Raw genomic sequence first — 115,343 nt, 5'->3', positions numbered from 1 at the left:
AACAAAAATACATAAAATATTTATTATCTCAAATTGAGATAATGTATTTTATCAATAATTTTGTGAGTGATGGTGATGAGTTATAAGTTATAAGTTAAGAGTTAAAAGTTGATGGCTGGGTTATAAATTACCATCTATCAATCATCAATTATCATTTATCACCACAAACTCATAATTCATAATTCATAACTCTTAACTTATAACTCATCACCATCACTCTAAACCTACCATCCTTTCACCGCGCCGCCTTTAAAAACGTCTTCCGCTTTTTTCAGCACTTCATCAGATTGATAAGCTTTCAGGAAGTTTTTTACTTTTTCATTATTTTTGTTGTCTTCTCTGGAAACGACTACATTGACGTACGGAGAATCTTTGTCTTCTTTGAAAATTCCAGATTGAGCAGCATCCAATCCGGCCTGGGCAGCAAAATTATTGTTGATAATCGCAATGACTACTTCTTTGTCGTCCAATACTCTGGGTAATTGGGGGGCTTCGATTTCCAGGATTTTCAGTTGTTTCGGGTTTTCGGAAATATCCGTGACTTTGGGTAATAAGCCAACTCCTTCTTTTAGTTTTAATAATCCGTTTTTCTGTAAAAGAAGCAATGAACGGCCACCATTGGTAGGATCGTTAGGAATAACAACTGTACTGCCGTTTTGAAGCTGGCTGATATTTTTTATTTTTTTGGAATAGGCTACAATCGGATATACAAAAGTATTTCCCACCACTGCAAGTTTGTAACCTCTTTGTTTGGATTGCTCAGTCAGATACGGAACATGCTGAAATGCATTGGCATCTATATCACCGTTGTTTAAAGCTTCATTGGGAATAACATAGTCGTTAAACGAAACAAGCTCTACATCCAGATTATATTTTTCTTTTGCTACTTTTTTGGCTGTTTCAGCAATTTCCTGTTCAGGTCCTGAGGTGATCCCGACTTTAATGAAATTGGGATTGTCTTTTTTAGTTGAATTACATGCATTGAATATTAACAGACCTGCTGCCAATAATCCAAGAATTTTAATTTTCTTCATTTATAATTAATTTTTTAATACTATTTATTAGAGTTTTGTTAATCGCAAAGACGCAAAAAGATGATTATTCAAAGAGTTTTTAAGGCGCAGAGATTTTAAATAAACTTTGTGTCTTTTCGATCAACTGATTTTATCTGTGATCAAATCTTTTTGCCAACCGGTCTCCGGAAAACTGGATCATAAAAACCAAAGCTACCAATAGAGCCAGAACCGTATTCATGATCACCACATCATAGCCGATATAGCCGTACTGATATCCGATCTGTCCCAATCCGCCGGCACCCACAGCACCACCCATCGCAGAATATCCTACCAAAGTAATCAGGGTAATCGTTGCATTATTGATCAGGGAAGGCAATGCTTCCGGGAGCAGAACTTTTTTGATAATCTGGAACGGACTTGCTCCCAGAGCTCTTGCAGTTTCAATCAGACCGTGCGGAACTTCAAGAAGGCTGTTCTCAACCAGTCTTGCAATAAATGGCGCTGCTCCGATACTCAAAGGAACCAATGCTGCATTGACTCCGATTGAAGTTCCTACCAATGATCTTGTAAAGGGAATCATCCAGACAATCAGGATAATAAAAGGTATTGACCGGAAAATATTGACCAGAACCGATAAAATTTTGTTGTAGAGAACATTTTCCATAAGCTGGCCTTTTTTGGTCAGGAATAATAAAATCCCTACCGGAAGTCCTAATACAAAACCGAAGAACCCTGAAATAAATGTCATAAAAACCGTCTCCCAGATGCCTTTTGACAAAAGCGAAATTACCGTATCACTAAGCATATCCTTTTACTGTATTTTGAACTTTGTTCTGGTTGAAATAGTAGATCGCCTTTTGATTTTCTTCATCTTCACCCTGCAGCTGTAGCAGAAGCTTTCCGAAATTGGAATTTCCGAGGTATTCTACATCCGCTTTCAGAAGTTTGTAAGGAATTTTATAATCGTCGTAGATCTTTGACAGCAATTTTTCGACAGTTACATTTTCGTTCAGCTCTATTTCAACAAGAGGAAATAATCCGTCTTGTGGCTCTTTTTGTAGTTTTTTATTTAGTTCTTGTGGTATAGTCATAACACCTGAATTTAAAAATTGTTTAATGATGGGGTTTTCTTTATCAGAAATGATCTCACTTAAAGTTCCTTTGGCTATTAATTTTCCTTTATCAATGACGGCGACGTGGTTACAGACAGCTTTGATGACTTCCATTTCGTGGGTAATCAGCAGAACGGTAATTCCCAAACGCTGATTGATGTCTCTTAACAGCTGTAAAATGGATTGCGTTGTCGCCGGATCCAGAGCGCTCGTTGCCTCGTCACAAAGCAGGAGGTAAGGATCGTTTGCCAATGCCCTTGCAATGGCTACTCTTTGTTTTTGTCCGCCTGAGAGGCTTTTAGGATAATCGTTGGCTTTGTCTTCCAGTCCTACGATTTTTAAAAGTTCGCTGACCTTTTTCCGGATTTCGGATTTATTGGTAGAGTCCAGTTCCAGAGGTAACGCTACATTTTCAAAAACAGTCCTTGAAGAGAGAAGATTAAAATGCTGGAAAATCATTCCTATTTTTTTACGCTCTTTTGCAAGTTGTCTGGAATTTAGTTTTGTAAAATCTTTACCATTGATTATGATCTGTCCGTGGTCAGGTTTTTCCAGAAGATTTACCGTACGGATCAGGGTGCTTTTTCCGGCACCTGAGAAACCGATAATCCCGACGATATCACCCTGCTCAACATTCAGGCTTACATTATCCAAAGCTTTAAAGCTCTGTTTTTTCTGGTGAAATGTTTTTGAAATGTTTTTTATTTCTATCATTTTTAATGTTGTTCTTGTTCAATAAAAAAAGACCTTACACCGTGGCAAAGTCTTTCATATATGTCATAATAAAAGTAAGTTTAACCACAGTAACATTGAGACACAGGCATCCAGCAATACATCATCATATTGATGGTCTGTTTTTTTACGTTTTTATTTTTAAACTCTACTTTCATTTCTTTTTTAATACGGTGCAAATATAGGACATATATTTTTATTAGTCCATTTGTTTTATAGACTTTTATGTGAAGTAATTTTAATATTGAATTTAATGTATTGATTTTTAGAGTTTTGTAATTTGACGAAGTCTTGGTGAAATGATAAAACTCATGAAGGTTTTAAGGACCTTTGTTTTTTAGGCTCAAATCATTGAGAATATCACTCTTAATAACATAATGAAATGGAGTATAATTTTAACCATTAAGATTTTTAAGGAATTAAGCTCAGCTAAGAGATTCGTTCTAATTAGATGTCAAATAATGTTAGGCACATCAGCACTTAATATTCTTAAAAGATTAATTAAACTCTTAATGGTTATAAAACTTTTCTTTCAGAACTAAATTCAATTTAAAAAATAACACGTCAAGTTCTGACGTTTTCCTGCAATAGATTTGCTTTAGAATTAAATCACGGATGAAAAAATTATATAAATCCACGAAACAATTTCATTTTCAGGAGATGTGAATAATATTTTGGATTATTCTAAAATGTAGAATATAATACGTCAAGTTTTGTCGTTAACTGTAAATATTTTTGCTTTAGAATTCAATCAGAATGTATAATATTCCGGAATACACTAAATTTAATACATAAAATTAACACCAATACCAAACACAAAAATTATTAATCATGGATAAACCAAGTGAAAGCAGAATTAAAAAACTGCATCCGCTCGTAAGAGATGAGGTTGCATTAATTATTGAAGAATGCGACCGTTCTCTTACCGGGCGGGCCAAGGTAAGGATTACCCAGGGATTGAGAACCTTTAAGGAACAAGATGAACTTTACGCTCAGGGCAGGACAAAACCCGGGAAAAAAGTCACCAATGCGAAGGCCGGACAGAGTATTCACAATTACGGATTAGCGGTAGATATCTGCCTTATTATCGACGGAAGAACAGTGAGTTGGGACACTGCAAAAGACTGGGATAATGATGGGGTAGCCGACTGGTACGAATGCGTGAAAATATTTGCAAAACATGGCTGGGAATGGGGTGGAAACTGGAAAACCTTTAAAGATCTCCCGCATTTTGAACGAAGGTACATCTGGAAAGGTGACCGTAAGATCAATGCAACCTGGAGGAACTTACAAAATTTACCGAAAGACAAGAACGGATATGTAGTTTTCACGAAATAGCCACGCTATAATTCATTGTTGAAAACAACCCATGCAATTGATGAAAATTGATTGTACAGGAGAGGTTTTGTCTTTACCGAAACTTAAACCGCTCCGGGAATTTCCGGTTACTTTCTTTTTTTTATTAACACCAAAACAAAACAAAATGCCACAAAACACGACTTCGGGGTCACTTCCTACAACCCCCGACGGCAATGGGCTTAATGTAAAACCGGATCTTATGCCGGAATCTTTCTTCTTTCTGGAGAAAGGGAAAAGCTTTACACAAAGCTCATCAGACAAGTTTGGAATTACAGGTCCCAGTGGAAATACTGTTTTCCGGACCACGTCCAAAATAAACGGTTATAACGGAAAAGTATTTACCCTATGTCAGGGACAGATTTTATTACAGCCTTACGGAACAGATGCCAGTAAAATCAATGTCATTCTGAAACCTTTTAACCAACCGATTAAAGGACTTGCCATTAAATATATCATTTACAGAGGAATGAACAGTGCTGATTTCTTTGATACCACCGGTACGATCAAGGGGATCGGAACAACCGGATTTGTAGATGTGATCAGGAAAGAATTTAAAAGTCTCTATGATATGTTAGGGATTGCAGAACCTACCTTTACGGCGCAATATCTTGGATATCCGGCTGTCGGTTCCACTGAAAATCCTGATGAAGTTCTTATTGATGATTATTTCTTTAAAATTTCTCAGGCGGTCAATAATAACGGAACGGTTACAGAGCCCGCAAATAAAGCCTATGAACTGCCCATGATTCCGAGAGGAACCCATCTTGGTACGATTAACGGACAATTAGGGATTGATATTGTATTGAATGAAGGGGATTACACGATTGAAAACGATCCCAATCCATTCAAACTGAATTTAACCTATGCGCGTAAAACAGACCATATCCTGGATCCGGCTGCCGGAACTACGGCTTTTAAAAGTAAATTGATCAGGGAATCCGCAACTCAGTTTCTCGATATTGCGGCTTTCTACGGATTGCATACACAGGGTAAGGGAAAGATATACATTAAAGATCAGCCTACAGCGCAGACCAATGATGATATTTATAACCTGATCGCAAACTTTGCAACCGCCAAAACCACTTATCTGTATATCCAGAGCAGCAGACAGAGGTCTTATAACTTTTATGGGAACTACAATTTAAGTGCTACCAATACCAACAACATGAAGATCGGAACAATGGTGAATGATCTTTCTGAACAGAAATTTGATGATGGCTGGCCTTTAAAAGAGTTTACTGAACGACCTTCATTAGTGATTCAGCTGACGACCGATAACAATGATGCTGCAGCTTTATATGTAAAGCAGGGCGTTCTGAGTTCGACCACACCCAACGAAGATTATTTCATCAGAGGCGGGAATTTATTGCAGGAAGCCGGCGATAACATCAATACCGACTTCACAAAACCCATCTCTTTTGATCTGAAAAAGACGAGCTCCAATTTTACGATTGGGTCTTTTGTGCAGTTGATTTATGAGGGGAAGGCTGTTCGTGTATCAGCAGTAGGTAATACTTCAGAAATATTCTATATGAAAGATATTGATGATGTTTTTGGACTAATCAATGCTAATCCACATATACAGCCTAAAAATACGAATGAACTTCGATATATAATTGACCAAAATTTATTGTTGATTGATTTCGAAAATAAACAAGGAGGAAAAGATATTGCTACCACAACCACAAAAAGAGTTGAAGATATAGTGATGAAAAATGATTCACAAAGTTTAAAAAGAATTACTTATGAAACTTTGTTAAATAATATACGTCAAAATATTGGTAGCTTTTTTGAAAGTAGAACTGCTTACAGAGATAACAGTAATAATGGGACAATTATTTATAGTGATAAAATGAATAATTTTTATCGTCCAGAAAGTCCTTATTTTTTTCAGACTGAAATATATACTGATTCTGAGGGGAATACTATAACAGGCTTATCTCTACATCTAACGGACGGTACATTACCTAGTAAAAAACTTTTAGGCATTACAGATGATGAGAATAATATCTTCATTACTCTTATTGGTAATGAGATTAATAACGCAAAATTTTATTTTAGAAATGAGTTAGAAGATGAAAGCGAAAATTATACTTCTTCTAATGGGGTACAATACAAGAAATATTATTTATCAATAATAGGAGAAAATCAAATGGGAGATCTTGTTGTTACAACTCCTGTTGACAAAATATATGTTACAACAACAGATAATATGGTTTTTGCGTCGGAAGAATACTCAAAATGGATGCCTTTAGTTATATCAGATATTGATAATAACATTTATGAAAAAATTAAATCGTAGAAATGGAGTCAGCAGTATTAACAATTAAAAATGGAATTCCTGTAAGATTAAAAGGAGTTTCTCCACAGATTAATGGAGCGAATTATGAAATTGTACCCACTTCCTATAATATAAAAGGTGAGTTACTTACATTTGATTATAAAGGTGTAGGATATGTATATGTGGGTGAGATTGACTATTATGAAAGTGACCGGAAACATAAAAATTTCAAAAAAGGCTATTGTAAGTATTTAGCATATGTAAATTATAAGAAATTTGAAAATCAGATAGAAAATTTGCTGAAATTAGAAAACTGGTTTGAAGACTTTGAATTTGCAAAGCAAGGCGATCTGTTTAAGATAGATAAAGTGGAGTTTAATGGGAATCTAAGTAATGGGTATAAAAAGTATTATATATATTCAAAATATGAATTTAAAATAAATAATTTAGATTTTGATTTTTCTAAAAGTAATGAATATCCAGTTGAAAATCTTGATTTAAGTAGCCCTAATTATAGCAAGAAAATTAGACTTGATCGTGATACAGAATTTAATTATTCCAATATAGGAGAGGGACTTTTTTTTACTAAAAACTTTAAAAATAAGATCGATTCAATTAAGATATCTCCATTGTCTAAGGAGGTATTATATGAAGGAATAATCAAAATATGTTTTAGGATTGATAAAATATATCGTGAAGTACTAGATATTTTATCAATAGAAAAATTAACTGATATACAGAATCTTATAAATAATATCCCACCAGGAGTAGATGCACATAACTATATAGACAATGTTGCATCTCCTATCACAACATCATATTTCACAAAAACAGATAAAATTATAGCTCATCTATTGTTGGATTGGGGTTATAAAGATTTAATAAATACAAAAGAATTAGCTTTAGATGTAAGCGAAGATCAGTTTTACAATGGGCTCTATAAGCCTTTTAATAACTATTATAATGCTCTTGTAAATCTTCATTATAATATTTCATACAAAAACGAAAATCAATTTTTTGATTCTCCTTCAACATTACCAAGTACATGGGATATTGGTGTTTTATCGGAACAAGATAATAAAAGATTTCAATATTTAAGTCTTGTTTTGCCGTCAAGTGCCATATCACTGTTAAGTGCTTCTGAAAGAATCAAACTTATTGAAACTTATGCTAATCAAGCTGATCTTTCAACTGAAGCACAGGTTAATATTTTAAAAATTATGCATTCCTTTTATCTTTTCCCGGAAGATGGGGAAGCTTTTCTTGAATTTCTTTTAAAAACAAGAGATGGGGTTCATACTTATTTTGAAAAATTATTTAGGCTTTTTGATGATGCTACGATACAACAAATTTCTCCCGTCGTCGGTTTTTTTGCTAACGAAAAGACCCACAAAAGAAACTTTATTTATGGTCTATATGAAATATGGAAAAAAAGTAAATATGATTTTAGATTTATACCCTCTGGTGTAACCCCAACACCTGATGGTACTAATCCCAACGCATACTTTCAAACCCCACAAGGAGAAAAATACTACATATCAGATGGTGATGATAAATACTATGTGACCTTGGAATTCTCATATGAAACATCCAGTAATACTAGTTTTAAAATTAATACTGATACTAAATATACCATTAATAAAGACTTAAATAAAGAAAAAATAACTATAACACGAGTTATAACTCATAATAGGAGTAGTAAGGAATTTATATTTTTAGATCCAAATGCTGCAGTGAAAGTGGAAAAAAAAGATATGGATTTTCATCTTTATCAACCAGTTAATATGATAGGTTTAAAAGAGTTTGATGATCTCAAAGAATATCTCCCACAAGATCCAATTTTACCAGCTTTTGTATATTATTATTGTGAAGAATATGATAGAATAAAAGATATCAATGCAGCATGGTCTTTAGGAATAGATATATCGACAGAGATTTTAATCTTCTTTGCAACAGGTGGAATAGGGCTTATAAAGGATCTGAAATATTTAAAATATGTTACTAAAATTGGTAAAGCTCTCCGTGCAACATCAGCTACTCAAGATGTTGTATTGACTTTAAGAGGAGCAGAAGCCGGATTTGAAGTATTTTCAGTTACTGTAGCAATGTGCTATAGCGCTGCAGATTATATTGCTAATACTACTGATAGCGAAACAGCAAAAAAAGTAGCTCGCTTGTTTTTTTGGTTAACCATGTTAGGAGCCGGTGCTACTATCTATGCAAGAAGAAAAGCAACTATTGCTGCGAGAGAACTCGTTTCTGATCCACCAGTATTCAATGCTTTATCCGATGAAATTAAGAAGGTAGCAAATCATCTTGTTGGAGCAGAGGACATGGCAATAGTTACTTATAAGGCCAAACTTCAAAATGAATATCCTTATTTTTATAATTACTATATTCAATTACCAAATATTGGTGGTGTAGATTATCAAAAAATCTTTCAGGCAGAATTTGCAAATCTTAAACCTGATCAATTTATTAAGCTAAATAGTTCAACAATTAATACTGTAGCTAATTGGCGAAATATGTATAATAAATCTATCATTGATAGAAAAATGGTTGAAGTTATAGCAAACCAAGGTAAGGTAGATGATATTGTCAAGTTTTATGTAGAACCTATTTTGAGAAGTGAATTAGAGCCGTTGAATTACGAGTTAAGATGGAGGTTTTTGGATAATTTTGGTAACGTTAATGATAATGTCTTCTTAGAGCTAAAACAAAAACCACTGGGAATACATCTTTTGTTAGATACCAAAACATTATCCAAAAGCTCAATTGATATGTATGATGCTGATGATGTTTTAGATATTCTTGAAACGAGATTACCTAATGAATCACATTTGGGATGCTTATTACAAAAAAATAGACTGAGTTGGGCTAAGACCATTCAAAATTATCCTACTAATATTGATGTACAGTTTATACAAAAAAATAAGCTTAAAGAAATGATTAATAATTTCTCAACTTTTTTTGATAATGCTAACCCTATTTATTATTCAGATTTCAAACAAAGAAATCGTCTTTTTGTGAAAATTGATTGTTATCAAAATTCTACTCCTGTTGGCCCTTCTATAGCAGAAAATTATTTATCCGGAGATCCTATGGGGATTGAGAATATTTTTACTAATGTTGCAAATCTAAGAAATAGATTTGTAGAACCAAGTAATTATGAAAAATATAAGGCTTTTGCTAAGAACGCTTTTGATAATGAGGGTAGATTGAGATATAATGATACAGAAGTTAAATTTTTATATAATTTTTTTGAAGAACATTTTCATAAAGGTAATAAATTCGTAATTGAAATGGAATCTATATTATATACTTGTAAAAACTGTCAAAAATATTTACAGGCAGCTCAAAATTATGCAAAATCTCAAGGAAAAATAATTGAATTTAAATTTATAACACATCCTAAAGCGATTACATTAAAGGATGCTGGTGAACTGATAAAACAATAAAAATGGAAATACAATTTTTAAAACATTTACAAAATAATCCTGCGGCATATCCTAATGATCCTGAATATGAAGGAAGGATAAAACCAATCTCTCTTACAGAAATTCAACAGCTTGAAGTAAAATATAACAATGGAAATGCTTTTCCAAAAGTTTTAAAAGAGCTTTTGTTTCTTGCAGGAAAAAATTGTTATGTTCTTGATTACAATATTTTTGAAACTCAAGAAGAACTTCAAGATGCTGCCAGAGCTTGGTTGCAGATGTATAATAGAGTTATTAATAGAAAATTTTTTGTTGTTGATGCATATAATGCTGGTGATCAATTTCTATTTATATATCTTGATGAAGGAGATGATCCAATTATTCGACAAGCGTATTTGCCTTTAAGGAATGATACTCAGTTTGTTACTACTTTATTGGGACGAACTCTTTCTCAATATATAAAAGATCAGATAGATGTTATGAAGCAAGGGTATAATCCTTTCTAATTAAGAAAAATAGCTTAACAAAATTTTCCTATAAAATAGACATCGGTAACCCCAAATTACCCGAGGGTATACCCTCATGCTTTTACAGAAATAATATTCTGACATTCTGAGGTTTTTTACAACCAAAATGATTCTAGAGAAAATGTAATACTGTGGCCGGTTAAAGCACCCAACTGCTTTGACCAGGAGCTTTGTGCTCAAAACTCCGGCCACCCAAACACAAAATATTTTTTATGCCAAATCAAACACCAGTAACACACAGGTATTACCCTAGGTTATCCTCTGTGATTACAGAAGACGATATCCCGGATATTCTGGGATTCATAAAACAGGGGGTCACCCACCTCCTCGATAAAATCTATTATAAAGATTTACAGTACAGTAAAGGGCCGAAAGGAGATTCGGCATTTTACAGCTTATCCATTGTATCCAAAAGAATCGATATTGAAATTCCGGGAACGGGTATTTCTTTGGTTCTGAATCCGGATATTGAAGATAACGATTCCAAGATCTCCGCATTTCCCATCACCATTGAGTACCAATGGAAGATCCTCGCATATCTGCGTTACTTTAGCATGGGAAATTTTTCCTTTCAGCCGCAGGAGATTTTTGAAGTGGCTCTCAGGGTTCTCAATATTACGGAAGAACAGGCGATTGCGCATTTTGTCAACACGTTTGTTGAGGCTGACCAGGACACTACACCACTTAAGCAGTTTGTAGATTTTCTGAATACAAAAGAAAACTTAGGACTGATGATTCCTACTGAAGCAACAACCGTTACAGATGTTGTTAAAGACATTTTTGGAAAAGCAGGTGGGAGATATGCTTCATTAGTAGCTTTCAGTGCCTATTTATTAACCGATGATCTTCAGGAAACAGGAGCGAGGGTAAAAATGTTCTTCAGAGCTTTGATGCCACAGGATATTGATGAATTCATCAAAGAAGTCATTGTTCCTAAATTCAAGGCAACGCTGATGTTGTCTGCAGCCATCGAGTTTCCCAGAAGTATTTTAACGCCGGTTTACCCATTAAGTCATCCTACAACTCCTTTAGATCCCATTCCGGCAGACGGAAATGGAGATCCAAAAGTGGTATTAAGCTTTGCGGAAGCATTATTTTATGCAGATACCGAAAGAGGGTTCGGATATAATATGGATCTGGTACTTAATACCAATTATCCTGCTCAGATCGGGAATACAGGTTTTGTGATCGATATTCACAACCTTAAAATCGACCTTAGCAAAAAAGAAAATATCGCAGAAGCCGATGCCGATGGAAGACCCAAAGAATTTATGGGGGTTTACATGGAGTATACCGAGATTTTCCTTCCTAAAAAATGGTTTAAGAAAACAGATAACCAGACGATTGGTATTTCAGCCAACCATTTACTGATCGGAACCGGAGGACTTTCAGGAAATATTGCGATCAGGGCAACTTATGCTACCCAGAAAGTAGGTACCCAAACCAATGTGGTAAGCTATTTTGAAGAATACTTTGACCTTGATTATTCTGACCTGAAAGTAAAATCGATGTCGAATACCAATCCGGTAGCGATTGCCAGTCATGATGCATTGCTGACTTATATGAATGCACTGCCTTCTCCTTCTCAATTGAAATTTGTTTATCCGATGGGATTGACAACCAGTGCGGGAGATTACAGACGATTTGAAATCGAAGCAGAATACTATCAGTTTATCAGCAGCCTGTCTTTGCAGGGAGCAGGTAATACTTTATGGTTTGACCTGGGGAAAGATCCGGAAAAATCATGGCAGTTAGGATTCAGCCATTTTGATATTGACTTCCATCAGGGACAGGTGGTTCATTCCTCATTACGTGCCGGTTTGAAAATTAAGAAGTTCAAAGGATATAACGGTGGAGACTTAACGATCGATGTGATCGGGGAATGGGAAAGTAAAGAAAACTTTAAGCTTTCAGCAGCTTTCTTGCCATTTGGTTTACCGATGAATCTTTTTGATATTTTGACGTTCTATCTTCAGAATATTGAGATCGGTAAAAAAGATGATAACTTCTATATCGAAGCCGATACCAAAATTACTTTCCCGACGGGTTCTTTCGGTGAAAAGCTGTTAGGAAAAGAAGGAATTGATCTTCCGGCAATCCGTTATTATGCCAACGGTAAATTTGAATTGGGCGGAGGAAATTCCATTATCCCGATCAATCTTAACCTGAACATCGGTCCGGTAACCATGGCGGTATCAGCCATTCACATGGGAACGATCCAGAGAGTGTTTAAAGGAACGATGCGTAGTTACAACTACATCGGTTTTGACGGGGGGATCAACGTAAACCCTCTTGGCCTTGATGTAAGAGGAAACGGAGTGAAATACTATTATACCAATGATAATGAAAAACATGGCGGATTAGGAGATCATTATTTCCATATCTCAACACTGGAAGTGGACCTGGTGATTCCGGGATCGGCCAGTGCAGCCGCTGCTGTGGCTATTATTAAAGGTTCATTAACGATTCCTGAGCCGGGAGTTTCTACGGAATACAGAGGGAAAGTTGCCCTTCAGTTACCGAAAATGAGTATCTACGGTTCTGCCGAAATGGCTTTTGATCCTAAATATCCGGGATTCTTTATCGATGCCAATGTAGAATTCCCGTTTGTGATTCCGCTCGGCTCATTCGGTATCTTCGGGTTCAGAGGATTGCTAGGTTATCGCTACATCGCTCATAAGAGTGCGCTCGGAATGTCTGAAAATGACAGCTGGTACGACTATTATATGCATCCGGAAAGAGGGATTCATATGGATAAGTTTATCGGTCCGCAGCAAACTAAAAAATACAGTTTCCCATTCTCAATCGGAGCTGGAGCTTCCCTTGCAACATTAGACGGCCGCCTGGCTTCTCTTCGTGCGATGGTATTACTGTCGGTACCGAGTATGTTTGCGATTGATGCAGGTTTAACAATCATTAGTGAGCGACTCGGATTAGCAGAAGACGATCCGCGGGTACCGCCATTCTATGCATTTGTGATTGTAGGGGACAATTCTCTGGAGATCGGGGCAGGAGGTAACTTCCAGCTCAACAAAAACAACGGTTCATTCATTGATATTAAAGCCGAAGTTCAGATGGGGTTCTTCTTCAAGAACCAGAAACCTTGGTATGTCAATTTCGGAACCAGAGACAAACCGATTACAGCTGCATTATTTAAAGACTCAGTCAATATCAAGGCACAGGCTTACCTGATGATCGCTGCCAAAGGTATAGAAGCCGGAGCCCGGGTAGATTTCAACCTGAATTTAATCATTCTGAAAGTCTGGGCCGCTATTGAGGTCGGAACCAAAATCAGTTTTGAACGGCCGCAGGTAGGAGGTTATATTTATGTAGAAGGTGGTGCGGAGCTCAACCTGTTTATCGTAAAAGTTTCCTTATTCATCTCGATTTATTTCAGGGTGGAATTGGTAAAACCGTTCCTGATCCTGGCTGAATTTAAACTTGAATTGAAAGTCAGACTCTTTATCGTTAAAATTACCCTTAAAGTTCATTTGACGATCAAATGGGAAAAAGAAAAAGAAACGGATACCACTCCGATTGCGCCGATTACCTATGAATCTGATCCGCCTACGATAGATTATCCGAAGGAAGCCAGACTTGACAATGCAGTAAAAGGAGTTAACATGTTGACGAATGAGGAATTTATTTTAAAACCTTTACTGGTCAACGTGGTGCCTGTTCCTGCGGCGGTGGTTGCCAATGCAGAAGTTCCGTTAATTCCATTAGATACATATGTAGATATTAAAATCGAAAAAGGCCTGATTCCAACCGCTGCGGCAGATCAGAAAATTGGTGGCCATACCACCGGAGCAAGCGGTTACAACGATATGATCCCACCGGAAAAAACACAGCCGGGAGGACACGTGATTCGTCAGGTGAAGCATCAGTATTCTATTGAAGATATTAAAATCAATATTGAAAACAACGGACAATGGCAGGAGTATAATCCTTACAGAGCGGTTCTTACGGAAGCTGAAGCAAATCAGATCCCTAATCTTAACAGCTTTAAAATAGGATACTGGCAGAAAACCAATGAAAAGTATGATACCATCAGGATTTTATCATCCAACCCGTTCTCATTCCTTGACGGCGGACAACCGGGATGGTTTATTCCTGAGCAATATGGTATTACCGCTTCTTCATTATTCTGTACACAGCATACAGATGTGTGGCATGAATCCAACGTACTGGACAAGACTGTAGGAACGGTTTATTACCAGCCGACCATGTATGCCAATGAATATATTAACGGGGCTTATTACAACTTATTGGGAGCTACGACAAACAATGATTATATGATGGTTTCGAATGCATCAAACCCGCATGGATTCCCTAAATCATTGAAGCTTACCAATGGAAATACAATGGTGATCACACTTCCTGAGCCGTCTGCGAAAGTGAATCTTACGCTTTCAACAATGGCAAGTGATGTGACGATCAGGTTCTATAAAGATGTTTTCTCGAATGCGATTTATCAGAATTATGAACTGATCACTGAGATGACGAAAACAAAAGCTGAGCTGGATGCCATCGTAGAATATAATTCGGAAAATTATTCAGATAAGTATGTAAGCAAGATAGAAATTATCCCGCATCATGCGAATCAGGCAGACATTGATGCTATTAATGCACAAATCGATCAGATCTGGGCAAATGCAACGGCCAATGCGACAGGTGCTGTAACTTCAATTGTATTGTCTCCTTCAGAACAGAATTTACATGACGAATTGGTTGCCCAGCTTAATTTCCTTAAAGATGCAGGCTGTACCTCTTCCCAGTGCAATGAGCTTGATTTTGATGTGATACATACGGTAAACAACTATAACGGGGTGATGAGTTCAGGAATTGTAAACTTCAATTATTCAGCTGTGATCAATAACCTGGTAGAATTTGAGACGATGTACATACAGGTGACCGGTGAAACCGCTCCTTATGTGGATTTCAATACCCATTCTGTGATCTTCCTGTATCTGCCGAATAATCCGTTTAACTCGTTTATTCAGTACAACAGCCTGATTACTAAAATATCTGCTACAGCTGATAATATTGATATCTGTTACTCCAACGAATATCCGAAAGAGTTTATGAATAAAGCGGTTATTATCAAAGTCAGCAAGACGAGCCATAAACCGATTCAGCTTAAATTTACTCCCAACTGCGGATGTGATGCCATTCCGGAACCATGTACCAAAGATGCTTTGCTGTGTGAATTCCTGAATCAGATTACTTCTGATCTTAATAACTGTATCTCATTTAATTTCCCGGATCTGCGAAGCAACTGGAAATGTTTTGAAATATTGATCAACGCATTATACAATTTTGATAAGGAACATCCTGAATACGAATTGCTCAACGGGCAGGCTTATATCAAAGAGACCTTATATTTCCTTGAAAACTATCCTGCATCTGATGATGCTACCTTAGCCGGTGCACTGGCTTTAGCCCAGAAAATCTTCGAAATTATGTTCCAGTTAGGAAACTGCGGATGTAATAATGATAATACTGACTATGTAGCCAACTGCTATACCTTATTACAGCAGGTTTCATGGATGACGGCAGCAGATTATGAATATCAGCAGACCATTCCGGGGCAACTGGCGGTTCAGCAGGATATGCAGCTGATGCTTGATGCCATGGAAAAAGTGGTGCAGCCGGTGTGGAGACCAAACAGTACATATTGTTTACATATCAAGATGAAGGATAATATCAACGATGATACCCCTAAAATCTTTGACTATTACTTCGCATTCAAAACAGCAGGACCTATCGGGCATTTTGAAAAGAAAAGATTGGATTATATCGATACCGACAGCGGTAAAAAACCGGAAGAATATCCGATTACATCCCTTAAATCATACATCGATATGAAGAAATCATATCCTAATGCAGACGGAGATTTGCTGATGGCAAAACCGATGTTCTACGGGAACCAGGAATGTGAGATCAAATTCTTCTTTACAAAACCGTATGTCTACAACATGCTTAAGACATGGGAGAAAATCCCGGCTCAGGGCGCTCAGCAGGAACTGAAGAAAATGAAGGGAAGCATCAATATCGTGATTAAAGATCCGGTTACGGACGTTATCGTTCCGTATCCTCTACCACAGGACTGGACACAACATGAAACCGTACCGGTAATCGACTCGGAAACATGGCAGCAGGGCACAAACCCGAACATCCCTTTAGGAGTTCAGCAGATGATCAACTATGTTAATTATGTTAATCAGCCTAACAGCCCTATTACGTGCTCCATTACTTTAGGAGATCCGGTGCCGCCAAAATCATATGACTATTCCGTGGTGCTTACAAACCTTAATCCTGAAAAACTGTATACGGCAATTGTATACAATGCTTTTGATGACAATGATGATGGTGCGTTTACTCCTCATATGAACGGCATAGAAATCGTTTATGAAGAAAATCAGAAAATTCATGAGTTTGTTTTCAAAACCTCACGATATAAAAACTTCATAGAGCAGGTAGAAAGCTACAAGCTGAAAGAATATGATGACAATAATGCTTTAGTAGCAGAAAGAGATGCTGTTTACCAGATTCCGGTGAATGTCAGTCAGCAGCAGTTGGATAACCTGTATACCCTGGTTTCGGGAGGTGTTGAAAATGCACAGCTGGTCGGCCTTGTAAATACGTATTCAGAAGTATTTGACAGAGCTCTTGAAGGCGTATTGGGATTAAAACCTTTAGATCCGCCTACAAATACCGAGTTTGTGAAAATTGTCAACAGCAACAGTGATGTTGTAGCCTTGCTGATAAGAAATCCGGAGCCTTTCAATGACCCGAAAATTCCTTTATCGGAAATGAAAAACTGTTTCGAGGTATTGAGCCAAAACGATCTGGTGAATAATGAGTTCAAAATATTGTACTCAAAAGATTACTCACAGATCCTGGTGATGCATCAGAGCAAGAAAATAGTAAACAAAAAATTAAACTGCAGATTCAGATACAAATCCTGGAACGGTTCAGGCTATGATATCGAATCTATGGTAACAGTTAATGAAATACAATTATAACTAATTAAGTCACAAAAATGAGTTTTTTTAAATATCATAATTACAATACGTCTGATGTCAATATCAATTTTACCTATGCACACAATGGGAAGATATTTCATGCAGGTAGAAAAAACGAAGAAGGAATAATCACAGTTCTCAAAGAAAACGGAAGTCTTCTGTGGAACAAAACTTACTCCATGCCAGAAAGGCATATTGTTTTTAAAAAAATAACTCCTTTCCAAACCGGTTACTTGCTAACCGGTCTGGAAAATGGAAGTATCCCTTTTATCTTACGTATTGACGAAGACGGGGAATTTATCTGGTATAAAAGTTTCCCGGATGCAGTAGTTAAAAATGCTTTGTTTCTGGAAACTCTTGAGAATCTTATTTTCCTTGTTTATCTGAATGAGGAAAACAGACGAAGCTATATTTTATCATTAGATGAAGAAGGAAATGTCAGTAAAAAGAAGGAAATCTCAGTATATGGCGGTGATGCCGGTTTTGAAGTGGAAGGTTTTACAAGATACAGTGAAACACTGGCCATCTGTGGAAACCAGGTCCTGAAAGAAGAGAAACAGGGTTTTTTATTCAGGCTGGATCCGATGCTTAATATCCTCGATGCTAAATACAGTTTTCTTTTTGACAGTGTTACACCGATCACTTTAGACGGCGTTTATTATGCCAATAATAAATTATATGTATCAGGTTTATGGATTGACAAGCCGGTTTTAATGCTGGCTGATGAACAATGGGGCGCTTATTATTTGCTGAATGTCAATAAAAAAACCTCTTTCACATTCGGTCCCGATTATTTCTATGTGTACAATGATAAAAATGAAATCGTACATTCTACATATGATTTTGTACACCAGTTTGTAAAGCAGCTTGATGTAACAACAATGGCTATGGATCAGATCGTAAACACCAATGTCCTGATCCGTGGAACGATAGGTTCTACTAATTATTCAGGATATATAGATCAGGCTATTGATAACTGTAAATCGTTTCCGATAGAATTCTGGAGAAGCTCTGTTTTTGAACAGAAAATGGAGGATACCGCTCTTCAGCTTATAGATATGCCTTATAAAATAGAGAAGAATGACATTAAAGTAGTTCCGGCTTCTTACACTGGTGAAGATGTTTGTGATACAGGCGGCGGAACATCTATTGTTTTTAATGAGTTTTCCGGATTGCAGACCCCTAATTTCTATCTTCAGGGTGCAGGGTCAAGAGGCGAAGACAGTGCCAAAGGAATCCATTTGAGATGGAGCTTCGGTGGAAAGCTGGGCGAAAACCATTTGCCGAAAGGAAACCTGGCTTCTACAGCCTATAATTTCAACAAGCCTGATGATTTTGTCAGAATATACAGGACTCCGTATGTGAAATCGGTATTTACCTTAGATTTTTCGGTTGCTCCGCAGTTGGTGGATGACAACCAGAAAATGTGGGTGTATAAAGCCAACGGCAATACCAGGATGATCTATGTTTATTTTAAGAACAAAGCAGTATACAACCAGGTAAAACAAATCATTAATCCACTTATTGAGCCGTTAAAATTTGTTGAAAAATACGGTAACGAAATTATTGAAGTTCAGTGTAAAACAGACCTTTTCTTTGCAGCACGATTAAAAGTCAATAATTATCAGTCATCTTCTTATCTGGAAGTGGAAGCGCTTTCGGTGTCCGAAAATAATTCGGTTTCCCAGCAGCACCTTACGTACAGAAAACCTTATTCGGGTAATGAAATAGGCGATGCTTATTTCAATGCTGAAAATGGTAAAACACTACGTTTCAGAGCAACAGATTGTTATACCCAGGTCATTGAATTTGAATTCTATTCGGATTTTATCATCAGCAGAAACAATGCAAACGCATGGAAATTACAGGGAGAATTCTCTTTAACGACCAATGATCATGAAGTCTTTGACAGGCTGGAACCACAGCCGGATACCAACCCGGTAAACGGAAAATGGTTAAGATACAACGATGGAGCCTACACCAATGTAGACAATTACATGAAAAAATGGGAACATCCTTCCCAGGGGCCGTTAGACAGGGATATTTTCACTGTAGTCAAAAACTATGTGGCATTAAGTGATGCCCAGCCGAATCCGAAAGCATATGAAACGATCGATTTTAATTTTGCCCCTTCCGGTACAGATCCTTTTGTAGATATTACCAATGATCCGCCTGAAGATGGTGAAACGCAGGTTTCCAATTTAGATATGCTGAATATTGCAGCACTGGATTATCACGTAGCCAGAATGCTGGGACTTGGGCATCTTGATATCAAAGATGATACATTCGGAAGTGAATTTATTTATATCGCAGAATATTACACCAATAAAAATGTAGATATTAATAGTTCTGACAAAAGCTATCAGTTGCTTTCCATGTCTCTTCCGGTTTCTACGGAAATCGAAAGGCTGTCTTTGCCTGTCAACCTGATGAAGCTTTCCAAAGGAATGGATTCCAATAATCCTAATTCTGCGAATTTATATAACAGTGAAGGCTATTCTTCAGATGGAAAATACCGTTACATCAGTGTTTACAATAATCAGATTCCTGATTTCCAGGTCAATCCGACATTTTTTGAATCCTATGTGAAATTTGATGCCTCATCATTTACCAATCCGGTATACGCAGGCCTAGAATACCGTCTGGTAGAGCCGGGAGAAACCGATGATTACATCTGGGTAAAACCTGAGCTTTCCCACGACACGCAGTATAAGAATATAGATAATACAAGCAACGGGGGAGATTCTTTTGAAACACTGCCGATTCAGATTCCTGATACATATGTGCCATTATATATGCATAAACAGGATAAAAGCGGTACCTATTATTACAAAGGATATGGAATCAACTGGTTCTCGAGAGCTCAGTTAGGAGAAACCGAATTGTCGATTGATACGGAGATTAAGCCGGCCAATAAACTGTTGCCGCCTTCCGGAACTACGGCATTTAATATTCAGAAAGAGTTTCCGCCTACCTTTACTACCCAGGATGATCAGAAGCGTTTAAAAGCTATCACTGATACGGATAAAACATTGGTAAGGCTTACTTATGATTATCATATTTATCAGGATGGGATAGGATATTCAATTCCGTTTGATTCTCCTTTATCCAATGATGATTATATGGATCCGAATACACTCTTTCCTGATAATAAGGAAGTATTTGCAGATGAGGTTGAAATTTATTTCAGAAACTATACACCGAAAATTATTTCAGCCCAGGCATTTGCCGTAGAAGCTCATCCTGCCAATCAGTTACTGGCTGTTATTAAAACAAAAGATTATGTTGTTCCTGGTTCAGGAGCTACTCTTGGTAACGTTCCGGGAGGGCCACAACCACAGCCTTCAATTCAGCAGGAGACATTCAAATCTGAAATTCCTGCAGGAACAACGATCAATGATTTTATCGGAAGTATATTCTTAATGGGATCTGACAGTTATATCATCAACGGGATCACTCAGGCTCCCGCAGGACTTGTTTTTACAGTCTTCAAAAAAGCAGCCAGTGAAGCGATTATTGCAGGTACAACTCCTCTGATTGATCAGGCAAGTTTAACGCTTCCTGTGATCAATCCGTCTACAGAAGGTCTATTTAATGTGACAGAAAACATGCAGAATACCTCTACATGGGGCACTAAAAACCCGAATTCCCTGAAAGTGAAAATCGGTACAAATGACTGGAGCGTACACAGGGAAATAATCAGTATGCCGCAAGCCAACGGAACACCTCAAAGATATCTTGAAAAAAGCAGGGGTTTCTGGAAACAGGCTACCGTAGAAAAATATTTTGAGAAAATAACAAAATATCAGAACAGCTTAGGAACCGTAATTGACTATCCGGATACTCAGCCGTTTGTACACCAGGGAGTTTATAAAATTACGTTCCCGGGATTTAAAATGGCTCAGCATCCACAGTTTTTCTCCAATTTAAACTCTGTAGAATGGTTAAACGGTATTGTAAGAATGTTTACCAACCTTGATTATAATAACGGAGAACCTACGGAATCAAGATCGATTTTCAAAGTGGTGCGAACAGAAAATATCGGAACCAATAATGATCTGGTCTTGTATGTTTATGACGAAAACTTTGAAGTTATAGAGGATGATGTAACCCATCTGCCAAAATTCCTTGAGGTAGGGAATACCGATCCTAAACTGACGGATCCTGTGACCGGAACAGACGTAAAAGTCAATTATTATCCGTCATATAAGGTGTATCTATATAAGAATGTTGCGAATAACCTAATTGAAGATGCTATTTTACCTTCAGGAGATGAAGATGTAAGATATTCTGTTTTCGGTTTCAAAAGTGTGGATAACGACACTCTTGATATGCAGGGTGCTAAATACAAATCTAAATTCAGTATTCCTACAGTATTGTTTGCCAACAGGATTGTAGAGCCATATCCGCCAAAACAGCCCACGGGTTCAAAGTATGCGACAAGACCTGATAAATTCGGTAAATCTACGTACAGCTTTATTACGGAATTTACCCATAAACCATATGCTACACAGTATTTCAGAGCAAATAACGGTCTTTTACTGGCTGCTTTATATGAACAGGAAACAATAAAGAATATCAAACAAAACCTTAATGCATTGGGCGGTACTGATGAAGTATTTTTTAATGACAGATGGATGAATTTTGTAGATTTTGATATGCTTACCAATAATGTGAGTACAGAATATGCGCTTCTTCCTGATGTAGGCCCATTACAATATAAGTTACCACTTCCTGACAGTGAGCATTTCTTCGATGAGATCAATGCATTTATTGAAGAGCATAATGATTTTTATGATTTATTACCGGGTACTGCCTATTACAATGATAAATTGGTAGAAGCTGACAGAGGGCATAAAAAATTCAATCAGATCATTATCAAAGCAATCCCGACCATTTCAGATGAGCTGAGCTTCGGGCAGTTTATCAAAGAAAGAATTTTCAATTGTTTCTTACCGCTTACGGAAGTTCCAATGATCTATCAGCATATTAAGAATCTGAGCTTTACAGATCCTTTAGGACACAGACCGAAAAATAAGAAGCAGACCATCCGTGATGCAGCAGGTTATTTATTGCCGACCACTCATGCTGATTTTGATATGGCACCCATGGCAGCAGTGTACAGCCAGGCTCCGAATCATTCAACATTATTTACGGATTTTGCACTGGATGGTGCTTCAGATAACTTCTACTTCTACGGAGTAAGAGAAATGGGTAATCAGATGCAGATGGGAGAATTCAGTACATTTTTAGGTCCGATCAAGCTGGTGAATACCAACCCTGCGGAACCGGCGAAAATTCTGAGTCTGTTACCTGTTGTTGATAATGCAACCCTGGGAATTTCTGCAGGCGTAAGAGTGGAAATCAACCCTTACCCGGAAGTTCATAAGATCAATAAAGTGACGCTGTACAGAGCGACCAATAAACTGGATGCCGATTCTATCCTGAGTATGGAAATGATTAAAGACCTGGATATTGCTGATGTGGAAATTGATGCCAATAACGGTTCTTGGGTGATCTATGATGATTTTGAAGGCTTTGAAACCAAGCCTTATGGAGATTTACTCTTCTATCGTGTGGTAGTTTCAAGAAAAGTGGAATATTCTGTGACCAATTATTTTGTGAATCCTCCGGTTTCTGAAGTTGTGGTAGAGCAGGCTCCGTCACTCCCTTCAAAAGTATTTGTATCTACTTTGGTGGAAAATTATAATCCGCCGGCTCCGGAACTGAGATATCATTCCGAACCTGTAGTGTCAGATTTTATTGATACGGTGATTTTATCATGGGATCAGGTTTGTTACAAAGGGAAATACCATCTCTATAAGCTGAATAATCAGGGGAACTGGAAAGAAATAGCAAGGATTAATACCGATGCTAAAGACATTTCAAAAGCGAACTTATACCTTTTGGAAAATAATCCGGTTACCAACATTGAAGAGTGGAAGCTGAAAGAAACATTTGACCTGACGGTAAATGAGTTCTTCTTACCATTGGAAAAATTGAATATGGATCCTATGCAGATCAAAGATGCAGATGGAAATATGTTGTATCACCATTTCAAAATGGTTTCTGAAAATACATCGAATATGATCAGTACGGAAGAGAAAATCCTGACAATTTACAAAGAAGAAACCTGGTCGGATATCGGCGGGATCTCATCAAACGGATTAGACGGAATGATCCTGCAGGGAACATTTATCGTAAGGCCTAATATTTAAAAGTTAAATCATGGCAAAAAAAACAATCACAGAACTAAAAGACTATTTCGAGGCCGGTAAACGGCCTACGGAAGGTCAGTTTGATGATCTTATCGATAGCTATGTTCATTTAGATAACAATGAATTCGTTAACTTAAAATCATCTGAATATGAAACGAAACTTGAATTTCCTGCCAATTATCAGGTAGGGGATTATGTAGAGTTTTTGGGATTCGGATCCATAGCAGCTAACGCATCAGGTTTTTACGAAATATCAATTGCTTATACCAGAGGTAATATAGCATCAGCAGCTACCCATATAGCATCAGCTTCACACTCTAATCACGATTTGTGGAGAGAATGCGGAACCATTAATAAAAATAATTATGTAGATGGAAATGATAATGTGTGTTTTACAGTAGATGTTAATGGCGGCTTATCTAAATTTAGAGTAAGAGCCTTAAAAATACGCGGTAATACAGAATCAAAAATGCAGGTGGTTATTAAAGTAAGAGCTATTAATAAAAATCAGTCGTGGCAGGCATTGGATAATAGGGGTAATACCACCGAAGCCGTTGTGCGTCAGCCAATGACAAACGAATGGGATCTATGGGTGGGAAATACTTTTTCATCAGAAAGTGCAAAAATAGGATTGAAAGTAAACAATGAAGGGAATGTAGGAGTTGGTACACCACTTCCTGAAGCAAAATTTCATGTAAAAGCTCCTGATAATCGGGGAGATGTGGATTATACTTCGGGATTATTTGACAGGAATGAAGCAGCAGGCGGCAGCAATAAGATAACAATAAAATACCATTCAAGCGCTGATTTGGAGGTCAATTCCGGATACACGGGCTCAGGATTCAGATATGGAAACTACAGTGATTTTAATATCGTAAATAATGGATTGAGTGACACTTTCGGAGCAATTAATTTCATTACCAACGGACAGGTCAGAAATACCATTACTGCCAACGGAAACATCGGGATCGGAACAACAAACCCGGAGAGCAAACTGGATGTCAGATTCGGAGGTGAGCCTAAAACAATAAAGTTCGTGGAAGCCGCCAACACCGTAAACACGATGAATTCAATGCTGCGTTTCACATGGTATAACGATACAGCTGATCTGGGAATAGTAAGAGGCGGTAGCGGTGATATCAGAGCAATGGCAGTGAGAGTGAATCAAAATGAAGTGGCAAGATTTGCATCCGATGGCAATGCAGCATTCCAGGGAAAAGTAGAAGCGAAGGAATTTCTGGTTTCTACAACGCCTACTGCCGATTTTGTTTTTGCTGCAGACTATAATCTGAGAAATGTGCAGGATCTTGAGAAATTCATCTCAGAAAAAAATCACCTTCCTGAAATTCCATCTGCACAGGAAATGACAGAAAAGGGGCTGTCAGTTGGAGAATTTCAGATAAAGCTGCTTCAGAAAATAGAAGAGCTTACCCTTTATATGATTTCTCAAAATAAAGAAATTGAAAATTTAAAATCAAAATTAAATCATGGCTAAAAAACCAATCACAGAATTAAAGAACAACTTTAAAGCAGGTAAAAGACCTACAGAAAGCCAGTTCGGAGATCTTTTAGATAGCTACATACACCTGGATTCATTTAATCCGGCAGCTTATCTGCCTCTGGCAGGTGGAAAAATGACAGGAACAATTAATCTTGGAAATACGAGTACAAACTGGATTTCAAGGGATATGTCTGATATGAAAGTTAACTCAGGATTTTCAAGATATTTTACAAAGCTTATAGGTTCTAATGGAGATGTAGATGCATTTGGGTATTTTGGAAATGTATCTGATACAGGAGTGGTTACACTGAGCTGGGGATATATTGGTGGTGCAACTTACAATGGCAAAAACGCGATAAGATGGACATCAGATCAAAGAGTTGCCATTGGAGCAAGTGCCTCAACAGTTCCTACAACAGGCTATGCATTAGATGTTGTAGGGAGTTCCTATACCAGAGGAAATGTAGATCTTACAGGAACCATAAATTCAAAGTCCGGAGAGCTGACAATTCAGAGAACAGGAGTTAATAGAATCAGAACCAATACCAACAGTCTGATTTTATCAGGCGATACACCTGCGGGGATTATTTATTTAAGACCTCAGGGAGACACAGTAAGTGCAGGCCAGATAGTAATTAATCCTGCAAATACCCAGTATCTGGATTCTTATAATCTATACTTTGGTTCTCAAACAGCAACAGGTTCTGCGATATTTCATACCAATCTTGCAAATTCTACACAAGGTTATGGGTTATGGGTAGCTCATAATCTTCAGTTTAATGGAACTGATTTTATTCAACCGAGAGGAAGTTTGAATTCATTGGCTCTTACTGTTAATAATCATAAGAGTTTTTCATTTAATTTTGCACCGGCTAGTGGTAGTTTTGGGGCTGTAGTTACTCCTACTGAAGTAGTGAAAATTAACACCACCGGTACCATAAGTACTTTAAACCATGGTAATTCAAGTCAGTGGAATGATGCTTTTACACAAGGCCTGTTATATAGAGGATTGGTAGGAAATGTTAATTTGAATACGGTTATTACACCAGGATATTGGGTGCAGGGCGGAAACGTCAATGCCACTCCGGAAAATAATCATCCTGTGGCGTTAGCCGGCCTGTTAAAAGTTTTTGCGACAGGAACAAATATTGTTCAGGAATATAATACCTATGCAGGAAATAATGACTCTTACAGAAGATATTATTATAACGGAACGTGGTCTTCATGGGCAAAAGATTGGGATTCCAACGACTTCTCCCAGCAAACCATCAATAACTGGAATACTGCTTTTGCAAGAAAAAATGAATCCGGGCAGGTAAAAATAACATATACGGGGCTGACTGCATCTAATTTTACAGCAAATACCTATAAACAGCTGAATATTGGCAGTGCAACTCCAACTATTGCAGACTCACCAACAACAAAGTATCCGAACAGCACACCCAATAATTATAAAGGAGTGTTTGATTCGACAAGAAACGGTGGCTCTACATCATTTGCAGGAAGATTAATTGAAAACCCGGTTTCAGGCCAGAATCATAGATGGAGAATTATCGGTAATTTTTCCGGTAGAACGACATCATTGACAGAAACACAAACGCTGTATCTCAGACTCAGAAATCCTGTAAGCGGGTTTACCGTTATGGGCGGAGTAATCACACTTGCTCCCCAGCAGACAACAGGAGAGTTTTCCGTATTATGTGATACGATTGCTGATTCAGCGTCAATAGCTGCACCCAACGGATATATTCTGGAAGCAGTAACGACGTATACAGACGCAAATTTATCTCTCAATATAAGTTCAATAACAAGATTTTCAGAAGCAGTTGAGTCTTAATAGAAGACAACAATTCATCTTAACATCAGATTAATTTGAGGAATATTCGGAAGATGGCAATCTCATTCAGGGAAAACCATCTTCCGGAAATTTCTTTAGTAAAAAAGATGGAAACAAAATCTCAATGAGAGATTCTCAGATAAGCTTACTTCAGAAATAGGAAAGCTTGTTCTTCATGTGATTTTTCAAAATAGAGAAGTTGGAAATTTAAAAAATTAAACAATGGCTAAAAAAACATTAATACAATTAAAAGAATATTTTAAGATAGGCAAAAGGCCTACACAAGATCAGTTCGGGGATTTGCTCGACAGTTTCGCCCATTTGGATGGTCCGGAACTCGCAAGGCTTATAGAAAATATCAATACAGAAGACGGCTATTTACGCCTAAGGTCAAAAAATGGAGCTCTCATTACTCAGATATCATTACAGGACATCAGAAATAATATGGGTTTAAGCACCTTTGTGCAGACTATTAACGGGCAATCCGGGAATGTTACCTTAGATCTTGAAGGACCTACTGATGTAGGAAGTACCAGGGAGGGAATTGCAAAGTTTTTTACAGCAGAAAGCAGCAATAATATTTTTCATATAAAATTACCCTATAAAGTCAATACTCACAGTGCCATGTTTCATATCAAAGCTACAGGATACGACTTTAATGGCGCGGATATTATAGATGTAACCTGGGTGGGATACTGTTATCAGCCTATGAACTCGGTGATTAAAAGCAAAACTCACGTTAATATCAGCACATCAATTACCGCCGGGCAATATGTGGGATCAGATTCCAATGTATATTTATGGTTTAAAGTTCCGGATACTTATTATTCTACCTTTAAACTGGATTCTATGCGTGTCGGTAACGGAACCTTGCTGAAACAGGGTGACGTTCAGATTATTGCAAGCCCACAGGCACAGCTGTAATTTGGCATTAACGGTTTTTTCTGAAATCCATCAGGGAAAAGTCAAAAAAAATGCTGAAATTTGCACCCCTTCCGATAATTCCGAATATTCATGAAACTTTGTATTGCAGAAAAGCCGAGCGTTGCCAGAGATATAGCTAAAGTATTGGGTGCCACAACACCGAAACAGGGCTATATGGAAGGAAACGGATACTGTGTGACATGGACGTTCGGCCACCTTTGCACCCTTAAAGAACCCCACGACTACGGCCCGGAACTCAAATCATGGAGCCTGATTTTCCTGCCCATCATCCCAAAGAATTTTGGAATAAAACTTATTCCGAATAAAGGCGTAGAAAATCAGTTCAGTATTATTGAAAAGCTGGTCGGAGAATGTGATGAAGTCATTAACTGTGGTGATGCCGGACAGGAAGGGGAGCTTATTCAGCGCTGGGTATTGCAGAAAGCAAAATGCAATAAACCCGTTCAGCGTCTCTGGATCTCATCCCTTACCGAAGAAGCCATTAAAGAAGGTTTTGAAAGCCTGAAACCCGCAGAAGATTATAAAAACTTATACCTGGCAGGAAATGCAAGAGCAATAGGAGACTGGCTGCTGGGAATTAATGCGACCAGACTGTTTACGAAGAAATTTGGTGGTAACAAAGCTGTACTTTCTATCGGAAGAGTTCAGACTCCCACACTGGCAATGCTCGTCCAGCGTCAAAAGGAAATAGACGCATTCACCACTGAAGAATATTGGGAACTGAAAACCAAATACCGGGATGTCATCTTTAATGCTGCAATTGACAGGCTGAAAACTTTAGACCGTGCAGAAAAAGGTTTGGAGTACCTTAAAGTAAATCCTTTTGAAATCGTCTCTTTTGAAATTAAAGAAGGAAAAGAAAAAAATCCGAGGCTTTTTGATCTTACCGGACTTCAGGTGGAAGCCAATAAAAAATACGGGTATTCTGCAGACAACACCCTGAAATATATTCAAAGTCTCTACGAAAAAAAGCATGTGACTTATCCGCGTGTTGATACCACTTATCTATCCGAAAGCCTTTATCCGAAAATAGAAGGCATTCTTCAGAAAATGCATTTTTACCGGGAACTTGTAGCTCCTTTATTACAAGCTCCTGTTCCAAAATCGAAAGCGGTTTTTGATGATGCTAAAGTGACAGATCACCATGCCATCATCCCGACTGAGATTCCGCCTTCCCAAAATCTGAGCAGGGAAGAAAAACTGATTTATGACCTGGTTGCCAAACGTTTTATTTCCGTTTTTTATCCCGAATGTAAAATTTCAAATACCTTAGTGGAAGGACAGGTAGGAACCATTCCTTTTAAAACAAGCGGACGGCAGATTCTTGAGCCGGGCTGGAGAGCCGTTTACGCCAAAGATGCCAAAGAAGAACCGGCAGATAAAGAAAAAGATAAAGAAGAAGAACAGACGATCCCTGAATTTACCGTTGGAGAAACCGGGCCACACGATCCTATGATTCATCAGGGAAAAACCTCCCCGCCAAAACCTTACACGGAAGCTACATTACTGAGAGCGATGGAAACCGCCGGAAAACAGGTGGAAGACGAAGAACTTAGGGAATTATTAAAGAACAACGGAATCGGAAGGCCTTCAACCCGGGCTAACATTATTGAAACCCTTTTCAAACGAAAATATATCGAGAAGAAAAGGAAAAACCTTATCGCCACTCAAACCGGAATTCAGCTGATCGATACCATCGAGGATGAACTTCTCAAAAGTCCTGAACTGACAGGGGAATGGGAATTGAAGCTCCGTAAAATTGAAAGCGGTGAATATGAAGCCAACCAGTTTAAGGAAGAACTGATTCAGATGGTAACCGAACTCACCAAAAAAGTAGTGGACGGAAAAGGAAAAGTAATCCAGCTGCAGGAAGAAGAAAAAATAGTTGAAAAGAAAAAAAGAGAACCTGCTCCCAAAAAAGAGCTTCAGACCTGGGAAGAAACAAAATGCCCGAAATGTAAAGATCACACCCTGATAAAAGGAAAAACAGCTGTGGGATGCTCTGATTTTAAAAACTGTGGCTTCAAGGTTACGTTTGAAATTTTCGGCAAGAAACTTTCTGATAAACAGCTTTTAGACCTTGTCCTGAAAGGGAAAACTTCAAAATTAAAAGGCTTTACCACTCACCCCGAAGGCTTAACAGAAGGTGCACTTTCATTATCCGATAATTTCACTGTAGAATTGAACTAGATGTAAACCATCCCGTCATTGCGAACCGAAGGTGAAGCAATCTCAAATTAACCTTTCAATTTTAACAGATATCTTTAAACCGTTAAGAATTCAGATAAGCTATTAAGATATTTAAATCTGCTTTGCTTAAGTTTTTTCTCATCTTAAAATCAGAATGATTCTCTTAACTTCCCTTAATCTCTTCACAAATCTTAATGGTTAAAAGTGATATATACATTTTGTTACACTACTCAAAGTGAAGATTTACTGCTTTCAGTCATTTAGCTTAGAAACATCTGTGCAAATTCGTGAAATCCGTGGTGAAAAATTTTTGACCCATTAAGAACTCAGATAAGCTATTAAGATATTTAAGCCTGCTTTGCGTAAGATTTTTTCTCATCTTAAAATCAGAATGATTTCTTAACTCCCCTTAATCTCTTCAAAAATCTTAATGGTTAGAAATGATTTAAATTTAAGTAATATCAGTGCAAATTCGCGGAATCCGTAGTAAAAGGACTTTGTCTAAGAGGTCACATAAAGCAGAATCAAAACATTTCAACATAAGTCCATATCTTTACCATAAATAAAAATCCATGACGCCAGAAAAAAAGAAACTCATTACCGACAGTTTCAGCCGCTCGGAAACTTTGAAATTCTATAATGCAGAACTTCTTGAAGTGGAAACGGATTTCGTTTCCATTAAAATTCCTAAAATGGAAATGATGACCAGAAAAGCAGGAATGTTCAACGGTGCAATGATCGCTTCCTTGGTGGATGTTTCTTCAGGATATGCTGCCGTAAGCCATTATGAGCAGGATTGCTATGTGGTTACCATAGAATTAAAGGTCAATTATCTGCGGCCGGCTATGGGAGATGCTTTAGTTTCAAAATCATATGTAATAAAAGGCGGAACTAAAATCATTGTAATCAGAACGGAAATCTACACTGTTAATGACAATGAAAATTCTGAAAGTCACGTAGCCACGTCATTGGTTACGATGATGAAAATAAAATAATAAAAGCCTGCCTGTAAAATCAGATTTTACAGGCATTTTTTATACCCAAAGGATCATGCAGGATAAATTTTTTAGATAACTATATACTATTTTATACTTATTTTTTCTTGCTTCTTTGATCGGTTTTTATCGCAAAGGAAATGATGAATCAGACTTATTAAGATGATCAAAGTTTTTTAATCTATTAAAATAGATTTTAAAGGAATGTTTCATAGCAGCTTTGCTGCTTTTCTTTGCTTTTTTTAAATATAGCAATCGGATTAAAAAGCTTTGCGTTAATAAAAAAATGATGAGTGTAAAATAGTATATAGTTGCCATTTTTTAATTGATAGCGCGGTTATTATACAGCACTTACAAAATTAACATAGCATTAATCCAAGATGAATTTATTATAGATACTTTTGTGGAGCTGTTTTTACCAGACGCACAATGGCGCAATTCAAAAAGATATATTCTGAATATAAACATAGAGTTTATTTCTTCGTCAGAAAATACATCCGGAGAGATGAGGATGTGGAAGACGTTGTGCAAGATATTTTTGTACATGTCTGGAAGCACATGGATAAAGCGAATAATCAGTCAGCCATAGAAGCCATTATCTTTAAAACCAGCAAACAGGAAGTGGCTCATTTCTATCGGAAAAATAAACTCATAATGGTCTCCTCAGATCAAAATGAAATTCCTGAAAATGAAGATGAAACCACTGATGAGTTTTATACCGAAGAGCAGATCTCGAAAATAGAATCCCTGCTGGAAAAACTCCCCCTGAAAACCAAAGAACTGTTCATTCAGCACAAAATTGGAAATCTCAGCTATTCCCAATTAGCCAAAGAAAATAAAATTTCTAAAGTTGCCATCGGCAAACACATCAACAAGGCCATCAGTTTTCTGAAAATTAATCTGCACTAAATTTTTTCACCTCCGAATATGAACTATTTGTTAAATCTCAGTCAATGAGGTTTACGATTTTCTGTTTCTGCGTATTTACGATTAAATAACCTTTGTAAACTTAAGCGAGAATACATACCATATGAGTTTAGAAGAAGAATTTGAAAAAAACTGGAAATCGGCTTTTGAAGAAAAAAATAAGATAGATGATATCACAGACCGGAAAATCTGGACCGGCATCGAAAAGAAAATTGAAAAGAAAAAATCTGTAAAGAAACTCTATTGGGCAGCTGCAGTATTGATTCCTCTTTTTAGCCTTTTTGCCCTTTTTAAAATGACTACAACTTCAGAAACTGGAGTTGATAAAAAATATGTCTATGAAACCCTGGAAAACGGAAAATCATTTAAGCTTCCGGATGGAAGTCAGGTGGAGCTGAGGCCGTACAGTAAACTTACGTTAAACAAAAATTTCGGTGAAAAAAGCAGGGAAATGGTTTTTACGGGACAGGGGAAATTCAGTGTGGCTAAAGATAAGACGAGGCCTTTCAGGATCAATGCAGGAGAATTTAATGTTCAGGTTTTGGGGACACAGTTTTTTTTAGATCAGAAATCTGAAGAGAAAAAAGTAGAGCTGTTTGAAGGAAAAGTAAAGATTGAGCATGGCAGTACGATTACGTACCTGATGCCCAAAGAAATCTGGACCAATGACCGGCAGAGACAGGATTATCATTATTACCATCCTGACAGGCAAAGAAACTTCACATTTGATCATTCGGCTTATTCCCAGGCTATCCAGGAGCTCGAAAATACCTATAATATCAGGATATTATATCCGGCTGAGTTTAAAAATAAAAAAGTAAGCGGGGCATTTACCGGAAATCTTAAAGAAGTTCTTTCAGTAATAAGCTTTCCGTTTAATCTTAAACCAGAAAAAATCAATGAAAAAGAAATCATATTAAAATAAAAAAGCACCGATATTGGCGTATCGATGCTGATTAATTCAATTTAAAAACCGGTAAAAGTTTAAAAATTAACATTTGCGAATTTATGAAAAAAACAGCAATTAGTATTACTGTGCTTGGGATTTTGTGCGCAGCCCAATTATCTTATGCATCAGAGATACACCTTCCTTTGCATTCTTCCTATGCAGCTGCAGAACTGCCAATGACGAAAGTCCTGGAGAAGCTCAGCAAAAAAACAAAAACTCAGGTGTTTTATTCCGTTTCAGATCTTGAAGATATTCTGGTGGATGACAGTAAAATCGACTACAGTTCTTTACAGAAAACCCTTGATTATTTACAGAAAAATTATCCTGTGGAATTCAGTATTCAGAATAATATCATTACAGTCAGGAAAACATCCGGCAGATTAGTGGTACAAAACAAACTGAATACAATTTCCGCCTCAAAAAACGATACGGTTTCAGAGCGGGAGAAAAAAATTGAAGAAGTTGTACTGATCGGGTATGGGAAACAAAATAAAAAAGATATCTCAGGATCCATAGCCTCGATAGGAGAAAAAGACCTGAAAGGAGTTGCTTCCGGAAACTTTGGTGATATGATCGCAGGAAAAGCTACAGGAATTCAGATTACCCAGGCTAATGCCAACCCCGGAGCGTCACCCAGTATTCGTATCCGTGGTATCGGAACCTTAACTGCCGGAGCCAATCCCTTAATTGTTGTCGATGGATTTCCCCTAACCGAAGGGACCAATCTCAATTCTATCGATCCTAATTCAATTGCTTCAATTGATATTCTGAAAGATGCGGCCTCTACAGCAATCTACGGATCCAGAGGAGCCAATGGAGTGGTTTTGATCCAAACCAAAGAAGGAAAAAAAGGCAAGTTGGAATATACCCTTGATTCTTACTATGGAATCCAGACCAGAAGTGACAACGAAAAGTTTGTTAATGCCTATGATATGGCCACTTTCATGAAGGAAGCAAGAGATAATAACTATCTTTCTAAAGGAGCCAACAGAAGTGCTTCTGACGATAATGCCACAAGGGTTTCTAAAGGAGCTAGTCTGAGAGAGCTGATTCCGGATTATCTTGCCCCTTATTTACGTAAAGAAAAAGGATTGGTGGATACCGACTGGTATTCTATTGTTTTAAAACCAGCCCCGATAAGCAACACCTCACTGAATGTTCTGGGAGGAAATGACAAAACAAAATACTCTTTCACCGGAAGCTATCTGAACCAGAAAGGAATATTAATAGGAACGGATTACGAAAAATATTCAGGGAATATCAATTTGGCTACCAACATGACCGATCATCTGAAATTCGGAGTTTCCATGAGCCCGTCTTTTGCCCAGGGAAGCCTTTTTGATATGGTCAATGGCGGCCGTACCTACAATCTTCTGCAGATGGCGACGACCATGTATCCTTTCTTTGCCCCGAGAGATGCCAACGGAAATCTCAACATTTCCCAGCAGATCAAAGCGAATACACCTACTGACGGGGCTTTGGTGGAAAATCCGGTAGCCATGGCCGAAATGACGAAAAGAAAATATACCCTGTTTAAAACATTCGGGAATATATTCGGAGAATGGAGTTTTCTGAAAGATTTTAAATACAAAATCTCTGCAGGCGGAGATTACACAAGCTACGAATATAATTTCTTCGATCCTTCAACAGTCGGTAGCTACAGAACGGCAGCTCCGGATGTTACAACAGCCAGCAGAACCGAATACATTACCAAGAATTATCTGATCGAAAATTTACTGACGTACGATAAAAAGATCAACGACCACTCATTCAATGCTATTGCAGGGCAATCTTACCAGCAGGAAGAATCTAATAAAGTAACCACTTTAGCAGCTGGTTTTCCTGATAACAGCATTACCAATATCGGAGGCGGAACTTCTTTTAAAGTAGATGTAGATCAATATAAATGGACCCTTATTTCCTATTTTACGAGATTCAACTATTCTTATCAGGGAAAATACAGTCTGATGGCGTCGTACAGAAGAGATGGCTCTTCCCGTTTCGGAGTGAATACCAAATGGGGTGATTTTTATGCACTGTCCCTGGCCTGGACTTTAAGCAACGAAAATTTCTTTCCTAAAAACAGATTCTTAGATCCGCTGAAATTAAGATTCAGTGTGGGAAGTAACGGGAATAACCAGATCCCGAATTTCGGGGCACTCTCTTTGATGGCCCAGGAAAATTATGTGTTTGGAGGGATTTTAGCGCCCGGATACCGTTCTTCCACCGCTCCGAATCCTAATATTTCATGGGAAAAATCAGAATCTAAAAACTTCGGAATTGATTTCGGACTGTTTAATAAATACCTGAATGTTTCAGCAGATTATTACATCCTGAACAGGGATGGTTTACTTCTCGATGTACCCGTTCCGCAGCAATCAGGATACAGCACCTCTCTGCAGAATATCGGAAAGCTAAGGAATAACGGACTGGAAGTACAGCTGTCTTTAAAGCCTGTGCGTATCAGGGAAAGTTTTGAATATACCAGTAATTTCAGCTTTTCAATGAATAAAAATAAAGTACTGGCTTTAGCCAACGGGCAGACCCAGATTGTAGCCGGAGCCAATAATTTTGCCATCACAAAAGTGGGCGAGTCGATTGCTGAAATGTACGGTTACAATATCACAGGCGTGTATAAAACCCAGGCGGAAATTGACAACTCGCCACATATTTCCGGAACCTTAGTGGGAGATTATATCATGGAAGACCTCAATAAAGACGGAAAGATCGATACGAATGATAAGAAAAGCTTTGGTTCGGGCATTCCAAAATATGTTTTGGGTTTTACCAATTCATTCAAATATAAAAATTTTGAGCTGAACTTCACTTTATACAGTGAGCTGGGAAGAAAAATATACAATGGAGATATGGTAAGCATTACCGAATCCGGAGAAGGGTTTGGCGTTCCGTCGCAATATTATTTTGATAACCGATATAATGCTGTAACCAATCCCAACGGTATTTACGCAATGCCTAATATGAACTTTTCAAATAACAGGAAAGAAGCAAGGACATCCAATATTTTCTTTAAAAATGGAGATTATGTAAGATTAAGATCTTTAAAGCTGGCTTATAACCTTCCGGATCAGTTAATTTCTGCTTTAAAAGTGAAATCAATACAATTATATTTTGTGGGGAACAATCTTTTCACCTTCACTTCTTACAGAGGACAAAATCTGGATGCTAACTCAGACAGCATATTGACCCAGGGATATGACAGCGGTTATTATCCGATCGCCAAAGTCTATTCTTTCGGGATGAATATGAAATTTTAATGACTGCTCAATGAATAAATTTAAAACAATGAAAAAAATATATATTCCTTTATTAGGACTGTTTTTATTACAATCATGCTCTTCAGACCTTTTGAATACCTCTCCTGAAAGCACCAAAGTAACTGCAAATTTCTATACGGATCAGGCACAGCTGGAACAGGGTGTAAATGCCGTCTATGCAACGTTACAATATACCGGACAATACCAGCTCGCCATGCTTGCCATAGGAGAAATCCCTTCCGACAATACCTATGATGAGGTTCCTGCCAATGACAGCTTTACCTATGGTGAATTTGATTTTTTTACCATTCAGCCCAATAATTCCTTACTGGGAAGCACATGGAAAGATAATTATATCGGAATACAGCAGGCTAATATTGTCCTGAACCGGATTGAAGGCATCACTATGGATCAGACCCTTAAAAATACCCGGATCGGAGAAATGAAATTTTTAAGAGCATTGATGTATTTCAACCTGGTCAGAACTTTTGGAGATATTCCTCTGGTAACTAAAGAAACAACAGACGTCAATGAATATTTCGGGCAGGGGAGAACTTCTGCAGAAACAGTATATAATTTTATTGAAACAGAGCTTAAATCAGCTGTCGATCTCTTACCTGCAGTAGCTTCCCAGAAAGGGAGAGTGGCAAAAGGAGCCGCATTGGGAATATTGGGGAAAGTTTTAATGACGAGAAATAAGTATACCGAAGCCCTTCCTTATTTACAGCAGGTAGAGCCATTAGGATATAGCCTGCTGTCTGATGTGACCAAGATTTTTGATCCTGCCAATAAAAATAATGCTGAAATCATCTTTGATGTTCAGTTTACTTCAGGCCTAAACGGAAACACAGAAGGAAGCCAGGCATACCAGATGTTCAGTCCTTCGGGGTTTGTATCGGGAGCAAAAGGGCACAACCTGCCGACAAAAGAAGTGTATAATATTTTCACTTCAGGAGATAACAGAAGAAATGCTTTTATAGGACTGACGCCCAACGGAGTTCCGTACAGCAAAAAATTAATGAAAACATCTGATGCTATTGCAGATGGTGGCAGCAATATAGTTGTACTTCGTCTGGCAGATGTGTACCTTTTAATGGCAGAATGCTATGCCAAAGCCAATGATTTTACCAATTCAAACCTCTATTTAAATAAAATTAAAACCAGAGCCGGATTGAGCCCTGTAAACTTAACCGGTCAACAGCAGTTAGCAGATGAAATTGCACTGGAAAGGAGAAAAGAGCTGGTAGGAGAAGGACACCGATGGTTTGATCTGGTGAGAACCGGAAAAGCAGTGCAGGTAATGACTGCTCATTTTCAGAATACACCGGGATACAATACGGCAGTGATTAAAGATTACAATCTGCTGATGCCTGTTCCCCAGGGTCAGATTAATACAGATCCCGCCATCAAACAAAATCCCGGATATTAATTCAAATACTTTAAAAATGATTCATAAGAAATTACAATATATTAAAAAGATAAGCTGCGTATTGGGACTTTTGATAGCCCAGTCAGGCTTTGCACAAACCAATTATTTCAAACAGGGCATTCCTGAAAATAAAATTCTGGTCGTTGCCCACAGGGGAGACTGGAGAAATTATCCTGAAAATTCAGTTAAGGCCATAGAAAGCGCCATAAAAATGGGAGTTGATATTGTAGAAATAGATCTGCAGAAAACCAAAGACGGACAACTGATTGTAATGCACGACAAAAAACTGGACCGTACAACCACCGGCAAAGGAGAAATTTCTGAAACCAATCTTTCTGAAATACAGTCTTTATTTCTTAAAAACGGAGCAGGTATGCCGACCAGGGAGAAAGTTCCGGGACTTGAGGAAGTGCTGAATTTTATTAAAGGTAAAAGAATTATGCTCAATTTAGATAAAGGCTGGGATTTTATTGAAGACGTAAGAATACTGACAGAGAAAACCGGGACAACGGAACAGATTATTTTGAAAGGAAACAAAAAAGCCTCAGAATTAAAAAAAGAAGTAGGAAATAAGCTCGATCATATCATCTATATGCCTATGGTATGGCCGGAAGATTACAGCATTTATAAAAGAGATGAGGTTCTTAATCCCGCAGACTACATCAGGGATTTTTCTAAGATTTTCAGTCCGGTTGCGTATGAAGTGATTATTAAGGACGATACCCCGAAAGCAGATGAGTTATTAAAGCTTATCCGTAAAGCTCATGCAATGATCTGGATCAATGCTCTGTGGCCTGAATTGTGTGCCGGACATGATGACGACAAAGCAGTAGATCACCCTGATGAAAACTGGGGCTGGATGATAAAAAAGGGTGCAAATATTATTCAGACCGACAGGCCTGCAGAATTGATACGGTATTTAAAATCAAAAAATTTAAAATATGAAAACTAGCAGATTCATCTACATACTTTTATTCATCTCAGGAATAGCTCTGGGCCAGAATAAAATATCTCTTTCAAAATTTCCACAGGATAAAATAATGGTGGTTGCCCATCGGGCGGACTGGAGAGAAGCGCCGGAAAATTCTGTAATGGCCGTAAAAAAAGCTATTGAAAAAGGAATCAATATGGTGGAAATAGATCTGGCCCTCACCAAAGATAATGTCCTGATTTTAATGCATGACAATACCATCGACAGAACCACCACAGGAAAAGGAAAGCCTTCCGATTATACCCTGGAGGAGATGAAGAAGTTTTATCTGAGAGACGGGTTGGGAGTTCCGACTCAAATGCGGGTTCCGACCCTTGAAGAAATACTTGACGTAACCAAAGGAAGAGTATTCATCAATCTGGATAAAGCATTTGATTATTTTGATATGGTATATCCTGTCCTGAAAAAAAGAGATTTGTTGGATGAGGTTCTTTTTAAAGGCACGGCAACTTATGAAGAATTCAATAAAAAATACGGACCGATAAAAAATGAAATTCACTATATGCCGATCATCAGACTTTCTGATCATGAAGCACTGTCTAAACTAAACGATTATCTGGACCATTATAAAGTCTATGGTTTTGAGCTTACTTTAGGACCGGATGAAAGCCACCTGATCAATTTTAAAGAACTTCAGGAAAAAGGAGCCCGTGTCTGGGTCAATTCACTGTGGCCACAGCAAAGTGCGGGGCATAACGATGACCTGGTGCTTGAAAATCCGGATGCCTATGAATGGTATGTGAAAAAGAATATCAATATTATTCAGACCGACAGGCCTAAAGAATTAATCGGGTTTTTAAAAAAGAAAAAGCTGTATTCTGCCGTAAAATAAATCACTATATTCTTCACACTCATTAATCATCTTATTAATGAGAAACAGTTGCCTGAGCAATCCTTAGGCAACTTGTTTGTTTTTATATGATCAGGATATTAAAGAGGTGGTTTCTGTTCAATATATAATTTCGGGTTCCACCTTATCCGGTTCATTAGTCCTGCAATATCAGGCCTGTATACACGTACATCATAGTTTAAAGTTCCTGCGGGAAAATTATTAATCCCGGATTCAGTAAACATCTGTGATTCACCTGCTAATATATTCGGGAAACTCCAGATGCCGGGTTTAAATGTTTTTGCAAAGAAAGGCAGCTCAAAATCAGTAAGAGGAATGCCGTTTTGATCACAATACCAATTGACTGTTGCGTAACGTTTTAAAACAAAAGGACTCAGTAATCCTTTGCCCGAAAGCTGTTCCAGCTGATCATTAAGAATTTTTCTGTTATTATATCTGAAATGTACAGGTTTTGTCTGAATAAGCGAAAGCGACATGATTTTATAAAACTGATAGTATTTCCTGTTGTAAATAACCAGAGTTGCTACACCCAAAGCTGTTGCAGAGGTCATAAGCGTTTTATATGATATCCCTGTTTCTGTAATTTGATCTTCGTCCATGAAAATAGTTTTAAAGTTATAAAGAGATCTGTAGTTTTGGATGATCCGTTACTACAGAGACTTAATATTTTGATGAAGTAAAGTTCAGGTTTTCATTAAAACAAGAGAAGAGGGAAAATACCCATTTAAAAAAAACAGGTGTTTCCCCTATATGAAATTTTAAACCTGAATAATTCTATTAATGCTCTGATAATAGCCGTATGGAACGAGTTTTGATAATCATTTACCAACTATTAAAAATAATCATATGAACTTAATTATCCGATTACTCGTAACTGCAATCGTTGCGTATCTTTTAACCAAAATTTTACCGGGGGTACATTTCGAAGGATTTTCAACAGCAATTATCTTTGCTATTGTTTTAGGAGTTTTAAACCTGATTGTAAAGCCTGTACTGAGTCTTTTAGGACTTCCGCTGACCATTATTACTCTGGGGTTATTTGCCTTGGTAATCAATGCTTTAATTATTCTTATTGCCGATTATTTCATTGACAGTATGGTGGTAGACGGCTTCTGGTGGGCACTTATTTTCAGTATTGCACTCTCTATTATTACTTCTCTGGCCAATTCCATGTTTTCAGACGGGGATTAATCCTGCAGAATTTAAGTATAACAAAATAAAAACCGTTAATTCTACATTAACGGTTTTTTGTTTTTTTATTTCTTAATGAACTTTAGAAGAATCATATTTCCCTGCCGGTCATTCAGTTTTATAAAATAATTTCCGGAAGTAAGTTGGCTGATGGAAATCTCTTTTGATGTAAATGCGTTCTTTGAGATCACTTTTCCGCTCACATCTATGATTTCATATTCCTTAAAATCTTTATTGGTATTGATTTTTAAAATATCAGAGACTGGATTCGGATAAACTTTTACCAGGGTAGAAGGGTTGGCGTGAGCTTCATTCGTATTCAGATACAGACATGAAGGCGGATTGCTTATTTCGCCGTTGGTGAAATCATAATATATGGTACTTCCCATGGGAATCAGATTGGTGCTGACGGTCCCGGGAACATTTGGAAACGGCATACAGTTATTAAAACTTACATTGGCATTTTCAAAATTTCTTGTGGTCTTGTACCATCCTTCACATCCGGTGTTGATCATGGTAATTCCGGGCCATTGAGTATCAATTACAAAGCCATCGATAGAATTGGGATTTACCATATCAATCAATATACAGCTTCCGTTTGTCCATCCTGACGGAGGTTTAAAATAAACAGCAGCAGTCTGAACAGGTCCTGTATAATATTTTTTACTGAATAGGGTTGAGGTATTTCCCTGTCCGTCAACTAAAAATGCTTTAATTTCTTTGTTCTGGTTAATGGTGATCTGGAAATTATTGGCTGCGGAATTGGAACTCAAGGTAGGAGTGCTTCCGTCTGTCGTGTAATATATTGTACCATTCCCGGAAACGGTAACCTGATAAGGATTATTATAATGAGTAGCTATCGGGGTCATTGTGATTTGTGAAAAGAGGAACACAGAGGAAAAATGAAATACAATGAATAGAATTTTTTTCATGGTGATTAGTTTTTTGGATAACATAAAATTAATTAAATATAAATTATAAATGCGCTTTCATTTGAATTTTAAACACATTTACATACCTTTGACAATCTTTGATTTAAACAGGAATTTATGAAATCGTCATCAGGTTCCATAGATCCATAAAATGAATATCTACATATGAAACTTAAGTACAGCCTGCTTGCTTTGGCAGCTCCACTTTTAATGAATGCACAACAATTAATGACGCCTGAAATCCTTTGGACTTTGAAAAAAGTTGGAGTACAGGCAGTTTCACCAGATCAGTCTTCACTTATCTATAAAGTAGGTCAGGTTGATTTAAAAACAGAAAAAACAAAAAACGAGAACTATTTTCTTAACGTTCTAAATAATCAGTCTTCCAAGATCGATTTGGGTAAAAAAGCCCTTATTCAATGGGATAAAAACGGGATCTATGCCCAGGAAGGAGACCAGATTTATCTTTCAAAAGATAACGGTAAAACCTGGACTGGATTTTATACCATTGGTGAAGCTGACAATATCGTCATTTCTCCGGATGGTAAAAAAATTGCGTTCAGCAAACAGGTTTTGGTTGAAAAGCTGATGGGGAAAGATAAATATAGCGATACCCCGAAAACAACCGCACAGGTTTATACAGATCTGAACCACAGACACTGGGATTATTTCAATGAAGGAAAATACAATCATGTTTTTGTTGTAAATGTTTCAGAGAAAGCAGATGCTGCAAAAGATTTATTGGAAGGTAAAACATGGGATTCCCCGCAAAGGCCTTTCGGTGGGGCAGAAGACTTCATCTGGAGCCCCGATTCTTCCCAACTTTTATATGTAACCAAACCGAAAAGCGGTAAAGAATATGCAACAAGCACCAATACTGATATTTTTGCTTATGATTTAGCTTCAGGAACCACAAAAAATTTAACCGAAACGAATAAAGGTTACGACGTTAATCCTAAATTCAGTCCGGATGGAAAATCCCTGCTATGGCAAAGCATGGCCAGAGACGGATATGAAGCGGATAAAAATGATGTGAAATTAATGGATTGGAAATCCGGGAAAACAGATAACCTTACCAAAGGCTGGGACGAAAGCGTTTCAGGAGATGTTTTCTGGGGTGGAGATTCAAAAACAATCTATTTTACAGCTGCATTTAAAGGCACTAAACAGCTTTTCTCTTTGGATCCTAAATCGGCAAAGGTTCAGCAGATCACAAAAGGGGATTTTGATGTAAATGAAATCTTCACAGACAACAAAAATTCATTATTAGTAGGAAGAACAGATGTAAATCATGCAACGGATATTTTCTCTGTAAATCTTAAAAACGGAGAAATGAAGCAGGTTACCGAAGCGAATAAAGACATGTACGCTAAGCTTGCCCAGGGAAAATCTGAACTGAAAATGGTAAAAACTTCGGATGGTAAAGAAATGGGGGTGTGGTTCCACTATCCACCGAACTTCGATCCGAATAAAAAATACCCGACCCTTGTTTATTGTCAGGGTGGCCCTCAATCTGCACTGACGCAGTTTTTCAGTACAAGATGGAACTTTGCCCTGATGACGGCAAACGGATACATAGTAGTAGCACCCAACCGTAGAGGAATGCCGGGCTGGGGAACAAAATGGAACGAAGAGATTTCTAAAGACTGGGGCGGACAACCGATGAGAGATTATCTGGCAGCAACAGATTATGCCAAAACATTGCCTTATGTTGATGGTGACAGAGTAGCAGCGGTAGGAGCCAGCTATGGTGGATACAGCGTATTTATGTTAGCCGGGATTCATGAGAACAGATTCAAAACATTCATTGCTCACGACGGATTATTTGATATGAAATCATGGTACTTAACAACGGAAGAGCTATGGTTTGCAAACTGGGATCTGGGATCACCTTGGGATAAGCCGCAACCAAAAGCATACACAGACTTTAACCCAAGCAATTTTGTTGAAAAATGGAATAAGCCGATCATGGTGGTTCAGGGTGGAATAGATTTCCGTGTTCCTTACGAGCAGGGACAGGAAGCCTTCCAGGCTGCAAAACTGAGAGGATTAAAAACGAAACTGGTTTATTTCCCGAATGAGAATCACTGGGTACTTCATCCGCAAAACGGATTGGTATGGCAGAGAGAATTCTTCGACTGGCTGAAAGAAACTTTGTAATCTGACAAAATAAAATATTAAATAGAAACGGGCTTTAGCCCGTTTTTTTGTTTTAATTTAACCATTAAGATTTTGTTAAGCAGTTAAGAATATTAAGTTTATATTATACTTATAATAGAGATTAAAGAGCTATATTTCTTATCGTAGATAGTCTTACTTTGCTGAGTGTTAATGTCTTTGCGCTTTTAAATTTTACAGTTGTTTTGTAAAAACTCTTTGCGTGCTTTGCGTTTAAATTGATTTATTTTTAACTGAAATAATTTTCTCGCAGATCAAGCAGATAGCACAAATTTTTAAATGAATTATCTGCAAAATCAGCTTAATCTGCGAGCGTATAATTAAAGCATTCTACCAATAGTCACAGTTATAGCCTTACTTTGCTGAGTGTTAACGTCTTTGCACCCTTAAATATTACAGTTGTTTTGTAAAAACTCTTTGCGTGCTTTGCGTTTAAATTGATTTATTTTTAACTGAAATAATTTTCTCGCAGATCAAGCAGATAGCACAAATTTTTAAATGAATTATCTGCAAAATCAGCTTAATCTGCGAGCGTATAATTAAAGCATTCTACCAATAGTCACAGTTATAGCCTTACTTTGCTGAGTGTTAACGTCTTTGCACCCTTAAATATTACAGTTGTTTTGTAAAAACTCTTTGCGTGCTTTGCGTTTAAATTGATTTATTTTTAACTGAAATAATTTTCTCGCAGATCAAGCAGATAGCGCAAATTTTTAAATGTATTATCTGCAAAATCAGCTCAATCAGCGAGCGTATAATTAAAGCATTCTACCAATAGTCACAGTTATGGTCTTACCTTGCTGAGTGTTAACGCCTTTGCGCCCTTAAATATTACAGTTGTTTTGTAAAAACTCTTTGCATCCTTTGCGTTTAAATCATATTTACCCAAAATTTATATATTTGAATCATGCAAAACAGGATTTCCTCATTTCCACCACTTATAGATCCTTCTTCCCGGATTTTAATTTTAGGCTCAATTCCCGGAGTAAAGTCTCTGGAAAAACAGCAGTATTATGCCCACCCGCAAAATAAATTCTGGGCTATTATTTTTGAATTGTTCAATGAAGAATTTACTACAGATTATACAGAAAGACTGAATATTTTAAAGAAACACCATATAGCAGTCTGGGATGTGATCGATTCCTGTGAAAGAAAGGGAAGCCTTGATTCTGAAATCAAAAATGAAGAAGCCAATCAGATTGCTGAATTACTGGAAGAGTATCCCAATATCAAAGCTATTTTCTGTAATGGTGGAAAATCTTATAAAAATCTTCAGAAAATTTTAGGAAAGAATTATCAGCTTCCTATATTTTTATTGCCTTCAACAAGCCCGCTTCATACGATCTCGTTTGAAAAGAAACTGGAAGAATGGAAAGCTGTTTTGAGTTTTTTATAAAAATTGATTAGAATTCTCGGAAAATAATACAGTTTCAAAACTCTCAAGTTTCCAAATACTCCTTTAATCCCTTTAAAAGCTCCAGCTGATTTTTAGTCCGGTCTAAATTATGGTCAGGATATTTTGTGGAATAATAAACACTTCCATCTAAATAATCAGTCAGAAAGCGCAAAGCCTGAATGTAAATTGCAGCCTGTGCAGCATAATCGAGGTTATCAGCTTCTTTCCGCCTGAGTTTCTCCTTTAGATGAAAAAGAAATCCTTCCTTTACGGCGTTGTAAATTTCAGGGTTGAAATTATTTTCAGCTTTTCCGTCATCTTCATCCGTGGTGTTGGTATATGATTGAATCATCGTTCCGAAATCATAGAGAAGGGTAGAGATCATCACCGTATCAAGATCAATGACGGCAAGCGGTTGATGATTTTCATCAAAAAGGATGTTACTGATCTTAGCATCGGCATGAATAATTCTACCGGGAAGCTGTCCCGTTTTTTCCATTTTAATCCATCGGTCAGGTAAGTGCAGAAGCCGGTTGACTATTTCTATTTCAGCTTTGGCATTTTCTATGAAGTGCGGAGCTGCATGTTTTAATGAATATTGATAATCTGTTATTCTTTTTTCAAAATTGATGAAATCGGGCAGAGTATCTTCAATGTTGGGAAGCTTTTCGGTATTAACAAGTGCAAGAAAATAACTGAAAGTTTTCGCTGCCTTAAAAGCAGTTTCTACGGAAGGTACCGTGATAAAAGTGACACTGTTTTCCATAAAGCTTAACATCCGCCATGGATCTCCGTTTTCGTCCCTTATTAAAAATTCATTTGACAAAGATGGTATTGGCTCTACTATTCGAAGTTGATATTCACAGGATCTGAGAATGGTGTTGATCCTGAGATGGTTATTGATGATGTTTTCAGGTTTTTTAAAAACATTTTCATTGATTTTCTGAAGAATAAATTTCTCTTGGCTGTCCTTATTTTCTACACAAAAAGTTGTATTGATCAGTCCGTTGGTAATGGGACTGACTGTATAGTTTCCGATATCAATAAACTTTCGGATGACAGAATCTAATTCCATAAATCTTTTGGATATCTTTTGAGTTGGGTTGCGGTTTCCAGATAGTTTTTCAGGGTATTTTTATCTCCGGAATAAGTCATTCCGATCCATTGTGAGGGCGAAGTTTTTACCAATACCTTTATCTTTTTTTCATCAATCATTTTCTGTACTGCAGACGGAATATAGACTTCCTGAGCAGGTAAAGGATCTGATTCAATAAAAATTCTGAAATAAGCTTTCAATGAATCAAAAATCACAGGATGGAAAACAAAGAAATTCATAGAAACCAGAGTGTCAGGGTCTGCTTCAATATCTTTTCCATTTTCAGTATAAACAATCAAGTTGTTTTCTTTCCGGATTGAAGTCTGTTCCTCTACATGAATGAGATAGTTTTCCGGATCTAAAGTACAGATTCCTCTGGCGACCGTTCCGTTATCGCTTAAAGTCGTATAAAGAGGATATCCGATCAGCTCAAATTGTGAATCTGAAATGTGGTGAAGGTCTATTTCTTCTGAAGCCAGCTGATAAATTTCTTTTCCGTAAAAATCATCCGCATTGATCATGACAAAAGGCTCATTGATAAACTCTCCGGCACAAAGTACGGCGTGGGCTGTTCCCCAGGGTTTCTGCCGGGCTGAATAATCAAAACTTTCAGGAACATACTTATTCATTTCCTGATATACCCATTGCAGCTCAAAATTCTTATTCTTTGAAATATTTTCTAACCGTTCTTTATAGCTCTCCGGGATAAAATGATTGATGATAATAACTATTTTGTTAAAACCGGCTTCCAAAGCGTCATAGATAGAATATTCCATAATGGGCGAGCCGTTGTCTGTTATTCCGTCTATCTGCTTAAGGCCTTTATATCGGCTTCCTAAACCGCCGGCTAATATGAGAAGTGTTTTTTTAGAACTCATCTGTCATTCCAAATACAGGTTTACGGTCTTTCCATTGCCCGTTGGTGAAATCAGGAATATCAACCACTTTTCCGCCTTTAGCAATTGATTTTTCGCTGAGCGGAGTAATCGAATACCAGGTTGCCAGATCATAGACATCCATTGGGAATTCAATGTTCCGTTTGATACATTCGATAAAAGTATTCATCACAAAGAAATCCATTCCGCCATGGCCGGCGCCTGTAGCCTGCCCTTCAAATTTCTTCCACATCGGATGATCATATTCACCCAGCCATTTCTCGGTATTATCCCATTTGTGGGTATGATTCATTATTTTTTCAAAATAAATATGTCCCTGGCCTGGTCCTCCCGAACCGAAATCCTGCCAGAGTCCATCTGTTCCCTGTACCCTGAATCCCAGGTCATAAGGCCTCTGCAGGCTGGTGTCATGGGTTAAAAGGATGGTTTCTCCGTTAGCACAGGCGATCTGGGTCGTTACAATATCTCCCTGGTTGAATTTTACTTTGGCATTCGGGTGATTTTCCCCGCCTTTAGGATGCTCCACAATATATTTATGCAGACCAAGTGATTTCGATGAAAATGAGGACAGTTTTGTTAATCTGTTTCCGCGGTTGATATCCATCATTACGGCAATCGGTCCAAGCCCGTGGGTAGGATAAAGTTCGCCGTTTCTTTTCACATAATGTTCGGTTCTCCATTTTGCTTCACTGAAACCCTTTTCACCAAACTCAACTCCTGAATTGTAAGGCGTAATTCCGTCATTGAATAAAACCCCGCGCAGATCGTGCTGATAACCACCTCTTCCATGTACCAGTTCACCAAACATTCCCTTACGTACCATATTGAGTATCGCCATAATATCTCTCCGGTAGCATACATTTTCCATCATGAAAATAGGAACTTTGGTTTCTTCGTATACCTTTACAAATTCCCGGCAATCACTAAGCTGTATCGCCCCGGAAACTTCCATTCCTACAATTTTCCGGGCACGCATGGCTTCCACACCTTGCGTAAGATGCCATTCCCACGGGGTAGCGATTACTACGGCATCTATATTTTTCAGTTGCAATAAATTCCGGTAATCATAATCACCATCAGAAAATTCCCTGGCAGCAGGCTTATTATTATCCTTTAAGATCTTTTGGGAAGCAGAAAGCATTGTTTTACTCGGGTCTGCAAAAGCAACAATTTCCACATCATCCCGTTTAGCCAGCAATCTTACATGCTCCTGACCGCGAAGGCCCACTCCGATGCATCCCACCCGGACTTTTTTATCCAGTCTGAAGCTGTCAGAATAAGCGAATAAAGAATGAGGTAAAACAAGAGTTCCGAAAGTAGCCAATGCCGTCGTTTTGATGAAATTTCTTCGGGAATTATCCATAGATGAGGTTTTTTATTTTAAAGATATTAAAATATCGGCAGGAGAGACAATTTCTCTGGTGTTAAAATTTATTTATTCTCTTTACTGATCATAATTGGCATTATATCTTAGGGGATATTTACTTTAAACTTAATTTTATAGCCGGAATTATTTTTCAATCGCATATACCTCTTCATAAGGCTGAATCAGAACCCATCCGCTTCCTGAAAATTTCATCTGGAATTCTTCGCCGCTTCCTCTTCCGATCAGGCTTTTGAAAGATACATTGGTTTTTAAATCCGGGTTCAGGTTTCCGGACCATGCTACCGTAGCATTGGGATCTGTGAAAACCGGACTGTCCGGAGTGACCATCAACGTCAAAGGATCTCCGTGAGTTGTAATCGCAATATGCCCTGTTCCTGAAAGCTTCACCTGGAATAATCCGCCGGACATCACGCCTGCAATACTTTTCAGCATGGTGATATCGCTCTTTATACTCTGTTCATGGGCTAAAACATCATTTCCATTGACACATACCGCTTCATTATTTAAATACAGAATACGAACCTTTTTTCCGGAATCAGCAACATATAATTTTCCTGTCCCTTCAGCTTTCATCAGCTTAGATCCCTCACCACTGATGGCTTTTTTCAAAAGATTTCCCAAACCGCCGGACAGCATTCCCTGTCTTTCAAAGTTGATATTTCCTACGTAGCCTACCATACTTCCTCTTTTAGTCCATACAGATTGGTTGTTTAGATTGATTTCCAGAAGCTGAGGTTTTTCAAGCTCAAAATAATCTCTTTCCTGTGGATTCTCTTTGGTCTCATTGACGAAGGCTTCTATTGAATATTTGCTCATATACGGTTGTTTTTTAAGCAACCAAATTACATCTTTTTTGAATGCACAAGAATAGTAATTTTTAACCATTTGAAGTCTTTGTTAAATAATACTTGACAAAGGGGTATTCAATGTCGTATATTTGCACCTCGAAAATTACACTTGTAATTGTATTAAATTTTTAAACCGTAATTTAAAAAATGAAAACATCAGATTTTAATTTTGATCTTCCTGCAGAATTATTAGCAGAACACCCATCAGAGCACAGAGACGAAGCCAGATTAATGGTTCTTGATAGAAAAACTGAAACTATCGAGCACAAATTATTCAAAGATGTAGTAGATTATTTTGATGAGCATGATTTATTTATCTTCAATAATACTAAAGTTTTCCCGGCACGTTTATATGGAAATAAAGAAAAAACAGGGGCTAAAATCGAAGTTTTCCTTTTAAGAGAGCTAGATAAAGAAACCCGTGTTTGGGACGTTCTGGTAGATCCTGCAAGAAAAATCAGAATTGGTAATAAATTATTCTTCACAGAAGATGAGTCTTTGGTAGCTGAGGTTATCGATAACACAACTTCAAGAGGTAGAACGTTGAGATTCTTATTTGACGGTTCTTACGAAGAATTCAGAACTAAATTAAAAGAATTGGGAGAAACTCCGCTTCCAAAATACATCAAAAGAGCAGTAGAGCCTGAAGATGCTGAAAGATATCAGACAATCTATGCTAAAATCGAAGGTGCTGTAGCAGCACCAACTGCCGGTTTACATTTCTCAAGACATTTGATGAAGAGATTGGAGATCAAAGGAATCGACTTTGCTGAGGTGACTCTACACGTTGGTCTGGGAACTTTCAACCCGATTGAAGTAGAAGACCTTTCCAAACATAAAATGGAATCTGAAGAAATCATCATCGATGAGAAAAATGCTGACATCATCAACAGAGCGGTAGACGCACACAGAAGAGTTTGTGCAGTAGGAACCACCACTATGAGAGCATTGGAAACTTCAGTTTCATCAAACAAAAAAATCTCTGCATTCAACGGTTGGACGAATAAATTCATCTATCCGCCTCACGATTTCGGAGTTGCTAATTCGATGATCACTAACTTCCACACTCCAAAATCTACCTTATTGATGATGATTGCGGCGTTTGCAGGAAGAGACTTTGTAATGCATGCCTATGAAGAAGCCGTAAAAGAAAAGTATAAATTCTATTCTTACGGTGATGCAATGTTAATTTTATAAATAAGATATCAGATAACAGGTTGCAGGTAGTAGTCTGCAACCTGTTACCTGAGATCTGCCACCTCCTTACAATGAAAGATATCCGTACATTATCGTTAGACCAGCTTAAAGACTATTTTCTGACTTTAGGGGAAAAACCGTTCCGTGCGAAGCAGGTTTACGACTGGCTATGGAGTAAAAACCTCCATTCGATTGATGAAATGACGAATCTTTCGAAATCTCTCCGTGAAAAAATTTCCGAAGAGTATACCATCAACCCAGTTTCTGTGGATCTTCTTCAGAAAAGTTCAGACGGAACCATTAAAAACGGTGTGAAGCTTCACGACGGATTATTGGTAGAGTCGGTTCTTATCCCTACGGAAACCAGAACAACAGCTTGTGTTTCATCACAGGTCGGATGCTCGCTCAACTGCGAATTCTGCGCGACAGCAAGATTAAAACGAATGCGGAATCTTGAAGTTGCCGAAATTGTAGATCAGGTGGCTTTAATTGACAGCCAGAGTAAAATGTATTTCGACAGGCCTCTTACCAATATCGTTTTTATGGGAATGGGAGAGCCGATGATGAACTACAAAAACGTAGTGGAAGCCATCCGCAAAATTACTCAACCCGAAGGCCTGGGAATGTCTCCGAGAAGAATTACCGTTTCCACATCCGGAATTCCAAAGATGATTAAAATACTTGCTGATGACGAGCTGCGTGTGAAGCTTGCCCTGTCTCTTCACTCAGCCATAGAATCCAAGCGTAACGAAATTATGCCGTTCTCGGATAAATTTCCGTTAACAGATATTATGGAAGCTCTTCAGTACTGGTACAAAAAAACAGGCTCGGTCATCACATTCGAATATTGTGTCTGGAAAGGCATTAACGATGGCGATGAAGATATCAAAGCTTTAATTAAATATTGTAAACAGGTTCCGTCAAAAGTTAATCTGATTCAATACAACCCGATCGGTGACGGAAAATACGACCAGTGCAACAAACAGGCAGAGGAAAACTACGTTCGTCAGCTTGAAAATGCAGGAATCACCGTTATGATCCGTAAAAGCCGCGGTGGAGATATCGATGCAGCTTGTGGTCAGCTTGCCAACAAAACAGCCGATTAAAATTTTATTAAAAAAAATAAAAAATATTCTTAAAAATTTCTTAAAACCCTACCTTTGAGTAAATTAGTCAGTAATGATGGATTACTTTTTAGGTGAGGACGGATTAGAGAATGTCTATGCTTGGGCAATTCCCTTTCATGCCACTGTTATATTAGCTGAAATGATCTATAGCCACGTTTCCGAGGCTAAGCTGTATAATGGAAAAGACGTGGCAACAAGTGTCTATCTGGCATTACTCAACTTCGGTTTAGATCTTGTGATGAAGGTTTTTGCGATGGGAGTCATGTTTTTCTTTTATGATCACCGGCTTTTTTCCTGGGATTTTACCGTCTGGTACTGGCTGATCTGTTTCGTTATTACTGATTTCGCCTACTACGTCCTTCATTATGTAGATCATCATTCAAGAGCTTTCTGGGCAGTACACATTACCCATCACAATTCCGAATACTTTAATCTGACAACAGGTTTCAGAAGTCCTGTATTACAGCCTCTTTACAGGTATCTGTATTTTTCACCACTAGCTTTTTTAGGTTTTAATCCGTGGCATATCATGGTCGTTTATGCGTTGGGACAGGTCTATGGAACGTGGGTGCATACCCAGACTGTGAAAAGTATGGGAATTTTAGAGTATATTCTGGTAACACCTTCCCATCACCGGGTTCATCATGCCTGTAACATCAAATACCTCGACAGAAATATGGGAATGTGCCTGATCATCTGGGATAAAATGTTCGGAACGTTTGAAAAAGAAGATCCCAATGTCCCTGTAAAATACGGAATATACCCGAAAATGCCCGACAACAGGCCCGATACCGTGTTGTTGTACGAGTGGAGAAAAATATGGAAAGATATCCGGCAACCCGGACTAAAGTTTTCCGACAGGATCAATTATCTTTTTAATTCTCCGGGATGGAGACACGATGGTGCCGGGAAAACCGTGCGTCAATATCAAAAAGAGCATCTGGAAAGACAGATTAGAAAACAACAGAAATCAGCCTGACTGTTTTAAAAAAGGTTTAAACCATTAAGAAATAAATAAGTTATTAAGATATTTAAACCTGCTCTGCTTAAGATTTTTGTACCTTAATTTAAAGGATTCTCTTAACTAGCCTTAATCTCTTCAAAACCCTGGATAACATCTGTGAAAATTTGTGAAATCCGTGGTTAAAAAAATTAAACCATTCAGAATTCAGATAAATTATTAAGGTATTTATGCCTGCTCTGCTTAAGATTTTTGTATCTTAAAAAGATTCTCTTAACTCTCCTTAATCTCTTCAAAATCCTGGATAACATCTGTGAAAATTTGTAAAATCCGTGGTTAAAAAAATTAAACCATTCAGAATGCAGATAAGTTATTAAGCTATTTAAGCCTGCCTCACTTAAGATTTTTACATCTTAAAATCAGAACAATTCTCTTAACTCACCTTAATCTCTTCAAAAATCTTAATGGTTCAAAATATTTGTGTAATTTTTGTTTAAAAGAAAGCTTTATTTTTACTCCATGAAAAAGGTTGTCCTGCTTTTAATACTTATTGTTTTCCAGTCTGCGTTTTCTCAGCAGGCAAATCTTCTTAAAATAAAAAAATATAAAATCAATGATCTGAGCAACCAGTTAAAAGAATCTTCCGGTCTGAGCTTTTTTAACGGAAGATTGTATAGCTTCAACGACAGCGGCAATGCTCCGGAACTTTTTGAAATCGATAAAACTTCAGGAGAAATTGTAAAGGTCCTGAATGTTTTTGTGAAAAATAAAGACTGGGAAGCATTAGCCAATGACGGTAACTATTTTTATATAGGCGATATCGGAAATAATGACGGAACAAGACAGGATCTTGAGATTTATAAAGTTTCGTTTCATAATAATATCCTGAATAATGATACGATAAAGACTATTTCGTACTATTATCCGGGTCAGACAGATTTTAGCCCGAAGAATTTAAAAACTGATTTTGATGCGGAGGCCATGATTTATCTCAACGGAAAGCTGCACATTTTCACCAAAGAATGGGCCTCAAAATCGGTCACCCATTATACCGTTAATCCTGAAATTTCAGATCAGCAGATTGCTGAAAAAGCAGAGACCTATAAAACAGGTTTTGTGGTTACCGATGCATCGTATTTTGAAGGAAAGCTTTATTTGGTGGGATATACAAAGAAAACGGAAGTCTTTTTAGATATTTTTACAGAAACAGAGCCCGGTATCTTTTTTAAAGAAAAACCCAGGCATTATTATTTAGGGAGTTCCTTATCGATAGGGCAGATTGAAGGAGTCGCAGCAGACGGAAATGGAGTATACATATCAGGTGAAAAATTCAATTCTCCGTTGGGAGGTGCAAAACAGAGTTTATATTTCATTCCAAAAGAGAAACTGGAGGATTAATTTCTCTTAAAATTGACTGAAAAAAATTATCTTTGTGAGAATTAATAATTATTTACCCATCATTCGCAGATTGTGGCAAACATCGTAGAAGAAATCAAGCAACCGATCAATGAGGAAATGAAACTTTTTGAACAGAAGTTTTATGAATCAATGCAGAGCAAAGTCCCTTTATTAGACAAGGTAACTCGTTTTATCGTTACTACTAAAGGAAAGCAGATGCGCCCTATGTTTGTATTTCTTTGCGCAAAGCTGATAGGAGAGGTGAATGAAAAAACCTACCGTGGTGCTTCCATGATTGAGTTGATTCACACTGCTACTCTGGTTCATGATGATGTGGTGGATGAAAGCTTTAAAAGACGTAATTTTTTCTCTATTAACGCTTTATGGAAAAATAAAATTGCTGTTTTGGTAGGAGACTATTTACTGTCAAAATCGGTTTTATTATCTACTGACCATAAAGATTACGATCTGCTTGCTGTAATTTCCAGAACCATCAGGGAAATGTCTGAAGGAGAACTTCTTCAATTGGAAAAGGCCAGAAAATTAGACATTACCGAAGAGGTTTACTATGAAATCATCCGTCAGAAAACAGCCACTCTAATCGCAGCCTGTTGTGAAATCGGTGTTTTATCGAATAATGCAGATGAAGCGTTGGCGAAAAAAATGCAGGATTTCGGAACATATACCGGAATGGCATTTCAGATTAAAGATGACCTTTTCGATTATCTGAGTTCAAATGTGATCGGAAAACCTGTAGGAATCGATATCAAAGAACAGAAAATGACCCTGCCCTTGATTCATACCTTAAAAATGGCAAACGAAACTGAACGGAAATATTATTTTAATACGATCAAACGTTATAACAACGATCAGAAGCGGGTTAAAGAGCTGATTGCTTTCGTGAAAAGTTCCGGAGGACTGGAATATGCCATTAAAGTAATGAAGGATTTCCTGCAAAAAGCTAAAGATATTCTCAATGAATTTCCTGACTCTGAAGCGAGAAAATCATTGCATAATATGCTTGATTACGTAATCGAAAGAAAATTTTAAGAATTTGAATGAAATAAAAAATCGGAATATCGGCAGACATTCCGATTTTTATTTAGCTTATATTTTCTGAACGGTTACGTTGGTTACATTCCCGCTTCCCGTGCTTCCGCTTTCCGTAGACAATACCGTACAGTTTTGATTAGGTGCGGCTGTAAAACGGATCTGATAACCGGCAGTAGGGATTACCAGCATAGTACTGTAATTCATCAATTCACCTACACCGGAAGAAGTTGCAGTTGCATTGTAATGACTCCCTCTTCCCAGATAATTGGCATCAGGGTTTGGTCTTACACCCACAAGTAATTGTGTTCCGGCAGGGGCATTGGCAAAACTGGCCTGTAAAGTTATCAGATAATTTCCGGCCTGATTAAAGGTTAAAACACCACTGGTGGTATTATAGCTGTAAAAAGGAGATGTTGCTAACGGAGTAGAGAATAATAAAGTGGTAATAGTAGAAGAAGTAAGACTTTGGTTGGCAGCCAAGCGGGCATGAAATAATGAATAAGCACTGAAATCAATGGTTTTTAATATCCCGTTTGCATCAGCTACCACTACTCTGTCAACTCCACCTGTACCAATATTCGAGTTGATAGTACGGATTCTGGCATTTCCCGAGCTTACATCCAGTTTATCAGTTGGAGAAGTAGTCCCAATACCTACCTGTCCGGAATTGGTCACAACAAAATCATTGGTTTGTTGTGCTGCAGACGGAACACCGGTTGTCGGATTGTCCTTTGCAGCATCAATATGAAAGCTGGCCTGCGGATTGTTGGTGTTTATACCTACCTGTGCATGTGATTGCGCGTAAAACGCGAAAACACTTGTGATTGCGAATAATGTTTTTTTCATTTGTTTTTTTTTGACGAAATAATATTTTTTATAGCGAATCTCAAATGTTATGCCATAAAAATTAAAAGTATGGCGAAATTTCGGAAATTGTATTGTTTTAAATGTATTTTTCTTATAGATTTTTTTCGATTTTTTAATTAAAATAAAATCGATTAAATTATTTTTACGGTTACAATGATAACAGCTAATACTATGCAAAATAACGCGATTAAAAATAAATAATCCGCAATAGCTTCAAACCTGATTTCCCGCTTTTCGTTTTCAGTACGTATCGCCAAAAATGAAAAAAAGCAGCTGCATGCAAAAAGAAGGCATGAAAGACCAGCAAACTCGTCTAAATAAGTATGCTGACTGATTTTAGTGATTTTCAGTGAAGTAATTATAATCAGTGAAAAGCCTAAAAGATTACTCGATGCATTTAAGATATGAGGTGATTTTTTTTCCATCATTTACAAATTTATTCAAAATAAAGCGCAATTTGTTTTATTATCAAATTTTTAAAAAAGATTATTAAAAATTAAAATTAATTTAAAAAGTGTATATTAGCAAAATACTTGAAGAATAAAAACTTTTATATTTAGCTATGCAGACAACCTATATTGAAACACAGCAAATTTCCTTTCAAGATTTTAAAAATCAAATACTTGAAGACTATACTCTGGGACGTATTTCTCGCGAAATGTCGTATCTGGGAAGAAGAGAAGTATTGACAGGAAAAGCTAAGTTCGGGATTTTTGGGGATGGTAAGGAACTTCCTCAGTTGGCTATGGCGAAGGTTTTCAGAAATGGAGACTTCCGTTCAGGATATTATAGAGACCAGACTTTTTCATTAGCCGTAAATGCCTTAACGGTTGAAAGTTTCTTTGCACAGTTATATGCCGATACCAGCGTTGAAAGAGAACCGGCATCAGCGGGAAGACAGATGAACGGACACTTTGCAACAAGAAGTCTAAATGAAGACGGAAGCTGGAAAAATTTAATGGCCCAGAAAAACATTTCTTCAGATATTTCCCCTACAGCTGGTCAGATGCCGAGATTATTAGGATTAGCGCAGGCATCTAAAGTTTATAAAAGTGTACAATTTGAAGGTTCTGAAAAATTCTCAAACGGAGGTAACGAAATTGCTTTCGGTACCATTGGAGATGCTTCTACAGCAGAAGGACATTTCTGGGAAACTCTGAATGCTGCATGTGCACTCCAGGTTCCGATGATCGTTTCTATCTGGGATGACGGCTATGGAATTTCCGTTCCTACCAAAAACCAGAGAGCAAAAGCGGATATCGCTGAAATGTTAAGCGGTTTCCAAAGAAGAGAAGGCGAAAACCAGGGTTGTGAGATCATTCAGGTAAAAGCATGGGATTATGCTTCATTGCTGGATGCCTATGCAAAAGCAGAACACTTTGCAAGAACGGAAAGCATTCCTGTAGTAGTGCATGTGATCGAGGTTACACAACCTCAGGGACATTCAACCTCAGGTTCTCATGAAAGATATAAAAATGAAGAACGCCTTAGTTGGGAAGCAGATTTTGACGGGCTGGTAAAATTCAGAGAATGGATTTTAAACTATTCAATCGAAATTGAAGGAAAAGAAGAGATCATCGCAACAGCAGAAGAACTGGATGCTATTGATGATGAGGCTAAGAGAACGGTAAAAGCCGGACAGAAAACAGCCTGGGAAAGCTATCAGAAAACAATTACCGATCTTAACCATTCTATACTTCCATTAGTAGAAAATCTTAAAAGCCAGAATGCTGAGATTGAAAACTATATTGCTCAGTTTAATAAACTGATTTCCAAAGCAAAAAAAGATATTTTCCATTTAGTGAGAAAGTCTTTATTGGCAACAAGAGGAACCCAGTCTGCTGAAAGAAGTCAGCTGATGCAGAAGTATAACGAAGTTTTTGAAGTAGAAAAAGATAATTATTCTTCCCATTTATATTCCCAGTCTCAATGGAAAGCTGAAAATGTAAAAGAAATCAAACCTGTGTATTCAGACAGCTCTGAAGATGTAGACGGAAGAGTAGTGGTAAGAAATAACTTTGATAAAATATTTGAAAAATATCCTCAGACTTTAGTATTTGGTGAAGATGCCGGAAATATCGGTGACGTTAACCAGGGATTGGAAGGAATGCAGGAAAAATACGGTGACGTACGTGTTGCTGATACAGGAATCCGTGAAGCAACGATTCTTGGACAGGGAATTGGTATGGCCATGAGAGGTTTGAGACCGATCGCTGAAATCCAGTACTTAGATTATATCCTGTATTGCTTGCAGGGAATGAGCGATGACCTTGCTACCGTTCAGTACAGAACAAAAGGCGGCCAGAAAGCTCCTGTAATCATCAGAACCAGAGGACACAGACTAGAAGGAGTATGGCATTCAGGATCCCCGATGGCCGGAATTCTGAACCTTTCAAAAGGAATTCTGGTATTGGTTCCGAGAAACCTTACCAAAGCAGCAGGATTCTATAATACCATGCTTCAGAGTGATGATCCTGCAGTAATCGTAGAGTGCTTAAACGGATACCGATTAAAAGAAAAACAGCCGGATAATTTAGGTGAATTTACCGTTCCGGTTGGTAAGATTGAAGTCACCAAAGAAGGAAAAGATGTTACTCTGGTAACATACGGTTCAACCTGGAGAATTGTAATGGAAGCCGCAGAAGAACTGGAAAAACTTGGGATTTCTGCAGAAGTTATAGACGTTCAGTCTCTAATTCCTTTCGATTTGACCAATGAGATTGCTGAGAGCGTTAAGAAAACAAACCGACTGGTTGTAATCGACGAAGATGTGGAAGGCGGAACTTCAGCGTTTATCTTACAACAGATTTTAGAAAAACAAAAAGCGTTCAGATACTTGGATTCAGATCCTCTGACGATCGCTGCGAACGATCACCGTCCGGCTTATGCAAGTGATGGAGACTATTTCAGCAAGCCGTCTGCAGATGATATGGTTGAAAAAATCTATGCAATGTTCAATGAAACCAATCCTCAGAAATATCCTGCGATATTTTAATTGAGATTTTAGATAAATTTTAAACCGCTTTTCTTTGAGAGGCGGTTTTTTTATAGTAATATTATAAAAATAAAGCCTGCTATCAGAATTCTGAAGCAGGCTTTTTAACAGATTAAATATCTAAAATTGTCATATCAGATGACAACAGTGATTATTCTTATAAACCAATATTTTTTGTTGGTTTCAGTTGCTTTAAAATACTTTTCGGAATGGCATTTTTGTGAACAAGAATAGCCGTTGATTTATACTCAACATAAGGTCTTGTTACATATAAATATCCTTCAAAATCATTCGTTACACCCCATGAATTCTTCACCATATAATATTCTTTTCCGGTTTGGTCTTTTGCGAGCCCTACGATGTGCATTCCATGATCATCGGTGGTGGAAAGGTTGTTAAGTGCTTTCTGACGGATATCTTCTGTGATCGTTTTATCCTTTTTAGGCTCTGTAAACAGGTCTTTTTTAGCTTCGGGAGTAATGGTTTGATCCAGATCTATATCCGGAACATACGCTACACCGTTTTTATAAGAAAAATAAGACTCCGAAACATCAGTTGCCCATCCGATAGAATAGCCTTTATTCAATGCATTATCAACAATAGCAGTCATATCCTTCATCGGAACGTTCCAGTCGGAATCATGGCTCCAGTTATCCGGAATCGGCACTACGAATTTCTGATAATAAGCATAATCTTTGTACGAAGATAATTCTACATAATCGTCAGCATTGATGCCTACAACCTCTTTAGCAAAAGTTTTTGGCGTATAGTTTTTCCCTTCATAAGTAAAGTTGGCAGGGATTTTTCCAAGATACTCATCTAAAATGGCATCCACTGAAGACATCCAGTTATCGGAAAGCTTTCCTTTTGAAGATGCCTGAACCAGACTGTCTAAAACAGGTTTTAATTTACCCTGCATTTCAGAGAAGTTATTGGTGGTCTGTCCGGGTTTTAACCCTGAATAGGCATCCTGAGGTACAGCACCGTACTTTTTGTACATATTGATAACATCATGCAATTCACCGCCGTCTCCCCAGTTGATGGCTCCGTTATTTAAAACATATAATTTTGCTTTATCGTGGTAAGAATTTCTTGCCGTGAAAATTTCCGCCAGATCCACAGGCTTTTTACCCATACGCTGCATTTCAGACTCAAGGAAAGAATTCCCTGAATAACTCCAGCAGGTTCCCGATGAACCCTGGTTTTTTACCGAAGTAGCACCTACATCTTTTAGCGTAGTGAACTGAAAATTGGCATTTTGAGATTGATTGTTTTTTAACTTGTTAATTAAGTCATCCTGGGCAAACATGATACTTCCTGCAGACAAAACAAAAAGTAATGATGTGATTTTTCTATTTTTCATTACTACAAAAGAATTATTTATATTAATAGTCGGTAATATTAAAGATATGTTACATGAATAAAAGTTAAATTTAGAATGAAATTTTTTTGGAAGGAAGGGGTAAAAGGGCAAAAAAGCGAAAAGGCAAAATTGCTAATTTGTTGATTTGTGAAATCGCTAATTTGTGAAACTGTAAAATCGTAAAACTGTAAAATTGTGAAATTGCTATTTGTGAAATCGTTAAACCGGGAAGCTGATGAAATCACAGATCATTTAATGTATATAAAAGCTGATCAATATTAATCAAAGACTGAGAATAATTTATCCATCGACTTCTTAGCTTTTCAGCTCTTTCGCCTTTTTGCTATTTTACAAATCAGCAATTTTACGATTTCACAATTTAACTTTCCAACCTTATTAAAAGTTTATGCATCTATACTGGTATAACGCCTGACTATGGAAAACGAATTACTACTAGAATGCCAACGTAACGACCGCAATGCGCAGCGGAAAGTTTATGAGAAAATGGCGGGCAGGCTGCATGCAGTCTGCAGACGCTATTTAAAAAATGATGAAGATATTGAAGAAGTATTGGCCGATACTTTTTACAAAATATTCACGAAAATCAACCAGCTGCAAAATCCTGATATTTTTGAAGCCTGGGCCAGGAAAATTGCGGTTAACGAATGTCTTCAGAAACTGAGGACAAAGAAAGCATTGTATATTTCTCTGGAAGAAAATCTTGTACACTCTTCCGATACAACGGTGGAAAATCTCTCTTTTGAAAAAGATATCCTGAATCTGCTCAACTTTCTCCCGGAAGGGTGCCGGGCAATTTTTAATCTTTTTGCAATTGAAGGATATCCGCATAAAGAAATTGCAACAATGCTTTCCATCAGTGAAGGAACTTCGAAGTCCCAGCTCAATTTCGCAAGAAAAAAATTACAGGAACTTTTGATCAGTCAGAACATTTAAACTTTTAAGACAATGGAAAATAATCACGATATAGATAAAAAATTCAACGAAGCTTCTAAGGTTCTGGAAGAGCCTGCAACTTTTCATGCTTTTGAAAAAGTCTGGGAGAAGATTGAAGAGAAGCTGGATAAAAAAGAAGATAGAAAAAGGATCATGCCTGTTTGGTTCCCTTACGGAATTGCAGCAAGCTTAATCATCAGCCTGGGAGCATTTTACTTTTTGAATAAAAAAGAAGTTGTGGAACCTGTAAAACCGGTTATTACGAAAAATAGAGTTTCTCCGGAAACCAATACAGAGATTGAAAAAATAGATCAAACTATAAAATCGAATATTGAAAGAGATATAGAAGCTGTAAAACCGACTGAAAGTTCATCTGTTATTGCTTATCAGGATGTAAAGCCTGACAGAAAGAAACCTGTCGATATTGATGAAAACCAGAATATAAAAGTTCCTGTGGCACCACCAATACCTAAAACGGTTTATGATACTTTTAAAGAACATATGTTGGAAGAAGTTGCTCTTGTAGGCTATTCAAATAAAAAAGTGGTTCAGTCTTATACTTCAAGTGCAGTATCTGTACGTGCGGAAAATATAGCTCCCGGATCTTCAACGCAGGTTTTAGAGGGAAGAGTAGCAGGAGTTCAGATTATATCCAAAAGAGACAGGCGTAAAAATAATCAGATTGCGAGCAATTCCGGGAGCCCGAGTGTTTCACAGGCACTATCAGGAAAAGTACGCGGTTTACAGATGGAAACATTGAATAATTCTGCATCTGATTCACGAATTATTATAAGAGGAAACAAATCAATTTCTGAAGCCAATACTGCACTTGTTGTAATTAACGGAATCGTTTCAAATACATCGGTCCTTCAGCAATTACCTCCTGAAATCATTGATGGTGTCCGGGTAATTAAAGGGCAGGAAGCAACTGCATTATACGGAACACAGGCAAATAACGGAGTAATTGTTGTTACCACTAAAAAACTTTCAGGAAAAGAAAAAAGAAAACTGAAAAGACTTCAGAAAAACTTAACGGTAACCCATCAGCAAACGATTTCATACAACGACGAAGAATACGATGCATTTGTAGAAAACCCGTTTGAGCTGACAAAAAATGAGCCGTTATCCACCTTTTCCATTGATGTAGACAATGCTTCCTATTCAAATGTCAGAAGAATGATTAATAACGGTGAAAAAGTGGATAAAAATGCAGTGAGGATAGAAGAAATGATCAATTATTTCAAATATAATTATCCTCAGCCGCAAAATAACCAGCCGTTTTCGATTAATACAGAATACAACTACGCTCCATGGAATCCGGATCATAAGCTTCTTAAAATAGGATTACAAGGGAAAAATATCCCGATGGAAAAACTGCCGAATTCCAATTTTGTTTTCTTAATCGATGTTTCAGGTTCGATGAATGAAGCGAATAAACTACCGCTGCTGAAATCTTCATTCAAAGTTTTACTGGATAAACTGCGTCCTGAAGACAAAGTGGGAATTGTAGTCTATTCAGGCAGTGCCGGAATGGTTTTATCACCTACTTCAGCCGGAGAAAAAGAAAAAATAATGCAGGCTTTAGATAATCTTCAGGCAGGAGGAAGTACGGCAGGCGGAGCAGGCATTGAACTGGCTTATAAACTTGCTCAGGAAAACTTTATAAAAAATGGAAATAACCGGGTAATCATTACTACAGACGGAGATTTTAATGTAGGAATATCTTCTGTTTCAAACCTTGAAAGTTTGATTGAAGAAAAAAGAAAATCCGGAGTTTTCCTTACCTGCCTTGGTTTCGGGATGGGAAATTTTAAAGACAACAGGCTTGAAACTTTAGCGGATAAAGGAAACGGGAACTATGCTTACATCGATAATATGCAGGAAGCTAACAAATTTTTGGGAAAAGAATTTGCCGGAAACATGTATGCCATTGCAAAAGATGTAAAGATTCAGATTGAGTTTAATCCTAAATATATAAAGTCTTACCGCTTGATCGGGTATGAAAACAGGAAATTGAAAAATGAAGATTTCACCAATGATAAGATCGATGCCGGGGAATTGGGAAGCGGGCATACCGTTACGGCTTTGTATGAAGTTATTCCTGCTCATGTCAATTCAGAATTTCTACCTAAAGAAAATGACCTGAAATATTCAAAAACATCTTCTTCCCAAAGCTTCGATGATGAGTTGGCAACCATAAAATTCAGGTATAAAAAACCTGATGGTGATCAGAGTACCGAAATAAGTCAGGTAGTGAAAAACAGCAATAGTCGTGTTTCTGCATCAAGCCCCGATTTCAAATTTGTTTCTTCCGTTGCCTGGTTTGGGTTGGTTTTAAGAGAGTCAAAACTGATTAAGGAAAAAGATCTTAGCGCAATAATAGATCTGGCAAAAGAAGGGAAAAATAAAGATGAAGAAGGGTATAGGTCTGAGTTTATAAGACTGGTTGAAAGCTATAAAGCCGTTAAAAAATAATTAAAGTAACTATTTATTGGTTCTGTTTTTTTCAATGATCGGTTATATCACAAAGAAATGATGAGTCAGATATCTAAGATGAGCAAAGTCTTTTAATTTATACAATAGATTTTCACAAGAATGTTTCGTAGCAGCTTTGCTGCTTTCTTTACTTTTCTTAAAATATAGCATTCGGATTTTAAAAGCTTTGCGTTATGGTGTATGTAAAATAGTATATAGTTACAATAATTTAAAACAGACATTCGAAAGAGTGTCTGTTTTATTTTAGCACATATTCGGAAATAAAGATTTTAAAACAATAAATTTAATTTTCAAAAATTATTGAAAATTCGATAAATATAATTATATTTGTAATAGAAATTCAAAAAAGAAACAATGAAACTTTCAGAAGCTAAAGAAAAATACGTTCAGACCTGGGGAACATTTGCAACCAATTGGGGAATCAACCGGACGATGGCGCAGGTTCATGCTTTGCTTTTGGCAAGTGGAAAACCTCTTTCTACCGATGAGGTGATGGAGCAGCTTGAAATTTCAAGAGGAAACGCCAATATGAACTTACGGGCATTAATGGATTGGGGAATTGTGAAAAAAGAATTTGTAAAAGGTGACCGGAAAGAGTATTTTGTGGCAGAAAAAGATGTCTGGTTCCTGTTTAAGCAGATCACTAAAGAACGCAGAAAAAGGGAGATAGAACCTGTCATTTCCTTTTTAGAAGAACTGAAAAATATTGAAGATAAAGATTCTGCAGAAGCAAAAGAATTCGTAAAGCTGATGGAAGATTTCAGTTCAGTTACAGGAAAGATCAATAACATTATGGATCTTGCAATTAAAAGTGATGATCACTGGCTGGTCGGGAAGATCACCAATTTATTAAAATAGAAAGGATTCAGTATCCTTTTTTATTTCAGATTAATTTTCAAAAATTATTGAAAATATAATATTTATAAAATGTTTAATATAATCTCATATGTGCTTTTTCTTTCCGTCAGTTCTTATATCACCATTGATGTAGGCAGGAGATGTTTTAATTCAGGAAAAGTTTATCTGGAATACCTGCTCAAGGACACCGATTTCTGTTTAAAAGTGAACCGAATATTACTGGGAAGCTACTATCTTCTGAATCTTGGTTATATCGCAATCAGCTTAAGCTTCTGGGAACAGATAACAAATATGGAGCAGGTTTTATCAACGGTTTCTATTCGTATCGGATATATCATTATGATTCTCTGTTTTTTACATTTTACAAACATATTTAGCCTTTATATTCTAAGAAAAAAACTAACATTAAAATAAATTATTATGACCGCAACAGTTTTAACCCAGACGTACAATTTTTCAGCGTACATGATTTATTTACCGATTGTAATCACACTTACCATATTGGTTTCTCAATTTCTGTTTAAAAATTCAAAAACATTTATGATTGATATTTTTCATCAGAAAGAAGATATTGCAATGGCAACCAATTCACTTTTTAAAATCGGATTTTACCTTTTGAATATCGGTTTTGCCCTTTGTATCATTGAATTTTTCCAGATAGAAACGGTTGAAAGGCTGGTAGTGAGCGTAAGCAAAAAAATAGGTGGATTTTCAATCTATCTCGGAATTATGATGCTGCTCAACTTATTACTCTTCCTGAAAGGTCGTAAGCACGCAATGAACAGACAAAAAACAATTGAAAATGAAAAAGCTGCTCTTTAAAACCTGGATGTATTTTACTTTCAGATTTCAGAATAAACGAACCAGAGGAGATTTTTTAAACCTTTAAAATTAACAGCCATGAAAACTTTTTTCAAATATGATTTTTATTTTCAACTTCTAATGCTCATTGCCTATTTATTAGGGTGGATTTTCATAAAGTTATTTAAGATAGATTGGGAAAACTACTTTTTATTATTTTATTATGCTGTAGGTGGATCCCAGTTGATTAGTTATCTCTTAAGGTTAATGATGAAATACCATAAAAATTGGATATATATAATTTATGGAATATTGATTATACCGGTTTGGCTGATTCTATTTTATGAAATTCAGATTGAAAAAGTAGGCGGATTTTATTTCTACATTCTTTTCTTTTCATTGGCTTACAGTCCTGTTCTGGCTTTAGTTTACATCTTTTATACCTTCCAGACAAATAATTTATATAATTCTAACAATAAATAAATTATAAAAATGAATCACCTTGAATTAATAAAAAAAGTAGAATGGAAAGACCTTAAATCCCTTTCCGTTAAAGAAATGCTGATTGAAAATAATATCAGCTTACCATGGCTTTTTATCTCCTTATTTTTAGCCTATAAAGGATATTACGGGTGGGCGGTTCCGTTTTCAGGGTTTTATTTTCTTACGGCACTAAGGCAGGTTCATAATGGTTTTCATCATTCGATGGGAACCGGAAAATTTCTGACATGGCTGTCATTATATCTCAACAGTATTCTGATGATGGTTTCCATTCATGCTGTGAAATTCAATCATATCCGGCATCACAAATTCTGCCTTTCAGAAGAGGATTATGAAGGGAAATCGGCATCCATGAAATGGTACCAGGCTATTCTGTACGGTCCCAAACACATATTTCTGATTCATTGGATTACTTTTAAGCATGCCAATAGAAATTATAAACGGAATATGATGCTGGAACTGGTTTCAATGGCTGTTGTTATATTCATTATACTTTATTTTCAGATTCATTTTTTGATGTATCATCTCTTGATAATGATTGTGGGAGAATTTTTAATGGCATTCTTCGCAGTATGGACAGTTCATCATGATACCCATGAAAATCCCAAGATTGCAAGAACCTAACGCGGATTCTGGAAAAATAAATTGACCTTCAGTATGTTTTATCACATGGAACATCATTTGTTTCCCGCGGTTCCCACCATAAAACTGCCCGAGCTCGCCCGGAGAATCGATAAAGTATTACCGGAATCAGATAAAAAGCAAACTTTTTAAAATGTGGAAAATTGAGATAGAAACAGGGGTCAAAGCTGTTCTATCAACCCTCAACTCTCAACTCTGATCCAGCCAGTAAATCTCAGCGTTTGCCAGTTCATTTAAGGATGATTAAATTAGCGGAAAGTATTACTGTATGCCCGCAAAACAAAAAACTAAAACCTTATTTCTGGCTTCACTTTTTATTTCATCCGCATTTTTTTCCCAGGCTCATAATGTTTCCGAAGGATATGAGAAACCTACAGATCCGCTTGTTGTGCAGAACCTCGAGCAGTGGCAGGACCTCAAATTCGGGCTTTTCATGCACTGGGGTACCTACAGCCAGTGGGGAATCGTGGAAAGCTGGAGCTTATGCCCGGAAGATGAATCCTGGACTCAGCGAAAACCTGAACATGGCAAATCCTATAATGAGTATGTGAAGAATTATGAAAATCTTCAGACCACTTTTAATCCTACTCAGTTTAATCCGCAGAAATGGGCAGATGCAACCAAAAAAGCCGGAATGAAATATGTGGTTTTTACAACCAAGCATCATGATGGTTTTGCGATGTTTGATACAAAACAATCCGATTATAAAATTACATCTTTAAAAACACCCTTTTCTAAAAATCCGAAAGCAGATGTAGTGAAAGAAATTTTCAACACATTCAGAGGTGACGGCTTCAAAATCGGAGCTTATTTCTCCAAGCCGGATTGGCATTCCGATGATTACTGGTGGTCATATTTCCCGCCCAAAGACCGGAATGTAAACTATGATCCTAAAAAGTATCCAGCACGATGGGAAAACTTTAAAAAATTTACCTTCAATCAGCTTAATGAAATTACGTCCAACTACGGTAAAATCGATATCCTGTGGTTAGACGGCGGTTGGGTACGCCCGTTTCACACCATAGATCCGAACGTAGAATGGCAGAGAACCATCAAAGTAGAGCAGGATATTGATATGGATAAAATAGGAACTATGGCCCGGAAAAACCAACCCGGTATCATCATTGTAGACCGTACTGTTCCCGGAAAATGGGAAAACTATGTTACTCCCGAACAGGCGGTTCCCGAGCATGCCCTTTCGATTCCGTGGGAAAGCTGTATCACGATGGGAGATTCTTTTTCTTATGTTCCGAATGACAACTATAAATCTTCTCAGAAAATCATTGAAACCTTAATTAAGATCATTTCCAGAGGCGGAAATTACCTGATGAATATTGCACCGGGGCCAAACGGTGATTATGATGCCGTGGTTTATGAAAGATTAAAAGAAATATCCGGCTGGATGGATAAAAACCAGTCTGCTGTTTTTGCAACGAGAACCATAGCTCCTTATCATGAAGGAGATTTTTATTATACCCGGAGCAAAGACGGGAAAGTTGTCAATGTTTTTCATATCAGTGAAAAAGCAGATTATCAGACACCGTCAGAACTAAGCTTTTCAATTCCTGAAAATATTAAACCGAATACAGTGAAAGTTCTAGGTATTTCGTCTAAAATTAAATGGAATAGAGAAGGGAATACAATCAAAGTTCAGCTTCCCGAAGAGCGTACAAAACTGAAATATTCAACCGTTATTAAAATAACACAATAATGAAGTGGTATCGTTTTAAACTTACGGGAATAGCTTTTATTTTAAGTACGGCTCTTATTTCTGCACAAACGGAAAAGCCTTTATACAAAGACCCGAAGCAACCTGTTGAGGTAAGAGTTCAGGATCTGCTTAAAAGAATGACTCCCGAAGAAAAATTCTGGCAATGCTTTATGATTTCCGGAGATCTGGATAATGTTCCTGAAAACCAGTATGAGCATGGGATTTTCGGATTACAGGTAAGTGCCGGAAATCAGGGAAACGGAGCAGCCGGACAGATGCTGAAATACAATGCCGATGAAGATGCAGAAAGACTCGCAAAAAAAATCAATGCCATACAGAAATATTTTGTAGAAAAATCAAGACTTGGAATTCCCATTATCCCTTTTGATGAAGCTTTACACGGTTTGATGCGTGAGGGAGCAACGGCCTTTCCACAGGCAATTGGCTTATCCGCTTCTTTCAATCCTGATCTCATGAAACAGGTTTCTGCAGCAATCGCTAAAGAATCACGTTTGAGAGGCATCCGGCAGATTTTAACTCCGGTAGTGAATCTGGCCAGTGATGTGCGATGGGGGAGAACAGAAGAAACTTATGGTGAAGATCCGTTTCTGACTTCCGTTATGGGAGTGAGTTTTGTCAATTCTTTTGAAAATCAGGGAATTATTACCACTCCGAAACACTTTTTAGCCAATGTCGGAGAAGGTGGAAGAGATTCATATCCGATCCACTGGAGCAAAAGATATCTTGAAGAAACCCACCTGATCCCTTTTTATAAAGCATTCACACAGGGGAAAAGCAGATCGGTAATGACGGCTTATAATCTTCTTGACGGAAGACCTTCTACAGCCAGTCATTGGTTGTTGACTGAAAAGTTAAAACAGGAATGGAATTTCAAAGGCTTTGTCATCAGTGATGCAAGTGCCGTTGGTGGTGCCAATGTTTTGCATTTTACCGCAAAAGATTATGATGATGCCTCTGCACAGGCTATTAATGCAGGCTTGGATGTGATTTTCCAGACGGAGTATAAACACTACAAATTATTTATTCCACCGTTTTTAGATGGGAGAATTTCCCCGGAAAGAATCGATGATGCGGTAGCAAGAGTTTTAAGGGCAAAATTTGAACTGGAATTGTTTGAGAACCCGTATGTTTCTGAAAAAGAAATCAGTGAATTAAAAAAGCTCAATCATAAGCCTTTAGCAGAAAAAGCTGCTGCTGAATCCTTTGTCCTGCTTCAGAATAATAACAAAACTTTACCTGTTCCCGATCATATAAAAAAAATCCTTGTGGTAGGCACCGATGCCGCTGATGCAAGATTAGGCGGTTATTCCGGACCGGGAAATCAAAAGGTGAGCATTCTGGACGGAATTAAAAATTTCACAGAAAACAAAAATATTGAGATTCTTTATTCAAAAGGAATCGACTGGAACCTGAAAAGCTTTGCAACAGTTCCCAATGAATTTTTATCTTTTGAAAATAAGAAAGGTTTAAAAGGAAGTTATTTTTCAGACAATGACTTAAAAGGAAATCCTGTTATTGAAAGACAGGATGACCAGATCAATTTTAAATGGACATTATTTTCCCCGGATACTGAAAAGCTTCAACCGGATAATTACAGCGTTCGCTGGAAAGGAAAACTGACAGCTCCGGGCACAGGAAAATATAAGCTTGGACTACGCGGAAATGATGGATTCAGACTGTACCTGAATGGTAAATTAATAATTGACCAGTGGGAAAAACTGAGCTATTCAACCCGTACGGCAGAAATAGATTTTGTGAAAAATCAGCAATACGATATGGTCATTGAGTTTCATGAAAACAGAGGTGAAGCCAACATTGAGCTGATTTGGGATTATGGAGTACATGACGGTCAAAAAGATTTTAATGATGCTTTAAAATTGGCGGAGAGTGCTGATTATATTATGGTGGCAGCAGGAATCCATGAAGGAGAATTCCAGGACCGGTCTTCATTAAGCCTTCCCGGAAATCAGGAGAAATTTATTCATGAAGTTTCAAAATTAAACAAACCGGTGACCGTTATTTTAGTAGGCGGCTCTGCCATAAAAACGACAGGCTGGAAAGATGAGGTAGGGGCAATTTTAGATATCTGGTATCCCGGAGAAGAAGGTGGAAATGCTGTGGCGAAAATACTTTTCGGGGCAGAAAACCCATCCGGGAAATTACCCGTTACATTTCCTGTTGAAGAAAGCCAGCTTCCGTTGACCTACAACCATCATCCTACGGGAAGGGGAAACGATTATTATGATTTAAGCGGGGAACCTTTGTATCCGTTCGGTTTTGGGTTGAGCTACACCACATTTGAAATTTCCGGTCTTACACTGGATAAAAAAACATATTCTGAAAATGAAACCATTATTGCTAAGGTCAACGTTAAAAATACCGGCTCAAGAGAAGGAAGTGAAGTCGTTCAGCTGTATATGAAAGATTTGCTGGCTTCCGTTTCCAGACCGGTCATTGAATTGAAAGGCTTTCAGAAAGTAAGCCTGAAGCCCGGAGAATCAAAACAGATAACCATCGAAGTTCCCGTAAAAGAACTGAAATTCTTAGATGAGAAAATGAACTGGGTTATTGAAAAAGGAACATACAGAATCCTGGTAGGAAACTCATCAAAAAATCTTTATTTAAAACAAAATATTGAAGTTAACTGATCATGTTATAAATACTTAAACGAAATAAAAAAGAACAGGAATCTTCCTGTTCTTTTTGTATGATAAAGTTCCCCCTGTTTTAATATACTTTTCTTGCGAGTAACAGATTCAGTAAAAATGTACCGGTCCAGTTACTGTTATTACTACCGTTAGTTCCGATAAAATCAATGCGTGCAACAGAAACCGTAAGTCTTGTTTTTCCCAGAGTTCCGTTATTGGCAAGGCTGACAAAAGATGCTGTGAAAACATCCGGGAAGCTGGAGTTGTTCCCCGCTGTTAAGATGGGATACATATTGGCAATATTAAAAGGAGTTCCCTGATATTCATAAACAATAGTCATTCTGCTTGCATTGGAAAACCCGGCGGTGTGCGCATATGTAGTTGAAGTTTTACTGATCACCCACCATTGATCAGGAGCCGTTCCCGTATCATAAGTTGTGACTGTATGGTTGGCCCAGTCCGCAACAGCCGAAGTCCCCGATCCGTGCGGAGGAATAGACAATTGGGTACCATACACTTCAACGTTGCCCGGTTTCGGTAAGGCTGAGAAGGAAAGATCCCAGGTTCCGCCTGTTGTATTGGTGTTATTGACTACCTCTGCATAAGCTCCCGTAGGAACAACAAATGTAGGAACAGGATTATTATCTACTCTTAAAGTATTACCGCTGGATGCCTGAATCGTAATACTGGAAGTCGAAATATTTTTGATTTTATAAATCCTTCCTGTAAAACTCGTTGTACCTGTTCCGATAACGGGAAGAGTAAAGGTCGTATTGGCTGTTCCGTTATACGTAAGATAATGGTCTGTCGCGGTAATGGTGTAAGCTGTCGCGGTAATCTGTTTGTAATCTGCACCTAAAGATCCGTTAACTGCTAAAGTGCTGTTTGGATTCTGTGTTCTTATCCCTACCTGTGCATAAGAAAACACAGACCATAGTAAAATGATCGAATAATAATTTTTCATGTTTTTTTTTGTAAAAATAAAAAAAAATATCATTTGATGTTGCTAATAATGTGATTATTATGTAAAATATTAATGGTTTACATAATTTAATAGTTTTAAAATTATTATGAATCTGTTATGGCTGCCTTTTTACAAGAGATACTGACATAGAAAATAATACATCAAGATGTAACTGAATAAAAAAATAAACCGGATCGAAGAAAAGAAACTCACAGAATTTTGGTATGATATATGTAATATTTACTTCAAAATCGAATGAATTTAATTAATAATCATTATTTGATTAAGATCATTCAAAAAAGTAAATGTCATGAAAAAGTTACTTATATCAACAATTTTATTATTAGGATTGACGATGAATGTTTCAGCACAGACACATCCTTCACCACCGCCTCATCCTTCTAAAAGTGAATTGATCACTATGAAATCGCGTGAATTGGATAAAAGATACAATGCAGAAAGAAAAGCGATTTTAAACCATCCGTTAGCCACTAAAAAAATGAAGCAGGATCAATTAAAAGCTTTAAATGAAAAATACCGGAGCCAGAAAAGATTACTTAAAAAAATGTAATAATCCCTTTTTTTTAGAAAATATTAAAATTGATATAGTTTAATTCTATATCTCCGGTTTTATGAAATTTTTAACTTAAAATAAAATTTATTAGAGAGAATACTTTTTGTATTCTCTTTTTTGTTTAAAATTATATGAAAATGATATTAATGATGCATTGTGATATGAATTTTCCGAAACATGGAACATCCAATATTTTTCCTTAAATTCGCATAAAAATTTTAAACTAATGAATTACGATATTATTGTCATCGGAAGTGGTCCCGGTGGATATGTTACAGCTATCAGAGCGGCACAGTTGGGTTTCAAAACCGCAATTATCGAAAAAGAAAATTTAGGAGGGATTTGCCTTAACTGGGGATGTATTCCGACTAAAGCTTTATTGAAGTCTGCTCAGGTTTTTCATTATATCAACCACGCTGAAGATTATGGTTTGAATAAAGTGGAGGGAAGTTTTGAGTTTCCGAATGTAATTCAAAGAAGCCGCGGAGTTGCCAACAAAATGAGCAAAGGGATTGAATTCCTGATGAAAAAGAATAAGATTGATGTAATTCTTGGTACCGCTAAAATTTTAAAAGACAAAAAAGTTTCCGTTACAGATAATGAAGGAAAAACGACTGAATATTCAGGAAGTCATATCATCATTGCAACAGGAGCACGTTCAAGAGAATTACCGAACTTACCACAGGACGGTAAAAAAGTAATCGGATACAGACAGGCGTTATCTCTTCCTGAGCAACCGAAATCTATGATTGTTGTAGGTTCCGGAGCTATCGGGGTAGAATTTGCCGATTTCTATAATACAATGGGAACTAAAGTGATGGTTGTTGAATTTATGCCGAACATCGTTCCTGTAGAAGACGAAGAAATCTCTAAACATTTAGAGAAATCACTGAAAAAATCAGGAATTGAAATCATGACCAACGCTTCTGTAGAAAGCCTGGATACAAGCGGAGAAGGTGTAAAAGCTAATGTGAAAACTGCAAAAGGAAACATTACACTGGAAGCTGATATCGTACTTTCTGCGGTAGGTATTGCTGCAAACATCGAAAACATCGGTTTAGAAGAAGTTGGAATCCAGACAGATAAAGGAAGAGTTTTAGTAAACGAATGGTACGAAACTTCAGTTCCGGGTTACTATGCAATCGGGGATATCATTCCTACTCAGGCTTTAGCTCACGTTGCTTCAGCAGAAGGAATTACCTGTGTTGAGAAAATCAAGGGAATGCACGTTGAGAAAATCGACTATGGCAATATCCCGGGATGTACATACTGTCACCCTGAAGTTGCTTCCGTAGGTCTTACAGAAAAGCAGGCTAAGGAAAAAGGATATGAAATCAAAGTAGGAAAATTCCCTCTTTCTGCAAGTGGTAAAGCGACTGCAAACGGAAATACGGATGGTTTCATCAAAGTAATTTTCGATGCTAAATACGGTGAATGGTTAGGATGCCATATGATTGGTGAAGGGGTAACCGATATGGTTGCTGAAGCTGTTGTAGCCAGAAAACTGGAAACTACAGGTCACGAGATCATTAAATCAATCCACCCGCACCCGACGGTTTCGGAAGCGATCATGGAAGCTGCTGCCGCTGCTTACGGAGAAGTGATTCACATCTAAGATCAAAATACCATATATATAATTAAACCACAGATTTTGTCTGTGGTTTTTTTATGAAAGTACCTCTGAAATTTGTTCCAACTTTCATTTTGGAACATTCATACTTCATTTATTTCTCACTTTTGGTGAAACTTTACGAGTTAATATCATGAAGAAATTTTTATTTATTATTATTTGCGTATTTGCCTTAATGATTGGAGCATATCCGCTGATCTATGTTTTCGTTGATCATCAACATACTTTTTTAAGTTCCAAGATTCCGGAAGTTTTGCACAATATGACCTGGAGAGTATCTTTCTTTTCCCATATTATTTTTGGTGGGCTGGCATTGTTTATCGGGTGGCGGCAATTTGGAAATAAGTTTCGGAATAAAAGACCTGTCGTTCATAAAGTGATCGGGAAAATATATGTCTTTTCTGCAGTTATCAGTTCCATATCCAGTATCTATTTAGGATTTTATGCCAATGGAGGGCTGATTTCTTCCCTGGGGTTTATCTGTTTGGGAGTGATTTGGCTTTATACCACCGTTTTCGCTGTTTTAAAAATTAAAAAGGGCAACATTCAATTGCATCAGCGTCTGATGATTTATAGTTATGCATGTGCTTTTGCTGCCGTGACTCTCAGACTGTGGTATCCGTTGCTGAAATCCTGGATAGGAGATCCTGATCATGCTTATCTTGCAGTCGCCTGGTTGTGCTGGATTCCTAACCTTATTGTTGCCGGATTAATTAACAGATATAAGTTTTCAGTTTAGGAAATAAGGGCTGTTTATTAAAATAATTTTAAAATCAATACATTTAGAAAAATTAATCTGGTTTTCTCGCCTTGTTTTATTAATTTTAATTTATGAATTTTGATAAAGTCGGGCTTGTTTTATCAGGGGGTGGCACCAAAGGTATTGCCCATGCAGGAGTTTTAAAATTCTTGAGCGAAAAAAATATAGATGTAGATGTTCTTTCCTGCTGCAGTGCAGGATCGATAGTCGGATGTCTGCATGCTGTAGGGAAAACTCCCGAAGAAATTCTGGAATTTTTCAATTCGGTGTATTTTTTCAATTGGAAACATTTTACCTTCAACCAGCCGGGATTGGTATCTTCGGTTATTTTCAGAAATTATCTTAATCCTATCTTTCATGATTTAAAATTAGGAGATCTGGATAAAGAGGTGAAAATTGTGGCAACAGCTTTGGTTTCCGGAACCCAGAAGATTTTTGACGAAAACTTTAAAGTGACTGATGCAATTATTGCGTCCTGTTCCATTCCCGGAGTTACCACGCCTTACATCATCGATGATGAAATGTATTGCGACGGCGGCGTTTTAAATAATTTTCCGGCAGATATTATCCGGGATGAATGCGATAAGCTGATCGGTGTTTTCGTTTCTCCGCCACATGATATTGATATTAAAGATTTAAAGTCTATTAAAGCCATTGTTTCGCGTTCATACGACCTTCTTTCCTACAGAATTGAAAGGGTGAAATTCGATCATTGTGACTGGTTTATCTCCTCTCAGGATTTATCCAATTACGGAACTTTTGAGAGAAGGAAAGACCGCCTGGAAGAAATATTCAACATAGGATACAACGCAGCCAGAGAAAGCTTTACAGAAAGTAATTTCTTTACTGAGCTGAAGCAGTCAGGAACATAAATACAAAACAATCCCATTTTTTCAATGGGATTGTTTTTTTATAATACATACTTTTTTTAATAATTAAGACAGGCTTTCTGTTTGTGTATAGCTTGCAAAAGCCTCCTCAAGACTGTCAAATTTCCCCTTAAACTCATCAATAGGGCAGTCCTGAAGAATATTCCCTTTATGGATAAGGATTACACGGGAACAAAGGGCTTCAACTTCCTGCATGATGTGGGTGGAAAGCAAAACTGTTTTTTCTTTTCCTATTTCTTTCACCACATTTCTGATTTCAATGATCTGATTCGGATCGAGGCCGTTTGTAGGCTCATCTAAGATCAACAGGTCAGGCTGATGAATGATCGCCTGCGCAAGGCCCACTCTTTGCTTGTATCCTTTGGAAAGCTGACCGATTTTCTTCGATTTTTCAGGAGTAATTCCTACAAGCTCAATAACTTCGTCCACCCTTGTTTCAGAGATTTTGTGGATATTAGCCACAAACTGAAGATATTCCTTTACATACATTTCCAGGTATAAAGGATTGTTTTCCGGGAGAAATCCGATGATTTTTTTGCTTTCGATCTCGAAGTCGGAAATATTTTTACCGTTGAAGATAATCTGTCCTTCATCTATTTTCAGGGCACCGACAATAGATTTCATCAAAGTAGATTTTCCTGCTCCGTTGGGGCCGAGAAGACCTATGATTTCATTTTTTTCAATTGAAATGTTGATGGTGTCGAGTGCGGTTTGTTCACCAAATTTTTTGGTCAGATTGATAATTTGAAGAGACATAATATGTAATGATCTTTTTGCAAAAATAAAAATAAAAAACTCATTCGGACAGAATGAGTTGAGTTATATTAAAAAAATGCAATTATTTTCTTGATTTCTTATTCTTATTGTTTGAAGAAGATGATCCTGAAGACGCAGTATTGGAGCCTTCATTTGAATGGATGTTATTCATTGTGGCGGGTTTTTCATACAACGCAGATTTTCCGGTACTTTTCCCGAATATTTTATCGACCTGCTTCTTATTTAAAAACTGTGATTTTCCAACATATTTTCTGTTCTTATTGATATATTGGATAAATTGAACGGTCGGCTGGCCGTAATTTCTTTCGTAATTAAGTTCGATGATATCATTAGGAAGCTCAAGGGTGATATTGCTGTCGGGCTGGGAAATAAACCCGTCAGTAATTAATTTATACAGACCCGAAACATCCCCGTTAAGGTTCTGGAAAGAAAAAGACCTGATTGTATTTAGATTGCTGGTATTAAGATCCTGATAGTTGATCGTAAACTTATCTTCTTTTTTATATAAACCAACAGAGTTATCCTTACCAACTTCCACTAAAGATTCGTTTTTCAGCACTTTAATCTGTGAGAAAACCGAAATACCGAACATACAAGTAAATAGTAGAATTATTTTTCTCATTTGAATGAAATTTTAATGTTTTATTGATTGGTGTGTTTAAAAATTATAATAAAAAATGCTAAAAAACTTTATTATTAAACAAAAGTAATACTTTTTTTTAATATCAATACTTCGTTACCTGTTGATGTTATGCGGATCATAAGATGTGTGGTGGGTTTAATTTGTTAATTGGTAGTCTCTTACAAATATTGAAACATTTCAGGACAGGAAAATAATATAATGTAGTTAAACGATTGTCTTAGCTAAAATATTGTAGGTCAGTAAGATTTTGTTTTATTGCAGAATTTTTCCGGTAAAATGTTTCAGGATTTTCATTCATCTTTTTTCCATAAAACTATTGAAGACTATCTGAAAAAATAAACTATTGCATAAAAAAATTAATGATTTCTTGATATTGAAAAAAATCAGAAAAAAGAGAAACTCAAACAAATTTCTCTCCTGATAACCATAAAGACCGTAGCTTATTTCAATTTTTATTTACGAAACGATGTAATCTACGATGGCCTGCGAATGTATTTTTGTGGTATCAAAAACAGGGATTGTAAAATCATCCTGACTGATAAGCATAGGTATTTCCGTACAGCCTAAAATAATACATTCTGCTCCCCGGTGAATAAGCTCGTTGACAATAGAAATATAATTGGTTTTGGTTTCAGGATTGATATATCCGACTCCCAATTCTTCTTTTACCGTGTATTGGATATAATCTCTGGTTTCCTGCTGTTCAGGAATCAATACCTCAAGGCCGTATTCTTCAAGTTTGTTTCTGTAGAAATCCATTTCCATGGTAAATTTTGTTCCCAGGAGCCCCACTTTTTTATATCCTTCCTTATTGATGGCTTTTGCTGTTTCCGCACCGATATGGATAATCGGAAGTTTGACCGTTTCCTGAAGCTGATCTGCAAAAAGATGGGCAGTATTGGCACAAAGAACTATACCGTCTGCACCGCTTTTTTTCAGGTTTTCGCAGGCATTCAGCAAAAGTTCGAAAGAATGCTCCCAGCTTTTAGCCTGTACATCTCCGAAGTTTAAAGAATAAATGATGCATTCTGCAGAATTAAGTCCGCCCAGTTTTGAATTTACGCCTTCATTGATAAACTTATAGTAATCCAATGTTGATACCCAGCTTATACCGCCTACCAATCCTATTTTATTCATGAAATTTTGTTATTTGAATGAGGGACAAAGTTAACTAAAAAAGAAGCTTTTTTCTGAAGTATTTTGCTGTATCAGGGCATTTGAACGATGTATCATGACGAAAGGTTTATTTTTTATATCTATTTTTGTTCAGATAAGACCCAAATCATAATGGTTATAAAGAACAGTAATAGCAATGATATCGAAGAAATTTTCAGATTATACAGGTTGGCCACTGATTTTCAGAGGACCAAAAAAATTGTACTCTGGCCGGAATTTGAGAAAAGCCTGATAGAAACTGAAATTAATGAAAACAGGCAATGGAAAATAATAATAGAGGATGAAATCGCCTGTATCTGGGTTACTACCTTCAGTGATCCTCAAATCTGGGGCGAAAGAAATGCTGATCCTGCAGTATATATTCACCGTATTGCTACCAATCCGAAATTCAGGGGCAGGAACCTGGTCGCCAGAATTGTGGAGTGGGTAAAAAAATATGCACAGGAAAATAACAAGCGGTTCATAAGGATGGATACTGTTGGCGAGAATACTGAACTGATCAATCATTATCAAAAATGCGGGTTTGATTTTCTTGGACTGGTACAGCTAAATAATACGGGCGGACTTCCCGGTCATTATCATAATGCTGAGGTTAGTTTGTTTGAAATTGATATTGTTAAAATTGCAGAAATTAATTAATGCTTAACTAACAACTCTTGGAATTTTCGGTTTTCCGGAATCTGTTTCCAGATGTTAGCAAATTTAATATGTCAATTTATTTAGAATAATCTGTTTTGGGAAGTGGTAGTAATAAAAATATCAAATTCATTTTTATAGCTTCTGCCGACAGGGATCTGGTGGTGACCAAGTAAAACTTCATTGTTGTTAAATGCTGTAACCCATTTAGAATTGATAATAAATGAGCGATGGATCCTTATAAAACCTTTATCAGAAAGAATTAATTCCAGATCATTCATTGTGGTTTTTAAAATAAAGCTTTTATTTTCATGAAGGACAATTTTGATGTCATTTCCCAGGCTTTCAAAATAAGCGATCTCCGTAAGTGAGATTTTGTGCTGTAATCCCTGAGATTTTACAATAATGAAATCCTCGGTATATTCTGTTGGAACATTCCTTAATATGCGGTCTATAGAGGTGAAAAAACGTTTAAAAGTGATCGGTTTAAGAAGGTAGTCCATTGCCTCCAATTCAAAACCTTCTACTGCAAAATCACGATAAGCAGTCGTAAAAATAGTTTTAGGTTTTTTTGTCAATGATTTAAGAAAATCAATTCCGTTTAAGTTAGGCATCTGAATATCAAGAAACATTAAATCAATGGTTTTAGTCTGCAATATTTTATAGGCTTCCATTGCATTTCCTGCTTTTCCAATCAGTTTTAAACCATCAATTTTGGAAAGATGATTTTCTAACAGTGCGATTGCCAGAGGTTCATCATCTACGATAATACAGTTAATCATATTTTTGCAGGAGTGTTTATTTCAACCTTAAAGGTATTATTTTCGTGGGAAATATTCAATTTAAAATGATCCCGATATTGATGCTGTAGCTGCTTTTCAATGTTTTGTAAGCCTATTCCTTCTTCTTTGATGCAGTTATTATTGACACAGGTATTTTCAATCCAGAAAATAGAATTGTTAGTATTGGTTTCTAGATGGATGTGTATTTCGACTTCTTCAGCAATTTTTCCTGCACCATGTTTAAAAGCATTTTCAACCAAAGTCAGGTACAGTAATGGAGGAACGGTATTAGGAGAGTCTATCTTAATAAATTGATGAATTTTTAACCTGTCGTTATATCTTAAACTTTCCAGGGCGATATAATCATTAATAATAGTCAATTCATCAGAAACAGAAATTTGGTTTCTTTGTCCCTTATATAAAATATAATCTAAAATATCAGAAAGACGACTAATGGATTCTGAGGTTTTTTCTGAATTGATCAGCGAAAGTGAATAAATATTATTTAAGGTGTTAAACAAAAAATGAGGATTTAACTGAGATTTCAGAGATTTTAATTCCAGCTCTGCTTTTTCCTGTAAAAGGATCGTAGCATTTTGTTTTTCATCTTTATACCGGAGGATAAACATAATTGATATGAAAATAAACGCCCCACTGATAACGGGAAAGGCATAGTGAAACAAAAGATAATTAATATCTGTAAAAATACTGATTAGGTTATCTTTAGGAGTTTCAACAAAAAAAGGTTCAGCCAGGTAGACAATAAAAATTCTGTTGACCACAGAAATGACATAGATACTTACAGCTAAATACATCCAAAATAGAATGTGTTTTTTCTGATCAAAATATTTTCTGATCAACACATAATAAATAAAATTGGCTCCGATAATCTGAAAAATCCAGTGACAAAAATTATAAATAACCATTTGTTCAAATCCGTCATGGTTATACTCATCATAATTTCTCACAGAACTGAATAAAAACAGAGCCATCCAAAAGAGGACCTGAAAGGAAATATTTTGTTTGAGGCTACTTTCTAATTCAATTTTCATAACCCTAAAAATAAGAAATACCTATCTATTGGAAACATTTGATTGATCAAATCTACCGGATTAAGGGCAAACGGCATGATTCGGAGTTTAAACGGCAATATGGCCTGTATACACCAGAATAAACTTCTTCTGCACCTGCGAATACATTTTATTTCAGGATTTGACAAAATTTGCAATAAAAAATTATGAATCATTTTTCTGAAAGATTGTATGGATTGGATCATTTAAGAGCATTGGCTATTGTATTGGTTCTGATGTATCATTATCGTGCATTTGAACACCCGGCATGGATTGATACTGGTGGGAGATTTGGGTGGACAGGAGTTGATTTGTTCTTTGTATTAAGCGGATTCCTCATATCCGGGCAATTATTTAAAGAAATAGAAAAAGATAAAAAGATCAGTCTGAAAAGGTTTTATATCAAACGCTTTTTCAGGATTATCCCGCCTTATCTTTTTACTCTTGCGCTATATTTCTGCATCCCGTTTTTCAGGGAAAGAGAAATGCTGCCTCCTTTTTGGAAATTTATCACCTTTACTCAGAACTATGGGCTTGATATCATTGATTATGGGACATTTTCCCATGCCTGGTCATTATGTATTGAAGAGCAGTTTTATTTACTGCTTCCTCTGATACTGCTGATTCTGATGAAGACAAGATTTTTTAAATATTTTGTTTTTTTAAGTATCCTGCTTATCGCTTTTTCTTTATCAGCCAGGTTTGTGGAATGGTACAATATTGATGGTGATATTGATTCCGGACATTTCTGGAAAAGCTGGTATATGCAGATCTATTACCCAACGCATACACGATTGGACGGCCTGGTTACAGGAGTTTTGATCAGCTATTTATTACAGTATTCATCAAAGTTCAGAGAGTTTGTACACCACAATGGAAATGCGCTTTTTATATCAGGGGTTATAGTATTGGCGTTCTCATTCTGGATTTGTGACGAGCAGGCTTCAAGGCAAGCCTCAATCTTTGGATTTACTTTTGTAGCCTTAAGTTATGGGCTCATGGTAATGGGGGCCATTTCAAAGTCTTCATTTCTTTCACGGTCAAAATACTATATCACTACACAGCTCGCCGGGATATCCTATACTGTCTATCTTTCCCATAAAGGAATAATTCATATCACCCAAAACATTCTTGAATATCTTAATTTTCAGGTATCGGATAGTATCAGCCTTTGTATTTGCTTATTAGTCTGTATTGCTGTCGGGTTATTTTATCGGTACTTTATTGAAAAACCTTCTTCTTTCATTAAAAATAAATTACTAATGAATAAAAATAAGTCACAAGATAAAATCATTAAAATCTAATAAAAAAACGGTTGTTATTTGGTTAAAGCAGATTAATCAGTAATTTCAACCAGAGAAATTGTACTATACTGAGCAGGACGGGTTTTCGGATTTAAAAATTTTAAGGATAATCTTGTAATTCGATAATGATTTTCTTTATCAATGAATGTATAACTCCTTTTTAGGTTGGGTAAATCTTCATCATAAATGACCAGATAATTTCCTTTCTTTAACTTATTTTGATCAACTCTTGGTGTATTTCTGTGGGTGTAAAAATCAAAAGCCCAGGGTTCAGATCCTTTCAGCATAAAGATTTTTTCCTTTTCAATTTTGTTTTTATTGACAAAATCTGCCATTTTTAAGCTTCCCTGATACTGTGTTAAAACAGGGTAGAACTGGGTATTCAGGTAAATATTAACAGCTATTGAAAAAACTAAAGAAATAAAAACATATTTCTTGAAAATATTCTCTTTTGTAAAAATACGAACCAAAAGATAAGCATATATGATTAATAACAGAATGAAAAAAAAGACGTTGTGAATTCCCGTAAAAAAGTAAGTTAATAAGCCCAGACCGGGAATTGCTGAAAAAATAACCACCAGTTGAATGATATATAAAACTTTCATTTTTTTGGTGGAATTTCTTTTATAAATATCAAATAAATAAGCAGAAGTCAAAATAGCAAGAACAGCAATCAGCCCGTTTAAATAATGGGGAAGTTTGAATTTTGAAGCCGAAAAAAGAAACATCACCAGCCAAAAGCCTCCTAAAGAAAGAAACTCAACACCTCCGATTTTCCTGAATTTATTTTTGATGAAAAAAAATGTTTTCTCAAAAACTCCAAAATAAAAAGCCAGCGAAAATGGTAAAAAAGCCCATAATAATGTATGGAAAAAGAAGAAATAATCCGGGCTAGTTTCATTAAAACCGCTTGCTGTGAGCCGGTTCATACTTTGATTGAATAAAATAAATTTAATACCTTCTTCACCAAACTGATGGTGATAAGCATACAAAACAGGGATGATCCCGACAACGAAACTTATTGTTGCAAAAATTATTTTTAGATTAAAAAATTTCTTCCATTCTCTGGAATACAGCAAATAGGAAAAAATACAGAATCCGATAATGACAATCGCCATTAATCCTTTTGAAGAAAAAGCCATAGCAGTTCCTAATCCGGCAAGAATAACAGCTGAATTATTTTGATGTTGAATAAACCGAACGAACTGCCAAACCGAAAAAATGATGAAACCTGTCAAAACAGCATCAGTTCTTATATCGTGAGCGGAAAGAATGATCGTTTGTGCCGAAAGAAAAATCAGAGAAGCGACATAGCTTGTGTTTTCATTATCATACAAAAGATCTGTCAGCTTTTTAGTTGAAAAAGCTCCCAAAACCAATGCCAGCAAAGCTGGAATCCTGTATGCAATATGATTGATTCCAAAAATTTTCATTGAAATGGCAGCGAGCCAGAAATGAAGATGAGGTTTATCCAGGTAAGGGTTTTCTCCTTTGTAAATGTTGAAAAAATCATTGTTTAAAGTCATTCTCATAGCCATTGATGCATGTTGTGCAGAATCGTTTTCCATGAGCGGAATAAACAGACCGGAGATATAGACCAGAGAAAAACCGATATAAAGAAATAATAACTGGCGGGGCGATAATAGTAACACTTTGTTCATACTAATGAATAATTTTTTTAATAATTTTACTAAAGCTCGCAAAGCAAATTTAAAAAAATCCTTTTAAAATAATGGATTATAAAAAATTTTATTCAATAGTGATTCCAATGTATAATGAGGAAGGGAATGCCGGACTCATTATCGACCGTATTATGGAGACGATGAATGGTTATCTCTATGAGTTGATCCTCGTAGATGACAATTCAAAAGACAGGACTGTAAAAGAAATTATCGAGAAGAATGACCCGAATGTAGTGCTCATTCAGCTGAAAAGAAACTACGGCCAGAGTTCTGCAATGATGGCAGGTTTCGACTATGCCTCAGGAGATTATATTATTACGCTGGATGGAGATTTACAGAATGATCCAAGCGATATTCCTGCAATGGTTGATTTGCTTGATCAAGGGAATTATGATTTGGTTGTGGGAAAACGTCAGGACAGGCAAGATTCTTCACTTAAGACAATCCCTTCAAAAATTGCAAATATCATTATTAAAAGTACTACAAAGCTTAATATTTCTGATCAGGGTTGTGCACTGAAAGTTTTCAGATATGAAACGGCAAAAGATCTTAACCTGTATGGTGAAAACCATAGGTTCATCAGTCTGATGGCCCATTTGAACGGGGCGAGTATCGCTGAAATTCCCGTAAAGCACCACGCCCGGCAGTTTGGTGTTTCCAAGTACAAGATCAACAGGACTTTTAAGGTTATCAACGACCTTCTGTTGATTTTATTTAATCAAAAATATCTGACAAAGCCGATTTATCTTTTCGGAAATATCGGAATGATTGCTTTTACGCTTGGAATGTTTATTAATGTTTATCTTTTAGTCGAAAAATTATTAGGACATGATATCGGGGGAAGACCTTTGCTGATTTTGGGAATTCCATTGATTTTTATCGGAATCCAGTTTTTTACCACAGGAATTATCATTGATATGCTGATGAAAACATATTACGAATCTCAAAGCAAACGACCCTTCAATATCAGAAAAATCACCAATTTTGGAAAAAAAGAATACGAAAAAAATATTTACTAATATTCTGAAAATATTTGTCAGTATTGTTTTGTTATATTTTGTTTTCAGGAAAATACCGCTTCAGGATGTTGCAAAAATCTGGTCAACACTCAATGTTTGGTATGCAATCCCGGCTGCAGTTTTTTTCCTTGCTTCACAGGTTTTATCAACAAAAAGACTGGAATTTTATTTACGGGCAAATGATTTTAATCTAAATTTCAAAAGCAATCTTGAACTTTATTTTTTAGGAATGTTTTACAATTTCTTCATTCCGGGTGGAATAGGAGGGGATGCTTACAAAATTTATATTTTAAATAAAAAATTGGGGTGGAGTTTGAAAAAGCTGACTTCTGCCATATTCAATGACCGGCTAAGCGGATTGCTGGCAATTTCTGTTTTAATCCTGAGGTTTTCAATATTTCTATTACCTGCTAAATGGATTCTTCTGCCAGTGATCATGATCATTATGGGTATTTTATTGACCTATTTTATGATTAGGAAACTCTTCTCCGTGTACAGGACGATTTTTATAAAAACATTTTTGATCTCTGTTTTAATTCAGATTTTGCAGGTTATCTGTTTTTTATTCCTGCTGAAAAGTTTAGGGGTAAATGAAAATTTTACGGTTTATATCATTACATTTTTAGGAAGCTCAATTTTAAGCTTACTGTCATTTGCAGGAATCGGAGTAAGAGAATTTTTGTTTCTTCAGGCTTCAAAATATTTTAATTTTGATGCATCAGTCTCTGTGTCTGCTTCTTTACTGTTTACGGTGGTTACCATATTTTTCTCTCTTTTCGGATTAATATCAATATTTAAAAAAAATCATTTAAAAAGTAACAATTCATTGGAGGAATATTAGACTAAGATCTGAGATATACAATGTATTGACATTTTGAAATTGAGAATCACTAAAGAATTAAGTCGCTCATAATTATATTTTTATCTGAGTATGGTTTGAATTTCATAATTTTACTCAATGAAAGAAAAGGTTACCAGAGTCATTTCAGATTTTAACAATGAACTGAAGCTTAAAGGGTTTAAGGCATTTCAGATAGAACAGGATATGAATGATACCCGTATCTACAGCAGAAAAGAGTTCTATAAGATTTGTCTTACAACAGGCAAAAGCAGGATTCATTATTCTGACAAAAGTTTTGAGCAGGAAGGTACAATTCTGTTTTTTGGTAATCCTCATATTCCTTATTCCTGGGAAACAATATCTACAACTTATATCGGTTATACGATTTTGTTTTCAGCGGAATTTTTTAAAAACTCAGAACGTTCGGAAAGCCTGCAACAGTCATCTTTTTTTAAAATCGGCGGAACACCCGTTTTAAAAATTACAGAGGACCAGAGAGATTTTCTCAACACGATTTTTCAGAAAATGATTGCTGAACAGGAGAGTGATTATGCATATAAAGATGAGCTGATCCGCAATTACATCAGCCTTATCATTCACGAATCTTTAAAGCTGGAACCTTCTGACAATTACGATCAAAGTAAAAATGCGGCTTTCAGATTGTCGTCAGTTTTTCTTGAGCTGCTGGAAAGACAGTTTCCCATTGAAACAACAGATTCTCCTCTTACCCTGAAGACAGCCCAGCGCTATGCGCAACATTTAAATGTACATATCAATTATTTGAACCGTGCGGTAAAAGAGGTGACAGGCAAATCTACGACGGTACATATTACCGAACGCATCATCACTGAAGCAAAAGCATTATTGCAGCATACCGACTGGAGCATTTCGGAAATCGCCTACGCGCTCGGATTTGAATATCCTACTTATTTTAATAATTTCTTTAAAAAACTTACCGGAACCAATCCAAAAGCTTTCAGAGCTAGTGAGGTTTGAATTTCTTAATTTTTGGTTTGATAATCTTTAACCGTCAGCCTGCACTTGTTTCTACTTTTGTATCAGTAATTTTTAAAATAAAATCAGATATGAAAATAGCAACAGCAATTGTGGCTTTGTCCTTATTATTCACAGGACGGGCATTCGCACAAAACGGTAAATCAAATCAAAGAAAAATGAATACAACAGAAAAAGCAGACCATTATACATTTCAGTTAAGTGATAAGGTAACACGCCAGAAAGTAACTTTCAAAAACCGTTATGGGATTACATTATCCGGTGATTTTTATCTTCCTAAAAATACAGGATCTGCGAAGCTGTCTGCACTGGCAATTAGCGGGCCTTTTGGAGCCGTAAAAGAACAATCATCAGGATTATACGCCAATCAGATGGCAGAACGTGGTTTTGCGGTTATTGCATTTGATCCGTCTTATACAGGTGAAAGCGGTGGTGAGCCCCGAAATGTAGCTTCACCGGATATCAATACAGAAGATTTCAGTGCTGCGGTAGATTTTTTAGGACTTCAAAAAAATGTGGACAGAAACAGAATCGGGATCATCGGAATTTGTGGTTTCGGCGGAATGGCATTGAATGCCACTGCGGTTGATAAGCGTGTGAAAGCCGTTGCAACCACCAGTATGTATGATATGACAAGGGTAATGTCAAAAGGTTATAACGATGTGATGACCCTGGAACAGCGTACAAAAGCGCTGGAACAAATGAGTCAGCAGCGTTGGACAGATGCGGCGAACGGAACAACGGCAATGGGTCCACGCAATTTGCCTGAAAAGTTAACAGGAAATGAGCCGCAATTTATAAAAGAATATTTCGATTATTACAGAACTTCCCGTGGCTTTCACGAACGTTCTGTTAATTCTACCGGAGGCTGGACGGCTACTAATGCCTTGTCTTTTATGAATATGCCTTTGCTGAGCTATATTAAAGAAATCTCTCCGAGACCGATGCTTTTAATAGCAGGTGAAAATGCACATTCCCGTTATTTTTCTGAGGATGCTTATAAAATGGCCGCTGAACCGAAAGAACTGATGATTATTCCTAATGCGGTTCACGTGGATTTATATGATAAAGTTGATGTCATTCCTTTTGATAAATTGGATGCTTTCTTCAAAACCAATTTAAAATAATATCATTACCGAAGACGAATACATGTCAAACATTTCATCATAAAAAAGAATTGCCTGCGTAGCATGTATCGGTGTCATTGGAATTTTAAGCCTGGAATTTGGGGTGGTCGGCGTACTTCCCCAAATAGCCGCTTATTATGGGATTGGCATTCTTCTGTTGATTTTTGGTTTGGCCGGGTTTATATCTAATTTTTCAGCAGGACGTTTATTGGGGAAAAATCTATTCCTTACCACAGCATTTTATTTAGGTGGAATTTTCATCCTGCCGTTCATGTTGCAATATACCAACAATTCATTTTTTAGTGTAGCGGCTGTAGTAACTGTTTGGGGTGTCATGTACGGGCCGTGCTTTCTTATGGGAATTTTCTATATGGTTTCCGCAGCGCAGGATGCAAAAGTCTGCAGGCTTCTTTTGGAAATTTAGGAGTAACCTCGGGAACCATGATAAGTGGTTTTTTTATTGCAGAGTATGGCGTAAGGGTAACCCCCTGGGTCAGTTTTGCAGCAGGATTTTTAACTGTCGGTTTTTTGTTATGGTATATTTATTTAAGCAAAAAAAGAGGGAGTCAATACTGAATTCCTCATGGGCATTAAAATTTGAAAGACGATTTTACCGTTCATATTTCTTGATCCATTTGTATAATGTGGTTTTAGGGATTTTATACTCTTCTATAATCTGGTTTCTTGTTTTCCCCTTGGTCTCGATAAGCTCCAGGATAAAATCTATGATCTCTTTTGTATAAACATTTTTTCTAAACTGGGGCAACTGGGTTTCTTTTTTTTGTGCTGCTTTAACCTGGCTGCCGGCCGGAGGTGAAAAGAAAATAAGGTGCTGGGAGTAGATTCTGAAAAAATCATATTCCAAAAGTTTACACCATCTCAGCAGGACATCGGAATCCATACTCTTCATTTCATACATTTTTTTCATTTCGTTCTCGGTACATGCGAAAAAGTTACAGATTCGGTTTCCGTCAATCTGAAGTTCTTCCGCTCTTTGCCTGATAAGGCTTCCTATATTAATTTTTTCGAAATTTTTCATTGTTTAGTTTTATTTTAATGATTGGTTACAAAACAGTAAGGGCAGAAATGATCTGTTTTCCAAAATATATTTGAAGAGGAAATAAAGCCTAACCCTGATTAATTTTAATAAACCTCCAGTCCGCTAAAATACAGCAGGAAACCCGGCAATACATTGAGATGACTGAAGGCTGGTATATTAAAAAAATGAAAAGTCTGTTATCCCACTGCGAGCTGCTTTGCTGTAGTATTATACGCCATCATTCCCGGTGATGGTTGATGATGTTCAGATGCGGGCTTGGCATTTTGGGAAGGATCATCGCTTTATTTTCCAGAACTAAAATTCCCGGAGTGGAAGCTAATGTCCCGATCGTTGTTTTAGCGGATGTATTCTCCGTGGCTGCATTCTGGATCAAAACTCCATCCACATTACTTACAGAGCCCACTGTACTTCCGGGAGTTTTTTGCGTTTTAAGCAACTGCAGAGAGGCTAAAAGAAAGGAGAGGACCATCAGCAACTGTTTAAATAGTAATTTTTTTCATCATAATTTTTTTATTTTAATAATATGGTCATAGATTTCCTATATTCAATTTTTACGATTAAGAGTTTCCGCAAGCTATTATCTTGCTTTGTATTATATTCAGTTGTTTTTGATTGATATGTTCATAAGGTTGTGCTTTGAAAGTAATATGAAGAAACGAGTTAAATTTTTCATTTTTTATACTTGCGAACAATAAAAGCTTCTGTGAGTAGACAAAAGCGGAAAGTTTTGGGAGTGATTTTTTTTCATTATTTGGAACTCTAAATCTAATACGAATTTTATGGCGATTATTTTTTTGAAAATATAGAAATAAAAAATTGAACTGCTGTTTTTTTTAATATTAAAAAGTGTTAGCTGACATTATTTTTTAAGATATTAATTGTTATGTTTTTTTACAATGATTTATTTATTAGGTATTTAAATTCATAAGCTGTTAGGATTTCTTATTTCATTTTATAGAAAAACTGATAACAATTTTGAGTAATCTAATTGTACCACTTTATCATTTTTTTAGGACTTTAAAGTTTGTTGTGATTGCATAAGTAACAATTTAAGTGTTTGTTTTTCTTCTGACAGTATTTATTTGAGTTTTTGGCTTTAATCTGGACAATGAAAGCAAGTTCCACTTCGTAATTTGTAGTATAATTATTACAATCAGGTCATTTTATTCGTACGGTTTTCATTCTTTAAGTAATAATGAATCATATATTTTTGGATTGAGCAACTCAACAGATTCTAAAAACAACAAAACTAGAGACGAATGAAAAAAATTTTATTTATAACAATGGGTTTTACTTCCATTTTAAATGCACAAGTTGGTATAAGTACTTCCAATCCCCAGGGGATTTTCCATGTGGATGCGGGTAAAGACAATAATCTTTCCGGAGCACCCACGGCATCTCAGCAGCTGAATGACTTTGTTGTAACTTCAGCAGGAAATGTCGGAGTGGGAACCACAGCTCCTAATGCCAAAGTTGAAATCAATTCCGGCACGGCCAATGTAAGCGGATTAAGATTTACCAATCTGACTTCTGCGTCACCTGTATCAGCAGGGCAAACGATCGGAGTAGATGCTTCAGGAAATGTAGTTACCTTACCTAATCCTACAGCAACGACGGTAACCACAGCGGAAGTTGCCGCTTTACAAGGTGTTCCAGACTTTAATGTTAATGATTTGGCCGAAACCATACTTCCCGGGACCACACAGAATATTAATATTCCTGCGGGAGGAAAAGCATTGTTCATCAATTTTATGCTTGGGATAGACTTTCTGACGGCTACAGACGGAGCAGGATATTACAAGGCTACCCTGTATATTGATGGAGTTGCTACCAAGACTTATCTTACAACTCAGGAGGCCGGTGGCGGATCACAGCTTCAGTATACATTGAATGCTGTAAAATCTCTTTCGGCGGGAAATCATACCCTTGATATAAGAATGATAAGAACTTTCAATGGTGCAGCGGCAGCGGGTACTAATTCATCATGCCGTGCTATTTCAATGTCATTCAATGCTTCTTATTTAAATTAATTTATTATGAAAAAAAATCTATTATTTGCAGGTTTTTTAGTAATAAATACTTTATCTGCACAAACGGGAATTCATAGCGGTAATCCGCAGGGAGCTTTTCATGTAGATGCTGCAAAGGATAATGCTGCTTCAGGTACGCCAACAGCTGCTCAACAACTTAATGATTTCTCTGTAGATAACGGCGGAAGAATTGGGGTTGGGACTACGGCTCCGAATACTAAAGTAGTGATCAATTCTGGAACAACCAATGTGAGTGGTTTGGCATTCACCAATCTAACATCGGCAACACCTATATCAACAGGTCAGACATTGGGAGTAGATGCATCCGGAAATATTATTACTTTAACGAATTCTGCTTCTATAAGTCCAAGTGTGACAACAGTAGAGGAAGCTTATTCCTTAGGAACTGATTTTAATGTTAATGATTTAGCCTATACCGTAATTACAGGTTCCAGCCAAAGCATTACTATTCCGGCAGGAGGTAAGGCGGTGTTTATTAATTTCATGTTGGGAGTTGATTACTTGAATGCTCCGCCGGGAGGAGGGGCGGCTTATTATCAGGCTACTTTGTTTATAGACGGAGTGGCTTCTAAAGTTTATTTAAAAACACAGGAGAGAGTGGTCGGAGGTTCACAGACACAATATACATTAAGTACCGTTAAGCTTTTAACGGCAGGCAATCATACGCTGGATGTAAGAATGATAAGATCAGAAAATATAGGAACTACCTCAGGAGCCAATATGACTTGTAGACCTATGTCGATGTCATTTAATGCTTCATATATTAATTAAAAGCAATAGAGCGTTTATGTTACAGAATTATAAATAGTTGTACTGCAGAGTATAATTGAACTGACCCTTCATTTTTGGAGGGTTTTTTCGTAGAAATAAATTTGGGAAATATTATTAATGAAAACTAATGAATTATATCCCAAATCTGATTTTCTGCTCAGGAAAACTTTTGAAGTCATACAAGCTGGTGGCTCTTGTGAAGCCGGTATTTGAAACTTTATTATTCTTTTAATTGCCTTCTATAAAAGGTATAAGATGGCAAAGTAGTAGACTTTTGCAATAGGTGATGAGGTAAGATTGGCAGAAATTTTTTCAATTAATAATATTCAAACACTCTTTCTATTTTTTGTTGCAGAGTTCCATGGTCATCCATTAATTCTTCGTAAACAGGATTAGCATATTGGTCAAGCTTTACATTTTTATAAGTAAGCTTAGATTTTTTGTGATTAATTACATCTTCAAAAAGCATTTCATTTTTTACGGCGTTGATATAAATATAAACAATGGTGTTATTAATTTCAGCTTCATTGAAGTTTCCGGTTTCTTCTGTTTTTATAAGGCGGTTATTTTTGTCAAAATAAAATAATTTATTAAGCGACATTTTGTTAACAGTAGCATTTGAGACTCTTTTATACAAAGAATCGGAAATTTTCTCAAAATAGCCTTTAACCTCTATTTTCTTACTTCCGGGATTAATAGTTTTGAAATAACGTTTGGTTTTATCCTTTGAATCATAGGTAATCATATCACTTATCAGTCTTTTATCAGGAGATTCGCTTTGAGTTGCATTATAACGTTCGATTTTTATGAGAAAACCATCTTTATCAAAATAAGAAATACTTTTATTAATATTTTGATTTGAAAAAGTGATGATCTCTGTAATCTTTTTTGGTTGCCCTGAATAGTTAGAAAACTTAAGATCATTAATGATTGATTCCTGACCGCTCACAAGGGCATATAATAGCATAAACAGATAGCTGAGTTTTGTTTTCATATTTTATGTGTTACGGTTAACTCTCAAATATAGACAGCCTTTCCCATTATTGACAAAATGCGTTGGACTTTTGTAATTTCTGCTTTTTCAAATATCGTTTTTATAGAATCTCTAAAGTCAGAAATTTCGGTAAGCAGGGTAGCAGGGTCTTAAGCCAAGGTGGTCATATTTTTTATAATTGCCGGAAGAATTAAAAAAATTAACGGACAAGAAACCAGATTAAAGCACCAATTCCGGCATAAGCGGTAACCGTAATAATATCAGCTATGGGTTGTGAAAAACGTTTTTCCGCAATTTTCTCACTATTGATCTGATTTTTATGGAATTTCAGAATTTTTTTGGGATTATGAACCGGGTGTACCACCAGACTGTCGTTTTCCCATTTGTCAACTATTATTTTATAGGTCTTGCCTTCAACATCAATTTTAAAATTTTTACCAGGGGCAAGTTTCTCCTGAACATTAATCGGAACAGATGTTTGCGGTGAGTTCATGCTTTTGGATTCAGCTGTTGTACCATTCATTTGCGGAGAAGTAGTATTGGCAAGAGCTGTACTCTTTTTAGATTCCTGCTTATTGTCGGTCGCCGTATCCACTTGTTTTTTTACCTGGTACGTATAGCAACTGGTAAGAGAGAATAATATAATGATGAGATAAAGGTTCTTTCGCATGGTCCAAATTTAAGAATTAAACGGAAAATTTAGCATTTTCTTTTGAAAGATCCTGTTTTAAAAAAAATCCACTGCACAAAGTCTCTGGATCTGTATACTTATGAATTGTATTAAAGGGTTTCTTTATGATTCATCAGGACTTATATCCTGTGATCAGCAATGCAAAGGCAATTATATTTGATATTATTTTAAGTACAATATTCTTTCATCTGATGGATTGTAATCGTAGATTTGTGTTGTTCTCAAAAATGTAATTATTAAAAAATATAATATGAAAAAGTTAACAAAAAAAGAATTAAAAGCGATTAATGGTTCGCAAGACCTATGTATCAGTAGATGTTTGTGTCCCAGCACAACTGGCGGCCCACCGTTTATTGGTGTATGTACTGAAGGTGGAATATGTTGTTCAGCATAGTAATAGCTACTAACATAGATGAGTAGCAGGTGTTACCAAAGGCAGTGATTATGAAAAGCCAATACACCACTTGATCGTAGAGGTCAGCCGGAAGATATTGCGAAAGCTGCCGTATTTCTTGCTTCTGACGATGCAGCCTGGATTACAGGAGAGCAAATTAGCGTCTCCGGTGGTATGTATGGTTTTTAAAACAGTCTTTTGTACACCTAAGCATAAATCATTAGGTTGATTACAACATTAAAAAGCATTAACCCGAGTAATGCTGTTATCCAAATAAATTAAAATGGCTCTATTAAGATTAAAATGGAGCCATTTGCTGTTGGTAATCTTAACTAGCCTACCTTCAAACATTGAAATTAAATGCCTTTTCAGAGATTCTGTAATTACCAGCTGCTTAAACCGTTTTCAAGTGCCTTATTGTAATTTTCTTCATCAAAAATGTATAGGTCTGGCGATTTATGAGCACCTCCACGTCTCTGCTCATCTAGTTTTTTAAGAATACCAAGGTTTTTTATCTTGCGATAAAAATTTCCCCGGTTAAGCTCTTTTCCTAATATGGTCTCGTATAGTTTTTGTAATTCTGACAGTGTGAATTTCTCAGGGAGCAGATTGTAACCGATAGGTTTGATGGAAATTTTTTCCCTTAATGTAAGTAAAGCTTTCTCTATAATCTCACGATGATCCATTGCAATATCGATATTGTCTAATTCATCAAGAAGAATCCAATCACAGGTATTACTAATATCATCCTTTACAAGCGTTGTATTGGAGGGATTGTATAATGCTAAATAGCCTATTGAAATAAAGCGTTGCTTATGAAACAACGTTTCATCAAAATCTTCAAAAAAGAATTCACTTCTGTCTTTTTTACCAAAAACCCCAAACTCTTCCATATACGCATCAGAAATGCCGGCTCTTTCCTTTAAAATCCTTACGACTGCATCGTTCAGGTCTTCATCTTTTCTTACATAACCACCGGGTAGTAGCCATTTTTGGCGATAATTCATTTGTAACATCAGAACTTTTAATCCATTATTATCAAAACCAAAAATAACAGGGTCTGCGGAAATATGTGATAAGTAAATTTCTTTTGCTTCATTTGATCGAAGCAAAATCTGCTGTTTAGAATCCATGTTTTTTATTAAAATCTAGACAGGCAAATTTAGCATTAATTTTAGTTAATATAAGAATAATGCCTCCCGGACTGTAAAAAAGGGAAAAATTTTAATGGATTTTCCATTGATTCTTTATGAATCAATGGAAAATTATATTTCATTTATGTGTTAATTATTTGATATTCAGTTGTTTATTTTGGTGTTAAATTTTCTTAATATTTATTTGTCGGATAAAAATTTTTGATGTACAATTGTAATGTTTCAATATGAAGCATTAAGAAAGTGAAAGAATAATAAAATATAATATAGAAATTTTTTAGCACCACAAATCCGATTTCAAGCTGAAATAGTTCAGAAGTAAATTCCCTAAATATCATTGTGTTATTTACAACTTCATATTTTGATGTTGCTATGTTTCTTGTTGTCTTTTTCTAAAAAAAATTAATATATATAACTGAAAATGAGAAAATCAACTTTGAAAATTTCAGCTTTAGGACTGATACTTTCATTTACCACAGCTTTTGGACAGGAAAAAACAGATTCCCTGGCAGTGAAAAATGCCGTGAATGCAGCTACAAAAAGTGGAGAAGGTGTAAAAACTGTTACATCCAAAGAAGACAACAACAGAAACGTAATGCTAAACGCTGCCAACAATACAAGTCCCAGAGACGTAAATATTGGCTTGCCATCAACTGTTGGAGGAATTACGATTCTTGAAAATGACCTTCCTGTAGTTTATTTTTTCTGGCCGGAACTTCCCAACAAAACGTGGCGGCAAAGTGTAGGTCTTGAAAGAACCGGACTTTTGAAAATGGACCAATTGGCCAATACAATGGGTGATCTTGGTTTTGCAGTAAATTCTTATTCACAAACAGGAACCAAAGATTTTAAGCTGAAAGGGAAATTCACGACAAGTACATTTGGTTGGCTGCAGGGAGATGTAAATGTTTCTGGACCTGTTTCTAAAAATGGTTGGACGTATACCGTTGGTGCCTTTGCGAATTATGACCCGAGTACTTTCAAGTTAGGTTTTAACAGAAATGTTGATGAAACAAAGATTTTCAGAGCGGGAGTTACCAAATATTTTAATGATGATAAAGGTAAAATTTCAATTGTATATAAATATGCAGATTCTTTCAACGTAGGGAACTATGCGGTTTTCCAATATGGAGCTGAAGGCAAGGTGACCGAGCTTGACAATTTCAAAATTGGCAGAGATTCTTATGTAGTGAATGACGGGCAAATCAGAATGAAAGATATTCTTTCAGGACAGGATTATTGGGCCGGAATGAGCGGTAAAGACAACAGAACATCTTCTCACAACATCGATATTTTCGGGAATTATCTGCTGAATAACGGCTGGAATTTCAAATTCTCCACAAGAGCGCATTTTGCAACAGCGAGATTGTCAACTATTATTCCCTTGAGTATTTTCAATGCTGATGCTTCTGCAGGATATACTTTGGCTTCAAACGGGCAGGCTTACTCAGGTCCGGTTGGAACTCAGTTGGCAATGCATACTCCCGCAACCCCGATTACCAATATTGCAGGTCGTTTTTCATTAAACAAGCAAATAGGAAATCACAATGTAACCGTTGGTTTGCTGGAACAATATTATAACATTGATAAATTCACTTCAAACCGTTCCTTCTTCTTCCAGACTGTTGGAGCGCAGCCACAAAGATTAATTGGCCCGAATACAGACAGCTATGGATTTTACAATTATAATGTTGGCGGAGAATTCCACAGCGGAACGGAAAACAAGCTTTCCCTTTATGCCAATGACGAGTGGAAAGTTTCCGATAACTTCAACCTGAGCTACGGTTTACATTTAAGAAATCAAATCATTGACGGACAATTCTCTATGACACCAAGGTCTGCGAATTTCGTTTTCGGCCCGAATGATTTCCAAAACATCAAAGAAAACTGGTTCCACGTTGCAGGAAGTTTGAATGCGACTTATAACATCAACAAAAACTTTGGTGTTCTGGCGAACTTCTTATACACTGAAGAAAACAGAAGATTGGAAAGTTATTCTCAGCCATTCAGCCCGGATACAGGAAAAATTAAAAGTCCATTGGGAGCCTTCGGGATTTTCTGGAATACCAATTTTATCCAGCTAATTTCTCAGGCAACCTGGTTAACGAAAAACGGATATTTAGGAAGATACAACCTTGTAAATCCTGGCAACAACACACAAGTAAGCGTTGCAAGTGTTGATTACAGCATTCAGACTTTAGGATGGACGACTGATTTTGTTTTAAAACCTTTTAAAGGATTCAATTTGCATTATTTGATAACATTCCAAGACCCGGTTTACAAGGATTTTGCATTTGATGCCTTCGGACAGAATTACAATTACAGCGATAAAAACGTAGTCGGAGTTTCTAAAGTTTTAATGGAAATTGACCCAAGTTATACAATTGACAAATGGAGATTCTGGGCAAGTTTCAGATATTTCTCCAAGCAATATGCGAGCATTACCAACGCTTTGTATTTCGCGCCAAGATGGGAAACCTTCGGAGGTGTAAGTTATACGGTTAACAAAAATATCAATGTAGGAGCAACGGTTATCAACTTCCTGAACCAAAGAGGTGCGAGTGGAACCATAAACGGTGCCGAATTGATCACAGACGCAAGCCAATATTACGGAAGATTGCTGACGGGAACATACATTATGCCATTGACAGGTCAATTCTCAGTAAGCTTTAATTTCTAAAATTTAAACAATGAAAAGAAAGGTTATAAATGGTGCTGCATTATTTTTAGGAGTAGCAGCATTTGCACAAAACATTCAGACAGTTATGAATTCTAAAGGTCCTGTTCTGGGATATTCCGCAGATTCAGGCGTGAAAATTCTTACGGTTGGAGGAAATAAATTCAAAGATTTAAACAGAAACGGAAAGCTCGATAAATATGAAGACTGGAGACTTCCTGTTGATGAAAGAGCGAAAGATTTGGCTTCAAAAATGTCGATAGAACAGATTGCAGGTCTGATGTTGTATAGTGGTCATCAATCGGTTCCGGCACCTGCAGACGGTTTTAGAGCAGGAAAATACAACGGAATGTTATATAAGGAAAGTGGCGCAAAAGCTTCTGATTTAACAGACCAACAAAAGAAATTTTTAAAAGACGACAACCTTCGTCACGTTTTGGTAACGACGGTTGAATCTCCTGAAATTGCTGCAAAATGGAGCAACAATATTCAGGCTTATATCGAAGGTTTAGGTTTAGGAATTCCAGCCAACAATAGTACAGACCCGAGACATTCTGCAACGGTAACGGCTGAATTTAATGAAGGAGCAGGTGGGCAGATTTCTCTTTGGCCTGATGGTTTGGCAATGGGAGCAACTTTCGACCCGGAATTGGTTAGGAAATTCGGAAATATAGCAGCTCAGGAATATAGAGCATTAGGCATTTCAACGGCTTTATCTCCACAAATTGACTTAGGAACAGAACCCCGTTGGTACAGAATCGCTTATGTTTTCTCTGAAAGTCCGGAATTGACTGCAGATTTAGGAAGAGGTTACATCGACGGTTTCCAGACAACCATCGGAAGCAAAAACGGTTGGGGAAACAAAAGTGTGAACGCAATGGTAAAACATTGGCCGGGAGGCGGACCTGAAGAAGGGGGCCGTGACGGTCACTGGGCGATGGGGAAGTTTGCAGTTTATCCCGGGAATAATTTTCAAAACCACGTGAAGCCTTTTACTGAAGGAGCTTTCAAATTAAATGGAGGAACGAAAGAAGCTTCTGCGGTGATGCCTTATTACACGATTAGCTTTAATCAGGATACGAAAAACGGGGAAAACGTCGGAAATGGTTACAGCAAATATCTAATCACAGATTTGCTTCGTGGAAAATATAAATACGATGGTGTAGTTTGCACCGATTGGCTGATTACGGCAGACGAACCAAAAACTCCGGGCGGATTTGCCGGAAAACCTTGGGGCGCTGAAAAACTATCAATTGCTGAACGTCATTATAAAGTTTTGGAAGCTGGTGTAGACCAGTTCGGAGGAAACAATGATAAAGGACCTGTTTTGGAAGCATATCAAATGGGGATAAAAGAACACGGCGAAAAAGCATATCGTGCAAAATTTGAGCAGTCTGCGGTACGTTTACTGAGAAATTTTTTCAGAACAGGATTATTTGAAAATCCTTACGTCAATATTGAAGAAACCAAAAAAATTGTCGGTAATCCTGAATTCATGAAAGCGGGTTACGAAGCCCAGGTAAAATCAATCGTAATGTTGAAAAATAAAGCGAATGTTCTTCCAATCAAGGAAAGAAAAACGGTTTATATTCCGAAGCGATACTCTCCTGCGACGTTCAACTGGTGGGGAGTTTACACTGCTCCGTCTTTGGAATATCCTGTGGATATCGAGAAAGTGAAGAAACATTTTAATGTGACAGAGGATCCTTCAAAAGCTGATTTCGCTTTGGTTTTTGTGAAAAGTCCGCACAGTGAAGAAGGGGGCTACAGCGACATCGATGCAGCAGAAGGCGGAAACGGATACCTTCCGATTTCTCTTCAATATCAGACGTACATGGCAACGGAAGCCCGTGAAAAAAGTATTGCAGCGGGAGATCCTGTTGTGGCACCAAATGTACACGACAGAACATTTAAAAATAAAACTTCGACGGCAACCAATTTCACAGATTTGCTAGCCATAGAAAATGCATATAAAGCCATGAACGGAAAACCTGTCATTGTTTCTGTAACAGCTTCAAAACCGATGGTTTTCAAGGAATTTGAACGTCACGCCGATGCTATTTTGATGAACTTCAATGTATCCAATCAGGCGGTTGTGGATATCATAACCGGAAAATATGAGCCTTCAGGGTTGCTTCCGCTTCAGATGCCCGCGGATATGACGACAGTCGAAAAGCAAAAAGAAGACGTTCCTTATGATATGGAAACGCACAAAGATTCCGAAGGTCACAACTATGATTTCGGGTACGGAATGAACTGGTCCGGCGTGATTAAAGATGCAAGAACAGAGAAATATAAAAAATAATTGAAAAGGTTTTGAGTCTGTATTTTACAGGCTCAGAATTTATTTTTTTGAATTGAAAACTATTTTATAAAACAATCAAAACAATTTCAAAAATGAAAAAATTCATCATAACAAGTTTATTCCTTTTCGGTTTAAATAATATTAATGCTCAAAAATCAATTCCATTATATCAGGGAAAAGCGCCGGGAACAGAAAACTGGAAGCAGAAAGAAGCACAGCAATTCAACGAATTGTTCAAGACTGAAGTCGTTTTTAATGTTACCCAACCCTCAATTCTGGTTTTCGAAGCAGATCAGTCAAAAGCTAACGGAACTGTAGTTATCGTTGCTCCGGGAGGTGGATTTCAAAGTTTGTCAATCAACCGGGAAGGAATTGATATGGCTAAAAAACTCGCAGAAAACGGAATAACAGCAGTCGTTTTAAAGTACAGATTGCTGGAAACAAAATCCAACGATCCGGCCAAAGAAATGATGGAAAACATCAAAGACAGAAAATCTTTTGACGCGAAAACCACGCCTATCAAAGTAATGGCGGGAGACGATATCAGAACAGCGGTTTCTTATGTAAGAACTCATGCCAAAGAATTGAATATCAATCCTGAAAAACTTGGTGTAATCGGGTTTTCTGCAGGGGCAAGTGTGATTTTAGAAAGTATTCTTCACAGTAAAGATACTTCGACCCTACCCAATTTTGCAGCATCAATTTATGGTGGGCCAAGTCAGGAAATTTTAGATACGGAAATCCCAAAAACCCCGCTTCCATTATTCATTTGTGCGGCAAGTGACGACCAGCTAAAATTGGCTCCGAAATCAGTTTTACTTTACAATAAATGGCTTGAAGCAGGACAACCAGCCGAACTTCACATTTATGAAAAAGGCGGTCACGGTTTCGGAATGGGAAAACAAAATCTTCCCGTTGACAAATGGTCTGATGTCTATTTAGATTGGCTAAGATTCCACAAATTTTTGTAAATCTTAAAATTTAAACCGCATATTTTACGGCAAAAGTTTATGCAACTAATCTGTTAAAAAAAAATATCAAATCAATTTTAATACAGTTTCTTTTTTCGGTGGAAGCTTTGTATGTACAGTCTTTTTCCGGAAAATCAGAATGCTTCAAAAAAATATCAACATTATGAACAAGAACGAAACTACGTTGCTGATGCTTTCGAAAAAAGCAAAGTTCACAGGATTATTCCTGGCTTTACTGGTTGCATCGCCTTTTGCAAAGGCTCAAAATAATCCGACAGTTACCGTTGACAGAAAAACATTCAAAGACCTCAACAAAAATGGTAAACTGGATGTCTGGGAAGATACAAGACATCCGGTTGACAAAAGAATTGATGCCATCATCAAGCAAATGACCAACGAAGAAAAAGTAAATCTTTTAATCGGAACGGGAATGCCCGGAATCGAAGTTCTGACAGGTCCTGTAGGAGATTCAAAACAAGGCTTGGTTCCCGGAGCAGCGGGAGGAACGGCCAATTTTGACAGATTTGGAATTCCTGCGACGGTGGTTGCAGACGGACCTGCCGGTTTGAGAATTGCACCGACCAGAGAAAATGATTCAAAAACCTATTATGCAACGGCATTTCCGGTGGGAACAGCTTTGGCCTCAACCTGGAACAAAACTTTGTTAGAGCAGGTTGGAAAAGCAATGGGGAATGAAGTAAAAGAATATGGTGTTGACGTACTTTTAGCACCGGCTCTGAACATTCAAAGAAATCCATTGAACGGCAGAAACTTCGAATATTATTCGGAAGACCCTTTGATTTCAGGAAAAACAGCAGCTGCAATTGTAAATGGAATTCAGTCTCAGGGTGTGGGAACTTCCATCAAACATTTCGCAGCGAATAACGAAGAAACCAATCGTTTAACCATCAACGCCCACGTTTCCGAAAGAGCAATGAGAGAATTGTATCTGAGAAATTTTGAAATCGCTGTTAAAGAATCTCAGCCCTGGACAGTGATGTCTTCTTACAACAAAGTAAACGGTGTTTATACTTCAGATTCAAAAGATTTACTGACACAGGTTCTGAGAAACGAATGGGGTTTCAAAGGAATTGTGATGACCGACTGGTTTGGAGGGTTTCCCGGATTTGAATCGATTAGAAGCGGCGGAATTTCTGATGTTGTAAAACAGATGAATGCCGGAAATGACCTTTTAATGCCTGGAATTCCTGCGCAGAAAAAAGTGTTGTTGGAAGCTTTAAACTCAGGAAAATTATCTCAGGAAGTTGCCAACCTCAACGTGAAAAGAATTTTGGAATATGTATTCAAGACACCGACTTTCGCCCAATACAGATACAGCGACAAACCCAGCTTGGCTGAACACGCAGAAGTAACCAGAAACGCTGCAACGGAAGGAATGGTTTTGCTTAAAAATAATAAAAACACGCTGCCATTTGCCGATAAACAAAAAGAAATTTCATTATTCGGAGTGACTTCCTACGCTTGGATTACGGGTGGAACAGGAAGCGGAAGTGTGAACAACAGACATACTGTTTCTCTTTTGGAAGGCCTGAATGCGGCAGGGTACAACTTAGACCGGGAACTGGTTGAGCTATACAAGCCATTCGCTGAAAAAGAAGCCGCCGCAGAAAAAGAAAACAGAAAAGCGAGAGGAATTTTAGCACTTCCGGGAAGATTGTCTGAAATGAAAATGGATGATGCCTTCCTGAATAAAAAAGCAGAAACTTCAGAAATTGCTTTCGTAACATTGGGAAGAAACTCAGGAGAAGGTGGTGATAGAGTAGTTGATAATGATTTCAATCTGGCTACAGAAGAAATCGATATGCTGGATAGAATTAGCAGAGCGTTCCACGCAAAAGGGAAGAAAGTTGTGGTGATTCTAAACATTGGCGGTGTTATCGAAACCGCTTCGTGGAAAGACAAAGTAGATGCTGTTTTATTGGCCTGGCAACCCGGACAGGAAGGAGGACATTCCGTAGTAGATGTGATTTCAGGAAAAGTAAATCCTTCCGGAAAACTGACGATGACTTTCCCTGTAAATTATACAGATCACGCTTCAGCAAGGAACTTTCCTGGAATTCCTGCGGATAATCCGAAAGATGTAACGTATCAGGAAGGTATTTATGTCGGCTACCGTTATTTCAATACATTCGGGGTGAAATCTTCTTACGAATTCGGTTATGGTAAATCTTATACAGATTTTGCTTATTCAAATATTAAAACAAGCTCAAAGACTTTTAATAATAAATTAGAAGTAAGTGTTGATGTGAAAAATACCGGAAAAGTTGCCGGAAAAGAAATTGCAGAACTTTATTTATCGGCTCCGGGCAAAACCATCGATAAACCAAAATCTGAGTTGAAAGCATACGCCAAAACAAGAGATTTAAAACCAGGAGAATCTCAAACGGTTACTTTAATTTTAAATCCTAAAGATTTAGCATCATTTGAAACGGCAAAATCAGCGTGGATCGCAGAGGCAGGAAATTATAAAGTGTCTGTTGGTGCATCTTCTTCAGACATCAGACAGACCACAGAATTTTCTGTCCCAAAAGAATTAGTAGTTGAAAAAGTTCAGCATATTCTTCCTGTTGATAAAGTGTTTGAAGATTTGAAACCATAAATCCCGGGAATTTTAGAAATTTCATTGAATTGAAATATTTGATTAGCGGTCACAAATTTTGTTTCCGCTTTTTTAATTTCTTACTTAATTTTAAGATTATGTTAGTAGAATATTTAGTGCAGGAAGACTGTTTTGGCGAGGACCTTGAAAATGTTTTGAAAGTATATTTCTTAAAATAAGTGTTTTAAAAAATAAATTGAACAGCTTGAATTGGACCTTCAGCAGATCTTCCTCAAAAAATAAAGAACTTAACTTTAGAAAAATTCAAACCAAAAAAGCTGAAGTGTAAACTCCAGCTTTAATTAGTTCAGTTAAAATATTAATCGGTTATTTTCAGTGATTGAATGTATCCGTCAGACAGCTGAAAATGATATTTCAAAACAATAGGACTGCCCGGAAATGTTCCTGAAGCTTCTGCCGACAAGATGCTTTCATTTTCGTTATAATCTAATGGCTTCATAGTGGCATTGTATTTTTTGTTGGCTTTGTCAATCCAATTTTCAATTTCTGCTTTTCCGTTGTAGGTTTTGCCTTCATCAAATACTTCTGCATTTTCAGCAAAACAATTGGCATAGGCTGCACTGTTAAATTCGTTTTGGGCTTTCACTAATTCTGAGATAATGTTTGGTAAATTCATTTTTATTGTATTTTAAGATTATTAAATTGTTGGCACTGTGCCGCCATCGATTACAAAGTTTGTTCCTGTTAAATAATTGGCTCTTGGAGAAACAAGAAAACCAACTAACTCAGCTACTTCTTCCGGTTCGGCAGGTCTTCCGTACGGTATTCCACCCAGTGCGTCCATAACACTTTGCTGAGCTTCTTCGACAGTGCTGTTTGCATTTCTTGCAATCTCGCCCAGCCAGGCTTTCGATGCTGTAGTATCTATCCATCCTGGCGAAACAGTCAGTACGCGAATACCTTTTGGCGTAACTTCATTGGATAAGCTTTTACTGTAATTAATCAATCCTGCTTTTGCGGCGGCATACGGCAAAGTAGAATTGTACAAAGGCAATTTACCCTGGATTGAAGCGATGTGAATAATTACGCCACTTTTTCGCTCAATCATTTGCGGTAAAAATCCTCTGTCCAGTCGAACAGGTGCAAGCAAATTAGCTTGCAGGGTAGATTCCCAGTCTTCATCAGTTAATACGGTAAAGCCACCAGCGGGTGTCGATGAAGAACCAAGGTTGTTCACAAGAATATCCAGCCTCCCATAAGTCGACAGCACTTCGCTGATTACTTTTTGTGTTCCTTCTGCTTTACTCAAATCGGAAGGAATGAAATGCAGATTGCTGTTTTCTTTTTCGGGTGCGTTTCTTGCGGTAATAATAACGGTTGCACCAGCTTGTAACAGTCTTTCTGCTATTGCTTTGCCTGCTCCTTTTGTTCCTCCTGTTACCAGGGCAATTTTACCTTGAAGTTCGTTGTTGTAATCAAATAGATTTTCCATTGTTAAATTCTTTGATACAAATTTCCGAAGTATCACTTTTTCAGGCAATAACGGAAAACCGAATTGCATAGGGATAATTTATTCCCCTATTGTACAATTTGGTACATTGGACTAAATTTGTGTATGCATGAAAGAAAAATACCTTTGAATTTAAATTGCGGTCTTGACCTTATAGGTGAAGTCCTTTACGGCAAATGGAAAATCCGTCTGTTATGGTTTATTAATCAAGGTCATCTGCGTCCAAGTGAATTACAGCGTAAAATTCCGGATGCTTCAAGACGCGTTTTAAATATCCAGTTGAAAGAGCTTGAAGAGCACGAGCTTGTTACCAAGAAAATCTATGCTCAGGTTCCACCAAAAGTTGAATATTTCCTCACAGATTTTGGGAAGACCCTCATTCCTGTAATTTCTACGTTAGGATTTTGGGCTGACGAAAATGAAGACAGGCTGAGAAAAGTAATTTTAAAAAGAATGGCAGGGAATGATTGAGATGAAGATCTAAAACGGTATCATGCCATAATTTTTTCTATATTTAGAAGAAGTAAGTATATGTTTTACTCATGTTTAGAAAAATGGCTTGTGTTTGTACTTTGCACTCTAAAGCATGCCTAATAAATATAATATAAAAAAAGACAATGCCGATACCCCCAATACCTCCGGACGGAGGCATGTTATATAAAGAAACAGATATGGCTCAGTTTTTTCCTGAGCCGTTAAATGCAATAACTGCTGTATTATTTTTAGTCATAGCCATTTTTTGGACCCTTAAAATGAAGGATCAATTTAAAGAACATCCTTTTTTAACCTACTGCCTGGTTTTATTATATATTGGTGCCATAGGAGGAACTGTTTACCATTCATTCAGACAATGGCCGGTGTTTATTATGATGGATTGGCTGCCCATTATGTTGCTTTGCCTGTCTGCCGGGTTTTATTTTGTAGCTCAAAGCACCAGATGGTACTATGCTGTTGTAATGGTTCTCGTATATCTAATGCTCATGTTTGCTTTGAGAAACTGGATTTTGATCGATAACACTTCTCTTTTTATCAACGTTAATTATGCAATCATGGCCTCATTTGTAGTTTTCTCGGTATTAAGGTATTTGATTTATACACAATGGAAAGCCGGCAAATGGGTAGGCTTTGCCGTATTGTCGTTTGTTTTTGCATTGACCTTCCGTATTGCTGATAAATGGGAATGGTTCAGTTTCGGAACCCACTTTTTGTGGCATACGTTTGGGGCGGCGGCGACGTTTTGTATGTTTAATTATATTTATCTTACGTGGAATGCAGTTAGGAAGAGATAAGTGGTTTATTTTCTGATGTGCAAAATTTTTTGACTTTGAACTGGTAAATTTGATCATTTCCTTTAAACTTGCTCCAAAGTTGGGGACTTTGGAGAGTGGATAATACAACTTTTATTGAAGCTACCGGAAAGAAATGATTTATGATAAAAGTTTACATATAATGTAAACTTTTTTGTATATTTGTTAGGTAATGTATGTGCTAAATAAAATTACGGATGAGAAACAGGCTGCAACAATAACTAAGATTGATGCTGCTGAAATTTCACAAATTAATAAAACCAAACGATTTGATTTTAATTGGAATAAAGAAAAAACTTTCATGTTTATAAATTAACAGCAGAGGATAAAGAAGAACCAATAGGACTGCTATCAATAGAGGAACGACCAAAGGACTATACTTTGGAAATCAGGCTTCTGGCGGTATCCAAAGAAAATGTTGGTAAATCGAAGAAGTACAGCCGTATTGCAGGTTGCCTTATTGCATTTGCATGCAGAGAAGCATTTAAAAGAGGGTTTGGAGGATTTGTATGCTTAAAGCCAAAAACAAAGCTTGAGAAACATTATATACAACTATATGGATTACAGTCAACCAAAATATATTTGATAACTGAAGGAGAAAATTCATTAAAATTAATTCAGGAATATTATGAAGACAAACAGAAAGGAAATTAAAGAAACAGATTTTTCAAAGTTTACAGGTGAAGAACTTGCGGATGCTTTTGTCTTCCCTGCTGATAAAGTTTTGAATACGAAGGATAAAAAAGAGGAGGACGACTTTTGGACAGCTCGCAGGAACCAATTTGAAAATCGCACTCCCAAACAAAAAATGTATTCAAGATTATTACAGCTAAAGTTTCAATTGGAAGACTATATAGATAGCAACCAATATGTGGAAGCCCTTAGTTTTGGATTTTTTTTAAAAGAATATGTGAGCAGACAAGAAAAAAAAGATAAAGACTTTGCTGTTGAGGTAGATATTAAGCCCGCTGTACTGAGCCAATATATTAATAATCATCGAAATCCGACAGATGAGTTCATCATTAGGCTTGAACTACATTCCAACGGGATGATTCCCGCAATAAGTTGGTTTAAAGTTATTCAAAAAGATAAAGAACATGAGATCATGACAAGTCAAAAATTAAGAGATGAAGAACGTAAGCATGTTAAAAATAAACTAGGATTTGCTTATTAGCTTTCACTTACTTTAAAGAGGGATAGCACGTTCCAAAGTCGGAAGACTTTGGAGAGCAAGGGGACTTCGGAAAGTGAGTCTTCGGTAGCAACCCCCCCCGATTGCAGATAATACTTCTGAAGAAGGGAAGGCGCAAAACCGTAGAGTGGAGTTGGTGAAAAAATAATGTAAAACCTATTAGATATTCTTTTGCTTAAAAAATCCCAACGAAAGCTGGGATTTTTTTTTAAACTTCTGATGCGCAAAATCTTTCGACTTACGGTTTTCCGCAATTTCTGCATATTACTATTATTTATATTTGGAAAAAATGTGGGAAACAATCTTTATTAATTAAAACTATTTTATTATCATGATAACTTTTACAACAATTCTAATATGCTTATTTATTGTATTTCTGATAAATTTCGTAATAGTAAAATCTATACATAATAAATTCCCCAATAATACCGAAGCTGAAAACTTGAGATTAACGGAGAAATCTAGACAAAAGGTATTGATTTTAGGATTAGCAATGATATTTATTTCAATGTTTTATATAAATATTTTTCATAAATCAGAAGAAGAAATATTAGCTGAAAAGAAGAAGCAAGAGGAATTAGATAAAGTTTCTGCCAAAAAAATAGAGGAAGAAAATGAAATAAAACGTTTGGGATTAAATAAAAGCGAAGTTGAAATTTTAAATCAACATGAAATTGTCATCAAAAGCCTATCTGATGAAGTTAAAAATGCATATTTCATATTAAGATCACAAAAATATTTTGTAGATACTGAAATTATAAGATTTACTGGACTTGCTAAAAAAACTAAAGGGTCTGAATTTGAAAATAGAGTTGTAAAAACCAGAGATTCATTAGTGAAAAATGAAACTGTGATTGGTAAAAAACAGATTGCTGATTTAGATAAAAAACAATCCGCAGAAGAATCTGAAGGACGATTAAAATATAGAGAAAATTTTAGAGATTTATTACTTGACAAAAATCTAGATGTTAAGGTTAATGTTTTTGGAAAGGATAATAAAAAAATAAAATTGACGTATGTTCTGTTTAATGATGTGTGGTTTAGAAAATTTGAAACATTAGGCTATTTTGATATGATACATGAAAAAGGCTTTACATATATTGAATTATCAGATGGTTATGGTTATGGTAAATGGGTACAATATAACAATTAATATAGATACATATACAGGGAAAATTGTTTTGTAAAACATTAACGTAAATGTTTTGAGACAGTAAATACATGACAAAAGGCATTGATGAAGAACAAAAAGAGACTATCTCTTAAATGGACGGTCGATACCCAGCCGGAAAAGATTTCCCCGTGGGTTCTTGGCCTGCTTTCGGAGAAGGAATACCGGAACCCTCTGCTGGTTTTCAAAACAGCATTCAGGGAATACAGTCTCAAAGAATTTGATTATTTCATGTCCGGGATCGTCTATTTCTCAATGGGCGTCTATGAAAACCTGCCGGAAAGGAATGTCGTTATGCCCTACATTCATACGGTTAAAATGCTGGATGCCGCACATCTTATTCTTCAAAGAAAGAGAGAAAAAAAGACTACTGACACTACTTCAGAATAGGGGACAAGTACAAAACATAGGAAATAGCATATTACTTGTCGTATTTAAACTAGTAAGAAAAATGAAGAGGATAAGATAAGTTAAGATTCATCTTTGATGAATGAAGGTGGCGGCTTTATCAATAGCTTTAGCTATATTCTTAACTTTTCTTAACAGCTTAAAAAATCTTAATGGTTCAAATATTCAATCATTTTTAAAACTTTTGATTTTAAGAGAGCAAAGGATAGAATCAACTTCGTTGATTCGCCGAAGCATATATATAAACATACCGCTTCATTAGCGACAAAGTCGCATCGCTTTGGCTCCTTAAAATAAAACGGAATTATTAATGAACTTTGCGTTAATCCTTTCAATTAAAAAATAATTTTATAAATTCCTGAAATGTAACACAAAGTCTCAATTTAAAATATGCCTTATTTTTAAGCAAGCTAAGAAGCAATCGATTATAATGAGATGAATAATATTCGCTTCATAAAATCGCCAGAGTTGATTCTTTCTTTGCTCCTTAAAAGTAGACAATAAGGAAATGAGTTTTTGCATTACATTTCAATGAGTCCAATACAAACAATACCCCATTTCCCAACTTTTGCTTTCTTATTAGATATGATATAATAAAATGTTTGAATTGTTCATTGCTTTTTCTTTTTAAAGCTGAAAGAAAGATGATTTACTTATATTTGCCCTGCAAAGCAAATTCAAATGTTCAAAAAAGTAATCACTGTATTTATCCTTGGCTTTTATACGGTTTTTTGTTCGGCTCAACAGGTTCGGCCTTCAAAATCATCTGAAATTTACCGCGAGCTCAAAACCCTTAAACACCTTCCTAAAGTTTTATACCTTGCAGCTCATCCCGATGATGAGAATACAGGATTACTCTCCTGGTTAATCAACGATCAGAATGTAGAAACGGGCTATCTGTCTTTAACCAGAGGTGATGGTGGTCAGAATTTATTAGGTACAGAGCAGGGTGCTGCATTGGGTTTAATCAGAACGCATGAGCTTTTAGAGGCAAGAAAGTTAGACGGCGCCCAACAGTTTTTTACCCGGGCGATTGATTTCGGGTTCTCTAAAAATACGACCGACACCTTTAAGCAATGGGATGAAGACAGCATTATAGCTGATGTAGTTTGGGTAATCCGTAAATTCCGTCCTGATGTTATCATTTGTCGTTTTCCTCCTACTGCTGCTGCAGGCCACGGACAACATGCGGCTTCGGCCGTGGTTGCGGAAAAAGCTTTTAAGCTGGCAGGTGATAAAACCGCTTTCCCAGATCAACTCAAATATGTTAATGTATGGCAGCCAAAACGCCTATTGTGGAATACTTTCCGGTTTGGCGGGGTCAATACGACCGCTGAAAATCAACTGAAAGTTACGGTTGGACAATATGATGCGCAATTGGGGATGGGCTATGGTGAATTGGCAGGATTAAGCAGAAGCTTACATAAAAGTCAGGGTGCGGGAACACAGTCTGTAGCCGGGATCAGAACTGAATATTTTGCCCACGTTACCGGCGAGCCTACAAAAGCAACACTTTTTGACGGAGTCGTTAAAACCTGGACCTCACAGGGAAATGCTGATATTGACCAGTCATTAGATAAGATTATTTCCGCTTTCAATTTCAATAATCCAGATCAGAGTTTGCCTGCTTTGCTTGCTTTAAGAAAAAAGGTCACGGAGCTAAAAGATGCAGATCTAAAAAAGGATAAAATTAAATCCCTTGACAATATTATTTTAAGCTGTGCCGGGTTTATGGGCGAGGTCGTAACCAATCAGACTGAAGCTGTTGCCGGGGATCATTACAATTTCAGGTTAAATTTGATTTCAAGAGCTGCAAACCCTGTCGTTTTAGAAAATGTACAATGGTTGAGTCAATCAGAAAGCTTCAACAGAAAACTATCAAAAGATTCTTTAATTACCATTCAGCATGATATTCAGGTTCCTGCAGATGCAGCACTCACAGAACCGTACTGGTTGGCAAAACCAGCAAAGGACGCAGCCACTTTTTCAGTTCCGAATGATACTTTAATCGGTTTGCCCGAAGCAGAATCACCACTCAATGTTTTGCTTGGTTTAAAAATCGGTTCGGAAAAGTTTCAGGTTAAACTTCCTTTATCTTTTAAGAAATTAGACCCTGTGCGTGGTGATGTGGTCGAAGCCTTGCGCATCGTTCCTGCATTGGAACTGAAATTTACACAACCGCTTTATGTGATCAAAGAAAATGAAGATTTACATTTGAGTTTAAATGTTAAGGTTAATTCTAACAAACAGTTCAGTAAAGGTAAATTAAACCTGATGTATAACGGAGAACGGTTAGGCGGAGCTGATGTAAATTCGCTCAACGGGAAAGACAGTACCATTGATTACGTTATTCCAAAAGCTAAGCTTGCCTCAATAAACTCATCCCGTTTGCAATTGGATGCCAGTTTTGTTGCAGATGGAGTTACCTATAATAAAAAACAAATATTAATTCAATACCCGCATTTACCCTCCTTACAATATTTTGCACCTGCAACGGTAGCCGTAATGAAAGGTGATATCCAGGCGAAGGTTAAAAAAGTGGGTTACATAGAAGGTGCGGGCGATTTCATTCCTGAGTTCCTGCGCATTGCAGGTGTTCAGGTAGATGTCCTGAAAGACGAAGATTTTTATGGCAACTTAGATGAATCCGGCGGAAACGGCAGTCAAAACAAGCTGTCACAATATGATGCCATCGTACTTGGTGTTCGTGCCAATAATACAGAGAAAAAGTTAGGTCGCTGGATGCCTTTTTTATGGTCTTATGCAAAAGCAGGAGGTAATCTGGTGATGCAGTACAACACCAACCAGGATACAACCGTTGACAAATTGGGGATATACAATTTCAGTATTGCCAATAAGCGTGTTACCGAAGAAAATGCTGCGGTTACGTTTTTAAATCCAAATCATAAATTACTGAACTTTCCGAACAAAATTACTGCTGATGATTTTAAAGGATGGGTACAGGAACGTGGCGCCTATTTCCCTGCTCAATGGGATGCAACGTACGAACTGCTTTTTGAAATGCACGATACAGATGAAGAGCCTCTTCAGGGATCCACTTTATATGCCAAATACGGGAAGGGTAATTTTATTTATACACCATTGGCATTTTTCAGACAGCTGCCTGCAGGAAATGTTGGAGCGGCACGTTTATTTTTAAACTTTTTATCTGCACAGAAAAACTGATGAACAAGAAACTTAAAAATTGGAATACCTGGTATATACTGTTAGCAGCCGCATTAGTATTCCAGATCGCATTTTATTATTGGTTTACTAAATTCTGGGCATGAGTAGCATAGATTGGACAGTTTTGATTTTTACACTTGTTGTAGTGGTTGTTTACGGCGTATTCATCGGTCGTGGCCAAAAAAGCAACGAGTCCTACCTGAAAGCTGATAATAAAATGCCCTGGTACATTGTGCTTTTAGGTATTATGGCTACGCAGGCAAGTGCCATTACATTTCTTTCAGCACCGGGCCAGGCTTATACGGACGGCATGCGTTTCGTTCAGTATTACTTTGGTTTGCCTTTGGCGATGATTGTGATCTGTGTCACTTTCATCCCGATTTTTCAGCGCTTAAATGTTTACACGGCTTATGAATATTTGGAAAACCGTTTTGATAAAAAAACAAGGGTGCTCACTTCTCTGCTTTTTCTTTTTTCCAGAGGCTTATCAACCGGAATCAGTATTTATGCTCCGAGTATCATCTTGTCAAGCGTTTTAAACTGGAATATTTATTTAACGAATGTTTTAACAGGTGGCATTCTGTTGATTTATACCTATGTTGGCGGTGCAAAAGCGATCGCTCACACCCAAAAACTACAGTTTCTCATTATTCTGGGAACAATGGCTTTTGCAGGGTATCTGCTTATTCAAAATATGCCGGATGGAATTGGTTTTAAGGATGCGCTTTACCTGGCGGGGAAATCCGGAAAGCTCAATGTAATCACTACAGAATTTGATTGGAAAGACAAGTACAACATTTGGAGCGGAATAATTGGCGGTTTTTTTCTGGCACTTTCTTACTTCGGTACCGACCAGAGTCAGGTTGGGAGATATATTACTGCGAAAGACAATACCAACGCAAAAATGGGCTTGCTGTTGAATGGATTGGTTAAAATTCCGATGCAATTTGCTATTCTCCTGATCGGTGCTTTGCTTTTCGCTTTCTTTTCTCTGAAACCGGCTCCGATTTATTTTAACGAACGCTCTTATCAACATTTAAAGGATACACAACCTGAACAGGCTGCGGTTTTTGAAAAAGAGCATCAGGATTTACAGATAAAATTTAATGCAGAATCGAAAGAAATTTTAAAGCTGAAAGAAACTCATTCTCCCCAGCTCAAAAAAACAATTCAGGATTTTAAAAATACACAAACTCAAGTGAAGGAACTGCACGGCAGAGTAGAGGAAGCGATTAATAATTCAAACTATAATGCAGAGAAAACGGATACGAATTATATTTTCCTGTATTTCGTGAAAAATACCTTGCCTGTAGGAATGATCGGTTTATTGTTTGCTGTTATTTTTCTGGCCAGCTGGGGTTCAATTTCTGCAGCACTGAATTCCCTTGCCGCCTGCTCATTAAAAGATATTCATTTAATATTCAGCAAAGAAATTCCTGATGAGAAAACTGAATTGAGGTATAGCCGCCTGCACACTTTAGCCTGGGGTATTTTCTCAATTGGTGTAGCCATGTTTGCCACTCAAATGGGTTCCCTTATTGAAGCGGTTAATGTATTAGGTTCTCTTTTCTATGGTCCGATATTGGGAATTTTTCTGGTTGCATTTTACTATAAAAAAATCACCGGGGCGAATGTATTTATTGCTGCAATTCTATCAGAAATTGCGGTAATTGCCGTTTATCAGTTCGATATCGTTTCTTTCCTTTGGCTTAATGTAATTGGTGCAGCGGCAGTCATTATATTTTCTGCAATTGGTTTACTGTTTTATAAGCAGAAAACAGTAAATTCGTAAACGAACAAAAAACAAACAAATTAAAAATATTATGAAAACAATGATTAAATCTGCTACCGTACTTTTTGCTGCAATGACGATTTCAGTGAATGCATTTGCTCAGGATACTAAAAAACCTGCCAGTCCGCCGGCTACTGCTACGGGAAAAATTAAAGATGCAACCATTACAATTGCCTATAGCAGTCCTTCAGTTAAAGGGCGTACAATATGGGGCGGTTTAGAAGCTTATAACAAAGTTTGGCGTGCGGGTGCCAATGAAGCAACTACTTTCGAAACGGATAAAGACATTACCGTTCAGGGTAAAAAACTGCCTGCAGGTAAATACAGCTTTTTCTTAATTCCTAAAGAAAGCGGAACCTGGACTGCGATTTTTAACAAAGAACCAAACCAATGGGGCGCTTATAAATACGAAGAAGCTAAAGATGCTTTACGTGTTGATGTTAAAACAAAAGCTTTACAGGCAACACAGGAAAATTTAGTTTATAAAATAAACAATAACGGATTTACGATGGATTGGGATAAAATCTCAGTTCCTGTAGAGATAAAATAAAATTTAATTAGAAATTAAAATCCCGGTTAATCCGGGATTTTTTTGTTTAAAACTTTGATTTTGTATCAAAGATTACTATTGTGGCACATTCAGAATGTTTATTTCAGACAGACTAAGCATTTTTACGCTTAAATATCGAATACTAAACATCAAATCATAAAAGTTTGATAAATAGATATTTATGGGTAAAAAAGAGACGGCTGTCAAATAGTGGTCTCCTTAAATGCCCAGGACGAGCATGTCTTCAAACACTTTTGCAGATGATTTAATTCGTTTGAGCTAAATTAAATGAGGATCACAAGGCTTATTTTATAAATAATTTTTTTAGATTAATATTATTTCAAATAATTTCAGGAATAAACAAACGAATTGGGCAAATATGACACTTCATTGTTTGTGCCATAAATTAATGAAACTTAATATTCGGATTGTAAAATTTTAACGGTAGTTAGTCCTGAAGGTTCCAAACTATCTGCAGCTGTTACTATTTCCGGGTAAGAATAAGTTACACGTTGTTTTTCCGGAAGCTGAGAATCATAAATCATTCGGTTTGTCAAGGGGTTGGCTACATGA

General features: G+C 36.9%; 87 protein-coding genes and 2 pseudogenes (1 of these 89 cut by a window edge). 62 read left to right on the top strand and 27 right to left on the bottom strand.

All coding sequences use genetic code 11. The annotated features are described in order from the left end of the window. Positions 1-224: 224 nt before the first annotated feature. The 3 genes from metQ to AB8P06_RS12705 all read right to left on the bottom strand — a co-directional run bounded on the left by metQ (position 225) and on the right by AB8P06_RS12705 (position 2,842). Complete coding sequence (gene metQ / locus AB8P06_RS12715; protein WP_369842274.1) at positions 225-1,034, bottom strand: methionine ABC transporter substrate-binding lipoprotein MetQ; 810 nt, start codon at positions 1,032-1,034, stop codon at positions 225-227. A 130-nt stretch (positions 1,035-1,164) separates the two neighbouring features. Continuing rightward, positions 1,165-1,821 (bottom strand): methionine ABC transporter permease MetI, encoded by a 657-nt coding sequence (locus tag AB8P06_RS12710; RefSeq protein WP_369842273.1) that lies wholly within the window; start codon positions 1,819-1,821, stop codon positions 1,165-1,167. After that, positions 1,814-2,842, bottom strand: a complete 1,029-nt coding sequence (locus AB8P06_RS12705) for a methionine ABC transporter ATP-binding protein (protein ID WP_369842272.1) — start codon at positions 2,840-2,842, stop codon at positions 1,814-1,816. The genes AB8P06_RS12710 and AB8P06_RS12705 overlap by 8 nt, the downstream gene beginning before the upstream one ends. Before the next feature lie 849 nt (positions 2,843-3,691). On the opposite strand from AB8P06_RS12705, the gene AB8P06_RS12700 reads away from it, so the two are divergent. The 17 genes from AB8P06_RS12700 to AB8P06_RS12620 all read left to right on the top strand — a co-directional run bounded on the left by AB8P06_RS12700 (position 3,692) and on the right by AB8P06_RS12620 (position 39,581). Continuing rightward, on the top strand, positions 3,692-4,198 hold the full coding sequence (locus AB8P06_RS12700; protein WP_369842271.1) for a M15 family metallopeptidase: 507 nt from the start codon (positions 3,692-3,694) through the stop codon (positions 4,196-4,198). Positions 4,199-4,343: 145 nt separating this feature from the next. After that, complete coding sequence (locus tag AB8P06_RS12695) at positions 4,344-6,521, top strand: hypothetical protein (RefSeq protein WP_369842270.1); 2,178 nt, start codon at positions 4,344-4,346, stop codon at positions 6,519-6,521. A 2-nt stretch (positions 6,522-6,523) separates the two neighbouring features. Continuing rightward, the gene (locus AB8P06_RS12690) at positions 6,524-9,958 is read left to right on the top strand and encodes a hypothetical protein (protein WP_369842269.1); all 3,435 of its coding nucleotides are present in this window, start codon (positions 6,524-6,526) and stop codon (positions 9,956-9,958) included. Between the two features lie 2 nt (positions 9,959-9,960). Continuing rightward, on the top strand, positions 9,961-10,443 hold the full coding sequence (locus tag AB8P06_RS12685) for a hypothetical protein (protein WP_369842268.1): 483 nt from the start codon (positions 9,961-9,963) through the stop codon (positions 10,441-10,443). 233 nt (positions 10,444-10,676) lie between these two features. Next, entirely contained in the window at positions 10,677-17,492 is a 6,816-nt protein-coding gene (locus tag AB8P06_RS12680) for a hypothetical protein (protein ID WP_369842267.1), read from the top strand. Between the two features lie 17 nt (positions 17,493-17,509). Beyond that, positions 17,510-23,710 (top strand): hypothetical protein, encoded by a 6,201-nt coding sequence (locus tag AB8P06_RS12675; protein ID WP_369842266.1) that lies wholly within the window; start codon positions 17,510-17,512, stop codon positions 23,708-23,710. A gap of 10 nt (positions 23,711-23,720) precedes the next feature. Continuing rightward, the gene (locus AB8P06_RS12670) at positions 23,721-25,205 is read left to right on the top strand and encodes a hypothetical protein (protein WP_369842264.1); all 1,485 of its coding nucleotides are present in this window, start codon (positions 23,721-23,723) and stop codon (positions 25,203-25,205) included. Then, positions 25,198-27,048 (top strand): hypothetical protein, encoded by a 1,851-nt coding sequence (locus AB8P06_RS12665; protein WP_369842263.1) that lies wholly within the window; start codon positions 25,198-25,200, stop codon positions 27,046-27,048. The genes AB8P06_RS12670 and AB8P06_RS12665 overlap by 8 nt, the downstream gene beginning before the upstream one ends. Positions 27,049-27,270: 222 nt before the next feature. Beyond that, entirely contained in the window at positions 27,271-27,972 is a 702-nt protein-coding gene (locus AB8P06_RS12660) for a hypothetical protein (RefSeq protein ID WP_369842261.1), read from the top strand. A gap of 90 nt (positions 27,973-28,062) precedes the next feature. Next, on the top strand, positions 28,063-30,183 hold the full coding sequence (locus AB8P06_RS12655) for a type IA DNA topoisomerase (RefSeq protein ID WP_369842260.1): 2,121 nt from the start codon (positions 28,063-28,065) through the stop codon (positions 30,181-30,183). A gap of 572 nt (positions 30,184-30,755) precedes the next feature. Next, positions 30,756-31,178, top strand: coding sequence for a PaaI family thioesterase (locus AB8P06_RS12650; protein WP_369842258.1), 423 nt, complete (start codon positions 30,756-30,758; stop codon positions 31,176-31,178). 429 nt (positions 31,179-31,607) lie between these two features. Continuing rightward, positions 31,608-32,087 carry an RNA polymerase sigma factor gene (locus AB8P06_RS12645; protein WP_369842256.1) on the top strand — a complete coding sequence of 160 codons (480 nt, stop codon included), beginning with the start codon at positions 31,608-31,610 and terminating at the stop codon, positions 32,085-32,087. 121 nt (positions 32,088-32,208) lie between these two features. Beyond that, a complete protein-coding gene (locus AB8P06_RS12640) occupies positions 32,209-33,030 on the top strand; it encodes a FecR family protein (protein ID WP_369842254.1) in 822 nt (273 codons plus the stop codon). Positions 33,031-33,113: 83 nt separating this feature from the next. Further along, the gene (locus AB8P06_RS12635; RefSeq protein ID WP_369842252.1) at positions 33,114-36,329 is read left to right on the top strand and encodes a SusC/RagA family TonB-linked outer membrane protein; all 3,216 of its coding nucleotides are present in this window, start codon (positions 33,114-33,116) and stop codon (positions 36,327-36,329) included. Between the two features lie 28 nt (positions 36,330-36,357). Next, the gene (locus tag AB8P06_RS12630) at positions 36,358-37,758 is read left to right on the top strand and encodes a RagB/SusD family nutrient uptake outer membrane protein (protein WP_369842251.1); all 1,401 of its coding nucleotides are present in this window, start codon (positions 36,358-36,360) and stop codon (positions 37,756-37,758) included. Between the two features lie 16 nt (positions 37,759-37,774). Then, positions 37,775-38,710: a glycerophosphodiester phosphodiesterase family protein gene (locus AB8P06_RS12625; RefSeq protein WP_369842249.1), complete on the top strand. Its 936-nt coding sequence runs from the start codon at positions 37,775-37,777 to the stop codon at positions 38,708-38,710. Continuing rightward, positions 38,700-39,581 carry a glycerophosphodiester phosphodiesterase family protein gene (locus AB8P06_RS12620; RefSeq protein ID WP_369842247.1) on the top strand — a complete coding sequence of 294 codons (882 nt, stop codon included), beginning with the start codon at positions 38,700-38,702 and terminating at the stop codon, positions 39,579-39,581. Before AB8P06_RS12625 ends, AB8P06_RS12620 begins: the two co-directional genes overlap by 11 nt. Before the next feature lie 98 nt (positions 39,582-39,679). On the opposite strand, the gene AB8P06_RS12615 is transcribed toward AB8P06_RS12620, so the two are convergent. Beyond that, positions 39,680-40,198, bottom strand: a complete 519-nt coding sequence (locus AB8P06_RS12615) for a hypothetical protein (RefSeq protein WP_369842246.1) — start codon at positions 40,196-40,198, stop codon at positions 39,680-39,682. Positions 40,199-40,445: 247 nt separating this feature from the next. Between AB8P06_RS12615 and AB8P06_RS12610 the strand changes: the two genes are divergently transcribed. Further along, positions 40,446-40,790, top strand: a complete 345-nt coding sequence (locus AB8P06_RS12610; protein ID WP_369842245.1) for a phage holin family protein — start codon at positions 40,446-40,448, stop codon at positions 40,788-40,790. A 65-nt stretch (positions 40,791-40,855) separates the two neighbouring features. Here AB8P06_RS12610 and AB8P06_RS12605 read toward each other — a convergent pair whose 3' ends face one another. Then, positions 40,856-41,722 carry a T9SS type A sorting domain-containing protein gene (locus tag AB8P06_RS12605; RefSeq protein ID WP_369842243.1) on the bottom strand — a complete coding sequence of 289 codons (867 nt, stop codon included), beginning with the start codon at positions 41,720-41,722 and terminating at the stop codon, positions 40,856-40,858. 165 nt (positions 41,723-41,887) lie between these two features. On the opposite strand from AB8P06_RS12605, the gene AB8P06_RS12600 reads away from it, so the two are divergent. Together AB8P06_RS12600 and AB8P06_RS12595 are read left to right on the top strand one after the other, a co-directional pair. After that, positions 41,888-43,882 carry a S9 family peptidase gene (locus AB8P06_RS12600; RefSeq protein ID WP_369842241.1) on the top strand — a complete coding sequence of 665 codons (1,995 nt, stop codon included), beginning with the start codon at positions 41,888-41,890 and terminating at the stop codon, positions 43,880-43,882. Between the two features lie 925 nt (positions 43,883-44,807). Next, entirely contained in the window at positions 44,808-45,296 is a 489-nt protein-coding gene (locus tag AB8P06_RS12595) for a DNA-deoxyinosine glycosylase (protein WP_369842239.1), read from the top strand. A 43-nt stretch (positions 45,297-45,339) separates the two neighbouring features. Here the strand turns inward: AB8P06_RS12595 and AB8P06_RS12590 are convergent, their stop codons facing one another. The 4 genes from AB8P06_RS12590 to AB8P06_RS12575 form a co-directional block, all read right to left on the bottom strand. Continuing rightward, a complete protein-coding gene (locus AB8P06_RS12590; RefSeq protein ID WP_369842237.1) occupies positions 45,340-46,371 on the bottom strand; it encodes a phosphotransferase enzyme family protein in 1,032 nt (343 codons plus the stop codon). After that, positions 46,362-47,270: a nucleotidyltransferase family protein gene (locus tag AB8P06_RS12585; RefSeq protein ID WP_369842236.1), complete on the bottom strand. Its 909-nt coding sequence runs from the start codon at positions 47,268-47,270 to the stop codon at positions 46,362-46,364. Before AB8P06_RS12585 ends, AB8P06_RS12590 begins: the two co-directional genes overlap by 10 nt. After that, a complete protein-coding gene (locus AB8P06_RS12580) occupies positions 47,260-48,651 on the bottom strand; it encodes a Gfo/Idh/MocA family protein (protein WP_369842235.1) in 1,392 nt (463 codons plus the stop codon). The genes AB8P06_RS12585 and AB8P06_RS12580 overlap by 11 nt, the downstream gene beginning before the upstream one ends. Before the next feature lie 147 nt (positions 48,652-48,798). Further along, on the bottom strand, positions 48,799-49,491 hold the full coding sequence (locus tag AB8P06_RS12575; RefSeq protein WP_369842233.1) for an AIM24 family protein: 693 nt from the start codon (positions 49,489-49,491) through the stop codon (positions 48,799-48,801). Positions 49,492-49,670: 179 nt separating this feature from the next. Here AB8P06_RS12575 and queA point away from each other — a divergent pair, with 179 nt between their 5' ends. From queA to AB8P06_RS12550, 5 genes are all read left to right on the top strand, one after another. Continuing rightward, positions 49,671-50,720, top strand: coding sequence for a tRNA preQ1(34) S-adenosylmethionine ribosyltransferase-isomerase QueA (queA, locus tag AB8P06_RS12570; RefSeq protein ID WP_007846050.1), 1,050 nt, complete (start codon positions 49,671-49,673; stop codon positions 50,718-50,720). Positions 50,721-50,791: 71 nt separating this feature from the next. Beyond that, positions 50,792-51,826, top strand: a complete 1,035-nt coding sequence (rlmN, locus tag AB8P06_RS12565) for a dual-specificity RNA methyltransferase RlmN (protein ID WP_369842230.1) — start codon at positions 50,792-50,794, stop codon at positions 51,824-51,826. A 73-nt stretch (positions 51,827-51,899) separates the two neighbouring features. Then, positions 51,900-52,826, top strand: coding sequence for a sterol desaturase family protein (locus AB8P06_RS12560; RefSeq protein ID WP_369842229.1), 927 nt, complete (start codon positions 51,900-51,902; stop codon positions 52,824-52,826). 501 nt (positions 52,827-53,327) lie between these two features. Continuing rightward, positions 53,328-54,206: a hypothetical protein gene (locus AB8P06_RS12555; protein ID WP_369842228.1), complete on the top strand. Its 879-nt coding sequence runs from the start codon at positions 53,328-53,330 to the stop codon at positions 54,204-54,206. 72 nt (positions 54,207-54,278) lie between these two features. Further along, entirely contained in the window at positions 54,279-55,256 is a 978-nt protein-coding gene (locus AB8P06_RS12550) for a polyprenyl synthetase family protein (protein WP_369842226.1), read from the top strand. Positions 55,257-55,313: 57 nt separating this feature from the next. Here AB8P06_RS12550 and AB8P06_RS12545 read toward each other — a convergent pair whose 3' ends face one another. Both AB8P06_RS12545 and AB8P06_RS12540 read right to left on the bottom strand, forming a co-directional pair. Then, positions 55,314-56,105, bottom strand: coding sequence for a hypothetical protein (locus AB8P06_RS12545; protein ID WP_369842224.1), 792 nt, complete (start codon positions 56,103-56,105; stop codon positions 55,314-55,316). Positions 56,106-56,257: 152 nt separating this feature from the next. After that, positions 56,258-56,554 (bottom strand): hypothetical protein, encoded by a 297-nt coding sequence (locus AB8P06_RS12540; RefSeq protein WP_369842222.1) that lies wholly within the window; start codon positions 56,552-56,554, stop codon positions 56,258-56,260. Positions 56,555-56,688: 134 nt separating this feature from the next. Between AB8P06_RS12540 and AB8P06_RS12535 the strand changes: the two genes are divergently transcribed. Further along, on the top strand, positions 56,689-59,121 hold the full coding sequence (locus tag AB8P06_RS12535) for an alpha-ketoacid dehydrogenase subunit alpha/beta (protein WP_369842221.1): 2,433 nt from the start codon (positions 56,689-56,691) through the stop codon (positions 59,119-59,121). A gap of 157 nt (positions 59,122-59,278) precedes the next feature. Here AB8P06_RS12535 and AB8P06_RS12530 read toward each other — a convergent pair whose 3' ends face one another. Continuing rightward, positions 59,279-60,484: a C1 family peptidase gene (locus AB8P06_RS12530; RefSeq protein WP_369842219.1), complete on the bottom strand. Its 1,206-nt coding sequence runs from the start codon at positions 60,482-60,484 to the stop codon at positions 59,279-59,281. A gap of 435 nt (positions 60,485-60,919) precedes the next feature. Here AB8P06_RS12530 and AB8P06_RS12525 point away from each other — a divergent pair, with 435 nt between their 5' ends. The 9 genes and pseudogenes from AB8P06_RS12525 to AB8P06_RS12485 all read left to right on the top strand — a co-directional run bounded on the left by AB8P06_RS12525 (position 60,920) and on the right by AB8P06_RS12485 (position 71,116). After that, positions 60,920-61,438: an RNA polymerase sigma factor gene (locus AB8P06_RS12525; RefSeq protein ID WP_369842218.1), complete on the top strand. Its 519-nt coding sequence runs from the start codon at positions 60,920-60,922 to the stop codon at positions 61,436-61,438. A gap of 12 nt (positions 61,439-61,450) precedes the next feature. Continuing rightward, positions 61,451-63,913 carry a vWA domain-containing protein gene (locus tag AB8P06_RS12520; protein ID WP_369842215.1) on the top strand — a complete coding sequence of 821 codons (2,463 nt, stop codon included), beginning with the start codon at positions 61,451-61,453 and terminating at the stop codon, positions 63,911-63,913. A gap of 375 nt (positions 63,914-64,288) precedes the next feature. Continuing rightward, entirely contained in the window at positions 64,289-64,792 is a 504-nt protein-coding gene (locus AB8P06_RS12515) for a GbsR/MarR family transcriptional regulator (protein WP_369842213.1), read from the top strand. Positions 64,793-64,861: 69 nt separating this feature from the next. Continuing rightward, positions 64,862-65,206: a hypothetical protein gene (locus AB8P06_RS12510; protein WP_369842212.1), complete on the top strand. Its 345-nt coding sequence runs from the start codon at positions 64,862-64,864 to the stop codon at positions 65,204-65,206. A 6-nt stretch (positions 65,207-65,212) separates the two neighbouring features. Beyond that, complete coding sequence (locus AB8P06_RS12505; protein ID WP_369842210.1) at positions 65,213-65,614, top strand: hypothetical protein; 402 nt, start codon at positions 65,213-65,215, stop codon at positions 65,612-65,614. A 471-nt stretch (positions 65,615-66,085) separates the two neighbouring features. Next, positions 66,086-66,718, top strand: coding sequence for a fatty acid desaturase (locus AB8P06_RS12500; protein WP_369842208.1), 633 nt, complete (start codon positions 66,086-66,088; stop codon positions 66,716-66,718). An 18-nt stretch (positions 66,719-66,736) separates the two neighbouring features. Further along, positions 66,737-66,868: pseudogene (locus AB8P06_RS12495) on the top strand (fatty acid desaturase); the annotation flags it as partial. Positions 66,869-67,004: 136 nt separating this feature from the next. Continuing rightward, the gene (locus AB8P06_RS12490) at positions 67,005-68,447 is read left to right on the top strand and encodes an alpha-L-fucosidase (protein ID WP_369842206.1); all 1,443 of its coding nucleotides are present in this window, start codon (positions 67,005-67,007) and stop codon (positions 68,445-68,447) included. Next, on the top strand, positions 68,447-71,116 hold the full coding sequence (locus AB8P06_RS12485; protein ID WP_369842204.1) for a glycoside hydrolase family 3 N-terminal domain-containing protein: 2,670 nt from the start codon (positions 68,447-68,449) through the stop codon (positions 71,114-71,116). The genes AB8P06_RS12490 and AB8P06_RS12485 overlap by 1 nt, the downstream gene beginning before the upstream one ends. A 79-nt stretch (positions 71,117-71,195) precedes the next feature. Here AB8P06_RS12485 and AB8P06_RS12480 read toward each other — a convergent pair whose 3' ends face one another. Beyond that, the gene (locus AB8P06_RS12480; protein ID WP_369842203.1) at positions 71,196-72,080 is read right to left on the bottom strand and encodes a hypothetical protein; all 885 of its coding nucleotides are present in this window, start codon (positions 72,078-72,080) and stop codon (positions 71,196-71,198) included. A gap of 310 nt (positions 72,081-72,390) precedes the next feature. Here AB8P06_RS12480 and AB8P06_RS12475 point away from each other — a divergent pair, with 310 nt between their 5' ends. The 4 genes from AB8P06_RS12475 (at position 72,391) to AB8P06_RS12460 (ending at position 75,916) form a co-directional block, all read left to right on the top strand. Then, positions 72,391-72,651 carry a hypothetical protein gene (locus AB8P06_RS12475; protein ID WP_369842201.1) on the top strand — a complete coding sequence of 87 codons (261 nt, stop codon included), beginning with the start codon at positions 72,391-72,393 and terminating at the stop codon, positions 72,649-72,651. Positions 72,652-72,880: 229 nt separating this feature from the next. Further along, positions 72,881-74,269, top strand: coding sequence for a dihydrolipoyl dehydrogenase (lpdA, locus tag AB8P06_RS12470; RefSeq protein WP_369842199.1), 1,389 nt, complete (start codon positions 72,881-72,883; stop codon positions 74,267-74,269). 148 nt (positions 74,270-74,417) lie between these two features. Further along, the gene (locus tag AB8P06_RS12465; RefSeq protein ID WP_369842197.1) at positions 74,418-75,023 is read left to right on the top strand and encodes a DUF2306 domain-containing protein; all 606 of its coding nucleotides are present in this window, start codon (positions 74,418-74,420) and stop codon (positions 75,021-75,023) included. A 92-nt stretch (positions 75,024-75,115) separates the two neighbouring features. Beyond that, entirely contained in the window at positions 75,116-75,916 is an 801-nt protein-coding gene (locus AB8P06_RS12460) for a patatin-like phospholipase family protein (protein WP_007843712.1), read from the top strand. 63 nt (positions 75,917-75,979) lie between these two features. Here AB8P06_RS12460 and AB8P06_RS12455 read toward each other — a convergent pair whose 3' ends face one another. The 3 genes from AB8P06_RS12455 to AB8P06_RS12445 all read right to left on the bottom strand — a co-directional run bounded on the left by AB8P06_RS12455 (position 75,980) and on the right by AB8P06_RS12445 (position 78,491). Next, positions 75,980-76,690 carry an ABC transporter ATP-binding protein gene (locus AB8P06_RS12455; RefSeq protein WP_369842195.1) on the bottom strand — a complete coding sequence of 237 codons (711 nt, stop codon included), beginning with the start codon at positions 76,688-76,690 and terminating at the stop codon, positions 75,980-75,982. Between the two features lie 82 nt (positions 76,691-76,772). Further along, entirely contained in the window at positions 76,773-77,333 is a 561-nt protein-coding gene (locus AB8P06_RS12450; protein ID WP_369842194.1) for a hypothetical protein, read from the bottom strand. A 477-nt stretch (positions 77,334-77,810) separates the two neighbouring features. Next, on the bottom strand, positions 77,811-78,491 hold the full coding sequence (locus AB8P06_RS12445) for an aspartate/glutamate racemase family protein (RefSeq protein WP_369842192.1): 681 nt from the start codon (positions 78,489-78,491) through the stop codon (positions 77,811-77,813). Between the two features lie 150 nt (positions 78,492-78,641). Here AB8P06_RS12445 and AB8P06_RS12440 point away from each other — a divergent pair, with 150 nt between their 5' ends. Further along, the gene (locus AB8P06_RS12440) at positions 78,642-79,169 is read left to right on the top strand and encodes a GNAT family N-acetyltransferase (RefSeq protein ID WP_369842191.1); all 528 of its coding nucleotides are present in this window, start codon (positions 78,642-78,644) and stop codon (positions 79,167-79,169) included. A gap of 80 nt (positions 79,170-79,249) precedes the next feature. Here the strand turns inward: AB8P06_RS12440 and AB8P06_RS12435 are convergent, their stop codons facing one another. Then, positions 79,250-79,948, bottom strand: a complete 699-nt coding sequence (locus AB8P06_RS12435) for a LytR/AlgR family response regulator transcription factor (RefSeq protein ID WP_369842189.1) — start codon at positions 79,946-79,948, stop codon at positions 79,250-79,252. After that, on the bottom strand, positions 79,945-81,000 hold the full coding sequence (locus tag AB8P06_RS12430; RefSeq protein WP_369842188.1) for a sensor histidine kinase: 1,056 nt from the start codon (positions 80,998-81,000) through the stop codon (positions 79,945-79,947). Before AB8P06_RS12430 ends, AB8P06_RS12435 begins: the two co-directional genes overlap by 4 nt. Before the next feature lie 185 nt (positions 81,001-81,185). On the opposite strand from AB8P06_RS12430, the gene AB8P06_RS12425 reads away from it, so the two are divergent. Beyond that, on the top strand, positions 81,186-82,322 hold the full coding sequence (locus AB8P06_RS12425; protein WP_369842187.1) for an acyltransferase family protein: 1,137 nt from the start codon (positions 81,186-81,188) through the stop codon (positions 82,320-82,322). Positions 82,323-82,354: 32 nt separating this feature from the next. On the opposite strand, the gene AB8P06_RS12420 is transcribed toward AB8P06_RS12425, so the two are convergent. Beyond that, positions 82,355-83,983, bottom strand: a complete 1,629-nt coding sequence (locus AB8P06_RS12420; protein WP_369842185.1) for an ArnT family glycosyltransferase — start codon at positions 83,981-83,983, stop codon at positions 82,355-82,357. A 71-nt stretch (positions 83,984-84,054) separates the two neighbouring features. On the opposite strand from AB8P06_RS12420, the gene AB8P06_RS12415 reads away from it, so the two are divergent. From AB8P06_RS12415 to AB8P06_RS12395, 5 genes are all read left to right on the top strand, one after another. Next, on the top strand, positions 84,055-85,023 hold the full coding sequence (locus AB8P06_RS12415) for a glycosyltransferase family 2 protein (RefSeq protein WP_369842183.1): 969 nt from the start codon (positions 84,055-84,057) through the stop codon (positions 85,021-85,023). Then, a complete protein-coding gene (locus tag AB8P06_RS12410; protein WP_369842181.1) occupies positions 84,989-85,864 on the top strand; it encodes a lysylphosphatidylglycerol synthase transmembrane domain-containing protein in 876 nt (291 codons plus the stop codon). Before AB8P06_RS12415 ends, AB8P06_RS12410 begins: the two co-directional genes overlap by 35 nt. A 117-nt stretch (positions 85,865-85,981) precedes the next feature. Further along, complete coding sequence (locus AB8P06_RS12405; RefSeq protein WP_369842179.1) at positions 85,982-86,860, top strand: helix-turn-helix domain-containing protein; 879 nt, start codon at positions 85,982-85,984, stop codon at positions 86,858-86,860. 89 nt (positions 86,861-86,949) lie between these two features. Next, the gene (locus AB8P06_RS12400; RefSeq protein WP_369842177.1) at positions 86,950-88,005 is read left to right on the top strand and encodes an alpha/beta hydrolase; all 1,056 of its coding nucleotides are present in this window, start codon (positions 86,950-86,952) and stop codon (positions 88,003-88,005) included. Positions 88,006-88,108: 103 nt separating this feature from the next. Continuing rightward, positions 88,109-88,429 carry an MFS transporter gene (locus AB8P06_RS12395; RefSeq protein ID WP_369842175.1) on the top strand — a complete coding sequence of 107 codons (321 nt, stop codon included), beginning with the start codon at positions 88,109-88,111 and terminating at the stop codon, positions 88,427-88,429. A gap of 186 nt (positions 88,430-88,615) precedes the next feature. Here AB8P06_RS12395 and AB8P06_RS12390 read toward each other — a convergent pair whose 3' ends face one another. Both AB8P06_RS12390 and AB8P06_RS12385 read right to left on the bottom strand, forming a co-directional pair. After that, a complete protein-coding gene (locus AB8P06_RS12390) occupies positions 88,616-89,044 on the bottom strand; it encodes a transposase (protein ID WP_369842173.1) in 429 nt (142 codons plus the stop codon). Between the two features lie 238 nt (positions 89,045-89,282). Next, complete coding sequence (locus AB8P06_RS12385; RefSeq protein WP_369842172.1) at positions 89,283-89,534, bottom strand: hypothetical protein; 252 nt, start codon at positions 89,532-89,534, stop codon at positions 89,283-89,285. A gap of 790 nt (positions 89,535-90,324) precedes the next feature. On the opposite strand from AB8P06_RS12385, the gene AB8P06_RS12380 reads away from it, so the two are divergent. Both AB8P06_RS12380 and AB8P06_RS12375 read left to right on the top strand, forming a co-directional pair. Then, on the top strand, positions 90,325-91,095 hold the full coding sequence (locus AB8P06_RS12380; RefSeq protein WP_369842170.1) for a hypothetical protein: 771 nt from the start codon (positions 90,325-90,327) through the stop codon (positions 91,093-91,095). 6 nt (positions 91,096-91,101) lie between these two features. Further along, positions 91,102-91,887: a hypothetical protein gene (locus AB8P06_RS12375; protein WP_369842168.1), complete on the top strand. Its 786-nt coding sequence runs from the start codon at positions 91,102-91,104 to the stop codon at positions 91,885-91,887. Between the two features lie 316 nt (positions 91,888-92,203). Here the strand turns inward: AB8P06_RS12375 and AB8P06_RS12370 are convergent, their stop codons facing one another. Both AB8P06_RS12370 and AB8P06_RS12365 read right to left on the bottom strand, forming a co-directional pair. After that, positions 92,204-92,881 (bottom strand): hypothetical protein, encoded by a 678-nt coding sequence (locus tag AB8P06_RS12370; protein ID WP_369842167.1) that lies wholly within the window; start codon positions 92,879-92,881, stop codon positions 92,204-92,206. A 199-nt stretch (positions 92,882-93,080) separates the two neighbouring features. Beyond that, on the bottom strand, positions 93,081-93,551 hold the full coding sequence (locus AB8P06_RS12365) for a hypothetical protein (protein WP_369842165.1): 471 nt from the start codon (positions 93,549-93,551) through the stop codon (positions 93,081-93,083). Positions 93,552-94,035: 484 nt separating this feature from the next. Here AB8P06_RS12365 and AB8P06_RS12360 point away from each other — a divergent pair. After that, positions 94,036-94,155: pseudogene (locus tag AB8P06_RS12360) on the top strand (SDR family oxidoreductase); the annotation flags it as partial. Positions 94,156-94,349: 194 nt separating this feature from the next. On the opposite strand, the gene AB8P06_RS12355 reads toward AB8P06_RS12360, so the two are convergent. After that, entirely contained in the window at positions 94,350-95,099 is a 750-nt protein-coding gene (locus AB8P06_RS12355; protein ID WP_369842163.1) for an NUDIX hydrolase, read from the bottom strand. A gap of 442 nt (positions 95,100-95,541) precedes the next feature. On the opposite strand from AB8P06_RS12355, the gene AB8P06_RS12350 reads away from it, so the two are divergent. From AB8P06_RS12350 to AB8P06_RS12335, 4 genes are all read left to right on the top strand, one after another. Then, the gene (locus AB8P06_RS12350) at positions 95,542-97,800 is read left to right on the top strand and encodes a TonB-dependent receptor (RefSeq protein ID WP_369842161.1); all 2,259 of its coding nucleotides are present in this window, start codon (positions 95,542-95,544) and stop codon (positions 97,798-97,800) included. A gap of 10 nt (positions 97,801-97,810) precedes the next feature. Continuing rightward, complete coding sequence (locus tag AB8P06_RS12345) at positions 97,811-100,102, top strand: glycoside hydrolase family 3 protein (RefSeq protein ID WP_369842160.1); 2,292 nt, start codon at positions 97,811-97,813, stop codon at positions 100,100-100,102. 92 nt (positions 100,103-100,194) lie between these two features. Further along, on the top strand, positions 100,195-101,073 hold the full coding sequence (locus tag AB8P06_RS12340) for an alpha/beta hydrolase (protein WP_369842159.1): 879 nt from the start codon (positions 100,195-100,197) through the stop codon (positions 101,071-101,073). 163 nt (positions 101,074-101,236) lie between these two features. Continuing rightward, on the top strand, positions 101,237-103,693 hold the full coding sequence (locus tag AB8P06_RS12335; protein ID WP_369842158.1) for a glycoside hydrolase family 3 N-terminal domain-containing protein: 2,457 nt from the start codon (positions 101,237-101,239) through the stop codon (positions 103,691-103,693). 319 nt (positions 103,694-104,012) lie between these two features. Here AB8P06_RS12335 and AB8P06_RS12330 read toward each other — a convergent pair whose 3' ends face one another. After that, positions 104,013-104,330: a nuclear transport factor 2 family protein gene (locus tag AB8P06_RS12330; protein WP_369842157.1), complete on the bottom strand. Its 318-nt coding sequence runs from the start codon at positions 104,328-104,330 to the stop codon at positions 104,013-104,015. 21 nt (positions 104,331-104,351) lie between these two features. Further along, a complete protein-coding gene (locus AB8P06_RS12325; protein ID WP_369842156.1) occupies positions 104,352-105,215 on the bottom strand; it encodes an SDR family oxidoreductase in 864 nt (287 codons plus the stop codon). A 54-nt stretch (positions 105,216-105,269) separates the two neighbouring features. On the opposite strand from AB8P06_RS12325, the gene AB8P06_RS12320 reads away from it, so the two are divergent. The 9 genes from AB8P06_RS12320 (at position 105,270) to AB8P06_RS12280 (ending at position 114,770) form a co-directional block, all read left to right on the top strand. After that, positions 105,270-105,635 (top strand): winged helix-turn-helix transcriptional regulator, encoded by a 366-nt coding sequence (locus tag AB8P06_RS12320; RefSeq protein WP_369842154.1) that lies wholly within the window; start codon positions 105,270-105,272, stop codon positions 105,633-105,635. A gap of 146 nt (positions 105,636-105,781) precedes the next feature. After that, the gene (locus tag AB8P06_RS12315; protein ID WP_369842152.1) at positions 105,782-106,453 is read left to right on the top strand and encodes a hypothetical protein; all 672 of its coding nucleotides are present in this window, start codon (positions 105,782-105,784) and stop codon (positions 106,451-106,453) included. 399 nt (positions 106,454-106,852) lie between these two features. After that, a complete protein-coding gene (locus AB8P06_RS12310; protein WP_369842150.1) occupies positions 106,853-107,125 on the top strand; it encodes a hypothetical protein in 273 nt (90 codons plus the stop codon). After that, entirely contained in the window at positions 107,100-107,645 is a 546-nt protein-coding gene (locus AB8P06_RS12305) for a helix-turn-helix domain-containing protein (protein WP_369842148.1), read from the top strand. Before AB8P06_RS12310 ends, AB8P06_RS12305 begins: the two co-directional genes overlap by 26 nt. Positions 107,646-108,105: 460 nt before the next feature. Continuing rightward, a complete protein-coding gene (locus AB8P06_RS12300) occupies positions 108,106-108,816 on the top strand; it encodes a hypothetical protein (protein ID WP_369842146.1) in 711 nt (236 codons plus the stop codon). A gap of 84 nt (positions 108,817-108,900) precedes the next feature. After that, a complete protein-coding gene (locus AB8P06_RS12295; RefSeq protein WP_369842144.1) occupies positions 108,901-109,224 on the top strand; it encodes a hypothetical protein in 324 nt (107 codons plus the stop codon). Positions 109,225-109,923: 699 nt separating this feature from the next. Then, complete coding sequence (locus tag AB8P06_RS12290) at positions 109,924-112,428, top strand: PIG-L family deacetylase (RefSeq protein ID WP_369842142.1); 2,505 nt, start codon at positions 109,924-109,926, stop codon at positions 112,426-112,428. 100 nt (positions 112,429-112,528) lie between these two features. Further along, on the top strand, positions 112,529-114,220 hold the full coding sequence (locus tag AB8P06_RS12285; protein WP_369842140.1) for a sodium:solute symporter family protein: 1,692 nt from the start codon (positions 112,529-112,531) through the stop codon (positions 114,218-114,220). A 31-nt stretch (positions 114,221-114,251) separates the two neighbouring features. Next, positions 114,252-114,770, top strand: a complete 519-nt coding sequence (locus AB8P06_RS12280; protein ID WP_369842138.1) for a DUF2911 domain-containing protein — start codon at positions 114,252-114,254, stop codon at positions 114,768-114,770. A 416-nt stretch (positions 114,771-115,186) separates the two neighbouring features. Here AB8P06_RS12280 and AB8P06_RS12275 read toward each other — a convergent pair whose 3' ends face one another. Then, on the bottom strand, positions 115,187-115,343 hold the end of the coding sequence (locus AB8P06_RS12275; protein ID WP_369842136.1) for a glycosyl hydrolase. The gene runs 3,122 nt beyond the window's last position; only the last 157 of its 3,279 coding nucleotides appear in the window; its start codon lies beyond the right edge, outside the window — the gene reads right to left on this strand; its stop codon occupies positions 115,187-115,189.

The sequence above is a fragment of the Chryseobacterium tongliaonense genome (genome assembly GCF_041224435.1).
Taxonomy (GTDB): Bacteria; Bacteroidota; Bacteroidia; order Flavobacteriales; family Weeksellaceae; genus Chryseobacterium; species Chryseobacterium tongliaoense.
Note: the sequence above shows the minus strand (reverse complement) of the source record. Positions and strands in the feature narration are given on the sequence as shown.

What these genes read in the sequence shown, in the direction of transcription:
- metQ (WP_369842274.1), bottom strand. Translation starts at nt 1,034, where the DNA reads ATGAAGAAAATTAAAATTCTTGGATTATTGGCAGCAGGTCTGTTAATA.
- AB8P06_RS12710 (WP_369842273.1), bottom strand. Translation starts at nt 1,821, where the DNA reads ATGCTTAGTGATACGGTAATTTCGCTTTTGTCAAAAGGCATCTGGGAG.
- AB8P06_RS12705 (WP_369842272.1), bottom strand. Translation starts at nt 2,842, where the DNA reads ATGATAGAAATAAAAAACATTTCAAAAACATTTCACCAGAAAAAACAG.
- AB8P06_RS12700 (WP_369842271.1), top strand. Translation starts at nt 3,692, where the DNA reads ATGGATAAACCAAGTGAAAGCAGAATTAAAAAACTGCATCCGCTCGTA.
- AB8P06_RS12695 (WP_369842270.1), top strand. Translation starts at nt 4,344, where the DNA reads ATGCCACAAAACACGACTTCGGGGTCACTTCCTACAACCCCCGACGGC.
- AB8P06_RS12690 (WP_369842269.1), top strand. Translation starts at nt 6,524, where the DNA reads ATGGAGTCAGCAGTATTAACAATTAAAAATGGAATTCCTGTAAGATTA.
- AB8P06_RS12685 (WP_369842268.1), top strand. Translation starts at nt 9,961, where the DNA reads ATGGAAATACAATTTTTAAAACATTTACAAAATAATCCTGCGGCATAT.
- AB8P06_RS12680 (WP_369842267.1), top strand. Translation starts at nt 10,677, where the DNA reads ATGCCAAATCAAACACCAGTAACACACAGGTATTACCCTAGGTTATCC.
- AB8P06_RS12675 (WP_369842266.1), top strand. Translation starts at nt 17,510, where the DNA reads ATGAGTTTTTTTAAATATCATAATTACAATACGTCTGATGTCAATATC.
- AB8P06_RS12670 (WP_369842264.1), top strand. Translation starts at nt 23,721, where the DNA reads ATGGCAAAAAAAACAATCACAGAACTAAAAGACTATTTCGAGGCCGGT.
- AB8P06_RS12665 (WP_369842263.1), top strand. Translation starts at nt 25,198, where the DNA reads ATGGCTAAAAAACCAATCACAGAATTAAAGAACAACTTTAAAGCAGGT.
- AB8P06_RS12660 (WP_369842261.1), top strand. Translation starts at nt 27,271, where the DNA reads ATGGCTAAAAAAACATTAATACAATTAAAAGAATATTTTAAGATAGGC.
- AB8P06_RS12655 (WP_369842260.1), top strand. Translation starts at nt 28,063, where the DNA reads ATGAAACTTTGTATTGCAGAAAAGCCGAGCGTTGCCAGAGATATAGCT.
- AB8P06_RS12650 (WP_369842258.1), top strand. Translation starts at nt 30,756, where the DNA reads ATGACGCCAGAAAAAAAGAAACTCATTACCGACAGTTTCAGCCGCTCG.
- AB8P06_RS12645 (WP_369842256.1), top strand. Translation starts at nt 31,608, where the DNA reads ATGGCGCAATTCAAAAAGATATATTCTGAATATAAACATAGAGTTTAT.
- AB8P06_RS12640 (WP_369842254.1), top strand. Translation starts at nt 32,209, where the DNA reads ATGAGTTTAGAAGAAGAATTTGAAAAAAACTGGAAATCGGCTTTTGAA.
- AB8P06_RS12635 (WP_369842252.1), top strand. Translation starts at nt 33,114, where the DNA reads ATGAAAAAAACAGCAATTAGTATTACTGTGCTTGGGATTTTGTGCGCA.
- AB8P06_RS12630 (WP_369842251.1), top strand. Translation starts at nt 36,358, where the DNA reads ATGAAAAAAATATATATTCCTTTATTAGGACTGTTTTTATTACAATCA.
- AB8P06_RS12625 (WP_369842249.1), top strand. Translation starts at nt 37,775, where the DNA reads ATGATTCATAAGAAATTACAATATATTAAAAAGATAAGCTGCGTATTG.
- AB8P06_RS12620 (WP_369842247.1), top strand. Translation starts at nt 38,700, where the DNA reads ATGAAAACTAGCAGATTCATCTACATACTTTTATTCATCTCAGGAATA.
- AB8P06_RS12615 (WP_369842246.1), bottom strand. Translation starts at nt 40,198, where the DNA reads ATGGACGAAGATCAAATTACAGAAACAGGGATATCATATAAAACGCTT.
- AB8P06_RS12610 (WP_369842245.1), top strand. Translation starts at nt 40,446, where the DNA reads ATGAACTTAATTATCCGATTACTCGTAACTGCAATCGTTGCGTATCTT.
- AB8P06_RS12605 (WP_369842243.1), bottom strand. Translation starts at nt 41,722, where the DNA reads ATGAAAAAAATTCTATTCATTGTATTTCATTTTTCCTCTGTGTTCCTC.
- AB8P06_RS12600 (WP_369842241.1), top strand. Translation starts at nt 41,888, where the DNA reads ATGAAACTTAAGTACAGCCTGCTTGCTTTGGCAGCTCCACTTTTAATG.
- AB8P06_RS12595 (WP_369842239.1), top strand. Translation starts at nt 44,808, where the DNA reads ATGCAAAACAGGATTTCCTCATTTCCACCACTTATAGATCCTTCTTCC.
- AB8P06_RS12590 (WP_369842237.1), bottom strand. Translation starts at nt 46,371, where the DNA reads ATGGAATTAGATTCTGTCATCCGAAAGTTTATTGATATCGGAAACTAT.
- AB8P06_RS12585 (WP_369842236.1), bottom strand. Translation starts at nt 47,270, where the DNA reads ATGAGTTCTAAAAAAACACTTCTCATATTAGCCGGCGGTTTAGGAAGC.
- AB8P06_RS12580 (WP_369842235.1), bottom strand. Translation starts at nt 48,651, where the DNA reads ATGGATAATTCCCGAAGAAATTTCATCAAAACGACGGCATTGGCTACT.
- AB8P06_RS12575 (WP_369842233.1), bottom strand. Translation starts at nt 49,491, where the DNA reads ATGAGCAAATATTCAATAGAAGCCTTCGTCAATGAGACCAAAGAGAAT.
- queA (WP_007846050.1), top strand. Translation starts at nt 49,671, where the DNA reads ATGAAAACATCAGATTTTAATTTTGATCTTCCTGCAGAATTATTAGCA.
- rlmN (WP_369842230.1), top strand. Translation starts at nt 50,792, where the DNA reads ATGAAAGATATCCGTACATTATCGTTAGACCAGCTTAAAGACTATTTT.
- AB8P06_RS12560 (WP_369842229.1), top strand. Translation starts at nt 51,900, where the DNA reads ATGATGGATTACTTTTTAGGTGAGGACGGATTAGAGAATGTCTATGCT.
- AB8P06_RS12555 (WP_369842228.1), top strand. Translation starts at nt 53,328, where the DNA reads ATGAAAAAGGTTGTCCTGCTTTTAATACTTATTGTTTTCCAGTCTGCG.
- AB8P06_RS12545 (WP_369842224.1), bottom strand. Translation starts at nt 56,105, where the DNA reads ATGAAAAAAACATTATTCGCAATCACAAGTGTTTTCGCGTTTTACGCG.
- AB8P06_RS12540 (WP_369842222.1), bottom strand. Translation starts at nt 56,554, where the DNA reads ATGATGGAAAAAAAATCACCTCATATCTTAAATGCATCGAGTAATCTT.
- AB8P06_RS12535 (WP_369842221.1), top strand. Translation starts at nt 56,689, where the DNA reads ATGCAGACAACCTATATTGAAACACAGCAAATTTCCTTTCAAGATTTT.
- AB8P06_RS12530 (WP_369842219.1), bottom strand. Translation starts at nt 60,484, where the DNA reads ATGAAAAATAGAAAAATCACATCATTACTTTTTGTTTTGTCTGCAGGA.
- AB8P06_RS12525 (WP_369842218.1), top strand. Translation starts at nt 60,920, where the DNA reads ATGGAAAACGAATTACTACTAGAATGCCAACGTAACGACCGCAATGCG.
- AB8P06_RS12520 (WP_369842215.1), top strand. Translation starts at nt 61,451, where the DNA reads ATGGAAAATAATCACGATATAGATAAAAAATTCAACGAAGCTTCTAAG.
- AB8P06_RS12515 (WP_369842213.1), top strand. Translation starts at nt 64,289, where the DNA reads ATGAAACTTTCAGAAGCTAAAGAAAAATACGTTCAGACCTGGGGAACA.
- AB8P06_RS12510 (WP_369842212.1), top strand. Translation starts at nt 64,862, where the DNA reads ATGTTTAATATAATCTCATATGTGCTTTTTCTTTCCGTCAGTTCTTAT.
- AB8P06_RS12505 (WP_369842210.1), top strand. Translation starts at nt 65,213, where the DNA reads ATGACCGCAACAGTTTTAACCCAGACGTACAATTTTTCAGCGTACATG.
- AB8P06_RS12500 (WP_369842208.1), top strand. Translation starts at nt 66,086, where the DNA reads ATGAATCACCTTGAATTAATAAAAAAAGTAGAATGGAAAGACCTTAAA.
- AB8P06_RS12490 (WP_369842206.1), top strand. Translation starts at nt 67,005, where the DNA reads ATGCCCGCAAAACAAAAAACTAAAACCTTATTTCTGGCTTCACTTTTT.
- AB8P06_RS12485 (WP_369842204.1), top strand. Translation starts at nt 68,447, where the DNA reads ATGAAGTGGTATCGTTTTAAACTTACGGGAATAGCTTTTATTTTAAGT.
- AB8P06_RS12480 (WP_369842203.1), bottom strand. Translation starts at nt 72,080, where the DNA reads ATGAAAAATTATTATTCGATCATTTTACTATGGTCTGTGTTTTCTTAT.
- AB8P06_RS12475 (WP_369842201.1), top strand. Translation starts at nt 72,391, where the DNA reads ATGAAAAAGTTACTTATATCAACAATTTTATTATTAGGATTGACGATG.
- lpdA (WP_369842199.1), top strand. Translation starts at nt 72,881, where the DNA reads ATGAATTACGATATTATTGTCATCGGAAGTGGTCCCGGTGGATATGTT.
- AB8P06_RS12465 (WP_369842197.1), top strand. Translation starts at nt 74,418, where the DNA reads ATGAAGAAATTTTTATTTATTATTATTTGCGTATTTGCCTTAATGATT.
- AB8P06_RS12460 (WP_007843712.1), top strand. Translation starts at nt 75,116, where the DNA reads ATGAATTTTGATAAAGTCGGGCTTGTTTTATCAGGGGGTGGCACCAAA.
- AB8P06_RS12455 (WP_369842195.1), bottom strand. Translation starts at nt 76,690, where the DNA reads ATGTCTCTTCAAATTATCAATCTGACCAAAAAATTTGGTGAACAAACC.
- AB8P06_RS12450 (WP_369842194.1), bottom strand. Translation starts at nt 77,333, where the DNA reads ATGAGAAAAATAATTCTACTATTTACTTGTATGTTCGGTATTTCGGTT.
- AB8P06_RS12445 (WP_369842192.1), bottom strand. Translation starts at nt 78,491, where the DNA reads ATGAATAAAATAGGATTGGTAGGCGGTATAAGCTGGGTATCAACATTG.
- AB8P06_RS12440 (WP_369842191.1), top strand. Translation starts at nt 78,642, where the DNA reads ATGGTTATAAAGAACAGTAATAGCAATGATATCGAAGAAATTTTCAGA.
- AB8P06_RS12435 (WP_369842189.1), bottom strand. Translation starts at nt 79,948, where the DNA reads ATGATTAACTGTATTATCGTAGATGATGAACCTCTGGCAATCGCACTG.
- AB8P06_RS12430 (WP_369842188.1), bottom strand. Translation starts at nt 81,000, where the DNA reads ATGAAAATTGAATTAGAAAGTAGCCTCAAACAAAATATTTCCTTTCAG.
- AB8P06_RS12425 (WP_369842187.1), top strand. Translation starts at nt 81,186, where the DNA reads ATGAATCATTTTTCTGAAAGATTGTATGGATTGGATCATTTAAGAGCA.
- AB8P06_RS12420 (WP_369842185.1), bottom strand. Translation starts at nt 83,983, where the DNA reads ATGAACAAAGTGTTACTATTATCGCCCCGCCAGTTATTATTTCTTTAT.
- AB8P06_RS12415 (WP_369842183.1), top strand. Translation starts at nt 84,055, where the DNA reads ATGGATTATAAAAAATTTTATTCAATAGTGATTCCAATGTATAATGAG.
- AB8P06_RS12405 (WP_369842179.1), top strand. Translation starts at nt 85,982, where the DNA reads ATGAAAGAAAAGGTTACCAGAGTCATTTCAGATTTTAACAATGAACTG.
- AB8P06_RS12400 (WP_369842177.1), top strand. Translation starts at nt 86,950, where the DNA reads ATGAAAATAGCAACAGCAATTGTGGCTTTGTCCTTATTATTCACAGGA.
- AB8P06_RS12390 (WP_369842173.1), bottom strand. Translation starts at nt 89,044, where the DNA reads ATGAAAAATTTCGAAAAAATTAATATAGGAAGCCTTATCAGGCAAAGA.
- AB8P06_RS12385 (WP_369842172.1), bottom strand. Translation starts at nt 89,534, where the DNA reads ATGGTCCTCTCCTTTCTTTTAGCCTCTCTGCAGTTGCTTAAAACGCAA.
- AB8P06_RS12380 (WP_369842170.1), top strand. Translation starts at nt 90,325, where the DNA reads ATGAAAAAAATTTTATTTATAACAATGGGTTTTACTTCCATTTTAAAT.
- AB8P06_RS12375 (WP_369842168.1), top strand. Translation starts at nt 91,102, where the DNA reads ATGAAAAAAAATCTATTATTTGCAGGTTTTTTAGTAATAAATACTTTA.
- AB8P06_RS12370 (WP_369842167.1), bottom strand. Translation starts at nt 92,881, where the DNA reads ATGAAAACAAAACTCAGCTATCTGTTTATGCTATTATATGCCCTTGTG.
- AB8P06_RS12365 (WP_369842165.1), bottom strand. Translation starts at nt 93,551, where the DNA reads ATGCGAAAGAACCTTTATCTCATCATTATATTATTCTCTCTTACCAGT.
- AB8P06_RS12355 (WP_369842163.1), bottom strand. Translation starts at nt 95,099, where the DNA reads ATGGATTCTAAACAGCAGATTTTGCTTCGATCAAATGAAGCAAAAGAA.
- AB8P06_RS12350 (WP_369842161.1), top strand. Translation starts at nt 95,542, where the DNA reads ATGAGAAAATCAACTTTGAAAATTTCAGCTTTAGGACTGATACTTTCA.
- AB8P06_RS12345 (WP_369842160.1), top strand. Translation starts at nt 97,811, where the DNA reads ATGAAAAGAAAGGTTATAAATGGTGCTGCATTATTTTTAGGAGTAGCA.
- AB8P06_RS12340 (WP_369842159.1), top strand. Translation starts at nt 100,195, where the DNA reads ATGAAAAAATTCATCATAACAAGTTTATTCCTTTTCGGTTTAAATAAT.
- AB8P06_RS12335 (WP_369842158.1), top strand. Translation starts at nt 101,237, where the DNA reads ATGAACAAGAACGAAACTACGTTGCTGATGCTTTCGAAAAAAGCAAAG.
- AB8P06_RS12330 (WP_369842157.1), bottom strand. Translation starts at nt 104,330, where the DNA reads ATGAATTTACCAAACATTATCTCAGAATTAGTGAAAGCCCAAAACGAA.
- AB8P06_RS12325 (WP_369842156.1), bottom strand. Translation starts at nt 105,215, where the DNA reads ATGCAATTCGGTTTTCCGTTATTGCCTGAAAAAGTGATACTTCGGAAA.
- AB8P06_RS12320 (WP_369842154.1), top strand. Translation starts at nt 105,270, where the DNA reads ATGCATGAAAGAAAAATACCTTTGAATTTAAATTGCGGTCTTGACCTT.
- AB8P06_RS12315 (WP_369842152.1), top strand. Translation starts at nt 105,782, where the DNA reads ATGCCGATACCCCCAATACCTCCGGACGGAGGCATGTTATATAAAGAA.
- AB8P06_RS12305 (WP_369842148.1), top strand. Translation starts at nt 107,100, where the DNA reads ATGAAGACAAACAGAAAGGAAATTAAAGAAACAGATTTTTCAAAGTTT.
- AB8P06_RS12295 (WP_369842144.1), top strand. Translation starts at nt 108,901, where the DNA reads ATGAAGAACAAAAAGAGACTATCTCTTAAATGGACGGTCGATACCCAG.
- AB8P06_RS12290 (WP_369842142.1), top strand. Translation starts at nt 109,924, where the DNA reads ATGTTCAAAAAAGTAATCACTGTATTTATCCTTGGCTTTTATACGGTT.
- AB8P06_RS12285 (WP_369842140.1), top strand. Translation starts at nt 112,529, where the DNA reads ATGAGTAGCATAGATTGGACAGTTTTGATTTTTACACTTGTTGTAGTG.
- AB8P06_RS12280 (WP_369842138.1), top strand. Translation starts at nt 114,252, where the DNA reads ATGAAAACAATGATTAAATCTGCTACCGTACTTTTTGCTGCAATGACG.